The sequence below is a fragment of the Thermoactinomyces sp. CICC 10523 genome (assembly GCF_016055105.1).
Classification (GTDB): domain Bacteria; phylum Bacillota; class Bacilli; order Thermoactinomycetales; family Thermoactinomycetaceae; genus Thermoactinomyces_A; species Thermoactinomyces_A daqus.
The window spans coordinates 57,672-173,014 of the sequence record NZ_JAECVX010000006.1 but is presented as its reverse complement, the minus strand read 5'-3'; the positions used below and the strand labels follow the sequence as shown (position 1 = coordinate 173,014).

General features: G+C 50.6%; 109 protein-coding genes, 1 pseudogene and 1 riboswitch (1 of these 111 only partly in view). Of the genes and pseudogenes, 24 read left to right on the top strand and 86 right to left on the bottom strand.

All coding sequences use genetic code 11. The annotated features are described in order from the left end of the window. The 9 genes from I8U19_RS09795 to fni all read right to left on the bottom strand — a co-directional run. On the bottom strand, positions 1-374 hold the 5' end (the start) of the coding sequence (locus I8U19_RS09795) for a glycosyltransferase family 2 protein (protein ID WP_033099905.1). The gene continues 376 nt to the left of window position 1, outside the view; only the first 374 of its 750 coding nucleotides appear in the window; it begins with the start codon at positions 372-374; the stop codon falls past the left edge of the window. Continuing rightward, positions 325-1,275: a glycosyltransferase gene (locus I8U19_RS09790; protein ID WP_033099904.1), complete on the bottom strand. Its 951-nt coding sequence runs from the start codon at positions 1,273-1,275 to the stop codon at positions 325-327. The genes I8U19_RS09795 and I8U19_RS09790 overlap by 50 nt, the downstream gene beginning before the upstream one ends. Before the next feature lie 11 nt (positions 1,276-1,286). Continuing rightward, the gene (locus tag I8U19_RS09785) at positions 1,287-1,760 is read right to left on the bottom strand and encodes a dTDP-4-dehydrorhamnose 3,5-epimerase family protein (protein ID WP_033099903.1); all 474 of its coding nucleotides are present in this window, start codon (positions 1,758-1,760) and stop codon (positions 1,287-1,289) included. Then, positions 1,739-2,596 (bottom strand): dTDP-4-dehydrorhamnose reductase, encoded by an 858-nt coding sequence (gene rfbD, locus I8U19_RS09780; RefSeq protein WP_198055790.1) that lies wholly within the window; start codon positions 2,594-2,596, stop codon positions 1,739-1,741. The genes I8U19_RS09785 and rfbD overlap by 22 nt, the downstream gene beginning before the upstream one ends. A 2-nt stretch (positions 2,597-2,598) precedes the next feature. Continuing rightward, positions 2,599-3,588, bottom strand: coding sequence for a dTDP-glucose 4,6-dehydratase (rfbB, locus tag I8U19_RS09775; protein WP_198055789.1), 990 nt, complete (start codon positions 3,586-3,588; stop codon positions 2,599-2,601). 30 nt (positions 3,589-3,618) lie between these two features. After that, the gene (locus I8U19_RS09770) at positions 3,619-4,341 is read right to left on the bottom strand and encodes a sugar phosphate nucleotidyltransferase (RefSeq protein ID WP_033099900.1); all 723 of its coding nucleotides are present in this window, start codon (positions 4,339-4,341) and stop codon (positions 3,619-3,621) included. Positions 4,342-4,494: 153 nt separating this feature from the next. Then, the gene (locus tag I8U19_RS09765) at positions 4,495-5,355 is read right to left on the bottom strand and encodes a cytochrome c oxidase assembly protein (RefSeq protein WP_052153991.1); all 861 of its coding nucleotides are present in this window, start codon (positions 5,353-5,355) and stop codon (positions 4,495-4,497) included. 70 nt (positions 5,356-5,425) lie between these two features. Further along, positions 5,426-6,178, bottom strand: coding sequence for a hypothetical protein (locus I8U19_RS09760; RefSeq protein WP_033099899.1), 753 nt, complete (start codon positions 6,176-6,178; stop codon positions 5,426-5,428). A 209-nt stretch (positions 6,179-6,387) separates the two neighbouring features. Beyond that, complete coding sequence (fni, locus tag I8U19_RS09755; RefSeq protein ID WP_198055788.1) at positions 6,388-7,431, bottom strand: type 2 isopentenyl-diphosphate Delta-isomerase; 1,044 nt, start codon at positions 7,429-7,431, stop codon at positions 6,388-6,390. A gap of 127 nt (positions 7,432-7,558) precedes the next feature. On the opposite strand from fni, the gene I8U19_RS09750 reads away from it, so the two are divergent. The 8 genes from I8U19_RS09750 (at position 7,559) to I8U19_RS09715 (ending at position 15,943) form a co-directional block, all read left to right on the top strand. After that, complete coding sequence (locus tag I8U19_RS09750; RefSeq protein WP_198055787.1) at positions 7,559-7,984, top strand: SRPBCC family protein; 426 nt, start codon at positions 7,559-7,561, stop codon at positions 7,982-7,984. Between the two features lie 238 nt (positions 7,985-8,222). Beyond that, on the top strand, positions 8,223-8,429 hold the full coding sequence (locus tag I8U19_RS09745; protein ID WP_033099897.1) for a helix-turn-helix transcriptional regulator: 207 nt from the start codon (positions 8,223-8,225) through the stop codon (positions 8,427-8,429). Continuing rightward, positions 8,422-8,799: a hypothetical protein gene (locus I8U19_RS09740; protein WP_198055786.1), complete on the top strand. Its 378-nt coding sequence runs from the start codon at positions 8,422-8,424 to the stop codon at positions 8,797-8,799. The genes I8U19_RS09745 and I8U19_RS09740 overlap by 8 nt, the downstream gene beginning before the upstream one ends. Before the next feature lie 601 nt (positions 8,800-9,400). Beyond that, positions 9,401-10,783 carry a UDP-N-acetylmuramoyl-tripeptide--D-alanyl-D-alanine ligase gene (locus I8U19_RS09735; protein ID WP_033099895.1) on the top strand — a complete coding sequence of 461 codons (1,383 nt, stop codon included), beginning with the start codon at positions 9,401-9,403 and terminating at the stop codon, positions 10,781-10,783. A 357-nt stretch (positions 10,784-11,140) separates the two neighbouring features. Further along, a complete protein-coding gene (locus I8U19_RS09730; RefSeq protein WP_033099894.1) occupies positions 11,141-12,442 on the top strand; it encodes an NCS2 family permease in 1,302 nt (433 codons plus the stop codon). Positions 12,443-12,664: 222 nt separating this feature from the next. Further along, positions 12,665-13,681: an NAD-dependent epimerase/dehydratase family protein gene (locus I8U19_RS09725; RefSeq protein WP_198055785.1), complete on the top strand. Its 1,017-nt coding sequence runs from the start codon at positions 12,665-12,667 to the stop codon at positions 13,679-13,681. A gap of 2 nt (positions 13,682-13,683) precedes the next feature. Then, positions 13,684-14,778 (top strand): dihydrodipicolinate synthase family protein, encoded by a 1,095-nt coding sequence (locus I8U19_RS09720; RefSeq protein WP_198055784.1) that lies wholly within the window; start codon positions 13,684-13,686, stop codon positions 14,776-14,778. A 37-nt stretch (positions 14,779-14,815) separates the two neighbouring features. Further along, positions 14,816-15,943 (top strand): mandelate racemase/muconate lactonizing enzyme family protein, encoded by a 1,128-nt coding sequence (locus I8U19_RS09715; protein ID WP_198055783.1) that lies wholly within the window; start codon positions 14,816-14,818, stop codon positions 15,941-15,943. Positions 15,944-16,035: 92 nt separating this feature from the next. Here I8U19_RS09715 and I8U19_RS09710 read toward each other — a convergent pair whose 3' ends face one another. Beyond that, positions 16,036-16,899, bottom strand: a complete 864-nt coding sequence (locus I8U19_RS09710; protein ID WP_198055782.1) for a LysR family transcriptional regulator — start codon at positions 16,897-16,899, stop codon at positions 16,036-16,038. Positions 16,900-17,027: 128 nt separating this feature from the next. Between I8U19_RS09710 and I8U19_RS09705 the strand changes: the two genes are divergently transcribed. Then, complete coding sequence (locus tag I8U19_RS09705) at positions 17,028-18,452, top strand: NAD-dependent succinate-semialdehyde dehydrogenase (RefSeq protein WP_033099889.1); 1,425 nt, start codon at positions 17,028-17,030, stop codon at positions 18,450-18,452. 76 nt (positions 18,453-18,528) lie between these two features. Then, positions 18,529-19,095 (top strand): FUSC family protein, encoded by a 567-nt coding sequence (locus I8U19_RS09700; RefSeq protein ID WP_081943708.1) that lies wholly within the window; start codon positions 18,529-18,531, stop codon positions 19,093-19,095. A gap of 203 nt (positions 19,096-19,298) precedes the next feature. On the opposite strand, the gene I8U19_RS09695 is transcribed toward I8U19_RS09700, so the two are convergent. The 3 genes from I8U19_RS09695 to I8U19_RS09685 all read right to left on the bottom strand — a co-directional run bounded on the left by I8U19_RS09695 (position 19,299) and on the right by I8U19_RS09685 (position 21,943). Further along, positions 19,299-19,643: a cupin domain-containing protein gene (locus tag I8U19_RS09695; protein ID WP_033099888.1), complete on the bottom strand. Its 345-nt coding sequence runs from the start codon at positions 19,641-19,643 to the stop codon at positions 19,299-19,301. A gap of 171 nt (positions 19,644-19,814) precedes the next feature. Then, complete coding sequence (locus tag I8U19_RS09690; RefSeq protein WP_198055781.1) at positions 19,815-20,981, bottom strand: iron-containing alcohol dehydrogenase; 1,167 nt, start codon at positions 20,979-20,981, stop codon at positions 19,815-19,817. A 104-nt stretch (positions 20,982-21,085) separates the two neighbouring features. Further along, positions 21,086-21,943 (bottom strand): DUF421 domain-containing protein, encoded by an 858-nt coding sequence (locus tag I8U19_RS09685; protein ID WP_033099715.1) that lies wholly within the window; start codon positions 21,941-21,943, stop codon positions 21,086-21,088. Positions 21,944-22,056: 113 nt separating this feature from the next. Between I8U19_RS09685 and I8U19_RS09680 the strand changes: the two genes are divergently transcribed. Beyond that, the gene (locus I8U19_RS09680; RefSeq protein ID WP_033099714.1) at positions 22,057-22,263 is read left to right on the top strand and encodes a DUF1657 domain-containing protein; all 207 of its coding nucleotides are present in this window, start codon (positions 22,057-22,059) and stop codon (positions 22,261-22,263) included. A 114-nt stretch (positions 22,264-22,377) separates the two neighbouring features. Here I8U19_RS09680 and I8U19_RS09675 read toward each other — a convergent pair whose 3' ends face one another. The 22 genes from I8U19_RS09675 to I8U19_RS09575 form a co-directional block, all read right to left on the bottom strand. Continuing rightward, positions 22,378-23,685, bottom strand: a complete 1,308-nt coding sequence (locus I8U19_RS09675) for an ammonium transporter (protein WP_081943694.1) — start codon at positions 23,683-23,685, stop codon at positions 22,378-22,380. Positions 23,686-23,810: 125 nt separating this feature from the next. Then, positions 23,811-26,018: a YheC/YheD family protein gene (locus tag I8U19_RS09670; RefSeq protein WP_198055780.1), complete on the bottom strand. Its 2,208-nt coding sequence runs from the start codon at positions 26,016-26,018 to the stop codon at positions 23,811-23,813. 103 nt (positions 26,019-26,121) lie between these two features. Further along, positions 26,122-26,847: a DnaD domain protein gene (locus I8U19_RS09665; protein ID WP_033099712.1), complete on the bottom strand. Its 726-nt coding sequence runs from the start codon at positions 26,845-26,847 to the stop codon at positions 26,122-26,124. Positions 26,848-26,963: 116 nt separating this feature from the next. Next, positions 26,964-28,256, bottom strand: coding sequence for an asparagine--tRNA ligase (gene asnS / locus I8U19_RS09660; RefSeq protein WP_033099711.1), 1,293 nt, complete (start codon positions 28,254-28,256; stop codon positions 26,964-26,966). Positions 28,257-28,454: 198 nt separating this feature from the next. Further along, a complete protein-coding gene (locus I8U19_RS09655; protein WP_370589769.1) occupies positions 28,455-29,210 on the bottom strand; it encodes a sugar isomerase domain-containing protein in 756 nt (251 codons plus the stop codon). Between the two features lie 24 nt (positions 29,211-29,234). Next, positions 29,235-29,573 carry a hypothetical protein gene (locus I8U19_RS17285; RefSeq protein ID WP_232337249.1) on the bottom strand — a complete coding sequence of 113 codons (339 nt, stop codon included), beginning with the start codon at positions 29,571-29,573 and terminating at the stop codon, positions 29,235-29,237. After that, the gene (locus I8U19_RS09650) at positions 29,548-30,384 is read right to left on the bottom strand and encodes an N-acetylglucosamine-6-phosphate deacetylase (protein ID WP_232337248.1); all 837 of its coding nucleotides are present in this window, start codon (positions 30,382-30,384) and stop codon (positions 29,548-29,550) included. The genes I8U19_RS17285 and I8U19_RS09650 overlap by 26 nt, the downstream gene beginning before the upstream one ends. Beyond that, on the bottom strand, positions 30,371-31,141 hold the full coding sequence (locus tag I8U19_RS09645) for a glucosamine-6-phosphate deaminase (RefSeq protein ID WP_198055820.1): 771 nt from the start codon (positions 31,139-31,141) through the stop codon (positions 30,371-30,373). Before I8U19_RS09645 ends, I8U19_RS09650 begins: the two co-directional genes overlap by 14 nt. Positions 31,142-31,200: 59 nt before the next feature. Then, positions 31,201-32,688, bottom strand: coding sequence for a sodium:solute symporter family protein (locus I8U19_RS09640; protein ID WP_198055779.1), 1,488 nt, complete (start codon positions 32,686-32,688; stop codon positions 31,201-31,203). A gap of 140 nt (positions 32,689-32,828) precedes the next feature. Next, a complete protein-coding gene (locus tag I8U19_RS09635) occupies positions 32,829-33,878 on the bottom strand; it encodes an SIS domain-containing protein (protein WP_198055778.1) in 1,050 nt (349 codons plus the stop codon). Continuing rightward, on the bottom strand, positions 33,878-34,897 hold the full coding sequence (locus tag I8U19_RS09630; RefSeq protein WP_052153960.1) for an ROK family protein: 1,020 nt from the start codon (positions 34,895-34,897) through the stop codon (positions 33,878-33,880). Before I8U19_RS09630 ends, I8U19_RS09635 begins: the two co-directional genes overlap by 1 nt. Positions 34,898-34,946: 49 nt before the next feature. Continuing rightward, positions 34,947-36,239 (bottom strand): neutral/alkaline non-lysosomal ceramidase N-terminal domain-containing protein, encoded by a 1,293-nt coding sequence (locus tag I8U19_RS09625; RefSeq protein ID WP_198055777.1) that lies wholly within the window; start codon positions 36,237-36,239, stop codon positions 34,947-34,949. Positions 36,240-36,348: 109 nt separating this feature from the next. Further along, positions 36,349-37,584 carry a DegT/DnrJ/EryC1/StrS family aminotransferase gene (locus tag I8U19_RS09620; protein ID WP_198055776.1) on the bottom strand — a complete coding sequence of 412 codons (1,236 nt, stop codon included), beginning with the start codon at positions 37,582-37,584 and terminating at the stop codon, positions 36,349-36,351. 30 nt (positions 37,585-37,614) lie between these two features. Next, positions 37,615-39,336 carry a polysaccharide deacetylase family protein gene (locus tag I8U19_RS09615; RefSeq protein ID WP_198055775.1) on the bottom strand — a complete coding sequence of 574 codons (1,722 nt, stop codon included), beginning with the start codon at positions 39,334-39,336 and terminating at the stop codon, positions 37,615-37,617. A 386-nt stretch (positions 39,337-39,722) separates the two neighbouring features. After that, positions 39,723-40,961 carry a GNAT family N-acetyltransferase gene (locus I8U19_RS09610; RefSeq protein ID WP_198055774.1) on the bottom strand — a complete coding sequence of 413 codons (1,239 nt, stop codon included), beginning with the start codon at positions 40,959-40,961 and terminating at the stop codon, positions 39,723-39,725. A 2-nt stretch (positions 40,962-40,963) separates the two neighbouring features. Then, the gene (locus tag I8U19_RS09605; RefSeq protein WP_235281591.1) at positions 40,964-42,685 is read right to left on the bottom strand and encodes a DUF4091 domain-containing protein; all 1,722 of its coding nucleotides are present in this window, start codon (positions 42,683-42,685) and stop codon (positions 40,964-40,966) included. 39 nt (positions 42,686-42,724) lie between these two features. Next, positions 42,725-43,627, bottom strand: a complete 903-nt coding sequence (locus I8U19_RS09600; protein ID WP_198055773.1) for a Gfo/Idh/MocA family protein — start codon at positions 43,625-43,627, stop codon at positions 42,725-42,727. After that, on the bottom strand, positions 43,620-44,801 hold the full coding sequence (locus I8U19_RS09595; protein WP_198055772.1) for a Gfo/Idh/MocA family protein: 1,182 nt from the start codon (positions 44,799-44,801) through the stop codon (positions 43,620-43,622). Before I8U19_RS09595 ends, I8U19_RS09600 begins: the two co-directional genes overlap by 8 nt. A gap of 12 nt (positions 44,802-44,813) precedes the next feature. Then, entirely contained in the window at positions 44,814-45,659 is an 846-nt protein-coding gene (locus I8U19_RS09590; RefSeq protein WP_033099706.1) for a carbohydrate ABC transporter permease, read from the bottom strand. Next, complete coding sequence (locus I8U19_RS09585; RefSeq protein WP_198055771.1) at positions 45,659-46,573, bottom strand: carbohydrate ABC transporter permease; 915 nt, start codon at positions 46,571-46,573, stop codon at positions 45,659-45,661. The genes I8U19_RS09590 and I8U19_RS09585 overlap by 1 nt, the downstream gene beginning before the upstream one ends. Before the next feature lie 69 nt (positions 46,574-46,642). After that, positions 46,643-47,929 carry an ABC transporter substrate-binding protein gene (locus I8U19_RS09580; protein WP_033099705.1) on the bottom strand — a complete coding sequence of 429 codons (1,287 nt, stop codon included), beginning with the start codon at positions 47,927-47,929 and terminating at the stop codon, positions 46,643-46,645. Between the two features lie 20 nt (positions 47,930-47,949). Beyond that, positions 47,950-49,632 (bottom strand): hypothetical protein, encoded by a 1,683-nt coding sequence (locus I8U19_RS09575; RefSeq protein ID WP_033099704.1) that lies wholly within the window; start codon positions 49,630-49,632, stop codon positions 47,950-47,952. Positions 49,633-50,313: 681 nt separating this feature from the next. Between I8U19_RS09575 and I8U19_RS09570 the strand changes: the two genes are divergently transcribed. The 4 genes from I8U19_RS09570 to I8U19_RS09555 all read left to right on the top strand — a co-directional run bounded on the left by I8U19_RS09570 (position 50,314) and on the right by I8U19_RS09555 (position 54,244). After that, on the top strand, positions 50,314-51,711 hold the full coding sequence (locus tag I8U19_RS09570; protein ID WP_033099703.1) for an extracellular solute-binding protein: 1,398 nt from the start codon (positions 50,314-50,316) through the stop codon (positions 51,709-51,711). 112 nt (positions 51,712-51,823) lie between these two features. Then, positions 51,824-52,333 carry a hypothetical protein gene (locus tag I8U19_RS09565; RefSeq protein ID WP_033099702.1) on the top strand — a complete coding sequence of 170 codons (510 nt, stop codon included), beginning with the start codon at positions 51,824-51,826 and terminating at the stop codon, positions 52,331-52,333. Between the two features lie 323 nt (positions 52,334-52,656). Next, a complete protein-coding gene (locus I8U19_RS09560; RefSeq protein WP_033099701.1) occupies positions 52,657-53,076 on the top strand; it encodes a MerR family transcriptional regulator in 420 nt (139 codons plus the stop codon). Between the two features lies 1 nt (position 53,077). Then, positions 53,078-54,244, top strand: a complete 1,167-nt coding sequence (locus I8U19_RS09555; RefSeq protein ID WP_052153955.1) for an MFS transporter — start codon at positions 53,078-53,080, stop codon at positions 54,242-54,244. 274 nt (positions 54,245-54,518) lie between these two features. On the opposite strand, the gene I8U19_RS09550 is transcribed toward I8U19_RS09555, so the two are convergent. After that, entirely contained in the window at positions 54,519-55,304 is a 786-nt protein-coding gene (locus I8U19_RS09550) for a 3-hydroxybutyrate dehydrogenase (RefSeq protein WP_370589227.1), read from the bottom strand. Positions 55,305-55,402: 98 nt separating this feature from the next. Between I8U19_RS09550 and I8U19_RS09545 the strand changes: the two genes are divergently transcribed. The 3 genes from I8U19_RS09545 to I8U19_RS09535 all read left to right on the top strand — a co-directional run bounded on the left by I8U19_RS09545 (position 55,403) and on the right by I8U19_RS09535 (position 57,478). Beyond that, entirely contained in the window at positions 55,403-56,290 is an 888-nt protein-coding gene (locus I8U19_RS09545) for a LysR family transcriptional regulator (protein ID WP_198055770.1), read from the top strand. Positions 56,291-56,414: 124 nt separating this feature from the next. Then, complete coding sequence (locus I8U19_RS09540) at positions 56,415-56,783, top strand: CidA/LrgA family protein (protein ID WP_033099699.1); 369 nt, start codon at positions 56,415-56,417, stop codon at positions 56,781-56,783. Then, positions 56,783-57,478, top strand: coding sequence for an LrgB family protein (locus I8U19_RS09535; protein WP_033099698.1), 696 nt, complete (start codon positions 56,783-56,785; stop codon positions 57,476-57,478). The genes I8U19_RS09540 and I8U19_RS09535 overlap by 1 nt, the downstream gene beginning before the upstream one ends. A gap of 50 nt (positions 57,479-57,528) precedes the next feature. On the opposite strand, the gene I8U19_RS09530 is transcribed toward I8U19_RS09535, so the two are convergent. The 19 genes and pseudogenes from I8U19_RS09530 to miaB form a co-directional block, all read right to left on the bottom strand. Then, on the bottom strand, positions 57,529-58,317 hold the full coding sequence (locus I8U19_RS09530; protein ID WP_198055769.1) for a class I SAM-dependent methyltransferase: 789 nt from the start codon (positions 58,315-58,317) through the stop codon (positions 57,529-57,531). Positions 58,318-58,444: 127 nt separating this feature from the next. Further along, positions 58,445-59,779 (bottom strand): type I glutamate--ammonia ligase, encoded by a 1,335-nt coding sequence (glnA, locus tag I8U19_RS09525; protein ID WP_033099696.1) that lies wholly within the window; start codon positions 59,777-59,779, stop codon positions 58,445-58,447. 54 nt (positions 59,780-59,833) lie between these two features. Further along, entirely contained in the window at positions 59,834-60,238 is a 405-nt protein-coding gene (locus tag I8U19_RS09520) for a MerR family transcriptional regulator (RefSeq protein ID WP_033099695.1), read from the bottom strand. A 179-nt stretch (positions 60,239-60,417) separates the two neighbouring features. Then, complete coding sequence (locus I8U19_RS09515; protein ID WP_370589770.1) at positions 60,418-60,900, bottom strand: DUF456 domain-containing protein; 483 nt, start codon at positions 60,898-60,900, stop codon at positions 60,418-60,420. A 21-nt stretch (positions 60,901-60,921) separates the two neighbouring features. Continuing rightward, on the bottom strand, positions 60,922-62,205 hold the full coding sequence (locus I8U19_RS09510; protein WP_198055767.1) for a methionine gamma-lyase family protein: 1,284 nt from the start codon (positions 62,203-62,205) through the stop codon (positions 60,922-60,924). Between the two features lie 19 nt (positions 62,206-62,224). Further along, a complete protein-coding gene (hflX, locus tag I8U19_RS09505; protein ID WP_198055766.1) occupies positions 62,225-63,487 on the bottom strand; it encodes a GTPase HflX in 1,263 nt (420 codons plus the stop codon). Positions 63,488-63,511: 24 nt separating this feature from the next. Then, positions 63,512-64,519: a stage V sporulation protein K gene (gene spoVK, locus I8U19_RS09500; RefSeq protein WP_052153954.1), complete on the bottom strand. Its 1,008-nt coding sequence runs from the start codon at positions 64,517-64,519 to the stop codon at positions 63,512-63,514. 131 nt (positions 64,520-64,650) lie between these two features. Then, positions 64,651-64,893 carry an RNA chaperone Hfq gene (hfq, locus tag I8U19_RS09495; RefSeq protein ID WP_033099693.1) on the bottom strand — a complete coding sequence of 81 codons (243 nt, stop codon included), beginning with the start codon at positions 64,891-64,893 and terminating at the stop codon, positions 64,651-64,653. Positions 64,894-64,936: 43 nt separating this feature from the next. After that, positions 64,937-65,866 carry a tRNA (adenosine(37)-N6)-dimethylallyltransferase MiaA gene (gene miaA / locus I8U19_RS09490; RefSeq protein ID WP_198055765.1) on the bottom strand — a complete coding sequence of 310 codons (930 nt, stop codon included), beginning with the start codon at positions 65,864-65,866 and terminating at the stop codon, positions 64,937-64,939. Further along, positions 65,863-66,594, bottom strand: coding sequence for a class I SAM-dependent methyltransferase (locus I8U19_RS09485; RefSeq protein WP_198055764.1), 732 nt, complete (start codon positions 66,592-66,594; stop codon positions 65,863-65,865). The genes miaA and I8U19_RS09485 overlap by 4 nt, the downstream gene beginning before the upstream one ends. A gap of 55 nt (positions 66,595-66,649) precedes the next feature. After that, entirely contained in the window at positions 66,650-68,575 is a 1,926-nt protein-coding gene (mutL, locus tag I8U19_RS09480) for a DNA mismatch repair endonuclease MutL (protein WP_033099690.1), read from the bottom strand. Positions 68,576-68,600: 25 nt separating this feature from the next. After that, positions 68,601-71,111, bottom strand: coding sequence for a DNA mismatch repair protein MutS (mutS, locus tag I8U19_RS09475; protein WP_232336347.1), 2,511 nt, complete (start codon positions 71,109-71,111; stop codon positions 68,601-68,603). Further along, a complete protein-coding gene (locus tag I8U19_RS09470; protein WP_152568467.1) occupies positions 71,096-71,278 on the bottom strand; it encodes a hypothetical protein in 183 nt (60 codons plus the stop codon). The genes mutS and I8U19_RS09470 overlap by 16 nt, the downstream gene beginning before the upstream one ends. 68 nt (positions 71,279-71,346) lie before the next feature. Further along, a complete protein-coding gene (locus tag I8U19_RS09465) occupies positions 71,347-71,517 on the bottom strand; it encodes a hypothetical protein (protein WP_160173797.1) in 171 nt (56 codons plus the stop codon). A 421-nt stretch (positions 71,518-71,938) separates the two neighbouring features. Continuing rightward, positions 71,939-72,040 (bottom strand): annotated as a pseudogene (locus tag I8U19_RS09460) (MutS N-terminal domain-containing protein); the annotation flags it as partial. A gap of 65 nt (positions 72,041-72,105) precedes the next feature. Next, complete coding sequence (locus I8U19_RS09455; protein ID WP_052153951.1) at positions 72,106-73,500, bottom strand: putative amidoligase domain-containing protein; 1,395 nt, start codon at positions 73,498-73,500, stop codon at positions 72,106-72,108. Between the two features lie 245 nt (positions 73,501-73,745). After that, positions 73,746-74,324 (bottom strand): outer spore coat protein CotE, encoded by a 579-nt coding sequence (gene cotE / locus I8U19_RS09450; protein ID WP_033099688.1) that lies wholly within the window; start codon positions 74,322-74,324, stop codon positions 73,746-73,748. 104 nt (positions 74,325-74,428) lie between these two features. Beyond that, a complete protein-coding gene (locus tag I8U19_RS09445; protein ID WP_220184938.1) occupies positions 74,429-74,869 on the bottom strand; it encodes a YlbF/YmcA family competence regulator in 441 nt (146 codons plus the stop codon). Then, positions 74,850-76,331 (bottom strand): tRNA (N6-isopentenyl adenosine(37)-C2)-methylthiotransferase MiaB, encoded by a 1,482-nt coding sequence (gene miaB, locus I8U19_RS09440; RefSeq protein ID WP_033099687.1) that lies wholly within the window; start codon positions 76,329-76,331, stop codon positions 74,850-74,852. Before miaB ends, I8U19_RS09445 begins: the two co-directional genes overlap by 20 nt. 581 nt (positions 76,332-76,912) lie before the next feature. Between miaB and I8U19_RS09435 the strand changes: the two genes are divergently transcribed. The 4 genes from I8U19_RS09435 (at position 76,913) to I8U19_RS09420 (ending at position 79,876) form a co-directional block, all read left to right on the top strand. Next, the gene (locus I8U19_RS09435; RefSeq protein WP_198055763.1) at positions 76,913-77,593 is read left to right on the top strand and encodes an ABC transporter ATP-binding protein; all 681 of its coding nucleotides are present in this window, start codon (positions 76,913-76,915) and stop codon (positions 77,591-77,593) included. Then, positions 77,590-78,357, top strand: coding sequence for an ABC transporter permease (locus I8U19_RS09430; protein ID WP_033099685.1), 768 nt, complete (start codon positions 77,590-77,592; stop codon positions 78,355-78,357). The genes I8U19_RS09435 and I8U19_RS09430 overlap by 4 nt, the downstream gene beginning before the upstream one ends. A gap of 167 nt (positions 78,358-78,524) precedes the next feature. After that, positions 78,525-79,151 carry a PadR family transcriptional regulator gene (locus I8U19_RS09425; protein ID WP_198055762.1) on the top strand — a complete coding sequence of 209 codons (627 nt, stop codon included), beginning with the start codon at positions 78,525-78,527 and terminating at the stop codon, positions 79,149-79,151. Positions 79,152-79,192: 41 nt separating this feature from the next. After that, entirely contained in the window at positions 79,193-79,876 is a 684-nt protein-coding gene (locus I8U19_RS09420; RefSeq protein ID WP_232336346.1) for a class I SAM-dependent methyltransferase, read from the top strand. A 123-nt stretch (positions 79,877-79,999) separates the two neighbouring features. On the opposite strand, the gene I8U19_RS09415 is transcribed toward I8U19_RS09420, so the two are convergent. The 14 genes from I8U19_RS09415 to recA form a co-directional block, all read right to left on the bottom strand. Continuing rightward, positions 80,000-80,584 carry a xanthine phosphoribosyltransferase gene (locus I8U19_RS09415; protein WP_033099682.1) on the bottom strand — a complete coding sequence of 195 codons (585 nt, stop codon included), beginning with the start codon at positions 80,582-80,584 and terminating at the stop codon, positions 80,000-80,002. Positions 80,585-80,830: 246 nt separating this feature from the next. Next, positions 80,831-80,932: riboswitch (purine riboswitch) on the bottom strand. Between the two features lie 141 nt (positions 80,933-81,073). Then, entirely contained in the window at positions 81,074-81,814 is a 741-nt protein-coding gene (locus I8U19_RS09410; RefSeq protein WP_033099681.1) for an MBL fold metallo-hydrolase, read from the bottom strand. Between the two features lie 67 nt (positions 81,815-81,881). Then, positions 81,882-82,748, bottom strand: coding sequence for a 2-oxoacid:ferredoxin oxidoreductase subunit beta (locus I8U19_RS09405; protein WP_033099680.1), 867 nt, complete (start codon positions 82,746-82,748; stop codon positions 81,882-81,884). Further along, complete coding sequence (locus I8U19_RS09400) at positions 82,735-84,495, bottom strand: 2-oxoacid:acceptor oxidoreductase subunit alpha (protein WP_198055761.1); 1,761 nt, start codon at positions 84,493-84,495, stop codon at positions 82,735-82,737. Before I8U19_RS09400 ends, I8U19_RS09405 begins: the two co-directional genes overlap by 14 nt. A 253-nt stretch (positions 84,496-84,748) precedes the next feature. Next, complete coding sequence (locus tag I8U19_RS09395; protein WP_198055760.1) at positions 84,749-85,696, bottom strand: dipeptidase; 948 nt, start codon at positions 85,694-85,696, stop codon at positions 84,749-84,751. A 77-nt stretch (positions 85,697-85,773) separates the two neighbouring features. Continuing rightward, complete coding sequence (locus tag I8U19_RS09390) at positions 85,774-86,034, bottom strand: stage V sporulation protein S (RefSeq protein WP_022737614.1); 261 nt, start codon at positions 86,032-86,034, stop codon at positions 85,774-85,776. A gap of 121 nt (positions 86,035-86,155) precedes the next feature. Then, positions 86,156-86,947 carry a TIGR00282 family metallophosphoesterase gene (locus I8U19_RS09385; protein ID WP_198055759.1) on the bottom strand — a complete coding sequence of 264 codons (792 nt, stop codon included), beginning with the start codon at positions 86,945-86,947 and terminating at the stop codon, positions 86,156-86,158. Between the two features lie 60 nt (positions 86,948-87,007). Further along, a complete protein-coding gene (rny, locus tag I8U19_RS09380; protein ID WP_033099676.1) occupies positions 87,008-88,552 on the bottom strand; it encodes a ribonuclease Y in 1,545 nt (514 codons plus the stop codon). A 395-nt stretch (positions 88,553-88,947) separates the two neighbouring features. After that, the gene (locus I8U19_RS09375; RefSeq protein ID WP_033099675.1) at positions 88,948-89,616 is read right to left on the bottom strand and encodes an ATPase; all 669 of its coding nucleotides are present in this window, start codon (positions 89,614-89,616) and stop codon (positions 88,948-88,950) included. Between the two features lies 1 nt (position 89,617). Then, a complete protein-coding gene (locus I8U19_RS09370) occupies positions 89,618-89,863 on the bottom strand; it encodes a hypothetical protein (protein ID WP_152568466.1) in 246 nt (81 codons plus the stop codon). After that, positions 89,802-91,316 carry an AAA family ATPase gene (locus I8U19_RS09365; RefSeq protein ID WP_052153950.1) on the bottom strand — a complete coding sequence of 505 codons (1,515 nt, stop codon included), beginning with the start codon at positions 91,314-91,316 and terminating at the stop codon, positions 89,802-89,804. The genes I8U19_RS09370 and I8U19_RS09365 overlap by 62 nt, the downstream gene beginning before the upstream one ends. Continuing rightward, the gene (locus I8U19_RS09360; RefSeq protein WP_033099673.1) at positions 91,313-92,296 is read right to left on the bottom strand and encodes a metallophosphoesterase family protein; all 984 of its coding nucleotides are present in this window, start codon (positions 92,294-92,296) and stop codon (positions 91,313-91,315) included. The genes I8U19_RS09365 and I8U19_RS09360 overlap by 4 nt, the downstream gene beginning before the upstream one ends. Beyond that, complete coding sequence (locus I8U19_RS09355) at positions 92,296-92,946, bottom strand: RecX family transcriptional regulator (RefSeq protein WP_160173795.1); 651 nt, start codon at positions 92,944-92,946, stop codon at positions 92,296-92,298. Before I8U19_RS09355 ends, I8U19_RS09360 begins: the two co-directional genes overlap by 1 nt. 34 nt (positions 92,947-92,980) lie before the next feature. Then, on the bottom strand, positions 92,981-94,066 hold the full coding sequence (recA, locus tag I8U19_RS09350; RefSeq protein ID WP_033099671.1) for a recombinase RecA: 1,086 nt from the start codon (positions 94,064-94,066) through the stop codon (positions 92,981-92,983). A 210-nt stretch (positions 94,067-94,276) separates the two neighbouring features. On the opposite strand from recA, the gene I8U19_RS09345 reads away from it, so the two are divergent. Together I8U19_RS09345 and I8U19_RS09340 are read left to right on the top strand one after the other, a co-directional pair. Further along, positions 94,277-94,591, top strand: a complete 315-nt coding sequence (locus tag I8U19_RS09345; protein ID WP_033099670.1) for a metal-sulfur cluster assembly factor — start codon at positions 94,277-94,279, stop codon at positions 94,589-94,591. Then, positions 94,560-94,874, top strand: a complete 315-nt coding sequence (locus I8U19_RS09340) for a hypothetical protein (protein WP_198055823.1) — start codon at positions 94,560-94,562, stop codon at positions 94,872-94,874. Before I8U19_RS09345 ends, I8U19_RS09340 begins: the two co-directional genes overlap by 32 nt. Before the next feature lie 88 nt (positions 94,875-94,962). Here I8U19_RS09340 and I8U19_RS09335 read toward each other — a convergent pair whose 3' ends face one another. The 17 genes from I8U19_RS09335 to I8U19_RS09255 all read right to left on the bottom strand — a co-directional run bounded on the left by I8U19_RS09335 (position 94,963) and on the right by I8U19_RS09255 (position 115,267). Further along, positions 94,963-96,540, bottom strand: coding sequence for a DEAD/DEAH box helicase (locus tag I8U19_RS09335; protein WP_033099668.1), 1,578 nt, complete (start codon positions 96,538-96,540; stop codon positions 94,963-94,965). Next, a complete protein-coding gene (locus I8U19_RS09330; RefSeq protein ID WP_033099667.1) occupies positions 96,537-97,790 on the bottom strand; it encodes a competence/damage-inducible protein A in 1,254 nt (417 codons plus the stop codon). Before I8U19_RS09330 ends, I8U19_RS09335 begins: the two co-directional genes overlap by 4 nt. A 31-nt stretch (positions 97,791-97,821) precedes the next feature. Beyond that, complete coding sequence (gene pgsA, locus I8U19_RS09325; RefSeq protein WP_198055817.1) at positions 97,822-98,406, bottom strand: CDP-diacylglycerol--glycerol-3-phosphate 3-phosphatidyltransferase; 585 nt, start codon at positions 98,404-98,406, stop codon at positions 97,822-97,824. A 278-nt stretch (positions 98,407-98,684) separates the two neighbouring features. Beyond that, complete coding sequence (locus I8U19_RS09320; protein WP_160173794.1) at positions 98,685-99,596, bottom strand: helix-turn-helix domain-containing protein; 912 nt, start codon at positions 99,594-99,596, stop codon at positions 98,685-98,687. Positions 99,597-99,723: 127 nt separating this feature from the next. Next, positions 99,724-101,157 carry a helix-turn-helix domain-containing protein gene (locus tag I8U19_RS09315; protein ID WP_033099664.1) on the bottom strand — a complete coding sequence of 478 codons (1,434 nt, stop codon included), beginning with the start codon at positions 101,155-101,157 and terminating at the stop codon, positions 99,724-99,726. 379 nt (positions 101,158-101,536) lie between these two features. After that, entirely contained in the window at positions 101,537-102,661 is a 1,125-nt protein-coding gene (locus I8U19_RS09310) for a helix-turn-helix domain-containing protein (protein WP_033099663.1), read from the bottom strand. Between the two features lie 34 nt (positions 102,662-102,695). After that, positions 102,696-103,769, bottom strand: a complete 1,074-nt coding sequence (locus I8U19_RS09305; RefSeq protein WP_198055758.1) for a helix-turn-helix domain-containing protein — start codon at positions 103,767-103,769, stop codon at positions 102,696-102,698. Between the two features lie 45 nt (positions 103,770-103,814). Next, the gene (locus I8U19_RS09300; protein WP_198055757.1) at positions 103,815-104,579 is read right to left on the bottom strand and encodes a DUF3388 domain-containing protein; all 765 of its coding nucleotides are present in this window, start codon (positions 104,577-104,579) and stop codon (positions 103,815-103,817) included. 158 nt (positions 104,580-104,737) lie between these two features. Then, complete coding sequence (locus I8U19_RS09295; RefSeq protein WP_198055756.1) at positions 104,738-104,992, bottom strand: DUF3243 domain-containing protein; 255 nt, start codon at positions 104,990-104,992, stop codon at positions 104,738-104,740. 86 nt (positions 104,993-105,078) lie between these two features. Further along, a complete protein-coding gene (gene ymfI / locus I8U19_RS09290) occupies positions 105,079-105,828 on the bottom strand; it encodes an elongation factor P 5-aminopentanone reductase (RefSeq protein ID WP_033099659.1) in 750 nt (249 codons plus the stop codon). A gap of 107 nt (positions 105,829-105,935) precedes the next feature. Next, the gene (gene yfmH, locus I8U19_RS09285) at positions 105,936-107,228 is read right to left on the bottom strand and encodes an EF-P 5-aminopentanol modification-associated protein YfmH (protein ID WP_198055755.1); all 1,293 of its coding nucleotides are present in this window, start codon (positions 107,226-107,228) and stop codon (positions 105,936-105,938) included. Continuing rightward, a complete protein-coding gene (gene yfmF / locus I8U19_RS17645) occupies positions 107,215-108,519 on the bottom strand; it encodes an EF-P 5-aminopentanol modification-associated protein YfmF (protein ID WP_033099657.1) in 1,305 nt (434 codons plus the stop codon). The genes yfmH and yfmF overlap by 14 nt, the downstream gene beginning before the upstream one ends. A gap of 149 nt (positions 108,520-108,668) precedes the next feature. Beyond that, on the bottom strand, positions 108,669-110,066 hold the full coding sequence (locus I8U19_RS09275; protein ID WP_033099656.1) for a peptide MFS transporter: 1,398 nt from the start codon (positions 110,064-110,066) through the stop codon (positions 108,669-108,671). 509 nt (positions 110,067-110,575) lie between these two features. Continuing rightward, on the bottom strand, positions 110,576-111,511 hold the full coding sequence (locus I8U19_RS09270) for an ABC transporter permease (protein WP_033099655.1): 936 nt from the start codon (positions 111,509-111,511) through the stop codon (positions 110,576-110,578). Further along, complete coding sequence (locus I8U19_RS09265) at positions 111,504-112,553, bottom strand: ABC transporter permease (protein WP_198055816.1); 1,050 nt, start codon at positions 112,551-112,553, stop codon at positions 111,504-111,506. The genes I8U19_RS09270 and I8U19_RS09265 overlap by 8 nt, the downstream gene beginning before the upstream one ends. Positions 112,554-112,576: 23 nt before the next feature. Beyond that, entirely contained in the window at positions 112,577-114,079 is a 1,503-nt protein-coding gene (locus I8U19_RS09260; protein ID WP_033099725.1) for an ABC transporter ATP-binding protein, read from the bottom strand. Positions 114,080-114,250: 171 nt separating this feature from the next. Next, complete coding sequence (locus I8U19_RS09255) at positions 114,251-115,267, bottom strand: BMP family lipoprotein (RefSeq protein ID WP_033099654.1); 1,017 nt, start codon at positions 115,265-115,267, stop codon at positions 114,251-114,253. Positions 115,268-115,343 lie beyond the last annotated feature (76 nt).

Here is a 115,343-nt window from a genome sequence, read left to right as displayed (position 1 = left end):
TCAGGGATCACGCGGTTGGACACCGGGCCCACCAAACCGATCGATGAATCGCTCCGCAAAACATGGAGCAATTGAGTCAGCCAGCGGTACGACGGAAGCGTATCGTTATTGAGCCAAACCAAATACTCCCCCTTCGCCCTTTCCAGCCCCTGATTGATGGCGGCTGCAAAACCACGATTCCAATTATTTCGGATCAGGCGCAGAAACGGATACTGCCGGATCACCTCAGGGACTTTGGATGAACCGTTATCCACCAGAATCACTTCGCAGCTCTCCCTGGTAAACTTGCGGATCGCCTCAAGACAGCGGCAAGTCATTTTCCATTCATCTTTGTTCGGAATAATGATACTCGCGGTCGGTTTTTGTGCTTGCATCCCACTTCGCTCCAATTGTTTTTTGCACCAAATCATGCCCGTTTTGCCGAAATTGCTCCAGCAGCCCCGGATTGCGTGCCAGTTGGCAAAAGTAGTGGCGCAATTCCCTGAAAATGTTTTTTTTATCAAGCAATATTCCTGAATGAAGATGTTTTACCCATTCGCCGTGATCCCCGGTGTCATCCGTCATGACGGGAATCCGTTGGTACAAGGATTGAATATGGAGCGGTGCCAGGGACTGGCCAAATCCGCCAACCGTCAGCAACAGATCGGCAGCCAGCCATAATGCTTTCTCCTTCACCCGGCCGGAATGGACGGAAACAATCCGGTTCTTGGCAAATGAAGTGCGATCAGTGACCCATATCGCCTTAAACCGGCCATTCTCCTTTAATGCTGCCTGCAGTGCCTGAAATAACGACAAGCGGAAAGAAGCGGGAACCAGATTTTCGTCCACCCAGACGCAAAGACGTTCACCGGTGCGGAGCAGTTTGCGCGCCGCCTTTCTGCCGGTCTTTCCCCTTTGCATCGCACGAGGCAGCGGATGAACCACCTTCGCTTGAACCCCGTTCCGGCGAAATATCGTGCCAAACGAAAGCGACGGGACTTGAACTTCATAAAGTTTAAGCAGGGGGAAAACCTTGCGTGCGGGCAGGCGATCAAAGGAAATCGTTACAGGAGATGATTGTTCCCGGCAGAGCTGCAAAACAGATTCGGGCGGGTTGTGCAAATGGAAACAGCCCGCTTCGGATTCCCTGAAGCGCATCGCCATCTCTTCGGCGGTATGCACGGAGAAGTGAACGGTTTTATCTCCCGACGGCGGGATAACTGGAAAACGGGCGGGCTGAAACGAGGGCGCAATGGATGATAAAAGGATCAAAACCGTTTGTTTAGCCTCCTCCATCTTCCCCACCCTCAGCGAAACTTGGTTTTCCAATCAAAGCCGATCGCAGGATCATCATACGGCAAGCGATATTCATCGGGATGATCGGGACAATATGCTTTGGTCGTAAAGTAAACGATAATGGCCGGTTTCGTTCCCAGCACGCGATAACCGTGAGCAACGCCGGATGGAATCAACAAAATCGACGGATTTTCCTCTCCCATGTAGAAAACGGCCGTCTCCCTGTAGGTCGGGGAATCCTCCCGCAAATCGTGCAAAACCACTTGTGCGTTTCCACTGGGAAAGAACCAAAGATCATCCTGCTCTTTATGATAATGAAACGCTTTCACCACTCCGGGATAGGTCATGGACATCGATGCTTGACCAAACCTCCGCAGCAGGCCCTCATCCTCGCGCACGATTTCCATAAATGTTCCCCTGTCGTCGCAATATTTATTTAACTTTTTCGACACAACCCCTTCAATCACGGCTTTAATTCCCTCCATTCCTCGAAGAATTGTGCCAGCCCTTCTTTCCAGTGAGGCATCGGGAGCATCCCCCATTTTTCCATTTTCTCTGACCGAAGTACCGAACAGGCAGGGCGAATCGCCTTGCGCGCTAACTGTTCGGAGGATATCGGTTCGATTTTGACATCGTATCCGCCCAACCGGCAGATCTCCACGGCAAAGTCAAACCAGGAGCATTGGCCGCGATTGGCCACATGAAAAATCCCCCGGGCTGAAGAAAACAGAAACTGTTTGATCCTCTCCGCCAGATGACCTGCATAGGTGGGACTACCCACCTGGTCGCAAACCACGGCCAACGGCTGTTTTGCTTCCGCTTTTTGGATGATTGCAAGAGGAAAGTTGGCCCCGCCGATGCCGTAGAGCCAGGATGTGCGCAAAATAAGATGGTCAGGGCAATACTCCATCGTCCATTTTTCGCCCAACCGCTTGCTTTTTCCATAATGATTGAGCGGGTTGGGCAAATCGGATTCGGTATACCCCTCTTCTCGATTCCCGTCAAAAACGTAATCGGTGCTGATGTAAATGAGACGAATTCCTCTTCTGCCGCACTCCGCGGCGAGATTGCGCGTGGCTTCTCCATTGATTGCATAGGCCACATCCGGATGGATCTCACTCTCATCCACCCGGGTGTAAGCGGCACAATGGATGATGACATCCGGCTTCTCCCGATTTAACAGACGTTCGGTCTGATCCGGCTCGGTCACATCCCATTCCTGTCGGGTAAAGCCGGCAACGTGAATCCGGCTGTCATTTTCCAGGCATCGAATCACCTCCTGTCCCAGCTGCCCGCCGGCTCCGGTCACCACTGCTTTCACCCTTAATCCCCCCTTTCGCTTCTCCGCCGTTCAATCGACTCCCACCATTCGGGATGAGAAAGATACCAGTTGACGGTTTTTTCCAATCCTTCCCGAAACGGGACAGAGGGCTCCCAATTCAATTCACGCCTGATTTTATCGGTATCGAGCGAGTATCTGAAATCGTGGCCGGGACGATCTTCCACAAATTGAATCAATGAAGTGGATTTGCCCATCAGCTCGCATAAGCGCCGGGCCACCTCCAGATTGGCTACGGTATGTTCCGCGCCGATATGATAAATCTCTCCGCATTTTCCCGCTTTTCGCACCTTCTCAATCGCCCGGCAATGATCGCCGACATAAAGCCAGTCCCGTTCCTGCCTGCCGTCACCGTAGAGGAGGAGCGGTTCTGAGCGAAGCAAGCGCCGGATAAAACGGGGAATCAATTTTTCCGGATATTGATTCGGCCCGTAATTATTGGTGCATCGGGTGATGACCACCGGAAAATGGTAGGTATGAAAATAAGACAAGCAAAGCAGATCCGAGGAAGCCTTGGAGGCCGAATAGGGATTGGAAGGGGCCAGCGGGGCATCTTCACCCGCTTTTCCCGCAGGGATGCTGCCATACACTTCGTCCGTGGAAATGTGCACAAATTTTTGAACGCCGGCGCGCCTCGCTTCCTCCAATAAATTAAAAGTGCCCAGCACATTGGATCGGATAAAAGGTTCAGCACTTTTTATGCTTTGATCTACATGGGTTTCCGCCGCAAAATGCACAATAAAATCAATCTTGTATCCAAACAGCTCCCGCACTTGCCGGCGATCTGTCAAATCAGCTCGCACAAACCGGTAGCGGGGATCTTTTTCCACTTCTTTCAGATTCAACGGATTGCCCGAATATGTGAGTGCATCGGCATTGATCACCTCGATAGCCTCTTCCCGATGCAGTAGATGGCGAATATAATGACTTCCGATAAAACCGGCTCCTCCCGTCACCAAAACCGTTTGCTTCATGGTTCCCGATTCCTTTCACCAAAAGACGTTTTAAAGTTCATAGCGGACATTGGCCGCAAACTGATTTGCACGAAGCAATGATTCCTGTGTCCCTGCATCCGTCCACCATCCCTCCAGCACATCAAAGGTAAGCGCTCTTTGCCGGATATAAAGATTGTTCACATCCGTGATCTCATACTCCCCGCGGCCGGAAGGAGTCAAGGTGCGGATAAAGGAAAAGACTTGCGGATCATACATATAAATCCCGGTCACACACAGGGAACTTTTCGGCCTCTGCGGTTTTTCCTCGATGGAGACAATCTGATCCCCGCAAATTTCGGCCACGCCAAACCGCTCCGGGTTGTTCACTTTTTTCAGCAAAATCTTGGCTCCCGAACCCTGACTGGCATAAGCTTCAACATAAGGCTTTAAGGAATCTTCAAAGACATTATCCCCCAGCAAAACCACCATGCGGTCTTCCCCGGCAAAATCTTCGGCCAGCGACAGCGCTTGCGCAATCCCGCCGGGCTCATCCTGCACCTTATAGGTAAACCGGGTGGAAAATTGTTTTCCGCTGCCGAGCAATCTCACCACATCCCCCATATGTTCGACACCGGTCACGATGAGAATATCGCGGATGCCGCATTCGACGAGTTTATAAACAGGATGATAGATCATCGGATAACGCCCGACGGGCAATAAATGCTTATTGGTGATCTTTGTCAGCGGAAATAATCTTGAACCCGTTCCACCAGCTAAAATGATTCCTTTCATCCGTTCCACGTCCTCAACTCGTAATGTTCTCCCCTGTAAATTATTCGCCTGCCCGTCAAAACGTCACATAACAAAAAACACCGGGCCGCTTTTCGCCCGGTGTTCGGTTTCTTATTCAGATCAGGCATGAAGCTTTTCCTGCGCAACATCCCTTTACTCCTGCCTGGACAGAACATGCCCCTGTTTTTCCAATTCCAGCTGCTCCCGCTCATCCTTCTCGCGCTCCAATCGAATCCACTTGACAAATACGAGCCCGATGGCAAAGATATACACGATTTCCTGGACCACTTTCATGATCACGCCGCCAAGCTGCTGGTCATGGAGGGGGGACATGAGCGGCAACATGTGCGACATCTGGGAATACGTCGGGTACAGGATGCTGTCCGTAAAGGTGATCATGGCGCACGGAGGTGTCAACAAAACGCCGTTTCCAAAGATCAGCGCCAGCTTTAACAGCGGCTTGAGGCGATCCATCCCGGGCACCGGTCCGATGATCGGCCACCACATGCACAGGGAAGCAAACAGAATCAGCGCATGGGCAGCGTTATGTCCGGCGTGGGATGACATGATTGCTTCAAAGATGGGCGGCACATGATAAATCCACATCAGCCCATTAAAGAAAAACATCGAGATGACCGGTCGGGTAAAAAAGGCTATCAGCCCGTGAACCCCCGGAAGGCGGACGACCGGATCAAGCAAATACGCCGGAATTCCCAGGAGCAACAATGGCGGTGCGACAAAAAACATGAGCGACATCTGGAGCATGTGCATGCTGAAAAGCTCATGTGTCAACAGATCCAGCGGACTTCCCAGCGAAAAATAAGTAACGATCAGCCCCAGCAAAAAGCAGATCTTTTTCCAGACCGGAACCGCTTCTTCTCCTTTCAGCCTGTTCCGGAAAGGGCCTGTCAGCAATAAATAAGCCACGGCGATCAGCAAAAAGATGAGGTTTAATGTATAATCCCAGTTTTCGGGATAAAGAAATATTTGAAAAAAAGTCTCCTCAGCCGTCATCGCTCCCACTCCGTTTCAACGATGCTATAACCTATCTTACCACAAATTCTTTTTCTTCACCCCGCTTTCCTCATTCCTCTGCCAGCTTGCCGCTCAGCCAAAACTCCCCGCAGACGATGCCCTCCTCAACGGGCACACCCGCCATCAGTTCCGGATCTGCCACAACATCGATGGTTCCGCCCAACGTTTTGACGAGCAGATACCAAAACTCTGCTCCCGTCTCGGGATTTTGTTTTTTCTCAGCCTCAAGCACTTTTCCGCTGAAAAAGGCAATCGCTTCCGGGTCCTTGTCATTTTCGACAAACATCCCGATCGGAACGAATGATTCCGCTGCATACATCAGCCCACCGCTTTCCTGGGCAAGAAGATAATCTTCTTCATCGATAAAACATTGCAACCGATGGGCAAATGCAGCAATTTGTAGATTGACCGACCTCGGAAACGGTTTCAGAGCCAAAAACGAGCCATATTCCGGCGGATCAAACACAAAGGGAAAATCGCCGGTCATCTCGCCGAAATGGCTGATTTCATGTTTCACCCAGGCGAGCAAAGTAATATCGAGCGGGTATTTCGACCCCGGATAAAAATGTTCCAGTGTCGCCTTCATGCGTCCTTTCCCCGCAAAATGCGGATGGCAGGCGAATACCTTTCCTTCCTCATCCAGGGGCAAAATCAGCTCAATCTCTTCCGACACCTTCCATAAAAGATAGCGGCTCTGTTCATTTTCCCTGCTTTCCGCCATTTCATTACAACGCTCCAAAAGCTGAACCCATTCTTCATCACTTTCTACACAAAAACCGATACTGCTGTAATGGCTGGCCATTCTTATTCTCCCTCTAGTAATGTAAAAATATAAAGTCCGATTCTATTTTAACATGGAAATGGCATAATAAGGTCATTATTTGCAAAATTTATCTTGAATTCTTTGCGACTTTAAGAGGATCCGGGTTAGCCGGAGAACCCCATTGACCAGAGAGCGGTTCTGACTCACTCGGAACCAGCCGGGCAATGGGGTTCGAAACCTGTTTCACATCAATCCCGGGCAGCGGTAAGCCTATTTGTTTTTTTCAGCTCTGTCACATCGGCCACACCGATCCCAAACATGGCCAGTTTCAACTCCAATTCGATCTTTTCCAGTCGGGCAACCATGGCATCAGCCGATTTCCGTGCTGCTGCCGGCAAAAGCGACCGGCCGAATCCGGCCAGATCTGCTCCCAGCGCGATCGCTTTGGCCGCATCCACCCCGGAAGAGAGTCCGCCGCTGGCAATGAGGAAACCTTGCGGGACTTTTTTTCTGATTCCGATCAGACAATCGGCTGTGGGAATGCCCCAATCAAGAAAGGATTCTGCCGCTTCTTTTAACAGCGGTTTTTTAGAGCGGTATTTCTCCACCTGGATCCATGAGGTTCCCCCCGCGCCTGCAACATCGATAAACGCCGCGCCCGCATTATAAAGCTTAACGGCCAGATCTCCATCAATGCCGCTCCCTACTTCTTTGATTCCCACCGGCACCTCAAGCGCCCGGCAAACCTTTTCGATTTTGGAGAGCAAGCCGCGAAAGCGGGTATTTCCCTCAGGCTGAAACACTTCCTGCATCGGGTTAAGGTGGAGAATCAGCGCGTCGGCTTCAACGATCTCCACCAACCGCCGGCAATCGTCAACACTGACGCCATAATTCAGCTGAACCGCACCCAAATTGGCCAGCAGCGGAATATCCGGCGCGACCGAACGCACCTGAAACGTCTCCGCCACCTCGGGATATTCAATGGCCGCCCGTCCGGAGCCGAGCCCCACCGCCCATCCCCTCTGCTGGGCGGCCACAGCCAATCTCTTGTTGATTTCGCCTGTCTCTTTGGTTCCTCCGGTCATGGAACTGATCAGCAGCGGCGCCTTCATCCGTTTGCCGAGGAAGCGGGTCGAGAGGGAGATTTCGGAAAAATCGATTTCCGGCAACGCCTGATGCAGAAAGCGGTACCTCTCAAATCCGGAAGTCACCTTTTTCCCGGTTACGTCCTTATTTAAAGCGATTTCGATATGTTCATTTTTGCGTTTTGGCGTTTGTTTCTGCTCCAACATGAGAATAATCCTTTCTAAACAACCTTGTATTTCTTTGCTATTGTACGTCAATTTTCGGGGCAAAACAAAATATGTACCCGCCTGGCCTCCCGCCTTTCTGCAAAATCTCATCCTTGGAGGAAGAAACATGGAAAAACAAGGACAACATACACTGCCGGATATTCAGCATACTTCCGTTTTCAATGCTCCGATCAATAAAGTATGGAATGCCGTCGCTACATCGGAAGGCCTTGCCGCGTGGTTTATGCCAAATGACTTCCAGCCCGTGTCAGGCCATGAATTTCACCTGAATGCAGGGCATTTTGGCATGTCCCCTTGCCAAGTGACGGAAGTGGATCCTCCTCACCGCCTTTCTTTCAACTGGGGCAAAGACTGGAACATTACTTTTGAATTAAAAGATCTTGACGGTCAAACCGAAGTGACGTTGATCCATTCCGGCTGGGATGCCGATCAGGTGACCGAATTCGGGGAACCGCACACGATTGTGCGCAAACGTATGGATCAGGGGTGGGCCCGGCTGTGCCAAAAATTGGGTTCGTATGTTGAGGGGTGAAATCACGATTTCCCCCGTGTCTGCGCTGAGGGGCGCGCTTCATCTCCTCCACTTGAAGTGAAGCCCCGGAACAATGCGAAAAAGCCGGGGCAACCAAATCACATTGGAATATGACGAAAATTCAGGTCTTAATCTTGATTGATATTTAGGGAAATGCCCGGCAAATGTAAAGGTAACTTTACATAAAGGCTGCTTTGTAATATCATGTTTAATAACGGGAAAGCAGTTAGGTGATGTTATGAAAAACCGACTTAGGGAACTGAGGAAGAAGCATAATCTTTCGCAAGAAAAACTGGCACAGTTAGTCAATGTTTCAAGACAAACAATTATTTCGATTGAAAATGGAAAATATAATCCATCGCTGTCTTTAGCCTTTTCACTTTCTAAGGTGTTTGGTTGCTTGATTGAAGAAGTATTTATCATGGAGGAGGATAAATTTGGATAACAGAAAAACTTATCAGTTCCTCTTTGGTTTATTCGCAATTATCATTATCTTCGGGGGAATTTTAGAGGCCATAAACGAGATTCGGGCTTCTATTTTACCGCTTTCTTTGGGATTCTCTCTTTTGTTTTATACGTTTGCCAATGTTAATCTGGCTCATAACGATGAAAGAACTCAATTCATTAAGGTTAAAAGCGGACACCTGTCTTATATTATCGGGCTGATTTGTGTCGGACTGATCTACCTGATTTCTTTGAAACTGCATTTGATCAATCTCGATCTCAGTATCTTAATCGCTTTTTCGATCCTCATCATTTCTTACCCCTTGCTCCTTTTCGTGTACAGTCGCTTGTTTTTAGACTCCGAATACTGAATTATATATGTTGAATAATCAGCACAGCATCTCACAAGATTTTGAAGGCTCAAATGACCGAACACTTGCTGCGGAGCCATACGAGCCTCAGAGCACCGCCAAGGCTACGGGAACAGCTCAACCAACCACCCAAGCAGGAACGATCACACTTCATGTGCCCCAGATCAGGAGCGGAAAGTTACGGATTGAGCTGTTTCCCTGCCGGAGTGTCTGAAAAAACCACAATTGCCCCCCCTTCCCCGGATCGAGTCCAACCGCTTCCACTTTAAATCCAAGTGTATCATTGGCAAATGTTTGGCTTTTTCAGCCATGAAGAACCCCTGCCGGTATGGACGCACTAGCCTGACCCTCCTCGCCTCAGCTTACCGAGATGGCCTGCCGTGAGAAAAGATACCGGCCGGATCCCGAACTGCCCGGAACTAAAGCGGCGGAAACTTGTTTTGAAATCGGGAAAACAAGCGATCTGCACTCTCTTCCATATTTCTCCTCTCTCCCGGGGTAGATACCCATTCCTCTTTTACCCATTTGGAATAAGATAAAGCAACACATGGCCTGGGTGGCTATTGATCAGTGATGAAACCAGCCTAGGGAGGAAACGGGAATGAAAACAATCTCGCTCGGCAAAATGGCACAAGTGATGGACGGAACACTCATCCAAGCCAATCCCGCCAAACTTGTTCAATCCGTTAATTTTGGCAATCCCAAATCATTAAAACCCCATCAAGTTTACTTTTTCAGCCGGAAGGTCAATTGGGAAAAAAAGCAGCTGCCCGCCATTCAAAGGATCAAACCGATAGCTGTCGTGCTTCCGCCATATGTTTCCAGCCATGCTTTGCCAAAGGAAGTCGGTCTGATCCGCACGCGTGATGCTTTCGCCGCCTTCTGGAAAATCGCAAAATGGAACTGGGAACAATGCAAACCGCTCCGCGTGATCGGCATTACCGGAAGCGCCGGCAAATCGACAACGACTGAGATGGTCGCTTCCATCCTGAAAAATCACGGTCCGATGGTAAAAACGAAGGACAACCTGAACACATTCGTGTTCCTGCCTTCATATTTGACTCGGCTGAACCCGAACACAAAACTCCTCTTATTGGAAATGGGCATGAAATCGCTGAACAACATCATTCGCCAGTGTAAGATAGTCAAACCCGAAATCGGTGTCATCACCAATGTAGGGGAGGCACACGCCGGCGCCTTGGGCGGGATCGACCTGGTTGTGAAAGCGAAACAGGAAATGGTAGACGGAGTGCGCCCGGGCGGAGTGTTGTTTTTAAATGCTGACAATGCCCGTTCCCGCAAACTGAATCTCAGCCGTTTCAAAGGAACCGTCTATACATTCGGTATTGAAAACCCCGCCGACATCAGAGGAAGCAACATCCACTACACCCGAACCGGCATGAACTTTGTGGCTTCGATCGGCAACGAGTCGTTTCCCGTTTGGATTCCCACCTTCGGAACCCACAATGTCTATAATGCCCTGGCCGCCATCGGAGTCGCATGGGCTTACGGCGCGAGCAAAAGCGAAATTCAAAAAGGACTTGCCACTTTCCAGGCTCCCAAGATGCGTTTGCAATTTATCCGCGGCCGGTATGGGCGCATCTTGATCAATGACGCTTGGAATGCAAATCCGACGGCGATGAAAGCAGGATTGGAAGTATTAAAAAATGTAGGGGGAACAAGGCCGAAGATCGCTGTCCTCGGCAATATGCTGGAGCTGGGGAAATATACCCGGGCGGCGCATGAACTGGTGGGCCGATATGCAGCCACCATGGAACTGGATCAATTGATCACGGTCGGCAAATACGGACGATTCATCGCAAAGGCCGCCGTGGAAAGCGGGATGAACAAAAACAAGGTATTTAACTTTACAAAGTCGAGTCAATTGCTCCGTCACTTGGCCCGTTCTCCCAAAAACGCAATCATCTATTTCAAAGCCTCGCGAAATCTGCATTTGGAAAAGATCGTGAAGAGATTGAAATAACTCCGCAGATGCAGGCCATTCTTAAGAATACAGGGGGATGAATTGAAGGATTGGTGGAACCGGCTGTTTATCCGCATGTTTCGGCCGGGACACTTGCCCGTTTCAGCCATCCGTGGCAAAAGTCGCTGCCGGTCTGAGGAATTTCCACTCCAATTCCTTCGTCGCGTTCAAGCGGTTGTGAGAAAATCCCCCTGTTGAGAGTGGTCCTTTTTGTGGTTTTTCGTTTGCGAAGCAAACTTGTTTATAACCATGCACATTATTGACAACAATGCCTTCTTCTTTCTATAATGAATGAATTAAAAATCGCTTTTGACGATTTTGGGTTGGGAGAGGGGCTACAATGAGGAAGGAAATGAAGTGGAGGCGTTACAAGCACGTTTAAATAAAAACAAATGGAAAACAACGGCCAAACAAGAGATCATGGCCGGGGTTCTTTCGTTTTTTACCGCTGCTTATATTATCGTTGTCAATTCTTCGATCCTGGCCGATGCCGGCATTCCGCTTGAAGGCGCCATCATCGCAACGGCGCTTTCCAGCTTTGTCGGCTGTTTGCTCATGGGCTTCTGGAGCAATACGCCGATTTTGCTCGCCCCCGGCTTGGGGATCAATGCCTTGTTTACCTATACGTTGGTCAAATCGATGGGATTGTCTTGGCAGGCGGCACTGGCATCCGTGGTGGCCGCCGGGTTGATGTTTGCCCTGATTGCGTTCAGCAAGCTGGCCGATCTGGTCACAAAAGCAATCCCCGATACGCTGAAAAATGCGATTACTGTCGGGATCGGACTGCTTCTTACGTTTATCGGCCTGCAAAAAGGCGGCGTGATTCATCCCGGTAAAACCACGTTTATCGAATTGGCCGACTTTCGCTCACCAGCCTTGTTGGTCACCCTTCTGACCCTGGTGATCACAATTTTCCTGTTTGTCAAAAACGTTCCCGGCAACCTGCTGATCAGTATCGTGGCCGGCACGATTTTGTCCTATGCCTTTGGTGCGGCGAAAGTGGAACATTTCTCCTGGGAGGGGCTCAACTTAAACAGTTTTACTTCCGTTTTTATGGCACCATCCTGGTCCGGGGTTTTGTCCGTTCCCTTCTGGGCAGCCGCTTTTTCGTTGGCATTGGTGCTGGTGTTTGAAAATATCGGCTTGATTCACGGACACTTGCACATGCTGGGCCAAACGGACGCCCATCTCTTTAAAAAAGCGTTTCAGGCCAACGCCCTTTCGGTGATCACCTGCGGTTTTTTGGGAACCAGTCCCACCGTCGCGACCGTCGAGAGCGCAGCCGGGATTGCTGCCGGCGGGAAAACAGGCTTGACGGCGATCACAACCGGAAGCTTATTTCTGCTTTCGCTTTTTTTCATCCCGGTGATCAAGTTGATTCCCGATCCGGCGATCGCCCCGATTTTGATCCTGATTGGCGGGCTGATGCTGGAAAACATCAAAAATATTCCCTTGAATGATCTGACTGAAGGTTTTCCCGCTTATATCATCATCGCGTTTATTCCGCTGACGTTCAGCATCGAAAACGGGATTGCCTTCGGATTCATCGTTTATCCGGTGATGAAACTGTTTACGGGGCGGGCAAAGGAAGTGGCTTTTCCGCTCTATATCATTGCCGGGCTGTTCCTGCTGCACTTTGTCAGCCAGGCATTCCAGTAAAAATGCAAACAGAAGGCTTTTACTTTGCAAAGCAACTTGCAGGGTAAAAGCCTTTTTTACTTCCGCCGTCTTCGGATGAATTGCAATTGAAACGCGAAACCGCGGGTTTGGTGCGAAACCGGTTGGGCAAATGCCCCGTCCTTCCACCTTGAAGCGATTTGTTTTCCCTTCCTCCGGGAAAATAAGAAAAAGATCCTGCTACAAGGGGGCAGATGAAATCTGATGAAAAGTGTTCAGGAGCTGGAGCGAAAGTTGTCCGAACCTTCCGTAAAATTGACGGAGACTCTGGCTAAGTTGGATGGAGATCTTCTCATCCTCGGCGCCGGAGGCAAAATGGGACCCAGCCTGGCAAGATTGGCAAAAAACGCCATTGATGAGGCTGGCGCAAAGAAAAAAGTATTTGCCGTTTCCCGCTTCTCATCGGGAAATCTGCGGGAGGAATTGGAAGCATCCGGAATTGAAACCATCGCCGCCGACCTCTTGAACGAAGAGCAATTGCAATCATTGCCGGACGTAAAAAACGTCATTTTTATGGCGGGAAACAAATTTGGCACAACGGGTCGGGAATATTACAGCTGGGCGATGAATGCTTATCTCCCCGGGCGGGTCGCCGAGAAGTACCGCCATTCCCGGATTGTCTCCTTTTCCACCGGAAATGTATATCCGCTTACTCCCGTTTCCATGCAGGGCGTCACCGAAGATCATCCCACGGCCCCTGTCGGGGAGTACGCGCAATCCTGTTTGGGACGGGAACGGGTTTTTGAGTATTTCTCCCGTCTCCACAAAATCCCGATGGTGCACTTTCGCCTGAATTACGCAAATGATCTGCGGTATGGGGTGCTCCTGGAAATCGCCCGGTCTGTCTATGAAAGAAAACCCATTGATCTGCGCATGGGTCATGTCAATGTAATCTGGCAGGGGGATGCCAATGAATTCGCTCTGCGTTCCCTGGCCATTTGCGAATGTCCTCCCCGCATTTTAAATGTAACCGGCCCGGAAACCGTCTCCATCCACTGGCTGGCGAAAGAATTTGCCAAGCGTTTCAATGTCGAACCGGAATTTCATCATGATGAAGAAAATACGGCTTTGTTAAGCAATGCATCAGAGTCCCATAAGCTGTTTGGTTATCCCCGGGTTACTCTGAAGCAAATGATCGACTGGACGGCCGACTGGGTTGCCTCCGGCGGTGAAACGCTGGATAAACCCACCCACTTTCAGGAACGAAAAGGAGCTTTTTGACCATGAACAGCGGAAAAGAATGCAGACCGGAAATCAAAGATGCCTTGCATGAAGGTGTGGTGATTCCGGCCCATCCGCTGGCATTGAATCGTTCAAGACAGTTGGATGAACAGCGGCAGCGGGCCTTGACGCGATATTACATGGCGGCGGGAGCAGGAGGAATTGCCGTTGCCGTCCATACAACGCAGTTTGAGATCAGGGAGCATCATCTGCTGGAACCGGTATTGCGCCTGGCTGCCGAGGAAGTGGAACATGCCGGGCTGAACCGGCCTTTCATCAAAGTAGCCGGCATCTGCGGGCCGGACGATCAGGCCCTGCGGGAAGCCGAATTGGCTGCCGGACTCGGTTATGATCTGGGTCTGCTCAGTGTGAACGGTTTGCAGGAACTGTCCGAAGAAAAACTGATTCAACGGGCGGAAAAAGTGGCAGAAATCATTCCTGTATTCGGCTTCTACCTTCAGCCTTCGGTCGGCGGAAGATACCTCAGTTTCGACTTCTGGAAAGCATTCGCGGACATCCCCGGTGTGATGGCAATCAAAATCGCCCCCTTCAACCGTTACCAAACGCTGGATGTAGTCAGGGCAGTCTGCCATGCGAAGCGATGTGAGGAAATCGCCCTTTACACCGGCAATGATGACAATATCGTCGCAGACCTGCTGACCACTTATCGCTTCCGGGTCAACGGGAAGTGGACAGAAAAGAAAATCGCCGGCGGCCTGCTCGGACACTGGGCCGTCTGGACCAAGAAAGCCGTCGAACTCTTTGAAGAAATCAAATCGATCCGCGACAACCGGCAACCGATTCCGCCCCGTCTTCTGGAGCTTGCAGTGCAGATAACCGACTGCAATGCCGCCTTTTTTGACTCCGCCAACCGCTTTGCCGGATGCATCGCCGGAATTCATGAAGTCCTCCGCCGCCAGGGACTGCTGGAGGGCCGCTGGTGCCTCAACCCCGATGAAGTCTTGTCACCGGGGCAACTGGAGGAAATTGACCGGGTCTACCGCGAGTATCCGCACTTGAATGACGATGCATTTATCGCCCGGCACAAAGAGCAATGGTTATCTCCAAGGAGCAGGAATAACGGAAGCGGGGCATAGAGATTGACAGTGACGCGGGAAAGGTAAGGGTGTAAAGATGAAAATCAGCAAAATCGAAGTTTTTCCGTTAACATTGCCGATGAAACAAAATTTCTTTATCTCCGGCGGGAAAGTCGGGGATCTGGGACAAGGTGCACCCCATGTTTATGTCAAAATCACCGATGATGAAGGGGCGGAAGGTTGGGGGGAAGCCCGGCCCAGCCACCGCTGGAGCTATGAAACCCTTGAATCGGTCACCACGACAATTGAACATTATTTAAAACCGGTTCTGCTCGGCGAATCCGTCCGCGATTTGAACCGGATTCACCGGTTGATGGACCGGAGTATCGCCGCCGGATTCAGCAAAGGAATGCCGATCGCCAAAGCAGCCGTCGACATGGCCATTCATGATCTGCTCGCCAAACACCATGGAACCCACCTCCCCGGGCTCTGGATGGGCACCTTTAAAGACACGATCCGCCTTTCTTACCTGATCAGCACCAACGATCCTGACCAGGCCTGCAAAAAAGCACGAGAGGCCAAGGAAAACGGATACCTGGCCATTGACGTCAAAATCGGGTTGAATCCAAAACTGGACGTCCAAATCCTGGAGGCGGTTAAACAAGCGGCACCCGAACTCTATTTTCGGGCAGATGCCAATCAGGCCTACACTTTGACAGAGGCCGTGCGCTTATCCCGGGAAATGGAACGAATCGGCGTTGACGTGTTTGAACAGCCCCTCAAGGCAAACGATCTGACCGGACACGCCGAATTGCGCCGAAAAACCGGTATCCCGATCGCCTTGGATGAAAGCATTTGGTCAGCTGGCGATCTGATCCAGGCGATCCGCACCGAAGCATGTGATATGGTCGTAATCAAAGTGACAAAAACGGGCGGGCTCAAAGAAGCAAGGTTATGCGGGGAAATTGCCAAAGAAGCCAACTTGGGTTTGCTGGGAGGAGGACTGACGGAATCGACGCTGGGCTTGACCGCCAGCGCCCATCTGTTCAATTATCTCGATCTGCAAATCCCGGTGGATTTAAACGGGCCGTTCTTTCTTGCCGATGATCCGGCAGCGGACGGATTGCAGGTGCGGAATGGAACCGTCCATTTGTCCGGCCGGGAGGGGATCGGGTGTACAATCGCGGAGGAAAAAATTCAGAAATATGCGTTTAAACGTGAATAGACCACAAGCGAGACAGCGGGGAGAAAGGTTGGGCAACCCGCCATTCTCCCCCGATCCTTTTTTGATCACAGTGCCGGTGGACAAAACCCGTATCAATAAGGACTGAACAATAGAGATAAAAGCAGCTTCCCCATATCCGGATTCCGTGAAATGAGAGAAATGACTCGTTTCATTTTAAAATCCACGATAGGAAGCGCCTTGATTCTTGACTGATCTGCGTGATGAGTAAAAATTTCGGGCAGAATCGATACTCCTAAATTTGCCGAGATAAAGCCGATGATACTCTGTCCGAAATCAATTTCAGAAGAGATTTTCAGATCAGCGTTATGAATTTTAAATGCTTTTTCCAACAATATCCGAACGTCACAGGAAGGGGGCAGCACCACGAGAGATTCATCCTTAACATCATTAAAATAAATGTGATCCCGTTTAGCCAGGGGGTGTTGACGGTGAACAAATAAATAAAAAGGTTCGCTAAAGAGTTGTTTCGACCAATAAGGGTGTTGTATTTCCCTGTCATCCAATAATGCGACATCGATGATTCCTTCACGCAAAAAACGCAAAATCTCCTTATAGCTATAAGAAACTTTAATGCTGATTTCCCGATCCTTATGGCTTTTTTTAGCCGCGGCCAGCCGATCCGGAAGATAAAAAGCAGCAATACTCGGCCAAGTGCCTATCTTGATCCCCGTTATTCCTTTCGTCATTAAAATATCCTTACGGATCGAATGGATTTTACGCAAGACAGGCTCGATCTCTTCAAACAAAATTTTTCCGGCTTCTGTTAATTCCACTCCCGTTGCAGAACGTATAAACAAAGTTGCGCCCAGATCCTCTTCCAATTTTCTCATTTGCTTGCTCAATGCCGGTTGAGTCATGTGAAGTTGTTCGCTTGCCTTTGTCAAGCTCTTAGCTTTGGCCGTTATTAAAAAGGCTTCAAGCCATTCTACATTCATTCCGATCACCCATAACCATTTGTTATACCCTTAAGAGAGAAAGGAAGTACTTAATCAATTAAATCCATGATAATCTAGGGGTATCTTCAGAGCAACAAAGTCATCTTGGATCAAAAGGAGGCCATTCCATGCATCCTGATAAAATGTACATCAACGGTCGATGGATTGATGCCATCAATAAAATCGACGTCATAAACCCGGCTACAAAGAAGATCATAGGATCTGTTCCCAATGGAGGGGCAACAGAGGCCAAAATGGCAGTAGAAGCTGCTTACCCAGCTTTTCAAAAATGGTCCAAGCAACCTGCCGAAGAACGCGGCAAATTACTTATGAAATGGTTTGATTTAATCGAGAAGCATAAAGATGAACTGGCGGAAATCATGACACTGGAACAAGGGAAACCTCTGCAGGAAGCAAGAGGAGAAATCACCTATGCGAATAGTTTTATTTCTTGGTACGCAGAAGAAGGAAAACGAATTTACGGTGAAACGATTCCGGCTTCTTCTCCTGATAAACGGATCTTTGTCCAGAAACAGCCCGTTGGTGTCATCGCCGCTATCACTCCTTGGAATTTCCCCGCGGCAATGATTACAAGAAAAGTGGCACCAGCCCTCGCCGCCGGGTGTACCGTTGTATTAAAACCTTCTGAAGAAACCCCTTTTACAGCATTGAAACTGGCCGAACTGGCTGACCAAGCCGGCATCCCAAACGGGGTGCTCAATGTCGTAACGGGAGATGCAGAATCGATTGCAAATGCTTGGCAAAAAGACAGCCGGGTCCGCAAACTAACTTTTACCGGTTCGACACCAGTGGGAAAAATCCTCATGCGGGGAGCAGCGGATACGGTAAAAAAAATATCTCTTGAATTGGGCGGACACGCTCCCCTGATTGTCACAGCCCAGGCTGATATAGATAAAGCCGTGGATGGTGCCATTGCTTCCAAATTCCGCAATGCCGGACAAACTTGTATCTGTACCAATCGAATCTTGGCAGATGAATCAATCGCTGAAGAATTTACGGTGAAATTGGCAGAGAAAGCAGCAAAACTGAAAGTGGGTAATGGATTGGAAGAAAGCACCGACATTGGGCCGTTAATTAATGAAGAAGCGGTTAAAAAAGTCATAAAGCATATTGAAGATGCGAAACAAAAAGGCGGCCGGGTCTTGACCGGCGGAAACAGATTAACGAATCAAAAGGGATATTTTATCGAACCAACCGTGATTGCCAATGCCAAAGATGACATGCTTTGCATGGTTGAAGAAACATTTGGTCCGCTCATTCCCGTCGCAACGTTCAAAACCATCGATGAAGCAATCGAACGCGCCAATAACAGTTCTTATGGTCTGGCGGCCTATGTGTATACAGAAAATCTCAGGGAAGCCGTTTATATCTCAGAAGCATTAGAATATGGCATTGTTGGGGTGAATGATGGCGCACCTTCAGCAGCACAAGCACCGTTTGGCGGATTTAAAGAGAGTGGATTGGGCCGTGAAGGAAGTCGTTATGGCATCGAAGAATTTTTGGAGATAAAATACATTTCACTCGGTTTATAAGGCATTCCGTTACAATCAGCCCCTTCAAAAACGCGGGGCTTTTTTTGTGAAGCAAATCAGCAAAGGGGGAGCACTGATGAATATCAAAGCGAAAATCGAAAAGACAGGATCACTGCTCACCTCGATCGGAGTTACGTTACCCATATTCAAGACAGCTCTCGCAGCGGGAATATCGTGGTGGTTAGCGACTTTATTTCTGCCTCATTTTTTTCCTTATTTGGCACCTTTAGCTGCTGTATTGGTGTCCAATGCCACCGCAGCTGAATCCCTTGAAAAAGCGAAAAATCGCATATCCGGGGTAATTGGCGGAGTCATGCTAAGCATTTTGATCGCACACTGGATTCCGGTTTCGGGAGTTGCTGTTTTCCTCAGTGTTTTGATCGGGCTGGCACTTGCAACACTTTTGAAACTGAATCAAGAGATTGCAAATCAGATCGGCGTGAGTGTGATCATGGTTTTGGCCTTTATAAATTCTCCGGGATATGAATGGGCGCGAATTTTGGAAACGATATTCGGTTCGATCATCGCCATCTTCATCAATGTAATTTTGATACCACCAAAAACCTTATCCAGCAAAATAAAAAAGATGCATCGGATGAAGAGAAAAAAGAGAAGCCTGATCACTGATGCTCCACACGGCTGAATCCATGGAATTCCCGGCTTCTTCCGCCGCAAAGGCCGCTGCAGATAAGACCTCTTGCAGGGTTTGAAAATGAGGTTTGTCGACCGTCTGAAACCCGGCAATTCATACGCCGGGTTCAGCTTGTTGACCAAGTCCGTTTTTCTCCGGTCGGCAAGCTTCTGTTTTGATAACGCCTCTTGCCGCCATGATCTTGAAGAGATTGATCAATCGCGCAAAACCACCCGGTCCCCTTTGCTCGTCGGTTGGGAAATCACCAAAAATTCGATCTCCTGTCCGGACTTATTCATCATGTGATGGGGCACTCGCGGCGGAATCTCGATCCCTTCCTGCTCATGCAACTGAATCACTTCCCCTTCAACCTCGATGGTGGCCACTCCCTTCAAGACAAAGAAAAACTGCCGCGCCTGTTCATGATAATGCCTGACTTCTTCCGTACCGGCCGGCATTCGCTCATGGATCACGCTCAATTCTTCCCGTTTCACCAGATGCCATCCGTCACATTGCTGTCCCCAAATATAATGTTCTGCCGTATTTTTGCTGATCTTCATCGGTTTGCTCCTTTCCCGTCAAGTTTTCGGCCAATATCACGATTCCTCCGTTTTTTGTCCCTTTGCTCGCATGAGGCCCATTCATCAGCCGCCATCATGTTGGATCAATTCGGGAACGGTAAAAAACCCCTGCGACCCATCACAGTGCAGGGGTTTTTTCGTCCTCCGGCTTTACAGGGACATTTTCAGGATTTCGTAGACGTCTTGTTTGGTCAGTTCTCTGAAACGGCCAACCGTACCGTTGGGGCTGACCGCTTTTTCCGCCATGAGCTCCAGTTTGGCGTCATCGATCCCGTAGTCGGCCAGACGATTGGGGGCGCCGATCGAATTCCAGAAACCGCGCAAACGGTCAATTCCTTCCTCGGCAACCTGACGGTCCGTTTTCCCGGTCGGATCAACGCCAAAGACGCGAACAGCCAACTGCTTCATTTTCGGCGTGGCCACATCCAGGTTGTAACGAATCAGGTTCGGGAAAATGATGGCCAACCCGCCGCCGTGCGGAATGTCATAGACAGCGGAAACAGCGTGTTCGATGCCGTGTGTTGCCCAATCTCCCTGCATCCCCTGATTGATCACGCCGTTCAGAGCCATCGTTCCGCAGAACAGGATCGTTTCCCTGCTTTCGTAATCCTCCAGGTTTTCAAGGAGTTTGGGGGCTGTTTCCATCACTGTGGTCAAAAGCGACTCGACCATGCGCTCATTATAGGGCACATTGGGTGCATGGCTGAAATAGTGTTCCAGCGCGTGGGACATCATGTCCACGATCCCGTAAACGGTTTGGTCGCGTGGCACGGTAAAGGTGTGAACCGGATCGAGAATGGAGAAACGCGGGAAAGAGTATGGGCTGCCCCAGCCGATTTTCTCTTGCGTTTCCCAGTTGGTGATGACGGAACCAGCGTTCATTTCCGAACCGGTTGCAGCGAGGGTGAGCACCGTGCCCAGAGGAAGCGCGCCCTTTGCCTCCGCCTTCTTGGTAATGATATCCCAGACATCTCCGTCATATTCAGCCCCGACAGCAATCGCTTTGGTCGCATCAATCACGCTTCCGCCGCCGACGGCAAGCAGGAAATCGATCTTCTCTTTTTTGCAGATTTCAATTCCCTTGTTCACAGTGGACAAGCGGGGATTTGGTTCCACTCCCGGCAGTTCAAACACTTCTGCGCCGATTTCATCCAGGAATTTACGGATGTTATCATAAATCCCGTTTCGCTTGATACTGCCGCCGCCATACACCAGAAGCACTTTTTTTCCGTACTTTGGCACTTCGTCTTTTAAAGCGGCCAGTGTCCCTTTACCAAAGATCAATTTGGTCGGATTATGAAAAACGAAATTCTGCAAAGAAAACACCTCTTTTATTATGTAAAATGGAATCCGCCTTTCTATTATAAGCGAAACAAAATCATTTCGCGACCCGAAAGAACGGCAATTTTTGCCGCTGTCTCTTACGTAGTCAGATAAGGCTTTAATCGGTCTATCACTTTTTCCAGTTTGGCGGCACATTCTCCGTACATCGCTTTGACGTCTTCCCGCTCGGTTGACAGAGCGAACATTTCCAAATCGGCTTCGCATTTTTTCAGAGTCGCCAGGAGCGCCGGTTTTTCTTGCGGTTTCGCCAGTTGGAGCTTGTCATCATACACATCGAGATACAGCTCGCCGCTGGAGTCGACTTGCCCGACAAATACATTTTCCAACTGCACCCCCTGCTTTTCCAGCTGTTCCTTGAGCCAGCGCCGATTACGGCCCAAGCGGAACAACGCTTCATCCAAAATGCTGCCATCCATAATCACGATTTCCGGTTCCCGTTCCTCCGCAACCTTCAGCCCCAGCATCTTGGGCGTCAGCGGAAGGCATTCCTTTTTCAGCATGACATCGATAATCCCGTTCGGTTCCATCACCGCAAACTCGACATCGGACAGCTTGAACACATTTTTCTTGCGCAGCTGGGACATCAACTCATCGATGGTGATTCTCTCTTTTTTCAGGTTATCCTCGAGCACTTTTCCCTCTTTGATCAAGACAGTGTCTTTGCCGTCCAGCCAGTCGCGGGCCGTCTTGCTCTTCAGCTGCAAGAAATGAATAAACAAAATGACCGCCACCCAGACGAGCAGGGAAATAAAACCCAAATATCCCTCTTTCATTTCCAGAGACATGTGGGCCGCCAGATTCCCGATGGTGATCCCGGTGATGTACTCAAACAGGGAGAGTTGGATAATCTGTCTTTTTCCCATCAACCGGGTCAACACAAACAAGACGACCACGGTTATCAATGTTTGTACAATCACTTGAATCCAATCCGCCATGTCGCAATCCCCACTAACTTTCAGTAATTTTTCTCTGTATAGTATGGAAGCATCCCAATCGGCCTATTCATCCCGATTTTTGCGCATATTAACAGCAGAAAGGAGTTTTGCTTATGACTGTTGCAGCCAAAGTAAAAACCTGCCTGGCTTCCCTTCGCAGTGCACAAGCAGGTTTGGAGCAGTTTTCCGTGGAATCGCAAACGCAGGACGCCAAAAAAGTCTTCTCTGAAGCAGCACAGACGGTGCTTGAGATCATTGAACAGGTAGAGCGTCGCGTCGGAGAGCTGGAACGGGAAGAACCGGAGTACAAAGGGTTTTGAGGAAACAATCGTCTCTTTTCAGCGCGTCACGGGAAGGAAGACTAAAAATCATTCAAAAAAGGGGCGAGGTCACCTTCCGAAGAGAACTCCGCCCCTATTTCCGTTCCTTTCTGCTCAAAGCACTTTTTGCCCCGATTCCCAAACGGTTTCACGACGATCCGGTGCTTCAACCCGGTTTACGGGAAACGGCAGACTGATATATCCGTAACGGCCGTGCTCGCTTAAATCCAACCCGTTCCGTTCTTCATGTTCGGATACGCGCAATCCGATCACCTTCTCCAGAACCCACAATGCCGCAAAGGAGGCTGCAGCCACAAATGCCATCGTGACAACAATCCCGAGCGCCTGGACAGCAAGCTGTTCCCATCCTCCGCCATAAAAGAGACCGGCTCTCCCAATTCCAACATTTTTCACCAGGTCGGGAGCAGCAAAAATCCCGCAGGATAACGTTCCCCAGACTCCTGCCGCCCCGTGGACAGAAGCGGCCGAGACCGGGTCATCGATTCCTTTTCGTTCAAACCATTTTCCTGAATAATATCCGACGGTTCCGGCAACCGCTCCGATCACCACCGCCGCCCATGGCCGGACAAAGGCGCAGGGGGCGGTAATGGCCACCAATGCAGACAGCGCTCCGTTTAAAGTCGCGGAAATATCGGCTTTACCGGTAGTGATGCGCGAGATGAAGTACATGGTCAAGGCTCCGGCGGCAGCAGCGAGGTTGGTCGTCAAGGCCGCATAGGCAAACAGTCCGTCCTGAACATGTGTGGCGCTGCCCGGATTAAAGCCGAACCATCCAAACCAGATGACAAAAACCCCCAACACCGTGTAAACCTGGTTATGACCGGGAATTTCAACGGACATTCCGCGTTTGTCAAATTTGCCCAGTCGCGGCTTCAACATCATCGTGGCCACCAGCGCCGCGACTCCGCCTTGGAGATGGACGACGGTGGAACCGGCAAAGTCTTGTTTTCCCAACAGATGGAGCCAGCCGTGTTCCCCCCAAACCCAATGCCCCACGACAGGGTAAATGAAGATGGAGTAAATGGCTCCAAAGACAATATAAATCCCCATTTTTCCTCTCTCAGCAAATCCACCCCAGGCGATGGCCAACGAAACGGCCAAAAAAGCAAACTGGAACAAGTAGGAAACCGAAATCGGCAATGCCCCCGAATCCTGGGGCAAATGCAAAAACCAACCCGTTGTGCCAATCCACTTGCCCTCACCAAAGGCAACCGCATAGCCGGCAACCCAGAAAGCGAGAGCGGCGACCGAAAAACCGATCACCTGTTTCACGGCGATATGCCCGGCATTTTTCGCTCTTGTCGAACCGACCTCCAGCAAAACAAATCCAACCTGCATCAGCATGACTAAAACGGCCGCCAGCATCATCCACATTGAGTCAAGTGCTTGATCCAGCCTCATGGTGATCCCCCGATTCCTCAATTATGTTATAATACCTTACATTTGTTTTGTATATTATCATACAGAGAGATCACCAACCACAATCATGTCAGATTTTTTTACAATAAAAAACTTGAGCAGATCGCTCAAGCCAACCGGTGATAAATTTCGCTTAATTCTTTGGCTCCTTTACTCCAGCCAAAATAGTTTTCCGCTCTTATGCGCGATTTTTTCCCCATTTCCTTCAGCTGATCCGGCCGGTTCAACCACTCGACCAATACTTTGGCAATGCGCTTGCTCAAACCCGGCCCCGGTGAGACCAAACGTCCATTCACCCCGTTTTCAACCAGTTCGCCAATCCCCCCGGTCTGCGTCGCCAAGATCGGCAGCCCGGTCGCCATCCCTTCCACTGTCACCAATCCAAATGCCTCTTTGCCAACTGACGGAACGACCAAAACATCAGCCAGTTGATAAACCGCAGGTAACCCCTGGTGCGGAATATGAGGCCACCAACGGATCTGTTCACCGTGCTCGCGCCCCAGCTGGCGGCATTTTCGCAAATAGCCGGTCTCCACGTTCCGCCCGTAAAAGCTGCTGCCGACGATTAACAGAACGGCAGCGGGATGCACCTCCCGCACTTGTTTAAAGGCTTCGATCAGCAAGTGCAACCCTTTTTGCGGAATAATCCTTCCGACATAGAGAATGACCGGGCGTCCGTTTAATTGATGCCGGATTCGCTCTTCAATCCTTCGCCGGCGAACGGCAGGATCGTGAATGGAAGCAAATTGGTGCAGATCCACCCCGAGCCAGATTTCTTTCAGCTTATGCATAATCTGGGGATACTCTTTTTTCAGGCAATCGGCCATGTATCGGCTGTTGGTCAAAATGAAATCATAGCGGGGCAGCAACTTTCTCAGCGCTTTGCGATTGGCGTACGGAGGGTTAAGGTAAGTGTGCGAATGCACAAAGAGGACTTTTTTGGCATTCGGAGCTGCTTTGGCCAGACGGTTTAAAAGGAGAGGCCGGTTTTCCACCTGGATGATATCCGGTTTCAGAAACTTGAGCGACTGTTCCACCCTTTTGTAATATTGCTGCGTCACGGGAGCTTTCAAGTCGAGCGCCGTCGCATCCGCCATCTCTTCCACCTGATTTCCCAGCAGCAACACATGATGGTTTTTTCCCAATTCCTTGGCCCAGGACCGGGCCACAATCTCAACAGAGCCGCTTTTTCCACCGTGAACAGGCAAATTTCCGGGGGTGATCAGGGCCACGGTCGGTTTTCCCGGCTTTTCTGCCGGCGGCTGGCGGTAAAGATAAGCGGCATATTCCATCGGTGCGGCAAAAGTGCGCCGCCACGATTCCAGATCACCGGCTTGATGGAAGGTAATGCGCAAATCACGTCCGTTGATTTCGATGATCCAGATATCTCCTTTTTCATCAATCGCCAAATCGAGACCCAAATCAGCCATCCCGGGAATGCTTTTTTCCAGCGCTTTGGCTGCCATCACCGCAACCCGCTCCATCTTTTCCCGCACCGATGCCGGTTTGGTAAATCCAGCTTCGACCATTACTTCGTCAAACCTGCGCGCTTTGCCGCCGACCGCCACATTGGTGGCCACGGCATTCTCTTTCCCTACCTTGGCTACGATACCGGTAACCTGCCACTGACCCGTTCCGTCTTTTTGAACAGAAACACGAAAATCGACGGGCCGCCGGTTGATCGTGAGCAGAGAAATCGGTTGCTGGACAATCACAGGAGCGTGAATATGTTTGTGAATCCAGGCCGGAAGCTGATTAAACGGAACTTCTCCCTTTGCCCCTTTGGCATCCTCAATCCAGATGGCCCCGTTTTTGTGCATCAGGCGGCAAACGCCGATCCCCAAACTTTTGTTCCGCGGCTTTATATAACAAGCACCGAAGCGGTCAAACATCTTCTGCAAAACGGGCTGTTGATAGAGAAAGGTTTCCGGGAGGTGCGGCTTTAACTCCGGTTCCCGCTCAAGAATCTGCGCTACTCTCCACTTATCCATGCGGTTATCCCTATTAAAGATGATCAATCCGGGCAGGGCTCGGAGAAGTTGATACTTCATCTGAAAGACGGCGGGTTTGATCCGGTTATGAATCACTTTGGGAAGAGGGTGGCGTTGTTGATGGTAACGCCCGTCAGGTTCTCTGGTAAATCCGTCTACGGTACGATCAGCCAATCTCACATGCTCAATCGTAAAGAAGATTGGTTTTAATCCCACTTGGCGTGCGGCCTGATCGTAATGGGGAAATACTTCGTACGGCGTGCGATCCCGGATGCAGTCGGAAAAAATATGGCGGCTTACCAAAACCCCTACCGTATCAGCCACAAACGATCCCCCCTTTCTCTCTAAGTGTATGCAACAAACAAATGCCTTAAAGAGGATAGCTGTCCCGGCGACAAAAAAATAGACGAAAGATTTCGCTCTTCCGTCATTCTTGATTCACCCAGTTATAAAAAGAGAAGCCGCTGGCCCGATGTTGTTTTTCTCTGATTCCGGACTGGTATAACATACCTTTTTGTCTGAATTTGCGCGAATACTCCACTGCTTCCTCCGCTGTCCGCACATTATTGCGCTGCCATTCAAACAAAATCCGGTCGATGTACCGGAAATTCAGCTTGCTGCAAAAGACCGCTTCCCGCAAGGCGGATTCAATCAATTCTTGCGAATATCCGTCTTCATCAATCCATCTCGCCAGCATTTGGCATTCCATCGGTGACAAAGGCCGGCCAAACTCTTGTTCAAACAGCTGGAAAACTCGATCGTATGTCTCCCCATCCAACTCTTCCTCCGCCGAATCCCGGTCAATAAATGAGGAAACCAGCTGTTGCATCAGCGGTACAAGGGAATAGCGTTCACTGCGGACTCCGTACTCGTTCACCTCATGTTCAATCCGCAAATAGCCGCCGCGCACCAGCCGCTGAATCATATCGACGATCTGTTCCTGTGTGAGATTCATCCTCATCTCCAATTCACTAACCGTCGGAAACAGCTTTTGTTCCTTCTCCTGAAAGAAAAGAATATGAATCAATAACATAACTTCCGTTTCAGATAATCCGACCCGTTTATACTCCGTCAATAAGAGAACGGGCAAAGAGAGGGAGCCCTGCTGCAGGAGTTGAACCAGAGCCGTCTGCACTGATCCTTTTCCATCCATGCTTATCCACCTCGCTTGTCTTTCTACTATACCACAGGAATTTTGGCGTAAAATAGACTTGAAAAATGGAAAAGCATCGGTTTGAACCGATGCCCCTCACTTGATCCCGATTCTCCTTACGGGTATAAACGGTTAAGCATACGCGGGAACGGAATGGTTTCGCGAACATGATCCAAGCCGCAGATCCACGCCACCGTCCGCTCCAGTCCGAGACCAAATCCCGAATGGGGAACAGTCCCGTATTTTCTGAGATCCAGGTACCATTGGTAAGCTTCGCGCGGAAGATTGTGAGCTTCATATCGCTTTTCCAGCAATTCGGGGTCGTCGATGCGCTGACTGCCCCCGATGATCTCCCCATATCCTTCCGGTGCAATCAGATCGGCGCATAACACCACTTCAGGGCGGTTGGGATCCGGCTTCATATAAAACGCCTTTACTTCAGTCGGGTAATGGGTGATAAATACCGGCCGGTCAAAGCTTTCCGCGATTTTAGTCTCATGCGGCGCCCCAAAGTCGTCCCCCCATTTAAAATCGGCAAAGCCTTCTTTATGCAGCAGTTCAACCGCTTCGTCATAGGTGATGCGCGGGAAAGGCGCCTTTACTTTTTCAAGGGCGGAGATGTCACGATCCAATGTTTTAAGCTCTGCCTGACAATGATCCAAAACGGATTGCACCACGTGGGCAAGCAGTTGTTCTTGGATCTTCAGGCTCTCCTCGTGATCGACAAAAGCCATTTCCGGTTCAATCATCCAAAACTCGATCAGATGGCGGCGCGTTTTCGATTTTTCGGCGCGAAACGTCGGGCCGAACGAGTACACTTTGCGCAGGGCCATCGCCGCCGCTTCCATGTACAGCTGACCGCTTTGCGTCAAATAAGCATCTTCATCGAAATACTTCGTGTGAAACAGATTGGTGGTTCCTTCACAGGAAGAAGGAGTCAGAATCGGCGGATCCACCCGCGTAAAGCCGTGTTTGTCCAAAAACGCCTGCACCGCCCGGATAATTTCCGCGCGGATGTTGAGGATGGCCCGCTGTTTCGGGGAACGAATCCACAGATGGCGGTGATCCATCAGAAAGTCGACACCGTGCTCCTTTTTGGCAATCGGATACTCGTCGGCAACCTGAATCACCTCGATCTTGGTCACGTCCAACTCAAAACCGCTCGGAGCGCGTTCATCCTGCCGGACAACGCCCCAAACATACAAGGAACTCTCTTGGGTCAACTTTTTTGCATCTTCCCAGATCTCGGGAGATACTTGATTTTTCAGCAAAACTCCCTGGATAAAACCAGTTCCGTCACGCAACTGCAAAAACATGATTTTTCCGCTCGAGCGTTTATTGTAAAGCCATGCGCCCAGTTTTACCTCTTGTCCGACATGCGCGGCTGCCTCTTTAATCGTCGTTAACACCTATGTACCCTCCATCCGAAATTATGACACTGAATTTTATTATACAACCGCGTATTTTAAACAGTCAACGAATCAGCGTCATTCCGTGTTCCGGAGTGAAACAAGCGAAAGACCCGGGCATCTCTTCCCGGGCCGAAAATCTGCTGAAACCCAAGCACTTCCGCAAAAGAAAGATCACAACGCGGCCTGATCAACGATCTACAGCTTTTTGATCCGTCCTTTGAAGCGATCAATAAACCGCGCATTGGCCTCGTCGCCGCCAAGGGCGTTTCCGCTCATCCAGATCGGCGGTGTCACTCCCTCCAGAACCAAAAGCTGTACCGCTTCCGCCATCAGGCTGTTCAACAGGTAAGCATTGGCAAAAGTGGAAATCGCCGCGACACGCTGCTCCAGACCGGGAATGCTGACAACCGCATCTCCCACTTCCACCTTGCAGTCCAAAACAACATCGACGAGTTCATACAGATTTTTCTTTGTCGGATGGCGGGCCGGATGGTTTTCCGGGGTCATGGCGGCATGTTGCACCGAGGTTACGCCGATCGTGGTCACCCCCCGCCGTTTTGCTTCCAGTGCCGCGTCGATGGTCGCCGCATTGATTCCGTAAGCATTGACGATGATGAGCAGATCACCGGCCCCGAGCTGGTAATCATCGATGACGATCGCTCCGTATCCCGGGGTGCGTTCGATCGCCATCGAGCGCAGGGCCCCCCCGCTTAAAAGCGTGCCTTCATCGAGAATCGCGCTGATGTGCATAAGCCCTCCGGCCCGGAAAAAGATTTCCTGCGCCCCCAGATTTGAATGGCCTCCGGGTCCGTAAACGTACACGATCTTGTCCTGTTTGACATGATCCGCGATCAATCGCGCGGCACGTTTGACCGCGTCCGCTTCTTCCCGCAACCTTTCCAGATGAGCCACGATTTTGCGAAAGTACTGCTCCATGACCGTTTCCGCCACGCGCCACTCCTCCTTTTCCGGTTGTCACCCAGTTTCATGCAGGACGCAACCTCGTTTAATCGTCCGGAAAATGCGGATTTCCCCGGCTGTCTGTTTAAAGACGGCCAGATCTGCCGGGGCTCCGGCCGTCAACCCCCGCAGCGCCGGCAACCCGAGGTAAGCAGCAGGCCTGACTGAGGCCATATCCCAAGCTTGGGGCAACTTGCAGAGTTGTTTCCGGATCAAATAGGACACACTCTGACGCAAAGTCTGCACCGAACCGGCCAACAGCTGCGGCTGCTCTTTCAGATGCAGTTTTCCCTCCGGCGTCAACACCACTTTCCCGCCGATATGCGTTTCATACTCCCCCGAGACTGACGACATCGCTGACCAGCATCGCCTTTTCCTTTTTCATGGCAAGAAAGACCTTCAACACGGAATCGGGCAAGTGAAATCCGTCACCGATCATCGTTGCCAGCAATTGATCTTCGGCGAGCTGATCCCAAATGTAGTTGGGGTGTCTCGGCAACATCGCATGTGCTCCATTGCCGAGGTGCGTGGACAGGCTCGCCCCCGCACGAACGGCAGCAGCGATCTGTTCTGTACCGGCTGCCGTGTGTCCGATCGCGACGCGTACACCGGTTCGGACACATTTTTCGATAAAATCGATGGCATCCGGCCACTCCGGCGAAAGCGTAACCAGGCGGATACGCCCGGCAGCCGCGTTTTGCCAGCGTTGGAACAGCGCCCAATCCGGGGGTTTTACATAAGCCGGATCATGGGCTCCGCGCGGTCCGTCTTCCGGCGAGATAAATGGCCCTTCCAGGTGAATGCCCGGAATGATCCGTTCGAGCAGAGGCTCTTCGCGGATTGCCGCCGCAATCACCCGCAGCGCTTCCTCAATGGCTTCATCGCTGTTGGTAATGACGGTTGGCAAATAAGCCGTCACTCCTTCCGCCCATAACATCCGGGTCAAGGAAAACAGCGCTTCAGCGGACAGCGGCAACGCATTCAGATCGATTCCGGCAAATCCATTCACTTGCAGATCGACGAAGCCCGGTGCCAGCCACGGTAAATCGTCACTTCTCTTGATATTGCGAATGTCGCGGATCCTGCCGTCCTCAATCTCAACGGCAACGGGAGATCCGGTTCGATAGTCCACCCCTTCAACCAGCCGGAGCTCAGTTTCCTGCATGCTGACTCCCCCCGTAAGACTCCCCGTCCAAATACAGAATACACTCCCCGTGTGTCCGCAGGATTGATGCCGGACAATCCGGAGAAACCGGACCCGTGAGCGTCCTGTGCACCGCCTGGCGTTTTGTGGGCCCCGGGACAACACAAATGAGATGACGGGCTGAGACGAGCGCTGGTACAGTCAGGGTCAATGCCGTTTTCGGAACAGAGGCAAGATCGGGAAAACATCCGTCGTGAACCTGCTGCTTCCTGCATGCCTCATCAAGCTCGACGGTTTTCACCACAACAGGATCGGCAAAATCGGCGACACCGGGATCGTTGAAAGCAATATGTCCGTTCTCTCCGATTCCGAGGCAGACAATATCAATCGGCGCTTCATTCAACAAGCGGGCATAGCGGATGCATTCCTGCTCCGGGTCATTACCCGGGATCATCAGGTGAACCGTGCCCGGTTGAACATGGCGAAACAAATGTTCCTGAAGGTATCGGGAAAACCGTTGCGGCGCATCCTCCGGCAGTCCGATGTACTCGTCCATGTGAAAGGCCGTCACACGCGTCCAGTCCACTCCGTCCGCACGGCAAAGGTGCTCAAGAAATTCATTTTGCGAGGGCGCCGCGGCAAAAACCATGCGCACTCTGCCCTGCCGGAACAATGTTTCCTTCATCTTCTCCACCGTCTTTGCCGCAGCGGCCATTCCCATCGCATTCCGATTCTCGAACACATGTACCTGCAAAGTATCCACCGTTTTCTTGATCATCGGTTCCAATCCCCGACTCACGGAAGCCTCCTCCTTCCTGTTTTTCCGTTTGCCGGCCATCATCCGGGCGATTCTGAATCCCCGGAATCCCCGCTGAGGACTTCCATCATTTGCTCCACTTCCGGGCGGCGGTTGCGGGTACACCAGCCCGTCACCGCAAAAACGATGGCCGATATCAGCACCGGCAACCCTTGTTGTGCCGCTTCACTGACGTCAAAGACGGTTTTGTCGAGCGCAAATGTGAACACTCCGGCCATGAGCGAGACGATGGCGGCTGCCGGTCCGCTGTTGCGAAACGCGGGCAACAACCCAAGCAGCATGGCAGCTGAGACCGGCCCGACCAAGGCCCCAAACCAGGAGACCAGGAGTCCCAGCACCCCGCCAAATGCTCTCTGTTCCACAGCCACGATCATGGTCAGCAAAACAAGCACCAGCGTCGTCGTGCGGGCGACGATCAACTCGCCCCGGCTGCTCAGCATGGTCCACTTGCCGCGCAGCCTCGGAAAAATATCGCGTGTGAAAACTGAGGAAATGGCATTCGCATCAGACGTGGTCATGGCCATCGTGTGGCTGAACATCCCGGCGAGAACCAATCCGGTCAGACCGTGCGGCAAAAACTTCGTCGCCAGCAAAGCATAAGATTGGTCGGGCTGCTTCAGATGCGGGAAGAAAATCGGCGCGGCCCACATCGGATAAAACAGAACCAGGGGCCAGAAGAGATAGAGGAAACCGGAGAGAAGCGCAGCCTTACGGGCTTCGGAACCGGACGGTGCTGCAATATATCGTTGGGCCAGGTTCCACGTGCCACCGTTGTAGCTGAAAAAATCGATCAGCAGAAACGCCAGCGCAAACCAGAGCGTATACGGCCCGGCAAACAAGTCCGAATGCCCCGCCGGCAACCGGCTCCACATCCCGGCAATCGCGCCGATCCCTCCTAGATTGGCCAGCACGATCACAAACATGGCAATCCCGGCGGCCAACTGGATGAGGAATTGTGCGAAGTCGGTCAAGGCATCAGCCCACAGCCCGCCGATCGTCGAGTAAATGAGCGATACACCACCTGAGAGCAGAATGCCGGCAGAGAGCGGAAGACCGGTAAACACTTGCAGGAGAATGGCAATCGCCGCCCACTTGGCACCGATATCGAAAACTTTTAACAAAATGCCGCTCCATGCCATGAGCTGGTGCGTCGGGACATTGTAACGAGTGGACAGGTATTCCAGCGGCGATCCGATTTGGTAATGCTCCCTTAAGCGCGTCCAGCGCGGAGCAATCGTAAAAGCCCCGGCAAAAACGGCAATCGACACCGGAACAGCCCACCACACGTAGATCGTGAACCCGTACTGGTAGGCAACGGCCGCATATGCCACAAACACGGCAGCACTGTAGCCGGACATGTGGTGAGACACTCCGGCGAGCCACCATGGCATTTTTCCGCCGGCCGTAAAATAATCCTCCGCATTTCCTACCCGGCGATATGACCAGACACCGATTCCAATCATCAACAGGAAATAGAGAATCAGGACGAGCCAGTCAATTGCCGCCATATATTGGCCCCCTTTTTTCAGTGATTTGATCCGCATGTCCGGTCGGATGGGTGCCGCGACCCTCCCCATTTTCAGGGCTTCACCCCCGGGGGCTTGCCGAATTTTCGCTCTTTGTACCCGCCGTCTCCAGTCCAGATAAGCTAGTTTTTCAACAAGACCACTTTATCCAGATTTCTCGGCCTGTCGGGATTCAGCCCCAAATCCAGCGTTCGGTAATAAGCCAGCAGCTGCAAAAACGGCAGATAAAGGACACCCCGGGCGAGATCTGTGAGGCCGCTGTTCAGTTCAATTTTGATATCGCATTGAAAATCTTCCAGCCGATCGCCGATGACCAATGCATTGGCACCAAATTTCCGCACATCATCGACAACATCCCGTTCGTAAGGCCGGATCGACTGGCTGCTCAGCAGGATGACCCGGCATTTTTCATCTAACACGGAAATCGGGCCATGCCGGAATTCGAGCGGATTAAATGTCTCGGAAAAAAGTTGCGTCATCTCTTTCAACTTCAACATTCCCTCATTGGCCAAGCCGAACTGTGCCCCCATCCCCAAATAAATATAATGGCTGAAATTCCGGTCTTTTCCGATATCCTTCGCCAGCGGCTCCACCCTGGCGATCACGTCTTCCCCGATTTCCGGCAACCGTTTTAATTCCCCCAGATATGCTTCATCTCCCGGCAGAATCCCCGCCAGCAGCTGTGCGGCCAGCAACATATTGGTAAAAGAACCAGTCATCACCACGCTGTTTTCCTGCACGTGCGACAAATGAAACACCGTATCCGCCTTATCGGCCAATTGGCTGGAAGGCCGGGTGGTGATGGCGAAACAATGGGCCAGCTTGTTCTGCCGTGCAAATTCAATTGCCCGGACAACTTCGGTAGTATTGCCCGAGCGGGAGCAGCCGACCAGTATCGTTTTTCTTTTTTTGGAAAATACGGAACCCGGGTTGAGAAACACTTCCGAAGCAGGCACCGACCAGGCGGGAAGTCCGGTTTTTTCCTGAAAAGCAGCCGCGGCGGCGATCGAAACATAGTAGGAGGTTCCGCAACCGGTAAAAATCACTTCCTCGGGCTGAAGTGCGGCAAATGTTTGTTTTACCTCATCCGCCCGGGACAATGCCATCCCGATTGTCTGCCTCCACGTCTCCGGTTGCCGTTTAATCTCTTGATAAGTGTGTGTTTGCACCATCATTTCTCCTCCCTATTTCCATTTCGGTGGTGCTGATGCAGCTGAGCGGGTGATGCCTCCTCCAATCTTTGCCTGGCAAGAAGCCCGCTGCCGATCACCCCGGCATCATCCAGCAATGTGGCCGTCCGTATGGTCAGACGCGCCCAATATCCTTTGTAAACAAAGCGCTTCAACTCCTCCCGGGCCGGGTGCAACAACCGTTCTCCCGCCCGGGCAACTCCCCCGCCGATCACGATCACATCCGGACTGAACAACGACACGGCATACGAAAGCGCCTTGCCCAATAACTTCCCGGTATGCTGCAGTACCTCGACTGCCACGGCATCACCGGCATCGTATGCTTTGGACACATCGGCCGCCGTGATTTTGCACAGATTTTCACCCGGAAACCACGACTGCAAAAGGCTTGATTTTCCATTGGCAATCGCCTCGCGAACCTGCCTGACGATGCCGGTGGCCGACGCAACGGTCTCCAGGCATCCGTACATGCCGCAAGCACAGGGAGCCTGTTCTCCGTCCATGCGAATATGACCGATTTCGCCTGCCATAAACCCGCTGCCGTAATACATCTGCCCCTGGTTGACCATCGCTGCGCCGATCCCGGTTCCGAGGGTAATGGCCAGCACATGATCATAACCCCTTCCGGCGCCTCTGATCGCTTCACCAAATGCGTACATTCTCACATCATTGTCTGCGAAAACCGGAATATTCAGTCTGTTTTGAAGCAACTTCACCACTTCGACATCCCGCCATCCCAGATTGCCGGCGAACCGCACCAGCCCGCGATCCGGATCGACCAGGCCGGGATTGCCAATGCCAACGGCCAGCACCTGTCCGGGAGCGATTTGTTCCGATGCCAGAAGCGACTTCACCATCCGGGCGATCTTGTCAATCACCTGTTCATAACCCAGATGCGCTTCGGTAGGCTCCTGGATTTTGTGAAGAAGATTGCCTCTGCCGTCCAACAGGCCACAGACGGTATTTGTGCCGCCTGCATCGATCCCCACCAGAAATTTCACGGTTTTATCCTCCTGCCCGGAATCCTTTACAGGAAATGAACTCCCCCGTTTATTTTTCTTCTATCAGATTGAGAATGGCCGAATAAATCTCCTCTTCGATCGAAGGGGCAAACGGAGCGGGCAACCCGAAGTACAACAGCGAATCCCGCGCTTCATAGCCCCCTTCCGCCACCTGCCCGGCTGTCGGCACATAACCGATCATCCCGTTACTGTATGGAACAGGCAGCACAGAACCGCCTAACTGCCGTTTGACAAACAGCCCGTATTCCACTACGATCTCCGCGTTCATCGTCAACAGTGACAATCCTTCCACAAGCTTCAGCCAATTGATCTTCAGCGGGATGCCGGGGCGAATCCGTTCCGGTTCCTGCAACAGCAATCTCGCCCATTCCCCTATCACGGTCGGCTGATCTTTCACCTGCTCCAACTCGGCCGTTGTCGGCAACTTCTGAAAAGGCAAAGAAATGCTGGCCGTTCTTCCCGTCAACCGGCAAGGCCGAAGCGATTCCATCGGTTGCTGCAAAAGGCGGATCGCCTCATTGGCAAGTGTGTTCCCCAGCATGGCGACTTCTTTCCTGCTTCCCCGATAAAATCGCCCTGACCTGACCAACGCGGGACGGATATCCCCGCAACATCCCTGCAAAAAAGCGGCCACTGCCTCCGCGTCCAAACTGCGCTCGATTTTTTCCATGGCCACGCCGGGATACTCGGGAGAAACGAAATTCTCTTCCGTTGTGGTCGGATGACAGGTAAAGTGAACAAGCACCGCTTTCGTCTGCCCTGACCGGGTATAAAAGCGCACCACATTCACTTCGGGATCAGCCGGCCCGTCCGGATTGGGGGCCATTTCCATCCTGCCGCCGATCCGTTTGCGGCGATGAATGCCGAAATGACACTCCCCTCTTCCCCGCTCCGCCATCACGGGTTCGACCCTGCCGGCTGCCGCTTCAATTCCCGCGAAGACCCGTTCTTCCAGCCTTTCCATATACCCGGAATCAGGTTTGCCCAACGAAGGGGTAAAGCGATAAGTGGTCTGCGGGGCGGAATGGGTATGAGTGGCATGCAGGATCACAAACGGTTCCCGGATTCCCCACCTTTCTGCCAACCGGTGTTGCAACCTTGCCGTCAATTCCTGGCCCCACCAGATAATGTCCGCCGATACGAGCACTGCAGCCCGTTTCCGGCCCAGGATCTCCTCTTGTTCAAAAAACAAAATTCTGGCGTAGAGGGGCTGCGATATTCCGTCAAAAGGCCCGGCCCGTTTCATAAAACCGGCCAAAGGAACCGGTTTGAGCGGAGTGATGTCCACTTTGGCCGTTCCCAGTGCCAGCATCGCCCTCATTCCGTTTCTCCCGCGCCGACGTTCCCGCCGCCCCTCATCCTCTTGATCGGCGCAGCCCCCTTGCATTCATTTCCCATGGCGCTACAATTCAGAATCATTCCGCTCCCCCTCAATGCGCGTACCAAGATGCCACTTTCCCAACCGCCTCAATCATCTCCTCGATATCCTGTTCGCTGAAAAACTCACTGATGCCAACGCGAATCGCCGTTTGCAAAATCTGCTCCGCCGTCGGACAGAGCCCCCTAGGGTAAGCAACATCGGACAGGTCAAACGGGAAATGACTGTTCAGGTAAGCCTGCCTCTTTTGAAATAGCGGCTGCAAATAAATCACTTCGGGAATATAGCCCGGCTGGTTGGGAATCCCTTCCGCTGCCAATGCCCGGGAAAACTCTTCGCGGCTGCAGGAGAGAGCTGACAGATCGAGGCGGAACATGTAAAACCAATAGCTGGACCAGCCGCCTTCGTAAACCCGGGGAGCCTGCACCCCCGGCAAACCGCGGATGCCTTTGCTGAGACGCTCCCCATATTGATGCCTTCTCTCACAAATCCAGGGAAGTTTCCTGAGTTGGGCGACACCGACCGCGCCTTGCAATTCGGTCATCCGGTAATTGGGGGCCAGATAGGACAGATCCCGCTGCACCTGTCCGGCGAAACGCTGATAATTCTTGTCGGCAAAAGCGTGAACGACGCGATACTCCTCCTCATCTCCCGAGTTGACCGTCACGATTCCCCCGTCTCCCGTTGAGATATGTTTGAAATCGTTCGTGCTGAAACATCCGTAATCCCCGATCGTGCCGACCAGCCGCCCTTTGTACCGGCTCAGATAGCTTTGTGCGCAGTCTTCAATCACCTTCAAATGGTGTTTGCGGGCAATTTCCATAATCGGATCCATATCGCAGGGATTGCCGGCCAGATGGACGACCAGAATCGCCTTGGTCCGTGAAGTGATGCGGGACTCGATTGATTGCGGGTCCATGTTGTACGTATGAGGATCGACATCGGCAAACACCGGAATCGCATTCTGATAAAGAATCCCGATTATCGTGCCCTGGTCGGTAATCGGGCTCGTGATCACCTCATCTCCCACGCTTACTCCGGCCGCTCCCAGCGCCACGTGGATGGCAGCCGTACCGGAAGAGGTGGCCACACTGTATTTCACGCCGTACAATTTATTAAAATCGCGCAAAAACTGCTTTACTTTTTTTCCGTGATGGTAAAACAGCGTATTTTGTTCCAGCGCCTCCATCAGCTCTTTCTCTTCTTCCACGCCAAAACGTTTGCCTGTGCCAAACGGCGATGTCTTCACTTTCGGTCCGCCGTGCAACGCCAACCTGCGTTTATTCATCGCGGATCTCTCCCATCTTTTTTCGTTGTCTCACCGGCTTTGATTTCTGCCCCCCGCTTTGACAGTCACCACTCTCCTGACGCAGGGTACCCCGAATTTCATTACCGCAGATCCGTCTGAACGGCGTAGATGAGAGCGGGGAAGAGGAACCCATATCACCAGATCGTCCAGGTCGGTGTCACTGGACAGGCAAACAGAACCGTCTGCGTTCATGCCCTCGATCCGGACTCTGCGGCGGGCCCGTTCCCAATCGTTGATCTGTTTGCCGGTCAAGAAGACGAATCCCCGTTGTTTTGCCTCGGCGACCACTTTGCGCAAGGCCTCGCGCACCAGCGGCTGCCGGTAAATATGAACCTGATGGAACAGAAAATGGGCCACCCCCTGCACACGTCGCACCTGCTCGAGAAACGGGACGATCAGGCTGCTGTCAGCCAAACGGAAATGATCGAGATCCTGTGTCAGGAAGCCGATTTCCAGCACGTCATAGATGCGGTTTCTCTCATCTGACCAGGCGATCGGAAAATAAGGATGGCATGTGCCAAACAAGAAACCGACGTTTCCTTTTTTGCTGGGCCCCCTCGTCTGATCGGACATAATGCCGCAGGCTTCGCACCAGCGAAACAATTCTCCCCAGCCTTCAAAACGGGTATAGTGATTCTTATTGGAAGTGACCGTCTCAAGACCCGTCTCCTCTTTCAACCAGCGGAGCTGACGCCGGAATTCCGCTTGATCCCACTTGCCACCGTCCTGCTCCAGCGCGTTGTAATGAAAGGCCAATTCATGATCGGCCGCCCGCACCTTTTGATAAATACGAGGGCTGTATCCCGGTTCGAGCATGCACCATGTGGATTTCACCCCACACTCCTCAAGCACGGAAAGGGTGACTTCGGCCGACTCATCCACATTCAGGTCACTGTCATGGGAAAGCATCGCCACATGCGAGATTCCGGCGGGCCAGTACCCGAGAAAAGGCAATGTCATCCCCCGGCCAGTCACTCTCCTCAACAAATGGCTGATCAGGACTTCTCTCCACCAATCGGCATACGGCCAAGCAAAATAAGGAGTTCCGGATTCCGTTCTCCGGCGGTCCAACTCCCAGTCCATTTCACTGCGGTCGTCCGCTTTCAGGATTCCGTCATCAACAGAACCGGTTCCGTCCGGGGCGGGAATTCCGTCTTCGATCACCGGCCCTCTCCCCTGCTGAAGCCCGACAACCGTCTCTCCGATCTCCACGGCCCAGCGATCGATCACACCTTTGCCCACCCGAAATTGGAGCAAAGCGGCCCCGCTTTCCTCTCCATGCGGCTCATCCCTGAAAACCCGGCCGATCCCGCGGCAAAAATGCTCATTTTTTTCCACAGCGATCCAGGGAGCAGCCTGCAAAAACCTCAGCGGCCTCATGGCCCCCCATTCCGCCGGCAACTGCACATAACCCGGGCCCAGCGTCCTTCCTTCGGAAAACCCAAGCCGTCCGGCAAGGCAGGAAAGCCTCCCGCAGGCTATCACCGTCCCTCCCCGTTCGGCAAAATTCCAGATCCCGGAAGCAGTTTCTGCATCTTTGCGTTCCAGGGCGACAATCAAAACATCGAGAGATTGTTCAGACAGCTGTTCCACCCCGTCCACCCATTTGAACGGGATCCCCGCATGAGCCAAAATTTCGCCGATATAGGCCTGAAAAACATTCAACCCGTATTCCCACCGGCGCACAGCCGCCTTCCGGTCCAGTAACACTCCTACACGCGCCATGTTCATCGCCAAATCCACCTTTTGCATGAAATTAACATCGGCAAGCCGAACCGGGCCCCTCTTCCCGTCCGAGGCTCCCGACAGTTGATCCGGTTCCTTTTCTCTCCTGATTTTGTTTGTCTTTCCGTGAGTTATATCATTCTGTAAATATCGATTTTATACAATAAATTAATACATGTATTATACTTGTATTATAAAATTAAGAAAATAAATTGTCAATTTATTCAGAATTATAAAGATTCCAAATCCACCTGTCGTGACAAATTCTGCAAAAGAGAGACTTCTAAAATTCGGTAAGTTTTCCCGGCTTCCGTGAAAAGCGGCATGAGCGGCCTGGGACTGAAACATCTCCTTCCGCGCCTGATCTCATGTACGCTCTTTTCCGCCGATTCCTACACATAGTTCAGTCCGCCGGCATAGGGAAACGGAACCGGGAACAATTTCTGCACGGCCGATCGAAAACCCGGCTTGCCCGTATCATGCGGTTCGGGGTCAAACAACAGCGACGCGAACGAGCGGATATCGAGAACATCATCCTGACCGTTGCAGCTGATCCTGATCCGGCCGTCCGGCTGCTGCCAAACCCGCAAACTTTCACCTGAGCGCCGGTCTTTCTCACACAAATAAGGCCGGAGCTGACTGATCAGCCTTTCCGGATTGATGATGCGGACGGTTCCCAAATTTTGCTCGGATTGATGCTGCGCGGGAGACAAGGCCTCAAGCAGCTCCGTTTCGTACCATGGAACCGGTACATCCAACCGGCCGATTTGTTCAGACCGGAACACATGAGCAAGCGTTCCTGCAATCAGACGGGGGTGACCCGCCCATTCGATGGCAAGCGCCGGCTGCTCCGGATTTGGTTGATCAGGAACGCCCACTGTGACAAAAGCGTCCGCCCGCCCTTCCCGCTCTGCGACCCACACCTTGTGATGTAGCTTAAGGCAATCGGCCATCGCCCGGGCCTGGATCAGGTTGGCTATATCCCAAAGGCTCTGCTCGTAACAAACTTCGCGCAGCCCGGCCAATCTTGCCAACGAAAACCAATCCGCCGGTTCCAGTTCCCTGAACCGGACATTTGCCATCTCCGGTTTCCTGGCGATGACAGCTGCGGAATCCGGGTCGATGGTAAAACGGGAAACCGCTCCGAAGCGAACACAATCCATTCGCCTGTACAACGGGCCATAGCCGGACACCAGCAACAGGGAAGCTCCCGCTTTGTCTACATGAGACAAAAGGCAATGCAAAACCGCACCGGCATAGCCTTTCCCGCGATATTCCGGGTGCGTGCAAACCGAACCGGCAGAATACACGGACAATCGCGCCGAACCGATCCGGACTACGGAAGGAACCAGCCCCACAAATGATACCAGTTTCCCCTCCGCAAACGCACCGAACGACTGCCGGAGGCTGGAAGAAAACACCTGGGGAAACGATTCAACCATCGACCTCCGGCCGGATTTGCGGAAGATCCGGTCGGAAAGTTGAACAGCCTCTTTCAGTTCATCCGTTTGGAGCAAACGAATATCCGGCATGGAAACACTCTGCTGCTCCTCCGCCTTTGGCAGCAGATTTTCACCTCTTTTCCGAAAAATTTGCAGGTCAGTATGCGGGATTTTTTTCCCGAGATTCAATGTCAGAGATCGCCGATCAGGCGGTCATAATCGGACGGCTCCAAACTGTACAGCTCCGTGTTTTTCTTTCGGGCTTCCGGGTGCAGCTCGCCGGCATCCCGAAAACGGAACACCCGGTTCAACAAATTTTCCACTTTTTCCGACTGTCCGGAGCGCTTCAAAAGCTGCATCAATTCATAATCCCGAATGCCTCTTTGCAGCCATTTGTAGCGAAGTGAAAGCAACGGTTTTCCGGCAGCACCGGGATAGACGAAGTTCATGTCGCCGGCTTTCCAGCCCGGAGCGCGATAGGAGAGTTTCTCCAGTGGACTTTCCGGCCAAACCGTGTAATTCCAGCGCAAAAAGCCGTCCAGCTGCAATTTCTCCACCAACCAGGGGATCACTCTGCTTTCCAGTGGCGGAGAGGAGAGAAAGGTGTTGGGAAAATCAGGGTAACAGCAAACGTAGAAAAGTATCTTTCCCGGAAGTTGCCGCTTCAGATCCAGCAGACGGGTGTATTCGGCAGCGACACAATTCAAGATCGGGACATAATCATGAATGGGTCCCGGATTTTTTTGAATAAACTCGGTGCGATGAATGGCCAACTTATAGCGAAAAGACGGAGCTGCTTCCTGCAACGCGGCCAATTGCTTCTGAAAGAGGGCAAAATCTTTTGGCTCGTCGGCCAGGACACGAACCCGTTCGATCCACCCCTTGTCGATCAAATGGTGATGCAGGGCCTGAACATATGCGTCAAAATCGGCCCGTTTGCGGATAAAGCGGAAGGTGCACGAGCTTTGGTCATAATAACGGATCCGCACTCCATCCGGGTGATCCGCCATCACCGACCCGTAGCCCGCCTCCTCGTCCTGCCAAATGCCCAGCAACCCGAACAGTTCGATCTCCGCGGCAATGCCGTGTTGTTCCGCCATTTGCACATAACGATCCAACGCGGAAAAATCATAAGAAAACCGACCATTGGTCTCCCGGGTGATCCGCACCATGCTGTACTCGAACAAATCGGCGGGTTCCCGATCCCGAAAACTGTATTGCCCCGACCATGGGATTTCCGAAACGACCGCCGTGACCGCCTTCTGTCCCAGCTGGGCCAGGCTGTGCAAATAACGATCCAAAATGGCAAAATGTTCGTCCGACCAAAGAGGCACCTGATACCTTCTGGCAATGTTTGCATTATGTTGCCACAGGTCAAGATAAAATTGGTATTCCTTCGGTTCAGGCAACATCCAATCTTTCACAGTGAGGGAAAAGGAACATTCACCGGCCGTCCTTTCATCTTCAAACAGAGTGTGGCTGTACAAACGGATCTTCCCATGATAAATTCCGGGCCGGGTATCCTCCGTCGCGTGGCACTCCACCCACACAGCCTGAATTTTTCGCCGCTCCACAAATAACGAACTTTTCTCCAGCAACACGTCAGATTTTAAACAGCGGTCATCATCTTCGACCAGGCCGATCAATTTAACTTCCAGTTGCAACGGGGCATCCAGTTCGACATCAAGCCGGATGACCGGCAGCGGTCCTCCTTTCCAAAACTGGGGATCTGTGCTGACGGTAAGAAGAAACGGCTCATCTGCGGCGACCAAAACCTGAAAAGCCGCGCTGTCCCTCCGGCAGCAGGCAAGATCCACGTGCCGGACGGCCGTATCCCGTTGCGCTTCCAGCCAATCATTATGCCCCCAACTGTATCGGTAGAACATCGAAGCCAGACCAAAATTCAACAACACTACACCGCCTCCCCTTTGCCGCCATGGATCAGGTGTCCGTTATAATGACACCTTTCTTCCTGTCTGCCGGCTTTCATTCACTGCCTCAATAAAGCGGATTATCTGCCACGTCTCCTCCGGGTCGACAGGCGGCTTCCCCGTCACAAACATCTCCATGATCCGCTCAAGCAGACTGGCATAATAAGGTTTTGCGCCGGAGTTCACATCGACGTACTGCGTTCCCGTCTGACGGTGAAGCAAGGCGCCAAATCCGTTGTTTCCCTTGCGGTTGCCGCGAACGGTGCCGATGCGGCCGTCCTTCCAGAGTCCCACCGCCATCTCTTGCCCGTCATTGCTGATCGCGGTGACATCGAGGCAACCTTTTCCCAGGATGGCAAACAGCATCTCAACCGGATGAATGCCGTACCAGAAGAGTCCCGGCTGTGTCGGTTCCAGCGGCATCGGCCCATAGCAATCCGCTCCGAAAACGGCTTCTTGCCCGCCGTCAGCGAGCGCAGTCGTCAACGCTTCCGCGTAGCGCAGGGCAGAACAGCTCATCAGTGGGACGCGATGTTCTGCGGCCAGTTCAAGCATGGCACGGGCATCAGCAGAATTGAGGGCCAAAGGCTTATCAATGAAAACCGGTTTCCCGAATGGCACGATTTTTTTGAACTGCTGCAAGTGCACCCGCCCATCGACAGACTCCAGCAAAATGGCATCGCACTGCTCGGCTGTGGCTTCCGGTGTGGCGGTGATGCGAACGCCAAACTGATCGCGAAGTTGACGTGTGTAACCCCCGACGCGCGAAAAACTGAGTTCAAAATCGGGCGAACCGCCCGGAAAAGCTGCGACCACCCGGCCTCCCGGCACATGATGCGGATGATCCGGATCATTCAGCAATTGGGTGAAGGCCGTAACATGTGAAGTATCGAGGCCGATGATGCCGATTTTGATTTCAGGCATGACCTTTCCCCTCCCCGGAATCGTGCGCGCGAACTCCCCCTGGCCAGAGAATCGGCTGAAACGTATTGGTCCGCGCAGACTCCCGTGCTTTCAGGCACATCCATGCGCTGAGCAAACCCGCATCCAGCGGGGCGCTCGACTTCGCCTTTCCCTTCATCACCTCGATGAAATTGCGGGCCAGTACCGCATCGCCGCCAAAATGACCTGCCTCTTCGGTCAATTCATAAGTTTCAACCCGCGGTGAATGGTGCATGTAAACCTTAATCGCATTGGCATAAAAATCAAACTCCAGCGTCCCTTTATAGCCAAGCAGACGGGCACCCCGGCTGGCAGCCTTTCGCCGGGCATAGAAATTTTGCGTATAGACTGCGTGCATCCCCGTCTCATACCGGATCAGCGCGCTTCCGGAATCCTCGTTTCCCGTATCGACGGCAAAACAGCAGTATTCGCCTGCCGGCGTTTCGTGCGGCAACTTGCGGATATGGACCGTACTGTCCGGGCAAATCTCCCGTTCATCGCATTCGGCACATTTCAAACCGGCCGGTTTGTTCCCCTTGAAAACCTGTTTGGACGTCATGGCGCAAACCATCGTCGGCTGCAACCCCAGCAGATAGTTGATATAATCAAAATCGTGGGTGGCCTTCTGCAAAAAGAGCCCGCCCGTTTCCTGCTCGTCACGATACCAGTGGTGATAATAGACACCGCCGTACGGGACATTGTTCACCGCCTGCACATGTTCGACCGTACCGATTTTTCCCGAATCGACAATCTCCTTCACCAACTTGAGCAAAGGCGCTGCCCGCAGCGGAAAAGAGACGACCACTTCGGTTGCCGAAGACTCAAACCCCTGCTTGAGCCGGAGCAAATCCTGCTCATTGGTGGCCACCGGCTTCTCCAGAAACAAGGGAATTCCCTTCGGCAAAACGCGCAAGGCCATCTCCGCATGACGGGAACAGCGGGTCCCGATCAGGATTCCGTCCAGCTCCGCCTCCTCTGCCATCGCTTCCGGGCTGTCAAAAAAAGCAATGCCTTCCGCCCGGTCTCCCATCTGCTGTTTGATTTCACCGTTGCGAATATCGTTGATGGCCACAACGCGGCAGCGTGGATCGATTTTGCCGATTTCGGCCAAGATGTTTTGAATTCTCCTTCCGTACCCGATCACTCCCAACCGCAAGCTGATTCCCTCCTATTGTTTGATCGCACCCTGCATTCCGGAAACGAAATAGCGCTGCATAAGCAGATAGAAGACGATAATCGGAACCAGGGAAATCACCGTTCCAGCAGCCATCGCCCGCACATCATCGCCAAAGGTGCCGGAGAGGTAAGCGAGTCCCAACGCCAGCGGATACAAATGATCATTCTTCAGAACGATCAACGGCCAGATGAACGAGTTCCAAACAGAAATAAAGGAGAAGACGCTCAATGCCGCCAGCGTCGGTTTGGTCAGGGGCAACATGATGCTCCACCACAGGCGCAACGGTCCGCAGCCGTCCAAAATGGCCGCTTCCTCCAGCTCTTTCGGAATGGTGAGATAGGCTTGCCGCATGAGAAAAACGGAAAATCCCCCGACCAGTCCCGGAATGATCAACCCCCACCACGAATCAATCAGTCCCAATTTTTGCACAATGATAAACAACGGCACCAATTTTCCCTCTTCCGGAAAAAACATGGTCCCGATGATTGCGTAAAATATCAGGTTCCGGCCCGGGAATGTCATCCTCGCCAGCGGATAGGCCGTCAGAGAGGTCAGAAACAGATGGGCGGGCACCATGATCACAATCAGGATGAAGGTGTTCAGCAAATATCTCGGGAACGGAATGACCGTCAACGCTTCCACAAACTGATCCCAAACCGGCGGCTTCGGAATCAGGTCGGGCGGAAAGGTGAAGACATCCTGGCCATTCGATTTGAACGCGGTTGAAAGAAGCCACAAAAAAGGCCCGATAAAAATAACCGCGATGACGGTCAGCAGAAGATACATCAACGTCATTTTCACGGCACGCAGCCAACCGCGCCTGCGTTTCACACTCATCAGACCTGCCCCCCTCTTGACAGTTTGAAATTGATAAATGTCAAAATCATCAAAATCACCCAGAGCACCATGCCCATTGCGGTCGCATAGCCCATATCCAGTTCGACAAACGCTTTTTGATAAATGTAGAGCGGAAGCGACAGGGTGCTGTCAAGCGGCCCGCCACCGGTCATGATGTAAATACTGGTAAACATCTGCACACTGCCCAATGTGGCCAGCACCAGAGTGACGGCGATGGTGGGCCTCAGCTGGGGCAAATACACATGCCACAAAACGCGCAACCGGTTGGCGCCGTCGATCCTCGCGGCCTCAACCAGTTCCTGAGCGATCGACTGCAACCCGGCAAGGTAAATCACCATGTAAAACCCCATCGATTTCCAACCTTCAAGCAAAGCGACGGCAGGCAGGGACGTGCGGGGGTTTAACAGCCAGTTGACCGCTTCTTTTTGCAGGCCGAGCTCCTGAAGAATGGCATTTAACAACCCCGCCGGGTGGTATAAATATTTCCAGACGATCGCCACGGCCACCATCGAGGTGATCACCGGCAAATAATAAATCACCCGAAACAGTTGAATCCCCCGCAATTTCTGGTTGACGAGAATCGCCAGGAACAAGGGAAGCGTAATCAGCATGGGAACGATGATGAGAAAATAGGTCATTGAATTTTTGGCTGCGGTCCAAAACCGCGGGTCGTGCAGCAGCGTCCGGTAATTTTCCAAGCCCACCCATTCAGCGGGGGAGATCACGTGAAATTCGGTGAAGGAATAGTAAAAAGCACTGAAAATGGGCAAATAGTCAAAAGTGAAAAACAAAGCGAGTGCCGGCAACAAAAACAGGTAAGGAAGCAGAGGGATTTTCTTTCTCTTTTTTTTCGAGCCCGAATATTCAGGAGGCGGAACAGTTTCAACGGCCACTTTATATCCCCCTTTCATGGAATCAGGCAGCAGATCGACCTATTCTGCTGCCTGTTCTCTGTTGCAAGGTTATTGCTTGGCCAGGGCTTCATTCCAGTGTCTGACTGCGGCGTCCAGCGCATCTTTCACTGATTTCTTTCCGAGCATGGCCGCCCGGATTTGTTCCAGGTAAAATTCGCGCAATTCTTCCCCTTTGGGAACACCCGAATAGGACAGTGTCATGTTCGGGGCGTATTGAACCATCATTTTGCGGGCCTGGTCCTGGATGGTTTTCACCTCAAAATCAGTGAAAAAGGGATCCTGCAGCGTCGCTTTGGTTGACGGAAAGATCGGCACCATCTTGCAAAACTCCAATTGCTTCTTCGCACTGGTCATAAACAGGGCAAAGTCGGCCGCTTCTTTGGGATGCTCTGATTTTTTGGGAATGACGAAGAGCTGGATATCTTTTACTGCCACCTTGCCTGTTTTGGTCACTGGCGGAACCACTTTCAGTTTGGGAATGACGCCGGGCGCGTTTTTCTCATAATTGTTCAACTGGAAAGACCCCGCCAAACCAACTTGTGCCGTCAGCTGATTGTCAATGGTTTGTTGCAACTGGCGATCATCCTTTACAATCGCTCCCGGGGCAATGGCTCCGTCTTTGTACGCACGGACAAATTTTTCCACAAAGGCCACGTGCTCCGGGGAATTGAACACCGCCCTTTTCCCGTCAGGGCTTAAAATCGGCAGCCCTTCGGTGACCATTGCCTCAAACACGGGCAAGTCGTTCGATCCGTAGACATTCGGCAGTTTTTGGTGAATCTGTTTGCCGTATGCAAACAGTTCATCCCAGGTTTTCGCCGGTTTGTCCGGATCGAGTCCTGCTTTTTTATACAGTTCGGTATTGATCAAGCCGATCGGCGGGCCCGCATGGTACCAGGGAATAGCCATTACCTTTCCGTCTCGGTTGGTCACGCTTTTGACCAGACCGTCAATGTACGGAGTCAATTTCTCTTTCCCCACCAAATCGGAAATTGGTTCCAATGCGTTATAACCTTGCAACATGGACATCCCGTCTGTTGTCTCATTGACCACATCGGGGGCTTTCCCGCTTGACAACGCCGTAAACAATTTTTCCGTCACATCCGCACCGGGAACATCCACCCATTTGATTTTGACTCCGGGGTGAGCTTTTTCGTATTCCTGAATGGAGCTTTCAATATAGCCGGAGAAATTTTTCTTCAGATTGATCGTCCAGAATTCCAGCTCAACCGTCCCCGACTTGCCGGCAGGTGCGGCAGAGTTTGAACACCCTGCAACCGTTCCCAGGCATAACAACAAAATCAGCATCCAAGCGGCCACCTTGCCTGTTCTCATCTTCATCCCTCCTGATCCGCTCATTCCAATTTCAATCGGTAAAGCTGCTTCAGCCGTTCGATCTTGTCGATCCAGCTTTCCGCTGTTTTCCTTGGAATCTGTCTGCCGGCCAGAGCATGTATCTCATTGGACAAAGCGTGGAGCATCAGGATCGCCGTTTGGTTATACTCGGCAAAATAGGCATCAATCGCCTTGTCTGCCTGGACGAGCAGGCTCTGCCTGATCCCGATGTTGAGATTGGAACGGGCGACTTCATCATACAAAGCGCTGGAAACGTAAGCCGCTTCCACAGCCTCAAACGCCTTCTGCCGACGGTTCGGGTCGTAAATGAGGATTTCGCCGATCATCCCGTGATAATTGCTGGAAATGTCCCAGCCGCCTTTCCATTCAAAATCCCCGTTCTCCAGCGTGAACCCATTCGGCTCAAAACGGTCGAACCCGACGTTGTCCCAGTAATTGGTTACACCGTTTTTCTCATAAAGACGAATCGTCAGCTTGGCCCATTTCTTGCCTTTGAGATAAGGAGTGAGATCGAGCTTCACGTTGTCCCACTGACCGTTGACCGGGTTTTGCGCCACATCCTGCTCCCAGACCACCTGGTCATCCACCAGCACTTGTCTGAAATGATAGCCGGCCAGCTTCGGGCCTTCCGCCATCGTCCGAAACGACAGCTCATACTTGCCGGAACCGTCCGGATGGATGATTTGCGAAGCAGAGACGCTGTTTCCCGCGCTCGTGCGAACCGCTGCGGGCACGAAAAAACTCATGTACCCGTCACCGTTGAAAGCTTTGTGGTCAGCCAGTTCCTGAACAAACTCCTTCTCCAGTTCGTACGTGATCACTCCCGCCAGCTTGCCCGTCCGCAGATTTTTCGCCGCCGTCTGCACCGTTTCGCGGACATATTTTACCGACGGATTGGACGGGGTGCTGGTCAGATAAGAAGTATAGACCATCCAGATCAGCGGCATATGATAAGGTTTCAACACGTTGTACGCCGCGTCGATTTGTTCCTGCTCCGTCGACCAGATGGAGGTGTTGCGGTACGGATCATCCCGGTAAGCGATGATCACCCCGTCAATGTAATCCCCCCGCGTTTGCATAAAATCCTCCGTCAGGGCCGGGAAATACATCACCGGCATAAACGACGGCATAAACCAAAGGTTGGGATTGATGATTTTGGAGGCTTCCCGCATTTGCGCCATATATTCAGGAGTGAAAGTGTCCAGGTTTTGGTTAAAATCATCGATGCTCCACCCGATGAGATTGGGGTACTTCAGGGAAAGTTCGGCAATCGCCCTTGCCCATGCCACATAGTCGGTGGTATAGGGATACGATTTCCGGCTGCCTGTCGACTCCGAAGGGGGAACCAGGTACAAAACAACGTTGATGCCGGCATCTTTGGCAGCTGGCAAAAACTCATCTTTGAAGTCGTCCCAATCGGTCGGTTGATACCAAAGAAGGTAGTAATACGTATTCACATTTAATACTTTCAGTTTTTCAATCATCGCCGGAGTATCCACGTGCCGGATCCCATCGGCCCGGGGCTGGGCTTCCCGTATAAACCCGGAATAATCAGCCAATTTAAAAGGCTGATTGCTGCTGGCCGGCGGGGTTTTCGCTGCTGCTTTCAAGGGCGGACGAATGTTCACCACCATCCCGAGAATGACAGCCATTATAAACAGCCAATAAAGTCCTTTCCTCATTCTGCTCTCCCCTGTCCGTAAATTTTATCTTGCAACCTGGTAACGACAGAAGATCAGAACAAACATGAGAGGAATCCCCCCGAAGCAACAAACAGTGTTTCCATGGCAACAACATCGCCGGCCCCGGAGACTGAAAGGATGAAGCGCCAGCCTTTGCATGGGTCAAGACAGAGTCGGAAACCACGACTCTTCCGCCTTGGTTCAGCGAGATTAGCTCTGTGAAACAACGACGTATTGCGTCTTTCAAACAACCGGCACCGTACTGGAAACAGGGCGGATTTGGGCAGGAATATCACATCATGAAAGGGCTTGCAAAGTTCATAACACAGTATTTTCTTCCTGATCAGTAAAACTTGTATGCTACTTGTATCTATATATAATTCAAAATATCACGAATTTTTATGTTAGTCAAGATAATTGTCTTGATCAATCTGTCCCCTCCCAATGAATCAATCCCGGCAAGATCCGCTTACTGTCCTGAACTCCCTCCGTTTCATGCCCCGTCGAAATTACTCCGGAAAAAGAAGAAGCGTCATCATACAAGAGAATCGATTTCCGCAGAGAATGATAAATTTTCAAAACCTTGTTTGCATTTCAGGTGCAGGAATGATACAACTATGATAGCAGTATCATAGCTGTATTATTTCTTTTACCCAGACTTTTTCAGAAAGAAGAATTGGCATGCGCAGAGAAAAAGAATTTCGTTACCTGAAACTCGCAAACATTTTGCGGGAACAAATTTTGTCCGGATACATCAAACCCGGTGAATTTCTGCTCTCCGAAAATGAATTGTGCAAATTTTATGGATTAAGCCGTACTTCGGTACGGAAATCGCTCGATGAACTGCTGAAAGAAGGACTGATTGTCAAAAAACCCGGCCAGGGAACCATGGTCTCCCCTGATCTGGAAATTACGGAAAAACAGCGGAGAATTCTTCGTATTTTGGCTCCTTCCCCCTCTTTTTTTGTCGATAACGGGTTGCCGGTCATTATCGAACGTTTTTTGCAGGAACATCCTCATGTTGATGTGAAAGTGCTCAGCCTGCCTTCCTTTTATTTCTGGGAATCGTTGCGGACAAGCAGGGAAATGGGGCTTGACCCCGACCTCGTTTTCGTTTCCGACCGGCAGTTCGCCGAGATGGACAATCTAGATTCCTTCGCTGATCTGGAGCCTCTCCTGGCCAATCGAATACCGGCCATGTATCCCAAAGTGATTCAGGCGTTTCGCCGTCAAAAAGAGATCAAAGCCGCCCCGGTCACCTTTTCGACCGTCTATTTGGCATACAACCCGGAATTGTTCAGACGCTACGGAGTACCCGAACCGGCATCCGCCTGGACACAATCCGAATTTGTAAATGCGGCAAAAAAAATGACACGGGACACCAATGGTGACGGAATTATCGATTTATACGGAATTTCCCTCTCTTCCTCGTTCAGCCGCTGGCCGGTGTTCGCCCTGCAAAAAGGAATCAGCCCGACAAACCCGGCGGAGCATCCAGAGCGTCTGGTCGAAACCTTCGACTTTCTGCACGACTTGTTGTATCGCGACCGGGTGGCGACCATTCATCAGACGGAAACACACCATCCCAACTCAGATGCGTTTGTGCGCGGAAAAACGGCGATGGTTTTGACCACCACCCTGGAGATGGCCGGCTGGCGCAGCGAACAAATGGATTTTGAACCGCAAGTGGCTCCTTTGCCTTTCGGTGACAATCAGGCGACTCTGCTTTTGGCCAACATGTTGATCGTCCCCACCGCCTGCAAATCGGCTGACCTGGCAAAAGAGTTCATCTCGACTGCACTCCGGTCCGATGTACAGGAGAAGATGAGCCGCACTGCCCATTTTCTGTCCGTGTTGAAACATGTAAACGAACAGGTCTGGGACCGTCCGTTTCTGGAATCGATCAATATCACCAACCGTCAGGTGGAAAACAGCTACTTCCTGCATGAACTCTTTCCGGATGCCGGTGTGATGGAAGAGCTGGAAACGGAGATGAAACTGTTTTGGGCCGGGCTGGAGTCGGCCGCTTCGTTTGCACAGACGCTGCAGCGGATGATCCGGGTAAAAAGTAAGTCTTAGGTCTGAGATTGAATCCTACTTTGGCAGGTTCCAGCAGGGTTCCCGTTCCTTTATGATGGATTGCAGAACCTTGTTACGGGAATCAGAAGTACAAAAAACGGAGGATTCAATCATGGCTTATCGACTTAATCTGCGGAAAAAGAACTTACTGGTCACGATCCATGTCCTTTCCGTCATAGCCTGGTTCGGCGGGGCGATCTGCATGCTTTTGCTGGGACTGTACATGCAGAAGGCGGAAGACGGAGAACAGCTTTATTATACGCTGGCCAACATGCATCTCATCGATGCCACACTGATTCGCTATCCGGCTCTGGTGGCCTTCATCTCCGGCATTCTGCTGTCAGTCTGGACGCAATGGGGCCTGTTCAAACACTATTGGGTTGTGATCAAGTTTGCCTTGACCCTTTTTATCATTCTGATCGGCATCTTTTTTTTGAATAATTGGCTCTCTTTTCTCCTGGAACATGCAGCCCTCTTCGGTCTGGGCTCCTTTCATCATCATCAATTTCAAACGACAAGTTTGTCGCTGATCAATGTTTCCCTGTTCAATATTCTGGCGATGGCCCTCATGACCTTGATCACGTATTTTAAGCCTTTAGGCAAGATCAGAAAACGGTCATGACCCAAAAAACCGGCCCGGAGATGAAAGTGTCGGGATACTCGGGAGAGACGGTGTCCCTTTGACCGGCCAATTCACAATAAGCGAAAGGGCTCGGTGACAACCGCCAACTTTGCCAAAAGCATTATTTTGACCGCGATCATGCGGTCTTTTTCATTGCTGCAGTCGGACACCTGATAATTTTCGACAACAAAAATATTAGAAAATCGAAGTAATCGCGGGTTAATTATGCTGATACTATAAATACAGTCTATTTTTGAGAAATAGTTTACTTTGACGTGAACGTTAAAAATCGATATAGTATGAGAATGTTGAGGGGGCTGGACATGAATTGGTACAAAATTGACGATGTCGCAAAAATCACCGGTTTGACCAAACGCACCTTGCGCTATTATGAGGAAATAGGGTTAATCCCCCCACCCGAACGGAGCGATGGCAAGATCCGCCTGTATACGGATGAAGATATCGAACAAATCCGCAGAGTACTCATCGCCAAAGAGGTTTTGGGTTTTTCTTTGCAGGAGTTGCAGCAGTTTCTCCATCTGAAGAAAATGATTGAACAAAATCATACGGAGTATGGCAGCTTTGGCCCCGAGGAACTGCTGGAGATCAAAAAACATTTGTCCGGGCAAATCCACATGCTCCACGCCAAAATCGAGCGCATGCAAAAGTTCACTCAGGAACTCACTGAGTTGCAGCAAAAAATCAAAGTCCAATTAAATCAATTTGCAAAGGAAGATGAGTGATATGGAGTTATCGGAGCAAAAACGAAAGCGGGCGAGAAACATCACCGTGTTCGGCACGTTTCTCGCCTTTATGGGAATTGGCGTCGTCGACCCGCTGTTGCCGGTGATTGCCGACCAGATTGGAGCAAGTCACTGGCAGGTCGAAATGCTTTTCACCGCATATATTTTTACAATGGCTTTCATTATGATTCCTGCCGGGCTTTTGACCGGAAAACTGGGCGACAAAAAAATGATGATCATCGGGTTGGCCATTGTGACCGTCTTCTCTTTGGGTTGCGCCCTTTCCGGCACCATCACGCAATTATCCATTTTTCGTGCCGGCTGGGGATTGGGGAACTCTTTCTTTTTCGCCACAGCCATGACTTTGCTCATCGCATTGTCCAGCGACGTAAGCAAAGCAGTCGGATTATATGAAGCCGCAATCGGACTTGGCATGGCCGGCGGTCCCCTGGTCGGGGGAATTCTCGGTGGTTTCGGCTGGCGGTTTCCCTTTTTTGCCACCAGTATCCTGATCTTTTTAGCCTTTTTGCTCGTCTCTTTTTTCGTTTATGAACCGTCGAACATGGAACGCCGCGGAAAAGCCGGCTTAAAAGAGCTGGCCCACCTGCTTTCCTTCCGTCCGTTTTTGCAAGCCGGCATCTCAGCCATGCTCTATTACTACGGTTTCTTTGTCGTTTTGGCCTATTCCCCGCTGGTGCTGAACCTTTCTGCGATCCAGTTGGGACTGGTCTTCTTCGGATGGGGGCTGTGCTTGGCTTATGGATCTGCCGTACTGGCTCACAAATTGGAAGCAAAATACTCTTACAAGTTTCTTCTCCGTTACAGCTTAATCGCGTTTGCAGTCTTCTTGCTTTTGCTCTTTTTCATCAAAAATATCTGGGTTGAAATCATTCTCGTCATTCTCTCCGGTTTGGCTTCGGGACTGAACAACGCGTTATTCACCAGTTATGCCATGGAAGTTTCTCCTTATGAACGGGGTGTGACTTCCGGGGTGTACAACTTCGTGCGCTGGCTCGGTGCAGGCGTCGCTCCGGTCTTGTCCGGTGTACTTCACGCCATCAGCCCGACATTCCCCTTCGGAGTCGCGTTCATTCTCGCCGTGATCGCGTTCGTCATCATTCTGCTTCCGAGCCCCGGCCGGCAAAGCAGCACCGCGCAGCAACAATAATCATAGATGGTAAAAAGCCGGTTCCATGGGTTTGGAGCCGGCTTTTTCTGCAAGTGTATACTCTTCCTTTCCTCGTTTCCCCGACACCCCTGTCTGATAAACCACATATAAATCGAACAAAACGGATCACTCCTGCCACAAAGGAGGCAACGTAATGCTCATGCTCCTGTTTCAATTTGTCACCATTCTGCTCTCCGTGTTTTGGGGAAACATTTTTAATTTTTTCTGATCTGTTTGATCATCCTCTTTTACGGCATGCACTTTGTTCCCGCCCTTATTGGGCCGTATAGCCTCCGTCGATGACGACTGCTTGTCCAGTTACTCCTTTGGCCCGCTCGCCGGCTAAAAAGAGCGCGTAATCGGCAATTTCCTCCGGGTCAAGCAAGCGCTGCTGCGGAACAAGCGGAAACAGCACTTCTGCCATTACCTTGTCCAACGGAACGTTTCTTGTCTTGGCCAGATCCTTAAGCTGATTTTGTACCAGCGGCGTATCGACATAACCCGGGCATAGTGCATTTACCGTGATCCCATGCGTGGCCCCCTCCAACGCAGCCACTTTGGTAAGGCCGATCACGCCGTGTTTGGCGCTGTTGTATGCCGCTTTTCCGGCAAACCCCACCAGGCCGTTAATCGAGGCCATGTTGATGATGCGGCCGAATTTCTGCTCCTTCATGATGGGAAACACTTTTTTCGTGGCGATAAACGGCCCGATTAACATGATCCGGATCAATTGTTCAAACTTATCCGTCGGGAAATCTTCCAGATTGGAAACAAATTGAATGCCGGCGTTATTGACCAGGATATCCAGACGGCCAAAACGGCTGACAGCGCGCGAGATCATCGTTTCCACCTGGCTTTCATCCGTCACATCGCAGGGAACCGCCACTGCTGTAAAGCCTTGTGCCGCGAGATTGTCCGCCGCCTTTTCCGCGGCTTTTTCATTAATGTCGGCAATCACCACTTTCGCTCCGGCCCCGGCAAATTTCCGGGCAATCGCCCAACCAATTCCACTGCCTGCCCCCGTTACAATTGCTGTTTTCTGATCCAATTCTTTTCGCAAAATTCATCCGCTCCTCACCAAAACCTTTTGCAATCCGTTTTCCATCGGTAAAATAGGTTCAATAAGACATGAACGATAACAACCAGGAGGATCGATCGTTGGACATACGCCAATTAAAATATTTTCTCGCTGTAGCCAAGCACAAAAGTTTTACCAAGGCCTCCCAGGCACTGCACCTGTCACAACCCTCCATCAGCAAGATGATCAAAAGTTTGGAAGATGAGTTGGGAGTCACCCTGATCGATCGTTCGACCAAACAGATCGAACTGACCGACGCCGGGGAAATCGTTCGCAAACAGGCGCAGCAAATCATCCACTCCATTGATGATCTGGCCCAATCGCTCTACGATTTGATGCACCTGAACAAAGGGCACGTCACCCTCGGACTTCCGCCGATTGCCGGAACCATCTTCTTCGCTCCGATCATCGAGAAGCTGCACCGGCACTATCCCGGCATCCAGCTGGAGTTGATGGAGTTTGGTTCGAAAAAGGTGGCACAGGGGATTGAAAGCGGAATCCTCGATGTGGGCATCGCCATGCTTCCGGTTGATTCCTGTAAATTCGATGTGATTCCTTTCGTCTCCGAGGAAATGAGGCTGATTACTCACCGCCGGCATCTTCTTGCCGGCAAGTCCGTCGTCTCTTTGTCCGAGCTCAAAGACGAATCCTTTATTTTTCTCAGCGAAGAATTCGCCCTGTACGAGCGGATCTGGCACGAATGCACCAAAGCCGGTTTCAAGCCAAAAATCACCTACAAGAGTTCGCAATGGGACTTCATCGCCGAACTGGTTGCCACCGGCCTGGGAATCGCGATTTTCCCGCAATCGCTGTGTGCCAAATTACCAACGGAACGGCTCCGCATCATCCCCATAAATCCGGCCATCCCGTGGAACCTGGGGATCATCGTCAAAAAACACCGCTATATCTCCTATGCGGCGCAAACCCTAATCAACCTGATCAAAAATCATCGTTTCAATCATAACTAAAAGGCATAGTTATAATAAAAGATGTATTCTTTACGAATAGATTTATTCTCGTTACCTTATAAGTATGATCTTTCCACAGGAGCTGACTCAGCTCCTTTTCTTATGCATCAGAAAGGTGAAGATTATGAGAATATGGATTGTCTTAGGCCAGATCTTGCTGATCAATCTCGTTTATCTGTGCGGGGAAGGCATTGCGCATTTGCTCAGACTGGAAAAACTGCCCGGCAGCATAATCGGTTTGGCTCTTCTGTTTCTCCTGCTCAAACTTCGCATCATTCGCCTGGAATGGGTCGAAGAAGGCGCAAAATGGCTGTTGGCCGAACTGCTGCTCTTTTTCATTCCTCCCACGGTCGGCATTATCCAGTTTCCGCAGATCATGGGTGTGGAAGGGCTCAGGATGGCCGGCGCGGTCTGGATCAGTTTAATCGCGGTCATGTGCATTACCGGCCTAGTCGCCGAATTTTTGCAAAAGCGGAAGAAGGGAAAAGCCTGATGAATGAAATTTTGCTGAAGATATTTTTACTCGTCCTCACCATCTCGATTTTCGTGGCAAGCCAAAAAATCAGCTCCAAGCTCACATTCGTCCTGTTTTCACCGGTGATTGTCACACCGCTCATCCTGATCATCATCCTGGAGACTTTCCATATTTCCTACTCCACCTACGCTTCGGGAACCTGGATCTTGACCTACATGCTCGGCCCCTCCACGGTCGCTTTCGCCGTTCCCATGTATAAATACCAGGATCTGCTCAGGAAATATTTAAAAGAGATTTTGATCAGCTTGAGCATTGGCTCATTTTTGGCTGTCATCACCTCAATCTTGTTCGCCATCCTGTTCCAGCTGAGCAAAGTGATGGTGATCAGTATCATCCCCCGTTCAGTAACGACACCGATCGCAATGGAATACGCCAAATCCTTGCACGGCAATCCTTCCCTGACTGCCGTCTTTGTCATGATCACCGGCTTGTCCGGGGTGGTTCTGGGACCGCTGCTAATTCGTCTGCTCTCCTTAAAATCCCCGATTGCCAAGGGGTTGTTGATGGGAATGGGCGCACACGGCACCGGCACCTCCAAAGCATTTGAATTCGGAGAGCTGGAAGGAACTTTCTCCAGTTTGGGCATGATCATAGGGGCCTTCATCACCCTGGTGTGGGTGTTGTTATTGCCGAGTCTGACCCCGCTGCTCTGATACCCGGGAAAACAGGGGCCAAACCTCCGTTTTCCCTTTTTTATCCGGTGTTAAAGGTATTTTAAGACCGCCACCGAACAGACATGCGGAACGCTGATCGGTTCATCGGGATAACGGATCGCCAGCAATTCTTGCAACCTGTCTGAAATCTCCCGTTTTTGCGCTTCCGATAACAGCGTGTACCAAGAGAGAGTACGGATTCTCCCCAACCAGTATTCATGCGAAAAGGCGATGGAATATTCCCACTCCCAGCCCGCCGTCAGCCGGAGACCCGCTTTTTCCCATTCACTGAACCAACTGAGCGGAAACCCGAGAAGCCTTTCCTTCTCTTCTTTGCGGGATCCCGGTTTATCGACTGCATCTTTTGGCAAGAACGATTTTGCCATCACAAAAGTATCCCGGAGCAAGGGATTTTGCTTGGACAGATCAAAACGCGAATCCATCACGATGAAAAGTCCGCCTTCCTTTAATATGCGTTTCACCTCCTTGATCGCCTGCGGCCGGTTAAACCAATGCCATGCCCGCAATACTGTGACCATCTCATATTGAGCAGACGGAAGAGTGCTGTTTTCCGCGGTCGCGCAGATATAGCAGATCCGGCTTCCCTCCTCCCCCTTTCGCGCTTCAGCCAGCAGTTCAGGGGAAGGGTCAACACCGGTAACCTGCGCTCCTCTTTTCACCAGTTCCCGGCTGAGTACCCCGGTTCCGCATCCGAGATCCGCTATCTTTCTCCCCTCCCACCGCACGCCAAAACTTTCCAGCTGCTTAAATACTTCAACAGGAAAATCATTGCGCCATCTGGCATAATCCTTTGCCACTGAACCAAACTTGACCTCCATCATATCCCCCGAAAAAAATTTTTTATTAAGATTGTCCCCTTAATAATTATATATAATATTCTGATATATCCAACCAAAAATAAAGCAGAGATCGAATAATTTCGACCTCTGCCGTACACTTTTCCGTTTAGTACAGGGACATATACTGCTCGCGTTCCCACGGATGAACAGTGGTGCGGAACAGATCCCACTCGATTTCTTTCGCTTCCACAAAATGAGCCAAGGCGTGTTCGCCGAGCGCTTCAACCATAACCGGGTCGTTTTGCAATTCCACCAAGGCTTCTTGCAAGTTGGCCGGCAGATTGTCAATTCCTGCATCGCGGCGCTCTTGCTCATCCATCACATAGATGTTGCGATCCGTTTGTTGCGGTAACGGAAGTTGTTGCTTAATGCCGTCCAAACCTGCTTTGAGCAGAACCGCCAAAGTCAGGTACGGGTTGGCTGATGGGTCGGGAGAACGAACTTCGATCCGGGTGCTGAGTCCGCGGGAAGCCGGAACCCGAACCAGCGGACTGCGGTTTTTCGGCGACCAGGCAACATAACAGGGTGCTTCATAGCCCGGCACCAGACGTTTGTACGAGTTAATCAGCGGATTGGTGATGGCCGTAAAAGCACGGGCATGTTTCAAAACACCGGCAAGGAAATGACGTGCGGTTTTGCTTAAACCGAGCTCGTCAGATTCATCGTAGAAGGCGTTCACTTTCCCTTGGAAAAGGGACATATGGCAGTGCATCCCTGATCCGTTTACCCCAAAGAGCGGTTTCGGCATAAAGGTCGCATGCAAACCGTAACGACGGGCAACGTTTTTCACCACCAACTTAAAGATTTGGATATTGTCGGCAGTCGTTACCGCATTGGCATATTTGAAATCGATTTCGTGCTGACCCGGTGCCACTTCGTGGTGAGACGCTTCCACTTCAAATCCCATTTTGTCCAAAGTAAGCACGATATCGCGACGGCAGTTTTCCCCGAGATCCAGCGGTGCAAGGTCAAAGTAACCGCCTTTATCGTTCAATTCAAGGGAAGGTTCACCTTTTTCATCGGTTTTGAAGAGGAAGAACTCCGGTTCGGTGCCCACGTTAAACGCGGTGAAGCCCATTTCTTCCGCTTCTTTCAAGGCGCGTTTCAAAATTCCGCGGGGATCGCCCTCAAACGGTGTGCCGTCCGGATTGTAAATATCACAAATGAGTCCGGCAACTTTTCCGTGTTCATTTCCCCAGGGATAAATCACCCAAGTATCGAGATCGGGATACAGATACATATCCGATTCTTCAATGCGCACAAATCCTTCGATGGAAGATCCGTCAAACATCATTTTATTATCAAGCGCTTTTTCCAACTGGCTGCGGGGAATTTCCACGTTTTTGATTGTTCCCAGCAAATCGGTGAATGTCAAACGAATATACGAAACCTTTTCCTGATCGGCAATCCCAAGAATATCTTCTTTGGTGTATTTTGCCATTGTGTCGTTCTCCCTTCACAATTTATTTATGACACCGGAAGCAGGAGGGAAGCATTAATGGCGGAAAAAGCGCGACATCTCTCCATGTGTAAGAGGAATTTGCCCCGGGCGGTTCGGATGGATGATCTGCTGCTTCAACATCCGGCGCAGTTCCCGCTCGGTAAGTTCTTTTTTCACCCGCTCCACTTCTCTCTTCGCTTCCAGGACTTGCTGATTTTGTTTAAACATCTCTCTCACTCCGGCCAGATTAAGCCCCTTTTCCAGATAGGACTTAATCTGCAATAGCCGATCCACGTCATTAAATGAAAACAACCGCTGATTCCCTTTGGTTCGTTCCGGGCGAATCAATCCCTGCTGTTCGTAATAGCGAATCTGACGCGGGGAAAGTTCGGTCAGCTTTGTTACAATTCCAATGGGAAACAAAGGCATATTCCGCCTCAGCTCATCGCGTACACTCATCGACGGCCGCCTCCTTTCCTCAGGCTGCTTTCCATACTTTAATTGTATTCATGTCAGGTTTATTAGTCAAGCGATGTAATAAAAATTGACATGATTAAGTGCGCATATTGATGTGCTCATTTTGCCTCCTGCCGGACTTTTTTATAATAAAAAGAGCCCGGTTTCCCAGGCTCTTCATGTTATGAAATGCCGATGCGGACGAAAAACCAGATCAGCATCCCCGTCATCACCAAAAATTTGATAAACACTCCGCCGACAAAGCCGACAAAGGTGCCAAAGGCCACTTTAAAGGCTTCTCCCCAAGATTTTTTCAGGATGAACTCAAGCAAAAGCACCAGCACAAACGGTCCGACAATAATTCCGACCGGACCGATGATGAAGGGGAAAACGATGATCCCCACAATCGCAGCGATAACGGACCAGACGGAGCCCCCGTACTTTTTTACGGCGATACTGGAAGAAAGATAATCGACCAAAAACAGAAGAAGGGTAAGAATGATCACCGTGACCCAAAACGAAACTCCCAGTTGAGCCGCCGCGGGGATAAAGAAACTGTAGACGGCAAAGCCCGCCAACAGCAGCGGCGCATCCGGCAGGGCAGGAATAAACAAACCCGCAAAAGCGAGCAGGAACAATACAGCCACCACAATCCACAGAAGCACTTCCAACCCCGGTTCCTCCTTTTATCCACTTTGCTTGAGAACAGCCAATTTTCCAGTTTCCATCATAAATTCCAACGCCTGAACGATCGCGATTTTCACGTGCGAATAGGTTAATCCGCCTTGCATAAAGGCAATATAAGGCTCGCGCAAAGGGCCGTCCGCCGACAATTCAATGCTCGCCCCCTGTACAAAGGTTCCCGCCGCCATTATGACCGGATCTTCATACCCGGGCATCTGATCAGGCACCGGCTTGATATGGGCATCGATCGGCGAGGAAGATTGAATCCCCTGGCAAAAGGCTATGAGCAACTCAGGACTGCCCAGAGAAATCTGCTGAATGATATCGGCTCTGGTTTCATCCCATGCCGGGGTCGTCCGAAACCCCAATTCCTGCAACAAGGCCGACGTAAACACCGCTCCTTTTAATGCTTCGCCGACAACATGAGGAGCGAGAAACAATCCTTGATAATAATCGCGCAAGTATCCATAAGTGGCGCCCCCTTCCACGCCGATTCCGGGAGCAACCAGACGGGAGGCGGCTTTGGCAACCAAATTCGCCCTGCCGGCAATGTATCCCCCCGATTTGGCCAGGCCACCGCCCGGATTTTTGATCAGGGAACCGGCGATCAGATCGGCACCCATATGAGGAGGTTCTTGTCCCTCCACGAATTCGCCGTAACAATTATCGACAAAGATAACGAGATCAGGCCGGATGGAGCGGATTTTCCTCACCATCTCTCCGATTTGCCCGACGGTAAACGACGGGCGATCGGCATATCCCCGCGACCGCTGAATCCCGATCATTTTGGTCTTGTCCGTCAACGCGGCAGCAAATGCTTCCCAGTCGATATTTCCGGCAGGGGTGAGCGGAATTTCTTTATAAGCAATACCATAATCGGCCAATGAACCCGAGCCGTCTCTATCTGAACCGATCACTTGCTGCAACGTGTCATACGGGCGCCCCGTCAGGTAGATCAGTTCATCCCCCGGACGCAGGATTCCATAAAGGCACGCGGAAATGGCATGGGTGCCCGAGATGATGTTCGGGCGCACCAAAGCTTGCTCCGCCCCCATCAATTCAGCAAATGCCTTTTCAAAAACCTCCCTTCCCATATCGTCATATCCATAGCCGGTCGAAGAGTGCAGGTGGAACTCGCTTACCCCGAGTTTCCGAAACACCTGAAGCACTTTCCATTGCATCTCATCGACGTGATGCGAGATTTTGGCGATCATTGGAGCGATCTTTTCTTCCACTTGCAAAACGTTTCGTTCAATCCATTCACCATGTTTTAACTCATTAAACACCAATCCATCATTCCCACATTTAAAATTCCTCGCTTAAACGGGCAAATTGAAGCAAGGCGGGCGGCAGTTTCCCGAGTTGTTTGCGCGAGAGGCGAAACTCGAACCGGATCTTTGTATCCATTGCCTTGCTTGAACATACCTCTGCCGCCTCATACAGGGCAGCAATCAAATCTCCGCGGTGGATCGGGATTTCCGCCGTACCGGTCACCGTCTCCGCACTCAACATTGCCGCGATTTTCTCTTTGAGCCGCATCAAATCATCGTCGCAAAAAGCCGAGATCGAAATCGCCTCTTTGCCCAGGAGATTGACGTTCAGCTCCGGGTGGAGATCGGCTTTATTGAGGACGATCAGAGTCGGGAGATGGGCTGCATCCAGTTCCTCCAACACTTTCTCCACCGCCTTCATCTGTTCCTCCGCCTCTTTATGCGGTGCATCGACGACATGTAACAACAAATCGGCCTCTTTCACCTGTTCCAGCGTTGAGCGAAACGCCGCCACCAGATGATGGGGCAATTGGCGGATAAATCCGACGGTATCCGTGAGAATCACCTGTTCCCCGCCTGGCAACTTCAAACTGCGGGAAAGGGGGTCAAGTGTCGCAAACAGTTTGTTCTCCGCCAAACTGTCCGCTCCGGTCAGACGGTTGAGCAAAGTGGATTTCCCGGCATTTGTGTAACCGACCAAAGCGATTTGGGTCACCCCGGTCTTTTTACGGCGCTGCCCCAGCAAACGGCGATGTTTTTTTATCTCTTCAAGCTGAGCGGTGAGAGCGCGGATTTGGCGACGGATGTGACGCCGGTCCGTTTCCAGTTTCTTTTCACCGGGACCGCGCGTGCCGATGCCTCCCCCCAGACGGGAAAGCTCTTTCCCTCTCCCCTGAAGGCGCGGCAACAGATAATTAAGCTGCGCCAATTCCACCTGAATCCGCCCCTCCCTGGTTTGGGCCCGACCGGCAAATATATCCAAAATCAGCTGGGTCCGGTCAATCACTTTGCAGGGAAACAGCAGTTCCAGATTGCGAATTTGCGCAGGGGAAAGCTCCTGATCAAAAATGACCAGATCCGCTTCCGCCTGCTCCGCCCATTCGGCGATCTCCTGTGCTTTGCCGTGTCCGATCAGCCATGCGGGGTCGGGGCGGTCACGAAACTGGATCACCTTTCCGGCAACCTCCGCTCCCGATGTCTCGGCAAGGCGGGCCAATTCTTCCAAAGTGGAAGTGATTTCCGCCTCGTTTCGTTTGGATCCCGTTCCCACCAAAATCGCTTTTTCTCGTTCAAGCATCGAAATCGTTACGTCATCCCTTTCTCAAAGAAAAACCTGGTTTTTGGCCCTTTCATTATACCATGAATAAACAGGCGGGTTTTTTTCCGCTTCCCGAAATTGGAAATCTTCCCCTCTCAGCATCATCAAATCATCCTTGCTGGCATAGCGCAGGTTTAACAGGCGAACAGCCTGATTGCGAATCGCCTGCTCCACCAGATTGCGAACATGCCTCGCATTGCCAAACTGCTCATCCCTTCGCTCCATTTGCTCCTTAAGATGCTGGCGCAATTTCTCCTGCGCCGTTAACGACAACCGGTACTGGCGCTCCTGCACCATCTGTTCGGCAATTTCCATCAATTCATCCAAATGGAAATCGGGAAATTGCAGATGGATGGGAAAGCGGGACGGAAGACCCGGATTTAAGCGCAAGAATTGCTCCATTTCTTCGGAATAGCCGGCCAGAATGAGAATAAAGTCATTTTTATAGTCTTCCATTGATTTGACCATCGTATCAATCGCTTCTTTGCCGAAATCCTTTTCGCCGCCTCTGGCCAGTGAGTAGGCCTCATCAATAAACAAGATGCCCCCCAGCGCTTTTTTCACGTGTTCCCTCGTTTTTTGCGCCGTATGGCCGATATACTCCCCGACCAGATCCGCGCGCTCCACTTCAACAAGATGGCCTTTGGACAAAACCCCCATCTCTTTGAACAGACGGCTTAAAATACGCGCCACAGTGGTCTTTCCCGTTCCGGGATTTCCGGAAAAGATCATGTGCAGCACCTGTTGTTCTGCGGCCAAGCCTGCCGCGCGCCTTCTTTTGCCAATCTCCAGCCACGCGTAAATCTCTTTGACAAACTCTTTGATCTTGGACAATCCGACCAAATGCTTCAACTGTTCCATACAGTCGCGCAAAGGGCCGTGCTCTTCATGAACAAATGCCTCTTCCTTCAAAGCGGCGGGGCAGGCGGAAATTTGCATCTCCTGCCTGGGGTGGTCAAAAACAACATGAATTTGGCTTTTATTTATCCCTTTAAGAACTCTCCGATTCATGGAGTTCACCTCTTGATCCGGGTTCGCTAAACCATGTATACGCGCCCGCCCAGATTTTGGTGAACAAAAGAAAACCAAGCAAGCTTAAAAGGAAAGCCTGCCTGGCTTCATCACAGTAAACAGGAAAGCTCTTATACCTCTTTTTGCTCTTCAGCCGGCATCAAAGAAACAGGCCTTGCAGGAGTAAAGGTGGAAATGGCATGTTTATACACCATTTGTTGTTTACCATCACTGTCGATCACGATGGTAAAATTGTCAAAACCACGAATTACTCCCCGAAGTTGGAAACCGTTGACCAAATAAATGGTCACCGGGACAGATTCTTTGCGAATCTGATTCAAAAATGTATCTTGAATATTGATCGATTGTTTCAAAATCCGAACCTCCTATGTATTTTGCATTTAACATTATTGTACTCTATTCTCTGGGCAAATGAAACTTTCCTGCAACAAGCTGCTGAATTTCTCTCAAACATTGCGGTTCTGTCACATCAAACCAATGAATCTCCTTGAGGCGGCGAAACCAGGATAATTGCCGTTTCGCATATTTTCTGGTTCCTTTTTTTATAGAATCGACTGCTTCGGCCAGCGTGATGTCCCCGTTTAAATAGCTGATGATTTCTTTATACCCGATCGCCTGCATCGAGGTCAAACCCAAATGGTAACCCCGCTCTTTCAACCGTTTGACCTCTTCGACCAAGCCCGCTTCGATCATTTGGTCCACCCGCCGGTTAATCCGCTCATAGAGAAGCTCCCGCGGCATCGTCAGCCCGATCCAGAGCGCATCGAACGGGGAAGTTCCTTTCCCTTTCAATGATGAGAAAGGTTTTCCGGTCACTTCATAAACTTCCAGCGCGCGGATGATGCGGCGGAGATCATTGGGATGCAATTTGGCGGCTGCATCCGGGTCCACTTCACCGAGGCGACTGTGCAGGTATTCATTGCCTTTTGATTCGGCCAAATTGCGCAGCTCCTCGCGAAGATCCGGGTTTTCCGGCACATGCGGCAGTTCGTAATCATGCGTCACCGCTTCAATGTACAATCCCGTTCCTCCCACCAGCATCGGCAAATGCCCGCGCGCATGGATCTCGGCAATTTTTTGCCGGGCGAGTTTCTGAAATTCCTGAACGGAAAAAGGAACATCAGGGTCGATTAAATCGATCATGTGGTGCGGCGCTGCCCTTTGCTCCTCCGGGGAGGCCTTGGCAGTACCAATATCCATCCCCTTGTATACCTGCATGGAATCTCCGGAAATAATCTCCCCGTCAAACATTTTTGCCAGGGTCAGGCTGAGATCCGTCTTGCCGACAGCCGTCGGTCCCACGATAACAAGCAATTCCTGCTTCACTGCTTCTCCCCTTTCCGGATCACACCCCAGGCAAACTGGGATGATTCTTTCGCAACGACAAAGCCGAGCCGCTCAAATTCCCCGCTTTTGACCCGTTCTTTCAGCAAAACCGCTTTTTTCGCCACCCTGACGGCTTCAGCGACCGATTCCTGATCAAGCGGAGCCGGATTGGCCAGCGGTTTTAATTGCTGCATGGCTGCGGAGGCCTTAACCGTCTCCCGAAACATGGGATCGAACATGACAATATCAAATGATTCATCTGCACACTGCTTTAAATAGGTCCGATAATCGGATTGAATCACTTCAACCCTCCGCATGGCCCGGTCCAGCTCCTTGCGCTGTGTCTGATAACTGTGCAGGCCGTGTTTGACGATGGCCGCGATCACCGGCTCGCTTTCCAGGGCCACAACCCTGCCGGAAGGGCCGACCGCAAAGGAAGCGACGATGGAATCCGCTCCCATGCCCAGGGTGCAATCCAATACGCGATCCCCTTCGCGCATCCCGGCAACGGAGACCATCGCATCCGTATCCCCGCCGATGAGCTGTTTGATGCGCAGGGCGGACATATTGGGGTGAAAGAAAAACTGATTCCCCTCTTTGTCCTCATAGCGCCACTCTTTCTTGGTCACAATCACCGCCCGCTCCAGTCCTGTTTGCTGAAACAGATCAGGCAGGGAAGCGCGTTCCCGGCTGATATACCGGACACCGAGGGAAGCGGCCAATTCCATCGCTTCTTTTTGCTGGCGATTCCCCGGATGAAATGAGGTTGTGACAAATAAAATGCTACATCACCCTTTTAAACATTTTTTCCAGTTCATAGGTAGAAAAATGAATGAGGATCGGCCGGCCGTGCGGACAGGTAAACGGGTTCTCACAGTCGTTCAACCGCCGGAGCAGCTCTTCCATTTCATCCTGGCGCAAATGGCGGTTGGCTTTGATCGCCGCTTTGCACGACATCATTTTCGCAGCTCCGTCCCGCAGCATCGCGGTATTCACTTCGCCATGTTCTTTCAGCCATTCGATGATTTCATGCACCAATTCCACCGGCTGACCGCTTGGAAACCAGGTTGGGTAAGCCCGCACGACAAAAGTGGTGCCACCGAACGGTTCAATCTCCAATCCCCACCTGCGCAAATAGTCAAGCCGGCTTTCCAGCACTTCCGCTTCTGCCGGGGAACATTCGATCGTGAGCGGAACCAGCAGGGGATATTGTTTATGATTCTCTTCTCCCAGTTTTTTTGAGTAGATTTCATAATAAATCCGCTCATGGGCCGCGTGCTGGTCCAGCAAATAAAATCCGTCTTCCGCCTGAGCCACAATATAGGTTCCGTGAATCTGCGCCAGAGGCAACAGGTGCGGGAGACGGGGTTCAGCCGGTTGCTCTCCGGGTTCTGTTTCCGCCGCATTGTCTGGCAAGCCGGTTCCCTTTTCCTCGGGTGCGGGCTCCGGTTCCTGTTTCTCCGCTTTCCGCGTTTCTTCTGCCTGTGTCAAGGAAGAAAGGGCCGACCGATAACGAGGCGAATTCTCATCTTTTGTCTGCTTGGGTTCCGGTTCCCAACCGGCCTGCTTAGGCGCCGTTTCCTTCACACGATCCGGTTCGGTTCTGCTCGCGGGAAGCGGGTACGCCTTTTTGGCCTCGCTCGCAGCCAAGTCCCAGCGGAGTGATTCTTGGATCGGCTTTTTCTCTTTGCTTCGCGGTGCCTCGGCCTGAGGAACAAACCGCTCACGTCCGAAGGCCTGTCTGATGGCCTCTTCAATCAGCTGGCAACATTCTTTTTCCTTGCTCAGTCGCACTTCCAGCTTGGAAGGATGAACGTTGACATCGACCAGTTTCGGGTCCATTTCAATATGCAAGGCACCGATGGGGTAGCGCCCGGATGGGAGCAACGTGCCGTATGCCCGTAACACCGCCTGGGTGATGGGGATGGAACGGACAAAACGGCCGTTGAGGATGATCGAGAGATAAGAACGGGTCGAACGGGTCACCTCCGGTTTGCTCATATATCCCTTGAGGCGGAAGTCCAAATTTTCACCGCTGACCTGGACAAACCGGCTGGCCACTTGTTTACCGTAAAGCGCATAGAGCGCGTGCAACAATTTTCCATCACCTGAAGTGCGAAACAACTCGCGGCCGTTATGTGTGAGGGAAAACGCGATCGAAGGATGGGAAATCGCCAGTCTGCCCACGACATCCGCCACATGGCTAACCTCAGTGTTGACGGTTTTTAAGTACTTCAAACGAGCCGGGGTATTATAGAACAAATCTTTCACTACGACATCCGTTCCACGGGATCGCGAAGTATCTTCCACATCAAGCACTTCACCGCCGGCAATCGTCACCCGGGTTGCCAGTTCGGAGGGGTCATGGGCTGTCGTCAAAGTCACCCTGGCCACAGAGGCGATGCTCGGCAACGCTTCACCGCGAAACCCGAGCGTCTGGATGGAGAAAAGGTCACGCTCTCGCTTGATCTTGCTCGTGGCATGCCGCGAAAAAGCCGTAACGGCATCTTCCCTGTCCATCCCGCTGCCGTTATCCGAAACCTGAATGAGCGAAATGCCGCCCTCTTCAATCTGCACGGCGATTTTGGTCGCTTCGGCGTCGATTGCGTTCTCAACCAGCTCTTTCACCACGGAAGCCGGGCGTTCGACCACCTCACCGGCTGCGATCTGGTTGGCGAGGTGGTCGTCCATCACTTTAATTTTTCCCATGCTGCTCTCCCCTCCCCTTCATTTTCTATCGGTTCAATTTTTGTTTCAGCTCATGGAGAAATTGCATGCATTCAAACGGGGTTTTATTCATCAAATCCCATTCTTTAACGGCCTGAACAATTTCCGCACCGATCCCGTCCGCCTCTTTGACAGCCGGCGCCTGAACCGGATCGCTCTTTTGCACCCCTTGGTAATCAAACAAGCTCAACTGGCCGGACAAATCCTCAGCCGTCGTTTCTTTGGCCGTCGCCTCACTCTCCATCCGCCCCTCCAGCTCATGAAGCAGCTGCTTCGCCCGCTTGATCACAGGTGCCGGAAGGCCGGCCAATTCCGCTACATGGATGCCATAACTGCGATCGGCTCCCCCGGGAATGATCCGGTGCAAAAAAACGACCTTTCCGTTCTTTTCAATACACTGAGCGTGAACATTGACCAAACGCTGCAATGTTTCCTCCAGACCGGTCAATTCATGGTAGTGCGTCGAAAAAAGCGTTTTTGCTCCAATTTGGTCGTGAATATACTCCACGATCGCATGCGCGAGCGCCATTCCGTCGTAAGTGGAGGTTCCGCGTCCCACTTCATCCAGCAATATCAAACTGCGCGGTGTCGCTTCTTTCAGCGCGTGACACGTTTCGGCCATCTCGACCATAAAGGTACTGCGCCCGCCAATGAGATCGTCCGCCGCCCCGATCCGCGTGAAAATGCGGTCAACGATGGCGATCTCCGCCTCGTCGGCCGGAACGAAACTGCCGATCTGCGCCATGATCGTAATCAGCGCCACTTGCCGCATATAGGTGCTTTTGCCTGCCATGTTGGGGCCGGTGATCAGTAAAATCTGGCGATCCCTGGCATCCAGATCGGCATCGTTGGCGACAAATTCCCCGCCGGGGGTGACCGCCTCCACAACCGGATGGCGCCCCGCCCTGATCTTCAACCCGTCTTCCGCATGTACGCGCGGGCGGGTATATTGATATTTTTTGGCCACCAGAGCAAAAGCCTGCAACACATCCAATTCCGCGACAGATTCGGCCAGCCGCTGCAGACGGGCTGCTTGTTCCGCCACTTTGGCACGCACTTCCGCAAAGATCTCATACTCCATCTCCACCGATTTTTCTGACGCGTTTAAAATCATCTGCTCCCGCTCTTTTAATTCCGGAGTGATAAACCGTTCGGCGTTGGCCAGCGTTTGCTTCCGCTGGTAACGGTCTTCCGGCACCAGATGCAGGTTGCTTTTGGTCACTTCGATATAATAACCGAACACGCGGTTATATCCAATCTTCAACGATTTGATTCCTGTTTTTTCCTTTTCCCGCTGCTCCAGTCCGGCGATCCAGCTCTTTCCATCCTTTTGGATTGCCCGCAATTCGTCCAATTTTTCATGAAAGCCCTCACGGATCATTCCTCCCTCTTTGACCGATACCGGGGGCTCATCGACAATCGCAGAGGCAATCCATTCCCGCACATCCACACATTCGTCAAGACCTTCCCCCATTTCAACCAATTCACGAGAACCGGAATTGATTAAACGCTCGCGCAGCTGCGGGATCACGGACAGCGACCGCTTGACATTGACCAGTTCACGAGCATTGGTGGACCCGTAAGCAATCCTGGCCGCCAACCGTTCCAGATCATAAACCTGCTTCAGCAAATCGCGAACCTCGTCCAACAAAATAAAATCGGACAAAAAGGATTCGACCGTATTTTGTCGCCGCTTAATTTCACTTAAGCTCAACAGCGGCTTGTCCAGCCACCTTCTCAGCAGGCGGCTTCCCATGGCCGTTGCCGTCTGGTCAAGAAGCCACAGCAGGGAACCCTTCTTTTTTCCGTCGGCAAGTGTCACCGTCAGCTCCAAGTTGCGCCTTGCCGACTCATCAAGCATCATATACTGTTTCGCATCATAGCGGCGCAAACGCTGAACATGCCCCAATGTCCGTTTTTGCGTTTGTTGCAGATACGCAAACAACAGGCGGACAACGCGTTCCAGTCCCGGAGTTTTGCATATGTCCGCAGCATCGGGAAATTGCCGGGGCATCTCTTTCATCACTTCCGCCTCTTCCTGCGGCGTCAGGGTGAAAGACGTGATCAGGCATTTCAACCGCGTTTCCAGCTTTTCGCGAAGAGCCGTGTTTTGTGCCAGTTTTTCCTCAAGGACAATCTCTCTCGGACGATAGCTCGATGCTTCATCCAGCACAAACTCCAAACCATCGGTCATCTCGGTAACATGCCATTCCCCCGTGGACAGATCAACCGCGGCAAGGGCCATTTCCCCCTCAGAGCCTGACAGGGTGAGCAGGAAATTATTTTCTCTCTCATCCAGCATATTCTCTTCGATAATCGTGCCCGGGGTGATCACCCGGACCACTTCCCGCTTCACGACGCCTTTGGCCGTGGCAGGATTTTCGATCTGCTCGCAAATCGCAACTTTGTACCCTTTATCGATTAAACGTTCCACATACGTATGAGCGGAATGATAAGGCACTCCACACATGGGAATTCGTTCGTTGCCGCCATCGCGGCTTGTCAGCGTGATCTCCAATTCTTCCGCCGCTTTTTCGGCATCTTCAAAGTAGGGTAGGAACCGAGCGCCTGACCGCCTCGCGGCGATTGGTTTCTCCGCCCCTCCCTCCGAACCGTACGTACACCTCTCGGCGTATACGGCTCTCCACCTGCCGGAGCCGGTTTAGCCTCCATCTCCTGCGGCAACTGCTCATCCTGCCTGTTTTTGCTGAATATGTAATGTAAAAGTGCGATGACCTTCACGGCTAAACCGGTTAACGCAAGACGCCGGATTTTCCCGGAGCCTCCCGCTCCTTCCTTCGCCCTGCGTTAAACGCAGCAGGCTGTCTCCCTTCGCCATGTACCAGGCTTTCCCTGGCGCGGACTACTACGGAGACTCCGTCACCATAGCGGATATTCAGACACCTCATGTGCCATAGCTGCAAACAAGCCTTCCGCCTTAGGTGATCCCCATTTAGATTCTGAGGAACAGGCGCGCTGTGATGTCGGATGGGACGTTCGCCCTTTTGTCTCCGACGGAGATGCTTGGTCAAGGGACGCCCCGCCCGGCAATGTCTTTCTGCCGTGCGGCTTGACCATGTGACGTTCCGGTTGCCTTCCGTCACAGGCTATGATCGGCCAGCTCGGGCTATCCTTCAAGCAGTCCAGCCTTCATCCTCATTCACAGCATTTCGTCTTGCCGTTCAGTCGTGCTGTGGCAACCCAGCAACTTACGGCTTTACCAGCATGCTACACTCCCCGTCGGGTTTCCCCTTCGGATCAGCTGGTTGACGATTGGCATCCGTGCGTCCGACCGCCAACTGCCTTGCCAGGGGCAGATTTCACTCAGAACCCTTATGGGCGCACAAACATTTCATAAAAATCGCCTAAACGAAAAAATAAAAAGGCATCAGGATATTGTGCCTTAATCGATAAGTATTGCTGAATCATCGGCGTATATTTTGCCAACGTTCTCTGCCTCCGTTTTTCTGTTTTTCATTACACCATTGTAACACGAATGACCATTCAACACATTATGTTTGCTCCGTTTTTTTCTTGCCGTATGGCGGCAAACGCCAAAATTTGCGAAAATCCTGCGATTCATCCCAAGTGATCCCGGAGGCGAGATAATGGTAAAAATCATCCAAATAGGCCTGGTACACTTTATAATCCGGGCATTGTTTCAGATCTTGCCACAAGATGGGGAGCCAGTCGGCAATCGCCTGTTTCCGCCCTTTGTAATAGGCTTCCTGCATCGATACATCGGCCAGCGGATTATACCGAAGCTGTTTATAATTGGCGGCGATCAGCTTCGCTGTCACAAACACGCCTTTGGTCAGTGTAGGGGAGACAAGCCAGCTCGGCGGCGTCCGATACTCGAATCCGCCGTAGTCCTGATAGCGAAAATCCCCCAGAAAACCGTACTTGGGACGCCGTCTCTTCCCTTTTTCATCCTCTGCGATCACGAGCAACATTGCCAAATAGTTATCCAGTGCCCGGAGCAATTTAAAATCCGGCTGTATGCCGCTGAAATGGATATGCCCTCCCAGCGGAAATCCCTCATACGGCATGGCACCTGCCAGCCACTTGGCCGGAACTTTTCCCATTTTTTTATTGGCAAAAATGAGTGACTGATAAATGCGCACAACGAGCTGTCGCGGATTTGGCGTCGGGTCGGGTCTGAGTTCGACAAGCGGTTTGTGCGAGCGATTTTGACCCAACCAGATCGCGTCACATCCCACCTTGCCGCGAACGGGAAAATAATTTGAAGCAATCAGCAATTTTCCTTGCGGTGATTCCATGACAAATTCAGGGTCTGCCCCCAAAACAATCTCCTCCAACGGTGTCCGGGAGCGTGCACACCCTTTCATGTATTGGGTGATCGCCTGCACATATGCCGTTTCCATTTCCTTATTTAAACGCGGGGACGGGTTCACTTGCTGAATCACCATTTTCCTTCCCGTGCCAATCCCCAGTTTGACAACGCCATAGTCCAATCCGAGTGCATAAACGGCGCGGATGGCCAATTCCTGCGCTTTGCGCGTTTCCCTCGTCCGTTCCGACAGGGGAACGCGCCGGTAAGTCACCCGTCTTTGTTTTTTGGCAGCCGGAAGAAAGGCGGAATTGTTTACTGAACGATAGATCAGCAAAACCCTTGTTTGGAAAACGGCCAAAATATACTCTCTCAATATGGTTGCATTCACTGCCACAGGCAGGCCATGCATCAGCAATATCCGATTTCGCTCCACCAAATTCCGGCACTTCGTCACCTGTTTCTCATCGTTCAATACAAGCATGTATTCCGATAGCCTGCTTGCTTCCGGCAGTTCTAAGCGGATGGTCGATGCCAAATTCTGCTTTTCCACAATGAAATCGCGAATCCCTTTTCCATGATCTACTGCCAGATAAGGAAGGGTAATGGTGCCCATAACCTTTCCCCTTTCTTCCCATCTCTCTTGCTCACTTCAAGGGCATGATGCTGATATAGTATGTGGAACGGGGAAAAATGGTTAGCAAAAGACAAAAGTCTAATCGGGCGGAGCATTGAAGCATATGATAGATGGTGACACAAAAAAAGGATCAGGAGCAACCACCCGACCCTCTGCAAACATAAGCTGCAGATTGATGCAAAACCAGCAGCCGGCAATCAATTTTTCATCTTTTACACTCAATCCTAGTCCTCCAAATCGTCGATGACCAGATCAGGATCCAAATCGTCAAAAGAGGACTCATCCATTTCACTGTACCCGCTCGCCACTTCTTTATCATCCAGCTCCGCATATTCCAACGGGTAGACGGGTACACAAATTTTGGTTTCTCCGATCATTTCGACGGCAAACTCCTTTTCGATTCGCACATCGACTCCATCATGATGTGAGGCGATCGACGCTTCCACGCAGTTTGGAGCCTGCGTCACAGCGGCACTAACTGAAACTGAGGCATCCCGGGTGTTTTGGTCATAATAGCTCAGCGGAACCTGCTCTGTATAAAAAACGGTTTCTTTGACAACATCGGTTTTGGTGTTTCCTTTTGTCGAATACCAGATATTAATATCATAGCTACCGCGAACTTCAACCGCTTCCCCGACTTTGCTGCATTCATATTGATGGTTGATCACCCACGCGCCCAGAATCGTGTGCAATTTTTCCGGCGGAGTAATGGTATGTGTCACTTGCGAAAATTTTCTTCCTTTTCCACATACCGCTTTGGTCACTATCTGACGGTACTCCACGGCTCTATCTGTATAGGACAATATGCTTCCCTCCTCCAAACATGTTCATTAACAAGTGTATGCAGGGCCATCGTCTAGAGTGCAAAAAAACCCCACGGAAAAAAACCGTGGGGACGTCCTTTTTTTTACGAGCAGTTGCAGGGGCCGCCGCTTCCGCAGCCGCTCCTTACCGGTCCGCCCGTTTCCACCTCTATTTTTTTGGAAATAGTATCCGCCAGCACTTGCTGAATGGTTTGCAGCAGGTCATTCACTTCGACCTGGCGCTGCCTGAACTCACAAACGATCGGCATCTCGTCCAGATATTGATTAAGCTGATCCAACTCTTTCTCCAGAAGCTTTGCATATTCCATTTTTTTATAATGTTTAGCGTGAACCCATTCTTTTTGCTTGCGCTTGATGGCGGCAATGCTGTTCTGCACAGACTCGCTTTTTTCGACTTGCTCTTCCGCCAGCCGAAAGCGGATCACTTCCTCGCTTCTGCTGAGCAACTCGGCAAATTTCCGCGCCTCGACCAGGATGGGATGGTTTTCGGGAATGGCATTCACCTCATCCACCCACTTTCGCAAGCGGTTTTTCTTCCACCCACACACCTTTTAGCGTCCATGTTTGCGGCTCGTCAATCCGCACATACGCAAATTTTCCGATCAGATGTTTAGGCCCGACAAAGTTAACCAATTTATTGGTTCGGGTTCGGCCGGACAGGACATTCGGATTTTTTTTGCTTTCCCCTTCGACGAGCACTTCGACCACTTGCCCGCGCAGTTCCTCATTTTTGCGCCGGCTGATCTCGTTTTGCAATTGATTGAGGCGGGCCAGCCGCTCTTTTTTCACTTCCATCGGCACGTCATCTTTCATCTTCGCGGCAGGCGTTCCTTCACGGGGCGAGTATATAAAGGTGAAAGCAGAATCGAATTCGACTTCTTTGACGAGAGATAAGGTTTCTTCAAACTGCTCATCTGTTTCCCCGGGGAAGCCGACGATAATATCCGTGGTCAGCACCACATCCGGAATTGCTTTCTTGATTTTGGAAACCAATTCCAGATAGCGTTCGCGCGTGTATTTACGTGCCATCAACTTAAGCACTTCCGAACTTCCCGACTGAACCGGCAAGTGGATGTGTTCCACCAGATTTCCGCGTTTGGCCAACACTTCAATCAAATGGTCATCAAAATCGCGCGGATGACTCGTAGTAAAGCGAACCCGTGGAATGCCGATCTTGCGCACATCGTCCATCAAATCGGCAAACGTATACTCCCGGTCGGTAAAATCTTTCCCGTAAGCATTCACGTTCTGCCCGAGCAGGGTGACTTCCTGATAACCTTTGCGCGCCAATTCGCGAATCTCGTCCAGCACATCTTCGGGCCGGCGGCTCCGCTCTTTCCCCCGGGTATACGGAACAATGCAGTACGTGCAGAATTTGTCGCATCCGTACATGATATTCACCCAAGCGCGCAAGCCATCTTCCCGCACTTTGGGCATGCTTTCAACAATATCGCCCTCTTTGGACCATACTTCCACCACCATTTCCTTGCTGAAAAGGGCGTTTTGCAGAAGTACCGGAAGGCGGTGAATATTGTGCGTTCCAAAAATCAGGTCAACGTGTTGGTAACTTTTTAAAATGCGTCCGACAACCACTTCTTCCTGGGACATGCATCCGCATACCCCGAGAATGAGATCGGGGTTCTCCAGCTTCAACTGTTTCAGGCGTCCCAACTCACCAAAAACCTTGTCCTCCGCATTTTCCCGGATCGCACAGGTATTAAGCAGGATGATGTCGGCATCCTCCTCGCGCTCAGTCCGGGAATACCCCATTCTCTCAAGAATCCCGGCAATCGTCTCACTATCGTGAACGTTCATCTGACAGCCGTACGTTTCGATCAAATAGTTTTTCCCCTTGCCGACCTCACGCATATTCTCGGGGATTTCCTCAAACTGAATCACTTGCACTTCTTCTTTTCCGCGTTTCTTTGCCGCTTTTAAGTCCGGAGCAACAAAGTATTGGCTGTAGTCCTTTACTTGTTTGCTCATGTTTATTCACCCTTTCTGGTGAGAGTATCCTTTCCATATATGAAAAAACAGTCGATTCACCGTGAAAATGAGATGGAGCAGGCATATTGAAAACGGTTGGGAGTTTTGAGTCACAGACTTCAGCCCCCCATTCCAAAAAATCCTCCATTCAAAACCATCATTTGGTGAAATCACATACTCGGCTTGTATTCAACAAGATGGAAATTACAGCTTTTAACTAAGTTATTATACATGATGTTTACCAATGGTTCAATGATCAGGGTTTCCAGCGGCGACAACAACTAACGAAAGGGACGTAAAACCCCGGATAAAGTCGAATAAGAAAACAGAAGAGGAAAAAACAAGCGAGCGTCACTTCATCCCAGAAAATCTGTTCCCTTTTCCTCTTCTTTTTTTATAATCATCCATTGCAACCGGGAGCCTGGGAGCATCCCCTCGCTCCCGATTGCTTTATTCTCACAGATTATGTTTGCCAAGAGTCCAAACCCTTATGGCAAATCGGATCCACTATTGATACACTGTGAATTAGGATCGGGACAGTTTTCATTGATAAACCATCCCATTTTGCAGGAGTGATCCATTTGCCCAAGAGTCAACCGCTGATCGAACTTCGCGAAGTCACCAAATCATACGACTCCCCGGAAGGAAGAACCACCCCTCTCAAAGAAGTAAGTGCAGTCATTCCGCCAGAATCGGTTATTGCCTTAATGGGACCTTCGGGCACCGGCAAAAGCACCCTGTTCCGTCTACTAAACCGCTTGGAGGACCCGGATCACGGTTCGATTACATATAAAGGAAAACCGCTTTCAGAATGGGACCCGATTTTACTGCGGAGAGAAGTCCACCATGTTTTTCAATCAGCTGTTTTATTTCCCAAAACCGTGGCCGATAACTTAAACTACCCCCTTAAATTACAAGGAAAATCGATGTCCGAAGAAGAAATGGCGCGATTGCTGGAGCGGGTTGGTCTGTCAAAATCGTATCTCACCCGTTCGATTGAAAAACTTTCCGGCGGAGAAAAACAACGCGTCCATTTGGCCCGTTCTCTCTCCTTAAATCCGCATGTACTGTTACTGGATGAACCAACAGCTTCGCTTGACCCTGAGAGCACGGAACGGATTGAACAGGAGATGCGGTGCTATCGGGAAAAAGGGCATACGGTGCTATGGATTACTCACCAACCGGAACAAGCCCGGCGCATCGCAGATCAAGTCTGGCATTTGGAAAGCGGGCATTTGCGACAGGAGGAAATGAAGCGATGACCTGGACAGCTACGGTCACCACCCTGGGATTTATATTGATTTCCATGTTTGTTTCCCTCTGGCTTCGTTTGAAACTGGAACGGGATCTGATCATCGGAACCATTCGGGCCACGATTCAGTTAATCAGCATCGGCTATGTCCTTCATTTTATTTTCACCAGTAACCATTGGTATTGGATCGGGCTGGTTTTATTGGTGATGATCACCGTCGCCTCCCAAAACGCGGCTGCTCGGGGAAAAGGAATTCCCTGGATTTTTTGCCGCATTTTTTTGACCATTTTCATCGTCGCCGGTTTTACCCTGCTCATGATGCTCTTTTTACACCTGATTCAAGCCAAACCGCAAGTTCTTATTCCCATCAGTGGAATGATCGTGGGTAATAGCATGGTTGTCTCCTCTCTCGTCCTGAATCAGATGAGACAACAGGCGGAACAGATGCGTGAGGATATTTTAGTTGCCTTATCGTTGGGAGCGACCAGCCGTCAGGCAAGCATGCGGCTGACCAGGGAAGCGATCCGCTCCGGGACGATTCCCATTGTCGATTCACTTAAAACAGTCGGACTGGTGCAACTGCCCGGAATGATGACCGGGTTGATCATTGCCGGCACGAATCCGATTGAAGCTGTGCGTTACCAGCTATTGATCATGTTTTCTTTTACTGCTTCGGCGACACTGACCAGTATTCTGATGGGCTTATTTGTTTATCCTACGCTTTTCAATCGGGCACATCAATTTATCGGTTGGAGAGGAAAAACCGACAAGTAATGCCTCCTTTCCAACTTTTATGAAAAACGCGATTCTTTTCTTTTTTAAAGGGAGAATCGCGTTTTTCGTTTTTGAGGACTCTTTTCAGCCGATCATGAAAAGGAATTGGCCCAAAAAGAAGATCCGCCTCTTTACTTAGACATATTATTAATAGTAATATTATTACTATGAAACAGACAATCAAAAAATCCCCGATCGCCCTCGCAATCCTTTCGCTTCTCATCGAGGAACCGATGCACCCTTATCGCATGCAACAACTTTTAAAAGAAAGGGGGAAACACGAGGTCATCAACATTCGTCACCGAACGGGCATTTATCAGACGATTGACCGTTTGCTTCGTGACGGCGCCATTGCCGTTCGGGAAAAAAAACAGCATGAAGGGAAACCGGAACTGACCGTTTACGAAGTGACGGATAAAGGAAGAACAGCGGCATTGACTTGGCTGAGGGAAATACTGTCCACACCGAAACCGGAATTTCCGGAATTTCCCGCCGCCGTCTCTTTTATGATGCTTCTTCCGCCAGATGAGGTGGTACGGGAACTAAAAAAAAGAGAAAGGGCACTTGAATGCCGTTTGAACGCAACCCAAAACCAGTTGCAAACCGTGACATCTGAAGGGCTCCCCCGCTTGTTCCTGCTCGAGACCGAATATCAACACGCGATGTATGCAGCAGAATTGGCATGGGTCCGCTCCGTGATCCATGACATCGACACAGGAAAAATCCATTGGGATCAGAAGTGGCTGCGTGAGATTGCGAATAAGTTTTCCCCCTTGGACAACCGTCACAGCTGACGGGTTCCAGGGGAAGCAAAGGAAACAAGGAGGAACCGGATATGTCCGATAAAGCGCCAAAAGGTTACAAGGGGATTGGCATGGAAGGATTTATTGCTTCGTGGTATGCAAAAAACACCCAAAAAAATATGGAGCAATACAAAAGAGATGCGAAGAAGGTTGCCGCCATTGTTCCGGAAGGCGGATCCGTTTTGGAAGTTGCCCCGGGACCGGGATACTTGTCAATCGAACTGGCAAAACTGGGCAACTACCGAATCACCGGCTTGGACATAAGTAAAAAATTCGTGGAGATTGCACAGGCCAAAGCGAAAGAAGTGGGTGTAACCATCGATTTTCAGCATGGCAATGCCGCCCGGATGCCATTTGATGACGGAACGTTTGACTTTATCATCTGCCGGGCTGCCTTTAAAAACTTTGCCCAGCCGGTCAATGCCATTAATGAGATGAACCGGGTTTTAAAACCTGGCGGAAAAGCGGTGATTATGGATTTGCGCGGCGATGTTTCCACAGAAGTAATGGAAAGGCACGTCGAGGAGGATCTGGGTCTTACCGGATTGAACGCATTGCTGACAAAATGGGCCTTTAAATGGATGTTGATCAAACGCGCATATACAAAAAAACAGTTTACGGAGTTGGTCGCAAAAAGCCGCTTTCAAACATGCAGAATTCAGGAAGATTCAATCGGACTGGAAGTATGGATGGAAAAAGGGCAAGAAGGCCGGTGATCCCCAAAAACCCCGGCTTCAGCCATGGGAATGAGAACGAATATCAGGCGAGGAGGGGGTGTTTTTCCCCTTCCCGCGCCATTCATTCGGCTGGCACAAAGCCATCATCAAGGGTCTTTTATCCTATACTTTTTCTTTTTTCACGAAGGAGATGGCCCCATCCTGAAGCGAAGCGATCCTGGCCAGCGATTCCACGCGAAAACCACTTTGCCGAAGCCTTGTTCCTCCATCTTGAAATGCCTTCTCAATCACAATTCCAATACCGACTACATGAGCCCCCGCCTGTTGAACCACATCAATCAATCCCTCTGCTGCTTGTCCGTTCGCCAGAAAATCGTCGATGATTAAGACGTGATCATCCGCATTTAAAAACGGTTTTCCGACGGCAATCAGAGTGGTTTCCCGCTTGGTAAAAGAGAAAACTTCCGCCTTGTAATACTGATCGGCCATGGTCAGGGATTTCTTTTTCCGGGCAAAGACGAGCGGAACCCCGAGTTGCAGTGCCGCCATCGTTGCCGGCGCAATTCCCGACGATTCAATCGTCAGAACCTTGGTAATGGCTTCATCTTTGAAACGACGGGCAAACTCTTCACCGATTTCCCGCATCAGAAACGGGTCAACCTGATGATTCAAAAAGGAATCCACTTTTAAGATCTCATCTGACAGCACTTGACCTTCCAACAGAATTTTATTTTCCAAACTTTGCATTTCGCACCCTCCCAAACAGGTGATAGTAAAAAGCACCCCGGCAGCCTGCCCACGCGGAGTGAGCGGGTTACCCGGGTGCAAACGAACACCGGCAAAGAGATCTATACGGGTCTCAGCTGATTAACGGATGTCCGTCGAGTTCAGATGCTTTTCCCTGCTCCCGGTTCCTTCGTCACAAAGGTCGTTGCAGAAAACACCCATCCCCTCCAATTGAATTTTGTCAACAGCCTCAGACCTTTCCAGGTCTCTTCATTTTTGCTCACTCATAGTCGGGCTGTTTACGGCAGCTCGGTAGAGACTCGCGGGCCTTATTCCCGCCATTATATGAGTGCATTCGTTTTTTATTTTTGATCAGGTGATGTTTTGCCTGATGATCCACATTCCTGACAATGAACAAGCCCAATTATCCATGTGTACCAGTTTAACACAAAGAACCCGGACTGGCGAGAGTTATTCTTTCCCCTTTCCGTGCGCAAACCCAATTGCGGCTCAGGCAAGGTGAATGATCAATCCCGGTTTTGCCGGATGACAAAGGCCTGGATATACCGATGCTGCTTCCCTGACCACCTCGCTCAGCTCAGCAAGGGGAGACAGATGAGTAATAAGGAGCTGTTTCGCTTGGATCTGTTTGGCTGCCATTGCCGTTTCCTTTACAGATAAATGGCTGACAGGGTTTTGAGGGCGTTCCGCTTCCAAAAATGAGCCTTCACAAACAAACAGGTCCGGCTTTGCCGCCATGCTGATCCAATCCGTTTTTGGACCTGAATCCGCCCCATACAGAATCGTTTGCCCGCCGGAGTCGATTCTCATCGCATAACAAGGGACAGGGTGATCCGTAGCAAAAAATTGAATCTTTACATCTCCCAACTTCAGCATGTCCCCTTCTTTTACCGCCTGCCTTTGAATATAACGCCCATAGCTCAATTGTCGAAACCATGAATCTGGCTGAGCAGGGGACCAGACCGGTAACGGGCGGTTCCTCATGCCTTGATTCATGGCAATCATGATCGCATACTGCAAAACAAAAAAGTCGGAAATATGATCATGATGCAAGTGGGAAAGAATGACGGCATCCACTTCATAGAGCGGAAGAAACTTGGCCAATTGCGATAACACTCCACTGCCGCAATCGATCAGAATCTTTTTCCCGCCAGCCTCCAGCAGATATCCCGGAGTCGCCCCGCCCGGTGCAGGAAAAGGGGATTGGCATCCCAATACCGTCCATTTCATCTTCACACCCCCCCGGTAAATAAAGAAACAGCCACTTTCATTTGGCGAAGTGGCTGTTTGTCCATTATTATGCGAATTCGGCAACCAATTTATCAAACTGTTCGCGGGAAATCATGATGTCTTGTTTGGCCAGCGGCTCTTCTTTAAAGCCTTTGATTTTGCTTTCATATGATTGCTGCTCTTTGTTTTGGTAGATAACCCCCGTTACCAGACCATGATTTTCCATCAGCGTTTGCATGGCCAGCTGGCGATCGGACGGATCATAGTTTTCAACTTGATCCAGGTTGACCAGATTCTCTTTGAACCAATCATACGTGTTGATTTTGTTGTAGGTGACGCAAGGACTGTAAACGTTGATCAAAGAAAAACCTTTATGCTTGATTCCTTCTTCGATCACGCGGGTCAATTGTTTCAAATCGCTGGAAACCGATTGGGCGACAAAGCCGGCCCCCACGGTCAAAGCCATTTCCATGGGGTGAATGGCCGATTCGATTGAACCGTACGGCGTGCTTTTCGTTTTGAAGCCAACTTCGCTTCGCGGCGAGGTTTGGCCTTTGGTCAACCCGTAAACCTGGTTATCCATCACGATATAGGTAATATCGACATTACGGCGGATGGCGTGAATGGTATGGGCCATACCAATGGCAAAGCCGTCTCCGTCCCCGCCGGCAGCGATCACCGTCAAGTCACGATTGGCCAGTTTCAACCCCTGAGCAATCGGCAATGCGCGTCCGTGTACACCGTGAAAACCATAAGCATTTACATAACCGGAAATCCGTCCGGAACAACCGATCCCTGAGACAATGGCCACATCATGCGGTTCCAACCCTACATTGGCAAAAGCGCGCTGCATGGCGGCCAACACGGAGAAATCTCCACAACCTGGGCACCAATTGGGTTTAACTTTATTGCGGAAGTCTTTAAATGTGGCCATGAACCAACAGCTCCTTACATTGTTTGTAAATTTCGGAAGGCAAGAACGGATTGCCGTCATACTTACCGAAATGAACCAGTTTTTCTGCCATTCCGATATTCATTTTGATGAGATTGGTTAATTGCCCCGTAGCATTGTTTTCTACAACAAGTACTTTCTTCGCTTTTTTCATTTGCTCAAGCATAATGTCGCTCGGGAATGGCAACAATTGACGAATATGGGCGTGATTTACTTTCAGGCCTTCAGCCTCAAGACGCTCTTTAGCCTCATGAATCGTGCCGCGGGTAGAGCAGAAACCAACAATGAGAAGATCCGCATCCTCATGGGCAGCGTCCAGGTAGACCGGTGTATCGAAATCAATGCCGTTTTTCAGTTTGGACAAGCGTTTCTCCATCATTTTTTTACGATTAACCGGATTTTCGGATGGACGGCCTGTCTGGTCATGTTCAACCCCGGTCACATGGTGCAACCCGTTTTTCTTGCCCGGGAGCACACGGCGGGAAATACCGTCTTCCGTAAACTCATAGCGCGGGAACAGCTCGGAATTTTCGAGTTCCGGCAACTCTTCATCCCAGCCCACCAGTTTTCCGCGGCGAATTTGAATCCGGTCGTAATCCAGCGGCTCAACCGTTTGTTTACCCAGCGCAAGAGCCAAATCGGTCAAAACGATTACCGGACATTGATACTCTTCGGCAAGATTGAATGCCTGGATTGTGTCGTAAAAACATTCTTCGGCCGTACTTGGAGCAATCACGATTTTCGGTATTTCACCATGGGTGCTGTACAGCATTGCCAGCAAGTCACTCTGCTCTTGTTTGGTCGGCAGACCCGTACTCGGACCCCCGCGCTGCGTATTGATGATCACCGCCGGAGTTTCGGTCATACCGGCCAAACCGATCGCTTCCGTCATGAGGGAAAGCCCCGGACCGGCAGAAGCGGTCAATGCGCGGACGCCGCCATAGTTCGCCCCGATCGTCATGGTGATGGCAGCGATTTCATCTTCGGTTTGTACAACGGTGCCACCGAATTCGGGCAGCTTTTTGATAAGATATTCCATGATTTCAGAAGATGGCGTAATCGGATAAGCTGCCATCAAGCGTGCACCAGCTGCAATGGCTCCCAAAGCGACGGCATCGTTTCCGATCATGTACAACCGTTTTTTGCCATCGGAGGATTCCAGACGGAATTGGGTAAAGCTGTTCCCAACCTCGCTTCTTACATATTCAGCCCCTCTTGTGATCGCTTCCATATTTCGGTCCACAACTTTTTGCCCTTTGCGCGCAAATCTCTCTTCAATGACTTCTTTAAACGAGTCCGCATCAATGCCCAAAAGTGCAGTCGAAGCTCCGACAGCCACCATGTTTTTCATTTGGGCCATACCGATTTCTTCAGCGATTTTCGTAAATGGAACAACGAGAAGGCGAGCGTTTACTCCTTCCGGAACGGTTGGATTAAACTTGGCATCGGCCAAGATGACTCCGTCTTGAATTAACTCGTGAGCATTCAAGTCAATCGTTTCCTGGTCAAATGCAACAAGAATATCCAGCTCGTCGGAAATGGAGCGGATTGGGTTTATGCTGATCCGAATCTTGGTGTTGGAATGACCACCCTTAATCCGTGAGGAAAAATGTCTGTACCCGTACAGATAATACCCTTTTCGATTGAGTGCCGAAGACAGGATTTCGCCGGCACTGTCAATACCTTCCCCTTGCTGTCCGCCCACTTTCCACGAAAGCTGCTTAACCAATGAACTCATCTCCTTTAATACAGCCACACACTACACAATATGAAATGAAAAAAAATTTATATCAACTCTTGCCCCGAGAGGATTCAAAACCCCCCCTGTGGCGAGTGATAGCATTTTCATGTATTAATTCTAGTCCTCTGCCAGACAAAAAGCAACCTATTAAACTTTTCTCTCTTTGGAATTTATCTGTTAAAAATCCCAATAAACCCTCTGTGAGAAGATGAGATTCATTTTGCTCGCATTTTTTGCTGTTTTATAAAGATAATTGTTTTTCGTAAAATCGGTAGCCATTTTCCCAAGACCATTTTTTCACAGAAGACTCAGGGAATGCCTTTAAAAGGGCCTCTGTTAGGTAATGTATGTAACGATAACTCTCCAGATGCTTGATTTTGTAGCTGATTCCGTCAAAATCCGAGCCGAAGAAAATATAATCCTCCCCTCCCAGCCCGCACAGGTGATCAATATGTTTCAGCACATGGGAAATCGACGCATCCGGATAAGAAACATGGACAAAAGACGGGACAAAAGTAACCCCGATTCTTCCATCCCGTTCGATCAGGGCCCGGATCTGGTCGTCTTCGAGATTTCGCTTATGCGGACAGATGGCCCGGCAATTCGAATGTGACGCGAGAATCGGCAGTTCTTCCTCCCCGATGACCTCCCAGAATCCCTTCACCGACAGATGGGAAACATCGAGGATCATGCGCAGTCGTTTCATCTCCTCAATCACTTGCCGTCCGAACCGGGTCAATCCTCCTCCACGTTCCTCCTCAATTCCGTCGGCCACTTCGTTGGCATAATTCCAGGTAAGACCCATTTGCCGGATTCCCAGACGCCACAAGAGCCGCAGATTGGTCAGTTCCCCTTGCAGGGCATCCGCTCCCTCAAGCAGCAGAAGCGCCCCGATCCGTTCCGGCGAACATTCTCTCAAACGCTTGCGATCGGCAATCAAGATGACATTTTGCTCGTCCTGGATGATCTCTTCATAAAAGAGGTCGATCTGCTTCAAAGCAACTTGGAGCCGCTGCGCTTTGGCTACCGTCTCCGGTACCCAAACAGCAAAAACTTGCAGAGCGACCGGCGCTTCCCGCAAATTAAAATACGAACTGTCCAGCTTCGATTGAGGGTCGTAGAACTTATGCTTCACCGGATCTTTCCACATTTTGCTCAGTACATCACAATGTCCATCCAGCCATTGCATATTTTTCACCTCATATTTATAAAAAAAACCTGTCTATAAAAATAAACAGGTTTTTTTGAATATATCGATTAGATAAATTAGCGCGGTTCCACGATTAATTTAATCGCGGTTCGCTCTTCACCATCGATCACAATATCCGTAAAAGCAGGAATACAAATCAGATCAATCCCGCTCGGCGCCACAAATCCTCGTGCGATCGCAACCGCTTTAACAGCTTGATTCAGCGCCCCTGCGCCAATTGCTTGCATCTCTGCTTGACCACGTTCACGCAAGACCCCGGCGAGTGCACCAGCAACAGAATTCGGGTTAGATTTTGCTGAAACCTTTAATACTTCCATGAAGGTACCTCCTCGATGGTTGGAGTGAATCCACTACTTCTATCCTATTCGACTTCTTCGTAAAAATTCCTTCTAATTTACATTGATACAGCTAAAAAATCACAAATAAATTTATTTAAAATCAACCGATCAAGGGGTGATCTTCATCGATCTGAATGCGCTTCATCTGTTTCGCTTTTTTGCTCTGTTTGTCCAGATCAATCAGAACAGCATTAAATTTTGCCTTTCCTTTGGCCACTTCAAAGCGAACCGGCATCTGCGTTAAAAATCGTTTGATCACTGCGCTTTTTTCCATGCCGATCACACCGTCTGCGGGCCCGACCATCCCGACATCCGTAAGGTAACCCGTGCCCTTGGGCAAAATCCGTTCATCCGCCGTTTGCACATGGGTATGAGTACCGATCAGCGCAGAGATCCGTCCGTCCAAATACCAAGCAAGCGCCTGTTTTTCAGAGGTGGTTTCGGCATGAAAATCGACCAGGACCATGGAAGAAGGAATTTGGTTCAAGATCTCATCCGCTGTCCGAAACGGGCAATCAAGCGCCCCCATATAGGCTCTTCCCATCAAATTTATCACCGTTAAGCGGCCCGCTTGTGTCGAAAAAACGGAAAACCCCTTCCCGGGAGTATCTTTGGGGTAGTTTGCCGGACGTATGATATTCGGTTCATCGTCGATAAAATCGAAGATTTCCGGTTGAGACCAGGTATGATTTCCCAAGGTGATGCAATTGACTCCCGCATCCAGCAATTCTCTTATCGCATGGCGCTGAATGCCTCTGCCGTTGCCGGCCGCATTCTCCCCATTGGCCACAATGAAATCCGGTTCGTAGATCTGAATCAGCTTTGGCAAATAATTCACAACGGTTTGTCTTCCCAATGCGCCTACAATATCACCGATCATTAAGATTCTCATAAAATATTTTAGCCTCCACAACCAGATGCTGAGAAAAAATAAAGCGGCCAAAAGGCCACTTTATTTCGCGTACTCCACCGATCTTGTCTCCCGGATGACCGTTACCTTAATATGGCCGGGATAATCCAACTGATTTTCAATTTGTTTCGTGATCTCGCGGGCCAAACGAGCAGCTTCGGCATCATCCACTTCCTCCGGTTTTACAATGATGCGGCATTCACGCCCTGCTTGAATGGCATACGATTTTTCCACACCGTCGAACGAATCACAGATCTCTTCAAGCTTTTCCAGTCGCTTGATATAAGCTTCCAACGTTTCACGGCGCGCTCCCGGTCTGGCTGCAGACAATGCATCGGCGGCCCGAACCAGTACGGCGATGACGCTCGTCGCTTCACAGTCCCCGTGATGGGATGCAATGCTGTTGATTACAACGGGGTGCTCTTTATATTTTTTCGCCAATTCCACCCCGATATCCACATGGGAACCTTCAATTTCATGGTCAATTGCCTTTCCGATGTCGTGCAACAGGCCCGCTCTTTTCGCCAAATGAATATCTTCACCCAGTTCAGCGGCGAGCAAGCCGGCCAAATGAGCCACTTCCATCGAATGTTTAAGCACATTTTGACCATAGCTCGTACGAAATTTCAAGCGCCCGATAATTTTGATCAGATCAGGATGCAATCCGTGAACCCCTGTTTCAAAAGTGGCTTGCTCTCCGTATTCACGAATTCGCTCATCCACGTCACGACGCGATTTTTCCACCATCTCTTCAATGCGCGCCGGGTGAATCCGCCCGTCGGCAACCAGTTTCTCCAGTGCCACCCGGGCCACTTCCCGCCTGATCGGATCAAATCCGGAAAGAATCACAGCTTCCGGCGTATCATCAATAATGAGATCGATTCCGGTCAGGGTTTCCAAGGTTCGGATATTCCGCCCTTCCCGTCCGATAATACGCCCTTTCATCTCATCATTTGGCAAGGTGACCACAGAAACGGTCGTTTCGGCCACATGATCCGCAGCGCAGCGCTGAATGGCCAATGACAGGATTTTGCGCGCGCGGCGATCTCCTTCTTCCAACGCCTCCTGCTCCATCTCTTTGATGATCTGGGCCGTTTCATGGCGCATTTCGTTCTCCACTTTGGCCAGGATCAGTTGGCGCGCTTCCTCTGTGGTCAAACCGGATATTCTTTCCATTTCTTTTGTCTGTTCCTGGTATAGCTCATCGATTTGTCGCTGTTTCTTTTCAATTTCCCGTTCGCGCTGATTCAGATCTTCTTCACGCTTTTCCAAAACATGTTGCTTTCGTTCCAGCGTTTCTTCTTTCTGATTCAGCCGCCGTTCAATGCGGTGCAATTCATTGCGTTGTTCGCGAATTTCCTTTTCCGCTTCACTTCGCAAGCGATGCGCCTCATCGCGAGCTTCAAATATCTTTTCTTTCTTGAGGGCTTCCGCTTCCTTGTTCGCTTTATCCAAGATTTCAGCAGCCTCTTTTTCCGCACTTCCGATCCGAGCTTCTGCTGCTGTCTTTCGAATCCAATAACCGATTCCGATTCCGATTCCGAGAGAGGCAAACAGCAGAATGACGTCAGCTACGTCCAAAACCATCGTCCTTCGCTCACCCCCTCTGTCTCTATTTACAAAACAAGACCGATGAACTCGGTCTTCTCTCGTCCGCCGTCATGTTTTGCTATACCAGGTGAAGGCTGGGAAACCAGCTAACATTTTCAAACTTCACTTTTAGTCAACAACCATACACGGAACCAGAAGAGATATCCTTACCTCTAAAAAAAGGCAAAGATACATTACAATTGTATAATTTATACATTCTCATTGTCAAGGCAGAAGGCAAGCCGCCTCTTCGTTCCACCGGATAAAATGACAGCGCTTTCACGACTTCTTTTTATTTTTTCATTAATTCTGAATGCAGTCAAGTCCATTTGAAAAAATAAGAGAGCCCCGCGAAAGGGGCTTCCGGCCGGGCAAAAGATACAGACCGGCTTTTACAGGCTGGCTGCTTTGCTTTTTTCCACCTCCGATTTTCCACCTGATAGTTTGACATAATAGGCAGTATCGGCCGATTCCGTCAAGTGAACGTTATGAGTGACCAGGATGATCTGCCGGCCAAACGTTTCCGCCACCGATTTGAGAAATTCGATCATCGGAATGATAAAATCTTCACTCACATGCTTACCGGGTTCATCGAGAATAATCGGCCCTTCCAAACGGGGTTTTACCGTCTCGATCAGGGCGATGCGCAAAGCTAAAGAGACGACATCGACAATACCGCCGCCCCGTGCATCCTGCGGTTTGTTTTTAAATGTCTGGCCCTCCCATTCGGAAACAACATAAAAGTCTGCCGTAGGATTCCCTCCGTGCTCGGATAATTCAATTTCAAAACGAAATGAGGGGCCAAACACGTATTTGAGCGCATTGGTCACCAATGTTTCCAACTGCTGTTTCGCCTGCATGCGGGCATGTTCCGCAGAGAGTTGGAATAAAACCCTCACCTTGTCCAGAAGGTCGCGTTCCCGAATGCAAACATTCCATCGCTCTTCTGTTTCCCGCAAGCTTTCCAGGTGCAAATCGCGCTCCGCTTTGCGGCTGACCAGCTCCGTTCTCGCCGCCCTGAGCGCTTCCTCCAGCTGATGCAGTGAAGCGTCCGCACCCATTTTACTTATTCAACTCCTGAGGCAGGTAGCTCCATGCTTTCTCCAGATCCTCTTTGATTTCCTTTTCCAGCCGCTCAATCTCTTCCTGCAGCTGATCCGGCTCTACTCCCAGCTCCTTGGTCTCCCTCAGTATCTCTTCTTCCTGCCGCTCCAGATTTTCCAGACGCGCTTCCGCTTTTACCAGGTCACTTTTGGCCTTCTCCAGTTGCATGCGAATCTGCTTGATTTTCTCTTCCAGCTGCTGCACGCGCATAACCTCCTTGGTATTCATTCATGATATGTTCAATGATCGAACCGCTGATCGGCGACCCGCAAGTAGGACAGGTTCCCTGCTGTTTTAAAAGCTCTGCCCATTCATTTGTCAGCCGGATAATGGTTTGCTCCTGATCATGGATATACTGTTTGCCCCTGGAGATTCTGTCCCGGACGTCAGTAAGGTTCCGATGGAACGTTTTCAATTTTCGGAGAAGTTCACTCTTGGACTCAAGCGGCGGCAACACAGTCCCCAATCCCCGGGCCCGGCGTTGCTGTTCACTCACTCTCCCCCGCAGAAAGCCGATCTCCTTTTGCAGGCTTTTCACTTTCGCGCCAAGCTGCATCAGCGTTTTCAAACGGCTCATTTTCTCGCGGGCAGCCTCATACGACCGGCCGGCCTCCGGAACCTGTTCCAAACGCTTCTGCTCCTTCTCCCAATGGCTGCGCTGCTCGCGAAGGTTGTCCCATTTACTCTTTAACTGGATCAATCTCATCCCTGTCTGCTTTTTGGCTTCGGAAGATCGCAAAGCCTCCTCCGCCAGGGGAAGCCGGTCCGCAGCCTGAATCAGCTGCCGGTTCTCCCCTATTTCCCTCTGCACACGCAGCCATTTTTCCTGCTGCCTTGTCCATTGCCGGGCGAGGATGATTTTTTGTTCCAAGCGGGCGACCGCAGCTTCGGCGAGAGAGAGGTTTTTCAGTTTCGCAATCGTCTCTTTTTCTTTTTGTTTGCTGCTTTCAATCGTTTGCAGCGCATGCACATGCTTGCGCAACGTTTCCAGAAGTTCCTGCTTGCGGCGCGCCTGATAAAAGGCTTCTTCCGCCGTCTCCAGGTCGCTTTCCAACTGATCCAGGTTTCCGTAAGGTTTCAGCTTCTCCTCCAGCTTCTCCCGCTCTTCTTCCAGTCGCCTGATCTCGCTGTTCAGCGCCAACCGGTCCCCGTTCGTTTTTTTCAGCGCGTTATCAATCAGGTGGGCTCCGCTGATACGCCCGATCGTCTTCGCCTTTGTCTGGCTCGATTCAAACAGGAGAAACGGGCTTTCCAACTGCGTTCCAAAGTGAACCAACATCTCCTTTTGATCCAGCTTGACCGGTTGGATTCGATGGACATCGGTCACCTCCTGGGGAACGGTGTTGCCGAATCCCTCAAATATCTGCTCCGTCCCGTCCGGTTTCCTCAGGATATAGCGATTTACCGACGAACTGCGCAGTCTGATCACTTCCGTTCCATCGGCAAAGATGAGGGAAACGCGGCATTCTTTTGCTCCGGTACGGATAAATTCACTTCCGCGAGGGATATTGAACAATACCCAGCGAAGCGCCCTCAAGATCGCACTTTTTCCGCTGTCCGAAGGGCCGACAAAGACGTTCAGCCCATCCGAAAAATCGATTTCGGTATAGTGGTGGGACTGAAAATTCTCGATGATCAGCTTTTGAAAACAATTCAATGGCCGCTCTCTCCTCCCGCTTCCTGTTCAATGGCGATCCGCCGCTGGGCCTCAAATTTCACTTCATCCTCCACGTCGTTCATGCGGGAAATCTCATCGATGATATCCAGGACGTCGATCGCCTGAAAATCAGCCGCAGACCGAACCTGCTGCACAAAAGAGGTTAATTGCTCCTGACGGTAAGCCGCTTTTTCCAAATAAGAGCGGTCAAGCACCTCATCTCCCCTTTTTGCGCAGGTAAGGGGAATGAACCGCACGTCAACGTCCCGCCCGAGCTCAAGCAAAACCACTTGCGGCATCCGCCTGATTTCGGACGGGTGATTGTTGATTCGCGCCAAGGCCCCCGGATTGACAATATATTTGCCATCACGGTGCTGCACGGGAAATCCTGCGTGATAATGCCCCGTCAATAAGATATCCACATCATCAGACCAAGCATCGTGAATCATCGTATGGGGAACTCCGTCGGGCAATGCCCGGTCAACCAACATGCCGTGAACCATGTGAATGCAGTAGTCCGCCTCCATTTCATTTTGCACGTGGTAATCCGCTTTGGGATCCCTTTTATCCAGGTCATAGTGAAAAGGTTGCCCGCTCAGCTGGATGACCAGTCCGTCTTTTTCCAGTTTCACCTTTTCATCCCCGCTGATCAGGCGGATCACCCCAAAGGCATCCAACAATCCCAGCATGGTCCGCGGAGTGGTGGCGGGATTGTGCCCATAGATATCATGATTGCCGGCAATGGCATAAACAGGGGCGGGAAACTGCCGGAAAAGACGGGCAAACTCACGAACGACTGCCGGCGAGAGATTGGGCCGGTCAAATACATCGCCACCGTGCAAAATGAAATCCACTTGCTCCCGTTCGGCTATTTGAATGACCTCTTCCAGCTTAAGCCTGATGGTTTGCTCAAACTGATCGGTTCGGCTGCGCGGTGAAGTCCCGCGAATGTGGGTATCCGTCATATATAAAATCCGCATCACCAATGCTCCTTTTCCTCTTCGTACCGCGTGCGTAACTGGTTCAGCACCGACCGAACCACTCCCATCGAATAACCTTGACGCAGCAGGTACTGCCCCAGGCGCCGCTCGACGGTGGGCCAGGGTTCACGGCCAATACGAAGATAGCGCCTTTCGGCAACCTGCATTGCCAACTGGCGCTCTTTGTCCTGGTCCACCTCTGTCAGGGCTTCATCGATCAAAGATAAATCGATTCCTTTTCTCATCAATTCCTGTTTCAATCTGCGGCTGCCATATCCCTTGCCATGCATCCGCTCATTCACCCATTGCCGCGCAAATTGGCGATCGTCGAGATAGCCCGATTTTTCCATCTCGGCGATCACCTGACAGATCATCTTTGCGGAAAAATCTTTTCGTTCCAACTGCTGCCTTAATTCACAGGCTGTTCGCGGCTTATACGAAAGAAAGCGCAAAGCTGCCATCCTGACCTTGTTATATTCCTCCGCAGCCAGAATTTCTTCCAACTGATGCCGATCCATTTCCATCCCTTTATGTAACCGGAAACGAACCAAAACATCCTCATGGATGGAGCAAAAGGGTTCCCCATCCACTTCGATCTGGTAGCGTTTGGAACGAGCCGATTGTTTTTCAATACGGGTGATTCTGTTCATCGTTCCCTTCATCCATTCTGCTCCGGCTTAAAGATCAAGCCAAATCGAGAGATTCTTCCGGTTTACTTTTGTCTTTTGCCTTTTTCCCCTTTTTCTCTTCTTTGGTTTCGGTTTCTGCGACCGGCTCTTTGATCAGAGGCAAATCAAAGTGGGTGCGAATGCGGTTTTCGATTTTCAGACAGAGTTCCGGATGTTCTTTCAGGAACTGCTTGGCGTTCTCCCGCCCCTGACCGAGACGGTCCCCTTCAAACGAATACCAAGCGCCGCTCTTGTTGATAATATCCAGTTCCGCGCCGATGTCGAGCACGCTTCCCTCTTTGGAAATGCCTTCGCCAAACATAATATCGACATCCGCTTGTTTAAAAGGCGGTGCGACCTTGTTTTTCACCACTTTGATCTTCGTGCGGTTTCCAACCATGTCATTTCCTTGTTTGATCGACTCCTGACGTCGAACTTCCAGACGCACGCTGGAATAAAACTTCAGTGCGCGCCCACCCGGAGTCGTTTCCGGATTTCCAAACATGACGCCGACTTTCTCGCGAATTTGGTTAATAAAGATGGCGACCGTTTTCGATTTGTTGATCGCTCCGGACAACTTCCGCAGCGCCTGGGACATGAGACGCGCCTGCAGCCCTACGTGTGAATCGCCCATCTCCCCTTCGATCTCCGCTTTTGGAACCAATGCCGCAACCGAATCGATGACGATAATGTCAACCGCTCCGCTGCGCACCAACGCTTCTGCGATCTCCAGCGCCTGTTCTCCCGTATCCGGCTGGGACAACAGGAGCTCGGAAATATCGACGCCAAGTTTTTGCGCATAAATCGGGTCCAGCGCATGCTCGGCATCGATAAAAGCTGCCGTCCCGCCCAATTTTTGCACCTCGGCAATCGCATGCAATGCGACCGTCGTTTTCCCCGAGGATTCAGGACCGTACACTTCAATAATGCGTCCTCGCGGAAAGCCGCCGATCCCCAGCGCGATATCCAAAGCCAATGCTCCGGAAGAAACGGTTTCCACCTGCGGGGTGACTTCTTCTCCCATCCGCATGATCGAACCTTTGCCGAATTGCTTCTCTATCTGCCTCAATGCCATTTCCAACGCCTGACGACGATCTGACATTCATGTTCCCCCTCTATCCCATTAATCACATATCAACATCATACCCTGTTTTTTCTCTCCTGCCAAGATCATTTACGAACATTTATTCGATTTTCGGTGAAAGATGCAGGCCGGACCAGCAATGGGAAGGCATAAACGTTTTCTGTAGTGTGAGATCGGAAATATTGTGGTACATTACTACTTGAAGAAGAGAAAAAGGAGGAGCGCCCAATGGACAAAGAAGCTCTCAAAGAGCAGATAATGGAAAAATTGGAAGAAGTAAATGACCCTGAGTTAAATATCGACATCGTTAACTTAGGTCTTGTCTATAATGTGGAGATTGATGATGAAGGGAATGTCAAGATCACGATGACCCTGACGGCAATCGGTTGCCCGCTGGCAGGAACCATCAACGAGCAGGTAACTGAAGCAGTGAAACAGGTGGACGGCGTGAAAGAGGTGGAAGTGGACATCGTCTGGAATCCGCCCTGGGATAAAAGCCGCATGTCCCGCTATGCCAAAATCGCGCTGGGCATTCCCGATTGAGTTGCCGCGAAAAACAAACGAGCCGGAAGAAATCCTCCGGCTCCATTTTATGTTTTCCGTTCTTCCGGTTCGCTTCCTTTCCCCGCGGCATCGCGTCATTGGCGAACCGCCCCATTTCCTCCGATTGCGGCCTAACCCGGGCAGCAAATCAACCCCCGTTTCCTCATGGCGCCTGGCAATCTGCTCGGATGCAGTTCAGCTGCGGGCGCAAGCCGCGATTGCTGGCGGAAACGTCCTGCAGAGGCTCCATTTTGTCTTCAGCCGGGATTCTCTTGTAAAATGAGCCCTTGGCATCTCCGCACTCATCAGTGCCGCCGGTTATCCATAAAAAGCCAGGCATCCGTTTTCGATACCTGGCCTCTTAAAAAACTTTATTTTCGCGGGCGAGCAGGCTCCATGTTCACCCGGGCACCATTGATTTTGGACTGTCTGAGCGCTTCGTATACAAATGGCGCGACATCTTCCGGTACCTCGACAAAAGAGAAGCGGTCATAAATATTGATTTTGCCCACTTGGCGCAAAGCGATCCCGGCGTGTTCCGAGATGGCCTTGGCCAATTCCTGCGGGCGCAGATTCGCATTGCGACCGACATTGATGAAAAAGCGGACCATGCCCGGCGCAGCTCCCGTTTCTCCAAAGTTATAGGTGGTGTCGATATTTTTGACAAAACGATCGGAGAAAGCCAAATATAATGCAGCCTCTGCCACCTTTTCCGCCGAAAACTTGCCGCTGAGCTGATCCACCAATTCATCGAACAGCGTAAGATCGGCATCGGATTGGATAATCTCTTCGATTTGGGCGATCCACGAGGCTTGCTGTTTGGCGGCTACTTCTTCCAATGTCGGCAGTTCGCGCGCTTTGAGCCGGGCACCTGTTTCCTCTTCAATCGTTCTGAGTTGCTTCATTTCCCTCGGTGTCACCAGCGTGAGGGCCACCCCGTTTCTCCCCGCACGGCCGGTTCGCCCGATTCGATGGACATAACTTTCCACATCTTGCGGAATATCATAGTTGATGACATGGGAGACGCTTCCCACATCAATTCCCCGAGCCGCGACATCAGTCGCCACCAAAAGTTCGATCTCTCCGCCGCGAAAAGCATTCATCACACGATCCCGCTGCTGTTGCGCCAAATCCCCGTGCAGGCCGCCGGCGAGGTAACCTCTGGCTTGCAGCGACTCCGTCAATTCGTCCACACCCTTTTTGGTGCGGCAGAAAATGATCGACAAGTCGACTTCTTCGCTGTCCAAAATCCGGCACAGCGCCTCAACCTTGGTATTTTCCAAAACGCGATAATAATATTGCTTAATGACCGGAACCGTCACCTCACCCCGGTTGACCGTGATGTAGCGCGGCTTACGCATGTATTTGTTGGCCAGTTGCCGGATCGTCGGCGGCATTGTGGCCGAGAAGAGCAGAAGCTGACGGTTTTTCGGCAAAAAGCGGAACACATTTTCGATATCATCGATAAAGCCCATGTCGAGCATTTCATCCGCTTCGTCCAGGACAACCATCTCCACTTGTTCCGTATTGATGGTGCCACGGCGCAAATGATCCAATAAACGCCCGGGCGTACCGATGACCACATGGACTCCTTGTTGCAAAGCCTTAATCTGCCGACCGATCGACTGTCCTCCATAAATCGGCAGCGTCTTCACCCGTTTGGGACGGCCGATTCTTCTCAATTCTTCCGATACCTGGATCGCCAACTCACGGGTTGGAGCCAGAATCACACTCTGAATCACCCGTTCAGCAGGATTGATGCGCTCCAAAACCGGAATCCCGAATGCGGCCGTTTTTCCAGTGCCGGTTTGTGCCTGACCGATGACATCTTCCCCCCGCAAAACGGCGGGAATGCACTCCGCTTGAATCGGAGAGGGCTCTTCAAAGCCCAAATCTTGGATTCCGCGTAAAATTTCTTGGCTTAATTGAAACTGATCAAAACGATTCATCTTGTTGTTTCACCTTTCTTTAAACGTTGCTGAAGGATGAAGCAGGCATGTTTGGCAGCCAACAGCCGAATGCGCCGGCGCGTACCCCGAAGCCTGTAACAGTACACGCGGGCAGGCGATCCTGCCTCCTTCAATCCAATATAAACGAGGCCCACCGGTTTGTTTTCAACTGAGGCCGGACCGGCTACACCGGTAATCGATAACGCAAAATCGGTTCCGAACTGCCGGCGGGTATTTTCCGCCAGAATTTCGGCGACCTGAAAACTGACCGTCCCGTGCTTTTCCAACACATCCGCCGGGACTTGCACAATCTGGTTTTTACTTTCGGCAGAATAGGAGACAAAACCGCCGCGGAACACCTCGCTGCTGCCGGGAACAGAGGTGAGCAGTTCAGAAAGCAATCCGCCTGTGCAGCTTTCCGCCACGGAAACCGTCCTGCCTTGCGCAGCGAGAGAGGAAACCAGAACTTCCTCAAGCGACCGGTCTTCCTCGCTGAAGCAAAAATCGCCGACTCTCGCCAAAATTTCTTTTTTTACCGGCTCAATCAACGCCCTGGCTGATCGTTCATCCTTTGCCTTGCTCGTTAACCTCAACACAACTCCGGCCTCTTTGGCGTAAGTGGCTATGACCGGATTTCCGTATTGCTGGATCAAATCCTTTATTTTTTCTTCCAATAAGGATTCACCGATGCCGAAAAACGAGAGAGGTTGCGAAACAATCGCCTGTTTTCCATAAAATTGCTGAAGCAAGAAGGGGCGCACGCTCTTTTCAAACATGGGGATGAGTTCATTTGGAGGGCCAGGAAGCAAAACATAGGTAACATCGTGATGGGAAACAGCCAGCCCTGGAGCGGTGCCATGATCATTTTGAAAGACGGTTCCACCCGGAAAAACAAACGTTTGTTTATAATTGTTTGCGGGCATCGACCGGCCCCGGTTCGAGAAATAACGCTCTAACCGCCCGGTTACTTCAGGGTCCTGCACCAGGTTGACCCCGATGAACTCTGCCAGCGTCTCTTTGGTCAAATCATCCATTGTCGGCCCGAGTCCGCCGCAGAGAAAGACAAGCTTGGAACGGGCATGAGCGGAACGGAGAACCTCCAGAAGCCTATTCGCATCATCACCGACTGACGTATGCAAGATCACCTCGATTCCAAGCGACACGCATTCGCGGGATAAAAACGAGGAGTGTAAATCGACTGTTTCGCCGAGAAGAAGCTCTGTTCCAACCGTAATAATCTCCGCTTGCATCAAATCGATCCTTTCCCTGTAAACCGTCCCTTTACTGTGTCTTAGTAAGGGTAACAATTTTTCTATTTTTATAGAAGTAATCAAGCCCGGAAATAATCGTAATCAGCACTGCCAGCCAGGTAGCCACGAGTGAAAACGGAAATGAAATCGTTGAAAAAGGAACGTTATTCAACATCAAGGAAACAATGGCCACGATTTGAATGATCGTTTTCAGCTTGCCAAGCGGGCTGGCCGCAATGATATATCCTTCAGCCGCTGCGATCAACCGAAGACCTGTTACGGCGAATTCACGGCTGATAATGACGATGGCAATCCAAGCATCCAGGCGCTGCATCTCGACCAAGGAAACGAGTGCCGCCGTAATCAACAATTTATCCGCCAGCGGATCCAAAAACTTCCCCAAATTGGTCACCATTTTGTTTTTTCGGGCGATGTAACCATCCAGTCCATCGGTGACCGCCGCCAATATGAAGATCAGTGTCGCAATCATTTCATTCATTTTTAGAACGACTGAACCCATTTGAATTTGCCCGATATCAAACCGCACGAGCAAAAAAATCATCACAACCGGCACGAGGAAAATGCGGGCTAATGTAATTTTGTTGGCCAGGTTCACTACAACCAACCCTCCTGGCATGAACTGATTTCTCCTTGGCAGTTTCTTCCCCTGCCATGATCATTTGGAAGTGAACCATACTTGTTGGCTCGTAAGACCATCTTACAAGATTTAAGCTGTTTTGGTTAGAACTCATTTGCTTATTTTTTGTCAACGTACTTCCTCCAAGGCAGGAAAGACCCAGTCTAATTCTTCCGTAAGTATAAACCATGCACTTCTCGCATGTCAAAAAAGAACAGAGAGGTGATCATTTCCTCTCTGTTCCATTTTCTCCTTTTTTATTCATTTTGAGACTGTTGGCCGTCAGACTCAACCCGTTTAAATTGGAACAAAGAGACTGCCTTTTGAGCCGAAGTATCGATCAAGACGCCATTGGCATGGAGCTGGACCCGGTCCGGATGATCAATCCTGAGCGATATCCATTCCTTGTCTGTAAACGTCACCGTTTGTCCGGCAGCCAATTCTTTGTCGGCGATCAAATCTCCGTTCGGTCCGCCGGATCGGGCTCGAATATCCGTCGGCTCTTGGGCAGCAATGGTTAATTCAACCTGATCGGCATTGGAAATTCCGTATACGTCACCGTATTTTGATCCAGTTTCCGCCGACTCCAAAATAGTCACTACCGGCCTTTTCGCGGAAACGGGAGCGACCGTGCCATCGCTTTCCTCGGAGGATTGAGCAGGGGTTATGCTTTTCACAGCGTTCACCTGCGGCTTATTCATTCCGAAAATCAACCAAACGATCACGCCGGCCGCCACGAGCAAGACGGCAATCGAACTGATTAAGATCCATTTCAATTTTTTATTCAATACTTCAATTTCGTTCAGCAAAACAATTTTGACCCGTTCCCAATCCGCTTTTTTTCGGCGTTTGACTTTTCTGCTTTTCGCTCTGGAAAGAGAAGCGTTTTCCTCCTCAGAAGCTGGCACCGGCAAAGACTCATTCACCGCCGCATCCTCGACCACTGTCGTCCGATAGTAGCGTAAAAGGGGATTAGGGTCGATTCCCAGCACTTTGGCGTAGGATCGGATAAATCCTCTGACATACAAAGGGTCAGGCAAAGCTGAAAAGTCCGCCCTTTCTAAGGCTTCGATGTAATCAGGCTCCAGACCGGCCCGGTCGGCCGCTTCCGAGACACTCATCTCTAGCTGTTCTCTTGTTTCTTTTAATTGTTCAAAGGGATTGGCCATCGCAATCATGTACCTCCCGTGATTGTGTTCAGTGGCCCAACTTCTTCAGTATAGCCCACAAACAAAAGATCCGTCAAAAAAACAAGCCCTAAACGAAACAGGGCTTGCTTTCTCAAGAGGATAATGGTTATTGCACATATTTAATGTGAACATATCTTGACGAATTGACCGCTTTTCCATTTACGGTCACAACTACACCATCTGACGGTTTCAAGCCGATATACAAATCCGGCCCGTGGCTGAAATCGTAGTTATACGTCCAGGACTCCCCTTGCTTGATCGTCACGTCGGCAAATTTATTCACACTGCCGGTCGCGCTTGGCAGATTGTCTGTCAACTGGATCAAGCATTTCCCCGAAACGGCTTTGATCACGAGATTCACTTTTTCTTCGCCGCTCCAGCGATAGTTATTCACATTGTTTCCTTGTTGCATCAACATCAATTTCCCTGTCGGAGATGCCATTGGTTCAGGATTTGCCGGCAGGGTTCCCTGATTTGATGATACGGTTTGAGTCTTTGGCGCCGATTCATCCGGCGCTTCATTCCCATTATTCATATAGGAAACAACGGCCCATGCCACCGGAATGCACAGCACTAATCCGGCGATCGCAATGGCCACCGAGCGCTTGATCGGCCAATTAAAAGCAAATTTCTTCGCCGATTTTCGATTTTTGACGGCGCTTCTGCTTAAACGTTGCAACTGTGTCGCTTGTTGTTCGGGTGCCGCTTCCATACTGGCACTGATTTCTTTTGCCGGAACAGGTGGAAGGGACACGGAGGTCAAGCCCGTTTTCGTTTTTGAAACCCGGGATAACGGTCCCGAACCGGTACGCCCTGTGGGTTGCGGTCCGGTGATTCCCCGTTTCGGGATATTCGATTGTACCGGCAATTCCCGTGTTCGCTTTGCGGGTACAGGAAAAGGCATTTCTTTATTCAGCTGTTCCTGATTTGATTGTTGAGCTGCCGCGGCCGTTTGATTCGGTCTTGTATCAGACTGCTGTTGCTGGTTGGGCAAGACCGCCCGCATCATGGTGGTATTGGAACGCATATATCCAACATCGCGCCTCGCCAGTTCCCGATTGCGCCGCGCACTGTCATTATCCGTTTTCGGAGCCGTCAATGCCGTCTTTGTATCGATCCGCTGCCCGGATTTTTGGTTTAAAGGTTTGCGAAGCATCGTCTCTTGAGACACAACGCCTTGAGGGCCTGTCCCGCCTGACACAACCGGTATTTTCCCCGTTTGCCCGAGCGGGGGAAACGGAAAGGTTTGTGTCTGGGACAAATCCTTTTCAGTTACTGCCTTATGTACACCGGTAAAACGCTCTGCCTGTTCTATTTTCCGGTAATGGCGCAAGATATGATGTGGCTCTACTTTGACGCAGTTGGCATAAGAGCGAAGATAGGTTCGAACGTAAAATGGACTCGGTAATTTATCAAACTCTCCATTCTCAATCGCAATCAGAAATGATTTTTGAATTTTCGTTTTTTCTTGTAGTTGGTCGAGGGACAGTCCAATCGCTTCTCGGGCTTGTCGAAGATACGAACCAATTTCGACAGACACCCCAGCCACCTCCTGAAAGGTTGTTGAACCATCGCTTTTTTGCACCTGGCTGTTGGTTCGGCAACCTTATAAAATTGTAAATCTCCATTTATTTGCTATTCGTTTTTTTACAATTGGCTGGCATAATCCTTTTTTCTCACATGATTTACCAGCAAAAAAACATGCACCGTCTTCGCAACAATTTATGATATTATGGGGAATCCATATTTTTCAGACTAACAGAGGTACCTTGACAAAAGCAAGAACCAATCCAGCATTCTCTCGCAACTCAGCATAAAAACACGAACTATTTCGACGGCGCACTTCTATAAACACAATTCGATTCAAGCATACCACGCTGATTCTTCTGTGTCAAAAAAAGCTCTCCAAAAAGAGAGCTTTACTGAACAAAAGAAATATAAATATCCTTTTCATCAGTGTAAACATCGGTTTTTACAGGGAAATTATTAATGGTAACAGAAATATTATTAGGTTTAAATAATTTCAGCCAAATCCCAGTCGAAAAAGACTGGGAAAAATCCGGTCTGTCAGGGTTTACCTCTCCCGCAGCAACCGGTGAGCCTATCTCCTGTTGTCTGACCTCATAGCCGCTTCCGCTCCCTTTTAACCATTTGATCTTTAATTGGAGCTTGTCGGCATTTACAAGTTCATAACGATCGGTGCCATATGTGGAGGAATTGAGAGGCGACAGAATCGGTTGACGATCCCCGGCCTCATGTTTCCCCTCGATTTTCGCTTGCACCGTTTCCATGTCAGGCTTGGCATCAGAAGCATTTTCCATGCGAAACCACATGAATGCTACGGCGGCAATCACGAGTAGGATCGCCCCGATGATCAGCAGAATGGTGTAAAGCTTCCCAAAGGTGAATCCTTTTTTCTTATCCGAATTTCTATGCTCACTCCGTGAACTGCGGCGGGTAAGTACAGGCGGGTCATTTTTGGCAGGAATACCAAGTTCCCCGGAATCCGGAAGAGCAGACTTTCTCGAAGAAGGACTCCTCCTTTTCGGGCCAAGGTCAGCTGTTTCATCCGGCTCCGTCATGCCGGTTTCGTATTCTTCCGCCGCCCGATAGGCATTCGTCTGTCTGAATCGCTCTGACCGCGAACGATAGGCACGCTCCTCCGTCTCACGGACACGGCTTCCGGATAACCCCCTTTCCTCTTGGGGCGCGTAAGTCATCTCCGGCTCATCGTTCCCGTACCCTGTCGGCCCGGCGGAGGGAAGAGAAAGGCGACTGCGGCTGGCATTGTTTGCAGTCAGGGCGTTCCGGTTCGCCTGATTCTGGAGTAAAGCAAGCAAGGCTCCGGGATTTTCTCCCACCGCGATCGCATAACTGCGAACATATGAACGAACATAGATCTGCCCCGGCAAAAGATCAAATCGCCCGGTCTCGATCGCGGCTAAATACTTTTTTTGGATTCGAGTGCGCGCTTCAATATCGTCCAAGGTAAGCCTCAACGATTCGCGTGCATATCTCAACCTCTTTCCAATCTCAACGGACAACCAAAACCCTCCTCATCCAACACAAAAACGCCGTTTACTTGCTGATTTTAACACGATAGCTTTTGACTGTATCCTGTGCATCTGTATTAATTTCTTGACCATTTACCGAAATTTGCACATTGGAAGGGGTGCCGAGGCGAAACCAAATTTCATCTTTCCCCTTTGTATCCAACACCACTTCTTGTCCGACTTTCAATGTGAATTCTTCCGGTCTGTCATTGTAGGAAGGAGCGTAAATAACCCGCGATTCACCGTTTTCCCCTTTCAAAACGACTTCCAGCTTGTCCACATTCGAAATCGTGTATAATTGTCCTTCATACGGGTTATCCGATATTTCTCCTTCTTGCAGGATCGGGTTGTTCGCAGCCAAAGCATTGGCATTCCCAATTGGGGCCGGTTGACTTTGCTGCGTTCTGGGTGAAGTATAACCGGCGTGCGAGGATGGATGGCTGTTTCCCCAGTAGTAGTACGCTCCCGCCCCGATCAAAAGAAGCGCACCAATGGCCACCGCCACAGTAAGCTTAGATGATTTTTTTCCATTTTTCAATGCTTCTTTGCTTTTTTGTTTGCTTTCCAAAGCAATGCGTCGCGGAACAAACGTCGTTTGCTCAACCGCTTTCGCCTGAAACGGCGGCAGCGACAAATTTTGGGAATTTACGGGAGCCAATGGCACCGGATAGTTCGCTCCTCCTTCTCCTTGCAATCCGGAGGATGCCCTGTTCGTCACCGGCTGCGGCAATCTCAGCTGCTGTTCGGCTGGCAAGGCGACTCTTCCGGTTTGACCGTTAAATGAAGGCTCGGGCAAATAATCCGAAACACCGGGAGTCAAATGCTGAGATGGTCCGGCAGATCTGGCTGTTTCCGAAATCCCAGGCGATTGCACCTGCCGCTCAAACCTTTCCAACAAAGGCCGCGCGTCCACACCCAAACTCTTGGCATATGTCCGCAAAAAAGCTTTGGCATAAAACGGACTGGGCAGAAGTTCAAATTGTTCATTTTCGATCGCTTGCAGGTATTCCAGGTGAATATTGGTCACCTGCTTCATTTGTTCAAGCGTATACCCGTTTTGTTCTCTCACACGTCTTAAATAAACTCCGATCCCCGCCATTTCCCTATCCCCTCCCAAGCAAAAAACTAAAAAACTGCAAAAAACTCAAAACTCGTTAAAGCCGGTTTCCAGCATATCGTATGTGATTTCCTCATCAGGAAAATTCCTGAGCTCGATAATATAATCGAAATCATCCATTGTATATTCTGTCTCTTTCACAAACACATCAGGATGTTCGATCACTTTGGTCGCCGGCATGCGCAGGATTTCCCGCACCAGCATGTCGTGCCGCTCAGTCGCCCGCAACGTGGAAACAATCCCGTCGATAATGTAAACATGCTGCTCCGATAACTCATCCTGTGCCAATTGGCTGCGAATCGTCTGTTTTAACAACGTGGATGAAACAAACGTCCAGCGTTTATTCGCACAAACACTGGCGGCCACGACCGATTCCGTTTTTCCGACGCGAGGCATTCCCCGGACACCGATCAACTGATGTCCTTCTTTTTTGAATAATTCAGCCATAAAATCGACCAATAACCCCAATTCTTCTCTTGTAAAGCGGTATGTACGCTTGTCTTCCAGACAGCGATCGAGGTAACGTCCATGTCGTACCGCCATCCGGTCCATTAATTTCGGTGGTCTCAGAGCAGTGATGGTGATATTGTCAACGCGTTTCAATATTTGAGCCAGTGCATCAATTTTTTGATGATCTTCCGTCTTCAGCAGCATTCCGCGACGGTTATTTTCAACACCATTAATTGTCAATATATTAATGGAAAGCATCCCCAGTAATGAGGCGATATCACCAAGTAAACCCGGACGATTTTTGTGAATTTCATACTCCAGATACCACTCGTGGTTTTTCACATAACCACACCCTTTACCCGATATATAGGGGTTTATTATGTTTTTTAGTATAGCACATCAGCAAAGTCGGGAGAAAGATGCAAATCAAATAAAACAATTTAAGAACAAATTAAAACACCCAAAAATATCGGGTGTTTTAATTCGCGAACTACATACCGTTATTTTTTTCCATCGTCAACTAATTTCACCATCAAACCTGCCATCACGCGCTGTTCATTTTCGTCCGCGACGCTCCAGAGGTCTTTTAACAAGCGTTCCTGGTCATTTTGCGGATCAATATCCTTGGCCAGGTAATCACCGAGCTGATAGGCCAGGTCAGAGATGGTGTTGGCATCCATGCCCATTCCTTTCGCTTGGTCCACGCGCTCGGCAAGAAAGTTTTTCCACTCCTGAAAATTATCCAACACAGACATTTTGCATTTCCTCCTTAGATGCTGTTCAACGTTCCTAGGAGGTAATATGAGTTTATTTCCCTTATTTTATGTATTGGAAGTTCATTTCAGGTATACCAGCCACCGTTGACCGCCAGAACTTGACCTGTGACGTAGGCCGCCTCCGGCAAACAAACATAACGGATCAAGGAGGCCACCTCTTCCGGCAGCCCCAGCCTCCCAGCCGGTATCTCTTCCGCAAGGCTGCTTCGTTCTTCCCTGGTCAGCTGCCTCTCCAACATCGCGGTCTGTATTGCTCCCGGGGCGATTGCATTTACTGTAATTCCGGAAGGGGCCAACTCTTTCGCCAGCGCTTTGGCCATGCTGATCTGTGCCCCTTTTGCCGCCGAATAAAGCACTTCACACGCCCCACCTGTTTGCCCCCAAATGGAAGAAACCAGCACAATCCGCCCTTTTTGCTGTTGAATCATGGCCGGGAGAACGGCTTGAACCAAGGAAAATGCGCCGCGTACATGTGTATCCATCACCTGGTCGTAATCCTTTTCCGTCATGTCTTGAATCAACCCCGCCACGCTGTTTCCCGCAGCATGGATTAAAATCGTCGGATTGCCAAAATGATGGGTGATTTCCCGGTAAGCCGCAGATACGGACTCCCTGTTTCTCACATCGACCGGCACAGCCAGCGCCCGCACTCCGAACCGGCGACAAATCTGCTCTGTCTGCCTGGCGACCGTTTCCGCTGAATGATACCCAATTATCACATCTGCTCCGGCTGCGGCCAATTCGACTGCCGCCGCTTTTCCGATTCCGCCGCTCCCCCCTGTGATCCAGGCGATTTCACCATGCAATGGTTTCACTCGATCTCCCTCCAACAAAAATGCGCCCAATCGGACGCATTTTTCAGTCAATGTTTATGTCGGGGCTCTCATCCCCGCATGTACGATCAATTGCATCTTTTCAGCCATCATGAATGAGGGCGCACAATCGAAACAGCAAAACGATTCCAATCAATATGCTGTTGCATGCGCCGGTTTATATCGTCTACGCTGAGACTTTCCAGCACGGGTATGATTTTGAACAAATCCGCATCGTTAAAGCGATAGTTGGTAAACTGATTGGCAATCCACTCCGGCGAGTTGAGGAAACGCAAATTGGCCCCGATCTTTTTTTTGCGAATCCGTTCAAAGGTTTCGGGAGATATCCCCTGTTCCACCCGTTTCGGCAGTTCATCGCGAATTCTTTGCAACAGCTGATCCGGATCAAAAGTATCCCCGCCGATCATGGAAAATCCGTAACCGCGATCCAGCGAATAATCACAGCCAAAGCTGTCATCGATCAAGCCGTCATCATACAGGGACTGGTAAAGCTCGGAAGAGGAGCCGATGAGCGCCTCCAGGACGATCTGGGTGGCCAGCTCCTGTTTCATCAGGGCTTCCCCCGTCAGGTTGACAGCATCTTTCCCTTCCTTAAAGCCAAACAAACATTTGGATATCCCTACACTCAGTTCCATTTCCTTCACTTTTTCCGCCACCTGATCAGGTTCATCCGGGAAAAAGCGGTGAATCTCCTTGATCTCATCAAACGTTTTGGCCGACTGATTTTCGCGGATCAGTTCTATCGTCGCCTCAGGGTCGACCGGCCCAACCAGGAACAGAAGCATATTGCTCGGATGATAAAATGTTTGGTAACAGGTGTAAAGCAACTCTTTTGTAATTTTGGAAATCGACTCGATGGTGCCGGCGATATCAATTTTAACCGGATGTTGTTGATACATCGCTTCAATCAAGCCAAAATAGGAGCGCCAGTCGGGATTGTCGTCATACATTCGGATTTCCTGGCCGATAATCCCTTTTTCCTTTTCCACATTTTGATCCGTAAAGTAGGGACTTTGCACAAAATCGAGCAGGGTCGTCAAGTTCTTTTGCACCTGGTCCGTGCAGGAAAACAGGTATGCCGTACGAGTAAAACTCGTAAACGCATTGGCTGAAGCTCCCTGGCGGGAAAACTCCTGAAACACATCTTCCCCTGAAGGCTGCTCAAACATCTTGTGTTCCAAGAAGTGAGCGATTCCGTCCGGGACAGACATCTTTTCTTGCCCCTGAACCTGAAAGGTGTTGTCAATCGAGCCGTATCGGGTGGTAAAGGTCGCATAGGTCTTGTTAAAGCCGGGCTTTGGCAACAGATATACCTGCAGCCCGTTGGGCAGTTTTTCGTAATACAAGGTTTCTTCAATCTGCCGGTGCTCAATTTTTTGCATTCGCGTTTCCCTCCTGGTCGCGCAAGAAGTAAATGGTTTCAAGCTGAATTTTTTCGGCAACCCGCGTAATATCCTCTTTGCGCACCTGCTCAAGATCATGAAGCAACGCTTCCAGCGTTCTTTCCCTTCCGCTCAATACCGACTGATTAAAATGGAAATGAATCAGTTCAAACGAACGATCCTGCTGTTCTTTCAGCTGATTGGAAAGCGTCGCCTTGGTCTGATCCAATTCCTTGTCACTGATATCTCCCTGCTGCATGGCCGCCAACTGTTTCTTGATGATATCCACCGCTTTTTCAAAGTTGGAAATTTCGATCCCCGACTGGATGATGAGCAACCCTTTGTGGCTTTCCAGCCTGGATGAACAGTAATAAGCGAGACTTGCTTTTTCGCGCACGTTCAAAAACAATTTCGAGTGGGGAAACCCGCCGAAAATGCCGTTGTACATCATCAAAGCGGGATAATCATCATCCTGGATGGTCACGTTGGTTCGGCATCCCAGATTGAGTTTTCCCTGCTTCACATTGAGGCGGTCAATGACTGTTTTTTCCTTGCGCGCTGCGGAGTGAACCGCTGAAGGCACAGCAAGCGTTTTCCGCCTCTGCCGAAGTGAATCGCCAATATTTCTCTCCAAACGTTTTACCACATCGTCCGCAGAGACATTGCCGACGCAATAAATATCGATTGGGCAGGTTTGAATCACTTCCTGGTAATATGTATAGAGATTCTGCGCGTCAATCTGCGGCAAATCCTCGATCCGGCCATGGTTGAACAGCGCGTATGGCTCACCTTTGCACATCTCTTCCACCATGCGCTGGGAGGCATATCGGATCTTGTCATCTTGAAGGCTTTCAATTTTCTGTTTCAAATTTTTCTTTTCCGCCTCCACATAGGAAGCTTTAAAGCCTCCCTGTTCCAAGTGCGGTGAAAACAAGGCTTCACTAAAAAGATTAATTCCTTCATCCAACAGGGATTTTTTCTCGCTGAGATACCGTTCGTTGGCAATTTCCATCCCGATCTGGATGAGATGGCGCTCCCCCCGTTTGAACACATCACCAAACAGTGTCGCACCGTAAAAAGAATCCAGTTTTCTCCTCAATTCGATCGTCGTGGGGTAAGAAGCTGTTCCCCGCTGAAGCACACTCGGCAAAAGTGCTGTTTTCGTCACATATTCCGGCTTTAATTCCTGAGCGATAAACGCCAGCAACGCCGTCGTCTTAAATTTTTCGCTCGAGCAGACGTGAACGCGCACGTCGCCGATTGAAACGGTTTCAAATTGGATTGTCGACACGTTGACACCTCTCCTTTTTAAATGGGCCGATGTATAAACATTATAGTCTAATTAGCCGCGGTTGGAAACGATAACCACTTATAGTATGACCGAAAAGCAGAAAAAAACCTCTACCCGTTTTTTTTGGATAGAGGCCAAAAATGTTTTCGTCAGGCCATCAGTTTGGCAATTTTTTTCGAAAGCGCCAAAAGGATAATCCCGAAGATAATCGAGAGGGCACCGATCGCACCGAATATCTGGAAGTAACCCATCGTCTCGGTGAAGGCAGCCAACTGTCCGGCAAGAATGTCCGCAATACCGGTGCTGGCCAGCCATACTCCCATCAACAGGGATGCGTATTTGATCGGTGCAATTTCACTCACCATCGACAAGCCGATCGGCGACAGGAACAATTCCCCGACCGTGTGGAAGAAGTAAGTGAAAATGATAAAGAGAATATTGGCTTTCACGGTGACATGATGCGCATCACCGCCGGTTTGCATCACTGCTGTCAACAACACCATATATCCGATTCCGAGCAGGATCATTCCCAATCCCATTTTGACCGGGGTTGGCCAGTCACCTTTTTCCCGCTTGGACAAGGCAGACCACAGCTTGGCAATCAGAGGGGCAAGGATGATGATAAAAGCGGGATTAATCGACTGGAACATTTCCGTCGGAACTTCCCAGCCGAAAACATTCCGGTTCACAAAAGTCTGGGTATAGAAAGTTAACGATGTACCCGCTTGCTCAAATCCGGCCCAGAAGAAAACAACGAAGCAAGTTAAAATAATAATCGCTAGGGTTCGCCGTTTTTCCTGTTTCGTCAGCGGCGTTTTTTTATCCACCGCCGGCATCTGCTTGGACGGCGCCATTTTGCCAACCGGTTTTTTTCCAATCTCACCGAGGAAACGGTTGGACAGCGCATTAAACAGCACTTGCCCGATAATCATCCCGATGGAAGAAGCCAGGAACCCATAACGATAGCCGTGTTGAATGACTCCATTCACATTCGTGCTGAAGTAGTCGCCGACCAGCCCGACGACCAGCGGAGCCAGAAAGGCACCGAGGTTGATCCCCATATAAAAGATCGTAAACGCAGCATCTCTCCGTTTATCATCTTTTTCATAGAGCTCGCCGACCAAAGTTGACACGTTCGGCTTGAAAAATCCGTTACCGAACACCAAAAGGGCAAGCCCCAAATACAATCCCCACCGACTGTGTTCGGCAAATAAAATGAAGTTTCCCAGCGCCATGGTGACCCCGCCGAGAGTAATCGCCCACCGCCGTCCGAGAAAGCGGTCGGTCAGATAACCACCGGCCAACGGTGTAAAGTAACAAGCACCGGTATAAAAACCGAAAATCAGAGAAGCCGTCCCCTGATCATAACCCAGGCCTCCGCTCAGGTAAGAGGCGGCCAGATAAAGGGCGAGAATCCCCCTCATGCCATAGTAACTGAACCGCTCCCACATCTCTGTGAAAAAGAGCAGATAAAGGCCGCGCGGGTGTTTCTTTTTCGGCTCTGGTACAGGCACGTTACTTTTTTCTATTTTTACTGCAGCTTCCATGACAGACCTCCTTAGAGCATGTCGTCGGAACATCCATTGGAAAGATACGAATTTCCGTTATCCGAAAAAAAGTTTTACTAAGTAAATGCTTTATAAAGTAAAACAATTGTATAAAAAAATATCCGTGATGTTTTCCCCGATGACAATATGATTTAAATTTAAAGAAAATAACCACGAAAAAAATGATTACCAGAGCAGAGACGGCGCCGAATTTTCTGGCTTTTACACCATTTTTATAAAATTGCCGTAGGAATATTTTAGTATAAACCAAAAGATAAATCAAAGGAAAAAATTAGAAAAAGAGAGAGTAAGCCTGTATTTATCACAATCCAAATGATCGTAGCACTTCTTGAATCCAAGAGAATAAAAGAAATCATTGTTAAAATTTCAATATAGATATGTAAATCGAGATAATAGTATCAATTGTGTAAAATAAACAAAATTTTATAAGAAAGATTGAATTACGCAAAAAAGACCCCAGCTGGTTGCTGAGGTCTCTTCACGACCGTTTATCGGGCCCCTTTTTCATATGGCTTTCCGTTTGCCGCGGGCGGTTCTGCCTTGCCGACAAATCCGGCCAAGGCCAAGATGGTCAGGATATACGGAAGCATGCTCAGCACTTCACTCGGCACGTAATTCGTCAAATGATACAGCTGACCGGTAAGTGCCAAAGCCACAGCCAATCCGAAGAACAGACCGGCCCACAAAACGCCGAAAGGACGCCATTTGCCAAAAATCAGTGCAGCCAGGGCGATAAATCCTTGTCCGGCCACCGTCACCTGCGTAAACTGGCTGCCAATGGCAATCGAAAGGCCCGCACCGCCGATTGCTGCCAGCGCACCGCTGATCATGACAGCGATATAGCGCATCACAATCACGTTGATTCCGGCCGTTTCCGCCGCGTGCGGATGTTCCCCGACCGCTCTTAACCGCATGCCAAATGACGTCTGGTAAAAGAGAAAATAAGTGATAATGACCAAGGCGATCGCGATATAGGTCGTCGGAAGCGCCTGAAAAATCGAAGGACCCAATACCGGGATCTTATTCAGGAGGGGAATCGAAATCACACTCAGCTTATCCGGGACAACCGGCGTTTGCGAAGAGCCGTTATACATATGCTTGGTTAGATAGACAGCCAGTCCAAGCGCCAAAAAGTTAATCGCAACCCCACTGACCACCTGATCCGCTTTAAACGTAATCGAAGCAATCGCATGCGGCAAAGCTAACAAAATGCCGGCAACAATCGCGCACAAGAGTCCGATCCAGGCGTTGCCGAAGAAGATCGTCGTTACCGCTCCGGTAAAAGCGCCGATCGTCATCAGGCCTTCCAGCCCGATGTTCACCACCCCGGAACGCTCCGAGTACAATCCGCCAAGTCCGGCCAAAATCAGTGGTGTTGAGTAAAGCACGGTCATCGATAAAATGTTTGTCAGGGTTTCAAGCATTGGTTTTCACCCCTTTTTTGCGCCGGGAATGAAAGATCTTTTCCACAATGTTGGCGGCCACAAACAAAATGATCGCCGCAAATACAACGCGAATGACCTCAAACGGCACTCCTGCTTCAAACTGCATGTTTCCGCCGCCATATTCCAGAACCCCGAAAAGGATGGAGGCCAAAATCACTCCGACAGGTGTATTGGCTCCCAGCAAAGCGACGGCGATCCCGTCAAAGCCAATGCCGGTGAAATCGTTCATAATCGGCAAATAACCATTCGTACCGAGCGCTTCGACCGCTCCGGCCAAACCGGCAAATGCCCCGCTGATCATCATTGACAAAATGACGCTTTTCTTCACATTCATCCCGGCATATTCAGCCGCGAGCGGATTGAAACCGACAGCCCTCAGTTCGTAACCCAGCCGGGTGCGCCAAACGAGGACATACATGACGAAAGCAGCGGCCAAGGCGATCAGAATGCCCAAATGAACGCGCGCTCCTCCAAACAGATCGGATAACCACTGAACCCTCAGTGAAGCGGAATCGGGAATTTTCTCCGTGGAATCAGCTCCGGGGGCCAGCCAATGAAAAACAACGGCATTGGAAAGATAAAGGGCGATATAGTTCATCATAATCGTGATAATTACCTCATGAACCCCGCGCACTGCTTTTAAGAGGCCGGGAAGATAAGCCCAGATCGCTCCGGCCAGCCCGCCGGCGATCACGGCTGCAACGGCATGCAAACCGGAAGGGAGCGGTAATTTTAAACCGACGATGATAGCGGCCATCTGTCCGACGATAAACTGCCCTTCAACCCCGATATTAAAGAGACCGGTGCGAAAGGCAATGGCTACGGCCAAACCCGTCAATAACAAAGGGGTGACGGTCCGGATCGTCTCTCCCAGATCATAAGGCTGAAACAAAGCACTGACAAAGAGGGCATTATAGGCTTCGAGCGGGTTATACCCGGCCGCGACCATCATAATGGCCCCAATCAACATTCCCAGCACAATCGAAATGAGGGAAGCCAGAAATGTTGACATCTTGTTCATCCGCGAGAACAGTTGCTGCACAGCTATTTCACCTCCTGTTTTTTGCCGCCCGCCATCAGGAGACCCAATTCTTCTTCCGTCGTCGTTTCCGGATCAACCCAGCCGACGATTTTCCCTTCGTAGATCACGGCAACGCGGTCACTCAGTTTCAGGACTTCATCCAGTTCCAGGGAGACCAGCAGAACCGCTTTGCCTTTATCCCGTTGTTCGACAAGACGGCGATGGATCGACTCAATCGCACCAACATCCAGGCCTCGGGTTGGCTGTGCAGCAATCAGAAAGTCGGGATCGCGGTCCACTTCCCGCGCGATGATCGCCTTTTGCTGGTTACCGCCCGACAGTCCCCGAATCGGAACGTGTTCATTTGGGGTGCGCACATCAAACTCTTTGATCAAGCGCTTGGCATATTGATCAATCTCGCCATTTTGAATAATTCCCCTCTTGGTAAACGGGGCTTGATAATATGATTGCAAAACCATGTTTTCACTGACGGTAAAATCGAGCACAAGCCCGCGTTTATGCCGGTCTTCCGGAATATGGCCGACACCAGCTTCGATCACCTTTCGCGGTTTGAACCGGGTCATGTCTTTTCCATTGATGTGAATGGAACCGGACTCGATGTCGCGCAATCCGGTAATCGCCTCGATCAATTCCGTCTGTCCGTTTCCGTCAACACCGGCGAGTCCGACGATTTCACCGGCTCTCACTTCCAGATCAAGGCCATTTACCGCACGGACACCGCGATGATCCAGAGCGACCAGTTGTGAGATCTTGACAATCGGTTCACCGGGTTGCTTTTTCTCTTTTTCCACGGTGAAGGAAACCTCGCGTCCGACCATCAAGGCGGCCAATTCATTTTCATTCGTTTCGGCCACATCGACCGTTTGAATCACTTTTCCGCGGCGAATCACCGTCACCCGGTCACAGGTGCTCATGATCTCCTTCAGTTTATGGGTGATAAAAATGATCGTCTTGCCTTCGTCGACCAGCCGTCGCATAATCTCCGTCAACTCTTCAATCTCCTGCGGCGTCAAGACTGCCGTCGGCTCGTCGAAAATGAGGATATCTGCTCCGCGGTACAACGTTTTCAAAATTTCCACACGCTGTTGCATCCCGACGGATATATCGGCAATTTTCGCCCGCGGATCCACTTTGAGGCCGTACTGATCCGATAAGCGCTGAATCTCTTTCTCCGCTTTTTTGATATTTAACAGGCCGAACTTGCTTCGCTCATCACCCAAAATGATGTTTTCCGTTACGGTAAACGGCTCAACTAACATAAAGTGTTGGTGAACCATCCCGATTCCGAGTTTGTTGGCCACAGTGGGTCCCGTAATTTTGACCGGCTTCTCGTTAATGCGGATTTCTCCTTCGTCCGGTTGGTACAGGCCGAACAAAATGTTCATCAGCGTCGACTTTCCTGCACCATTTTCCCCCAATAACGCATGAATTTCGCCTTTTCTGACCGTCAGATTGATCTGATCATTGGCGATAATTCCGGGAAAACGCTTCGTAATCCCAACCATTTCCACTACATTCACCCTGATTCCCCCCTTCTCGGCGGCATATTTTTCCATTTGTCATTAAATTAAAAAGCGAAAAAAGCTTGAGGATTTAAGTATACAAGGTATTAGGGCATATTTCAAAGGGATTTCTATTTAAAAAGGCCAGCATAGACGCTGACCCGATTTCCAATATTATGGTTTAAAGTTGGCAAGTTCTGCTTCGGTACTCGGAACTTTGAGTTGACCGCTAATAATTTTTTGTTTGTACTCTTCCACTTTCTTCTCAACATCGGGACTCACATGTTTATCAGCCATGGAGATTCCGTTTTCTTTCAGACCCATCACCACATGTTGACCCGGTTTCAGTTTTCCGTCTTTCAATTCCTTGGTCACATTGTAAACAGCCACATCGACGCGTTTGACCATCGAAGTCAGGGTATGGTCGGGAGCGAGGTTGGATTGGTCACGGTCTACACCGATCGCCCAGTACTTCCCTTTCTCGCGGGTTTTCACTTCATCAAACAAGCCTTTGCCTGTACCGCCCGCAGCATGGAAAATAATATCTGCTCCGTTGTTATACATGCTTTGGGCCAGGGAACGTCCTTTTACCGCGTCAGCAAAACTCTCGGCATAAGCGACCGAAACGGTAGCTTTCGGATTTACTGCTTTTACCCCGGCTATATAGCCCACTTCAAATTTTTTGATAAGCGGAGATGTCACCCCGCCGATAAATCCAACTTTGTTTGTTTTCGTTGTTAAACCGGCAATCACACCGACCAGGAATGAGCCTTCCTCTTCCTTAAAGGTAACGGCAGTCACATTTTTCGGGATTTTTCCTCCGAGATCACTGTCGACAATGCCAAATTTCGCATCAGGGAACTGATTGGCAATATCAGGAATCGCCTTGTCGAATTTGTAACCGATCGCCCAGGTGATATTGCGTCCCTCACGTGCAAACTTCGTCAAGTTCGGTATATAATCATCATCGCTTTTTGATTCAAGGGCTTTAATGTCGACACCGTAATCTTTTTTCGCTTTCTCCAGCCCTTCCCAGGCGGATTGGTTGAACGACTCGTCATTCAGCCCGCCGGTATCCGTCACCAACCCGGCTGCAAAACCGCCTTTTTTGGTAGTCGCCGACGAACATCCGACTACTGTGAACACCAATGCCGCACAAAGGAAAAGTGCAAGCCAGGATCTTTTTGCCATGCAGTGGCCCTCCTCCAAAAAAATTAGAATATGAGTTCTTTCCGATTGCAGAATAATCGGAAGGCAGCCGGAAATA

Bases quoted from the DNA above. Each gene is read 5' to 3' on its own strand.
- I8U19_RS09790 (WP_033099904.1), bottom strand. From the start codon at position 1,275: ATGGAGGAGGCTAAACAAACGGTTTTGATCCTTTTATCATCCATTGCG.
- I8U19_RS09785 (WP_033099903.1), bottom strand. From the start codon at position 1,760: ATGGAGGGAATTAAAGCCGTGATTGAAGGGGTTGTGTCGAAAAAGTTA.
- rfbB (WP_198055789.1), bottom strand. From the start codon at position 3,588: ATGAAGCAAACGGTTTTGGTGACGGGAGGAGCCGGTTTTATCGGAAGT.
- I8U19_RS09770 (WP_033099900.1), bottom strand. From the start codon at position 4,341: ATGAAAGGAATCATTTTAGCTGGTGGAACGGGTTCAAGATTATTTCCG.
- I8U19_RS09765 (WP_052153991.1), bottom strand. From the start codon at position 5,355: ATGACGGCTGAGGAGACTTTTTTTCAAATATTTCTTTATCCCGAAAAC.
- I8U19_RS09760 (WP_033099899.1), bottom strand. From the start codon at position 6,178: ATGGCCAGCCATTACAGCAGTATCGGTTTTTGTGTAGAAAGTGATGAA.
- fni (WP_198055788.1), bottom strand. From the start codon at position 7,431: ATGTTGGAGCAGAAACAAACGCCAAAACGCAAAAATGAACATATCGAA.
- I8U19_RS09750 (WP_198055787.1), top strand. From the start codon at position 7,559: ATGGAAAAACAAGGACAACATACACTGCCGGATATTCAGCATACTTCC.
- I8U19_RS09745 (WP_033099897.1), top strand. From the start codon at position 8,223: ATGAAAAACCGACTTAGGGAACTGAGGAAGAAGCATAATCTTTCGCAA.
- I8U19_RS09735 (WP_033099895.1), top strand. From the start codon at position 9,401: ATGAAAACAATCTCGCTCGGCAAAATGGCACAAGTGATGGACGGAACA.
- I8U19_RS09725 (WP_198055785.1), top strand. From the start codon at position 12,665: ATGAAAAGTGTTCAGGAGCTGGAGCGAAAGTTGTCCGAACCTTCCGTA.
- I8U19_RS09720 (WP_198055784.1), top strand. From the start codon at position 13,684: ATGAACAGCGGAAAAGAATGCAGACCGGAAATCAAAGATGCCTTGCAT.
- I8U19_RS09715 (WP_198055783.1), top strand. From the start codon at position 14,816: ATGAAAATCAGCAAAATCGAAGTTTTTCCGTTAACATTGCCGATGAAA.
- I8U19_RS09710 (WP_198055782.1), bottom strand. From the start codon at position 16,899: ATGAATGTAGAATGGCTTGAAGCCTTTTTAATAACGGCCAAAGCTAAG.
- I8U19_RS09705 (WP_033099889.1), top strand. From the start codon at position 17,028: ATGCATCCTGATAAAATGTACATCAACGGTCGATGGATTGATGCCATC.
- I8U19_RS09700 (WP_081943708.1), top strand. From the start codon at position 18,529: ATGAATATCAAAGCGAAAATCGAAAAGACAGGATCACTGCTCACCTCG.
- I8U19_RS09695 (WP_033099888.1), bottom strand. From the start codon at position 19,643: ATGAAGATCAGCAAAAATACGGCAGAACATTATATTTGGGGACAGCAA.
- I8U19_RS09685 (WP_033099715.1), bottom strand. From the start codon at position 21,943: ATGGCGGATTGGATTCAAGTGATTGTACAAACATTGATAACCGTGGTC.
- I8U19_RS09680 (WP_033099714.1), top strand. From the start codon at position 22,057: ATGACTGTTGCAGCCAAAGTAAAAACCTGCCTGGCTTCCCTTCGCAGT.
- I8U19_RS09675 (WP_081943694.1), bottom strand. From the start codon at position 23,685: ATGAGGCTGGATCAAGCACTTGACTCAATGTGGATGATGCTGGCGGCC.
- I8U19_RS09665 (WP_033099712.1), bottom strand. From the start codon at position 26,847: ATGGATGGAAAAGGATCAGTGCAGACGGCTCTGGTTCAACTCCTGCAG.
- I8U19_RS17285 (WP_232337249.1), bottom strand. From the start codon at position 29,573: ATGTCGTCAGTCTCGGGGGAGTATGAAACGCATATCGGCGGGAAAGTG.
- I8U19_RS09650 (WP_232337248.1), bottom strand. From the start codon at position 30,384: ATGCAGGAAACTGAGCTCCGGCTGGTTGAAGGGGTGGACTATCGAACC.
- I8U19_RS09645 (WP_198055820.1), bottom strand. From the start codon at position 31,141: ATGATCAAGAAAACGGTGGATACTTTGCAGGTACATGTGTTCGAGAAT.
- I8U19_RS09640 (WP_198055779.1), bottom strand. From the start codon at position 32,688: ATGGCGGCAATTGACTGGCTCGTCCTGATTCTCTATTTCCTGTTGATG.
- I8U19_RS09635 (WP_198055778.1), bottom strand. From the start codon at position 33,878: ATGGTGCAAACACACACTTATCAAGAGATTAAACGGCAACCGGAGACG.
- I8U19_RS09625 (WP_198055777.1), bottom strand. From the start codon at position 36,239: ATGAGGGCGATGCTGGCACTGGGAACGGCCAAAGTGGACATCACTCCG.
- I8U19_RS09620 (WP_198055776.1), bottom strand. From the start codon at position 37,584: ATGAATAAACGCAGGTTGGCGTTGCACGGCGGACCGAAAGTGAAGACA.
- I8U19_RS09615 (WP_198055775.1), bottom strand. From the start codon at position 39,336: ATGAACATGGCGCGTGTAGGAGTGTTACTGGACCGGAAGGCGGCTGTG.
- I8U19_RS09600 (WP_198055773.1), bottom strand. From the start codon at position 43,627: ATGCCTGAAATCAAAATCGGCATCATCGGCCTCGATACTTCACATGTT.
- I8U19_RS09590 (WP_033099706.1), bottom strand. From the start codon at position 45,659: ATGAGTGTGAAACGCAGGCGCGGTTGGCTGCGTGCCGTGAAAATGACG.
- I8U19_RS09580 (WP_033099705.1), bottom strand. From the start codon at position 47,929: ATGAGAACAGGCAAGGTGGCCGCTTGGATGCTGATTTTGTTGTTATGC.
- I8U19_RS09575 (WP_033099704.1), bottom strand. From the start codon at position 49,632: ATGAGGAAAGGACTTTATTGGCTGTTTATAATGGCTGTCATTCTCGGG.
- I8U19_RS09570 (WP_033099703.1), top strand. From the start codon at position 50,314: ATGCGCAGAGAAAAAGAATTTCGTTACCTGAAACTCGCAAACATTTTG.
- I8U19_RS09565 (WP_033099702.1), top strand. From the start codon at position 51,824: ATGGCTTATCGACTTAATCTGCGGAAAAAGAACTTACTGGTCACGATC.
- I8U19_RS09560 (WP_033099701.1), top strand. From the start codon at position 52,657: ATGAATTGGTACAAAATTGACGATGTCGCAAAAATCACCGGTTTGACC.
- I8U19_RS09555 (WP_052153955.1), top strand. From the start codon at position 53,078: ATGGAGTTATCGGAGCAAAAACGAAAGCGGGCGAGAAACATCACCGTG.
- I8U19_RS09540 (WP_033099699.1), top strand. From the start codon at position 56,415: ATGAGAATATGGATTGTCTTAGGCCAGATCTTGCTGATCAATCTCGTT.
- I8U19_RS09535 (WP_033099698.1), top strand. From the start codon at position 56,783: ATGAATGAAATTTTGCTGAAGATATTTTTACTCGTCCTCACCATCTCG.
- I8U19_RS09530 (WP_198055769.1), bottom strand. From the start codon at position 58,317: ATGGAGGTCAAGTTTGGTTCAGTGGCAAAGGATTATGCCAGATGGCGC.
- glnA (WP_033099696.1), bottom strand. From the start codon at position 59,779: ATGGCAAAATACACCAAAGAAGATATTCTTGGGATTGCCGATCAGGAA.
- I8U19_RS09520 (WP_033099695.1), bottom strand. From the start codon at position 60,238: ATGAGTGTACGCGATGAGCTGAGGCGGAATATGCCTTTGTTTCCCATT.
- hflX (WP_198055766.1), bottom strand. From the start codon at position 63,487: ATGCTTGAACGAGAAAAAGCGATTTTGGTGGGAACGGGATCCAAACGA.
- spoVK (WP_052153954.1), bottom strand. From the start codon at position 64,519: ATGAATCGGAGAGTTCTTAAAGGGATAAATAAAAGCCAAATTCATGTT.
- I8U19_RS09485 (WP_198055764.1), bottom strand. From the start codon at position 66,594: ATGGAATTGGCCGCTTCCCTCGGTGTCCGGTATATCAGCCGGGAACGC.
- mutL (WP_033099690.1), bottom strand. From the start codon at position 68,575: ATGGGAAAAATTAAAGTGATGGACGACCACCTCGCCAACCAGATCGCA.
- I8U19_RS09455 (WP_052153951.1), bottom strand. From the start codon at position 73,500: ATGGGCACCATTACCCTTCCTTATCTGGCAGTAGATCATGGAAAAGGG.
- miaB (WP_033099687.1), bottom strand. From the start codon at position 76,331: ATGAGCAAACAAGTAAAGGACTACAGCCAATACTTTGTTGCTCCGGAC.
- I8U19_RS09430 (WP_033099685.1), top strand. From the start codon at position 77,590: ATGACCTGGACAGCTACGGTCACCACCCTGGGATTTATATTGATTTCC.
- I8U19_RS09425 (WP_198055762.1), top strand. From the start codon at position 78,525: ATGAAACAGACAATCAAAAAATCCCCGATCGCCCTCGCAATCCTTTCG.
- I8U19_RS09420 (WP_232336346.1), top strand. From the start codon at position 79,193: ATGTCCGATAAAGCGCCAAAAGGTTACAAGGGGATTGGCATGGAAGGA.
- I8U19_RS09415 (WP_033099682.1), bottom strand. From the start codon at position 80,584: ATGCAAAGTTTGGAAAATAAAATTCTGTTGGAAGGTCAAGTGCTGTCA.
- I8U19_RS09410 (WP_033099681.1), bottom strand. From the start codon at position 81,814: ATGAAATGGACGGTATTGGGATGCCAATCCCCTTTTCCTGCACCGGGC.
- I8U19_RS09405 (WP_033099680.1), bottom strand. From the start codon at position 82,748: ATGGCCACATTTAAAGACTTCCGCAATAAAGTTAAACCCAATTGGTGC.
- I8U19_RS09395 (WP_198055760.1), bottom strand. From the start codon at position 85,696: ATGCAATGGCTGGATGGACATTGTGATGTACTGAGCAAAATGTGGAAA.
- I8U19_RS09390 (WP_022737614.1), bottom strand. From the start codon at position 86,034: ATGGAAGTATTAAAGGTTTCAGCAAAATCTAACCCGAATTCTGTTGCT.
- I8U19_RS09385 (WP_198055759.1), bottom strand. From the start codon at position 86,947: ATGAGAATCTTAATGATCGGTGATATTGTAGGCGCATTGGGAAGACAA.
- rny (WP_033099676.1), bottom strand. From the start codon at position 88,552: ATGGTTTTGGACGTAGCTGACGTCATTCTGCTGTTTGCCTCTCTCGGA.
- I8U19_RS09375 (WP_033099675.1), bottom strand. From the start codon at position 89,616: ATGGGTGCGGACGCTTCACTGCATCAGCTGGAGGAAGCGCTCAGGGCG.
- I8U19_RS09360 (WP_033099673.1), bottom strand. From the start codon at position 92,296: ATGCGGATTTTATATATGACGGATACCCACATTCGCGGGACTTCACCG.
- I8U19_RS09355 (WP_160173795.1), bottom strand. From the start codon at position 92,946: ATGAACAGAATCACCCGTATTGAAAAACAATCGGCTCGTTCCAAACGC.
- recA (WP_033099671.1), bottom strand. From the start codon at position 94,066: ATGTCAGATCGTCGTCAGGCGTTGGAAATGGCATTGAGGCAGATAGAG.
- I8U19_RS09345 (WP_033099670.1), top strand. From the start codon at position 94,277: ATGGACAAAGAAGCTCTCAAAGAGCAGATAATGGAAAAATTGGAAGAA.
- I8U19_RS09340 (WP_198055823.1), top strand. From the start codon at position 94,560: ATGCCAAAATCGCGCTGGGCATTCCCGATTGAGTTGCCGCGAAAAACA.
- I8U19_RS09335 (WP_033099668.1), bottom strand. From the start codon at position 96,540: ATGAATCGTTTTGATCAGTTTCAATTAAGCCAAGAAATTTTACGCGGA.
- I8U19_RS09330 (WP_033099667.1), bottom strand. From the start codon at position 97,790: ATGCAAGCGGAGATTATTACGGTTGGAACAGAGCTTCTTCTCGGCGAA.
- I8U19_RS09320 (WP_160173794.1), bottom strand. From the start codon at position 99,596: ATGGCCAATCCCTTTGAACAATTAAAAGAAACAAGAGAACAGCTAGAG.
- I8U19_RS09305 (WP_198055758.1), bottom strand. From the start codon at position 103,769: ATGGCGGGGATCGGAGTTTATTTAAGACGTGTGAGAGAACAAAACGGG.
- I8U19_RS09295 (WP_198055756.1), bottom strand. From the start codon at position 104,992: ATGTCTGTGTTGGATAATTTTCAGGAGTGGAAAAACTTTCTTGCCGAG.
- yfmH (WP_198055755.1), bottom strand. From the start codon at position 107,228: ATGCAAAAAATTGAGCACCGGCAGATTGAAGAAACCTTGTATTACGAA.
- I8U19_RS09275 (WP_033099656.1), bottom strand. From the start codon at position 110,066: ATGGAAGCTGCAGTAAAAATAGAAAAAAGTAACGTGCCTGTACCAGAG.
- I8U19_RS09270 (WP_033099655.1), bottom strand. From the start codon at position 111,511: ATGCTTGAAACCCTGACAAACATTTTATCGATGACCGTGCTTTACTCA.
- I8U19_RS09265 (WP_198055816.1), bottom strand. From the start codon at position 112,553: ATGAACAAGATGTCAACATTTCTGGCTTCCCTCATTTCGATTGTGCTG.
- I8U19_RS09260 (WP_033099725.1), bottom strand. From the start codon at position 114,079: ATGGTTGGGATTACGAAGCGTTTTCCCGGAATTATCGCCAATGATCAG.
- I8U19_RS09255 (WP_033099654.1), bottom strand. From the start codon at position 115,267: ATGGCAAAAAGATCCTGGCTTGCACTTTTCCTTTGTGCGGCATTGGTG.